Source organism: Streptomyces sp. AC512_CC834 (assembly GCF_019049325.1).
Lineage (GTDB): Bacteria > Actinomycetota > Actinomycetes > Streptomycetales > Streptomycetaceae > Streptomyces.
Map to the genome: position 1 here is coordinate 1 of NZ_JAGMUO010000023.1, position 113,444 is coordinate 113,444.

At 71.0% G+C, this 113,444-nt stretch carries 103 protein-coding genes, 1 tRNA gene and 2 pseudogenes (1 of these 106 running past the window's edge); 41 read left to right on the forward strand and 65 right to left on the reverse strand.

Annotation, left to right across the window (positions count from 1 at the left end; translation table 11 throughout):
• Positions 1–333: 333 nt before the first annotated feature.
• Positions 334–1,341 (reverse strand): stage II sporulation protein M, encoded by a 1,008-nt coding sequence (locus tag KUM40_RS08160; RefSeq protein ID WP_217164445.1) that lies wholly within the window; start codon positions 1,339–1,341, stop codon positions 334–336.
• Positions 1,342–1,467: 126 nt separating this feature from the next.
• Here KUM40_RS08160 and KUM40_RS08165 point away from each other — a divergent pair, with 126 nt between their 5' ends.
• Entirely contained in the window at positions 1,468–2,433 is a 966-nt protein-coding gene (locus KUM40_RS08165; protein ID WP_217164459.1) for an RDD family protein, read from the forward strand.
• A 45-nt stretch (positions 2,434–2,478) separates the two neighbouring features.
• On the opposite strand, the gene KUM40_RS08170 is transcribed toward KUM40_RS08165, so the two are convergent.
• From KUM40_RS08170 to KUM40_RS08210, 9 genes are all read right to left on the reverse strand, one after another.
• Positions 2,479–3,102, reverse strand: a complete 624-nt coding sequence (locus KUM40_RS08170) for a hypothetical protein (protein WP_217164462.1) — start codon at positions 3,100–3,102, stop codon at positions 2,479–2,481.
• A gap of 117 nt (positions 3,103–3,219) precedes the next feature.
• The gene (gene ahcY / locus KUM40_RS08175; protein WP_217164464.1) at positions 3,220–4,677 is read right to left on the reverse strand and encodes an adenosylhomocysteinase; all 1,458 of its coding nucleotides are present in this window, start codon (positions 4,675–4,677) and stop codon (positions 3,220–3,222) included.
• 280 nt (positions 4,678–4,957) lie between these two features.
• Positions 4,958–5,938 (reverse strand): cation diffusion facilitator family transporter, encoded by a 981-nt coding sequence (locus KUM40_RS08180; protein ID WP_217164466.1) that lies wholly within the window; start codon positions 5,936–5,938, stop codon positions 4,958–4,960.
• 178 nt (positions 5,939–6,116) lie between these two features.
• On the reverse strand, positions 6,117–7,268 hold the full coding sequence (gene manA / locus KUM40_RS08185) for a mannose-6-phosphate isomerase, class I (protein ID WP_217164469.1): 1,152 nt from the start codon (positions 7,266–7,268) through the stop codon (positions 6,117–6,119).
• A 62-nt stretch (positions 7,269–7,330) separates the two neighbouring features.
• Positions 7,331–8,458 (reverse strand): SIS domain-containing protein, encoded by a 1,128-nt coding sequence (locus KUM40_RS08190; RefSeq protein WP_217164472.1) that lies wholly within the window; start codon positions 8,456–8,458, stop codon positions 7,331–7,333.
• A gap of 105 nt (positions 8,459–8,563) precedes the next feature.
• Positions 8,564–8,734: a Trm112 family protein gene (locus KUM40_RS08195; RefSeq protein WP_007450268.1), complete on the reverse strand. Its 171-nt coding sequence runs from the start codon at positions 8,732–8,734 to the stop codon at positions 8,564–8,566.
• 139 nt (positions 8,735–8,873) lie between these two features.
• Complete coding sequence (locus tag KUM40_RS08200; RefSeq protein WP_217164480.1) at positions 8,874–10,238, reverse strand: phosphomannomutase/phosphoglucomutase; 1,365 nt, start codon at positions 10,236–10,238, stop codon at positions 8,874–8,876.
• A gap of 146 nt (positions 10,239–10,384) precedes the next feature.
• Positions 10,385–12,001: an L-lactate permease gene (locus KUM40_RS08205; protein WP_217164747.1), complete on the reverse strand. Its 1,617-nt coding sequence runs from the start codon at positions 11,999–12,001 to the stop codon at positions 10,385–10,387.
• A 169-nt stretch (positions 12,002–12,170) separates the two neighbouring features.
• Entirely contained in the window at positions 12,171–12,593 is a 423-nt protein-coding gene (locus KUM40_RS08210; RefSeq protein WP_115742448.1) for a DUF3499 domain-containing protein, read from the reverse strand.
• A gap of 295 nt (positions 12,594–12,888) precedes the next feature.
• Here KUM40_RS08210 and KUM40_RS08215 point away from each other — a divergent pair, with 295 nt between their 5' ends.
• The gene (locus KUM40_RS08215; protein ID WP_217164749.1) at positions 12,889–13,341 is read left to right on the forward strand and encodes a metallopeptidase family protein; all 453 of its coding nucleotides are present in this window, start codon (positions 12,889–12,891) and stop codon (positions 13,339–13,341) included.
• A 74-nt stretch (positions 13,342–13,415) separates the two neighbouring features.
• Here the strand turns inward: KUM40_RS08215 and KUM40_RS08220 are convergent, their stop codons facing one another.
• The 3 genes from KUM40_RS08220 to KUM40_RS08230 all read right to left on the reverse strand — a co-directional run bounded on the left by KUM40_RS08220 (position 13,416) and on the right by KUM40_RS08230 (position 19,282).
• Positions 13,416–14,981: a DUF5719 family protein gene (locus tag KUM40_RS08220; protein WP_217164483.1), complete on the reverse strand. Its 1,566-nt coding sequence runs from the start codon at positions 14,979–14,981 to the stop codon at positions 13,416–13,418.
• Positions 14,978–18,802, reverse strand: a complete 3,825-nt coding sequence (locus tag KUM40_RS08225; RefSeq protein ID WP_217164486.1) for a glycosyltransferase — start codon at positions 18,800–18,802, stop codon at positions 14,978–14,980. The genes KUM40_RS08220 and KUM40_RS08225 overlap by 4 nt, the downstream gene beginning before the upstream one ends.
• 216 nt (positions 18,803–19,018) lie before the next feature.
• Positions 19,019–19,282, reverse strand: coding sequence for a WhiB family transcriptional regulator (locus KUM40_RS08230; RefSeq protein ID WP_003975777.1), 264 nt, complete (start codon positions 19,280–19,282; stop codon positions 19,019–19,021).
• Between the two features lie 695 nt (positions 19,283–19,977).
• Between KUM40_RS08230 and KUM40_RS08235 the strand changes: the two genes are divergently transcribed.
• The 6 genes from KUM40_RS08235 to tnpB all read left to right on the forward strand — a co-directional run bounded on the left by KUM40_RS08235 (position 19,978) and on the right by tnpB (position 26,232).
• Positions 19,978–20,502: a cysteine dioxygenase family protein gene (locus KUM40_RS08235; RefSeq protein ID WP_217164489.1), complete on the forward strand. Its 525-nt coding sequence runs from the start codon at positions 19,978–19,980 to the stop codon at positions 20,500–20,502.
• Between the two features lie 44 nt (positions 20,503–20,546).
• A complete protein-coding gene (gene cofD, locus KUM40_RS08240; protein ID WP_217164491.1) occupies positions 20,547–21,506 on the forward strand; it encodes a 2-phospho-L-lactate transferase in 960 nt (319 codons plus the stop codon).
• Entirely contained in the window at positions 21,503–22,834 is a 1,332-nt protein-coding gene (locus KUM40_RS08245) for a coenzyme F420-0:L-glutamate ligase (RefSeq protein WP_217164494.1), read from the forward strand. The genes cofD and KUM40_RS08245 overlap by 4 nt, the downstream gene beginning before the upstream one ends.
• A 119-nt stretch (positions 22,835–22,953) precedes the next feature.
• Positions 22,954–23,943, forward strand: a complete 990-nt coding sequence (locus tag KUM40_RS08250; protein ID WP_217164496.1) for a DNA-3-methyladenine glycosylase — start codon at positions 22,954–22,956, stop codon at positions 23,941–23,943.
• Between the two features lie 262 nt (positions 23,944–24,205).
• Complete coding sequence (locus KUM40_RS08255; protein ID WP_217164499.1) at positions 24,206–24,781, forward strand: IS607 family transposase; 576 nt, start codon at positions 24,206–24,208, stop codon at positions 24,779–24,781.
• Positions 24,778–26,232, forward strand: coding sequence for an IS607 family element RNA-guided endonuclease TnpB (tnpB, locus tag KUM40_RS08260; protein WP_217164502.1), 1,455 nt, complete (start codon positions 24,778–24,780; stop codon positions 26,230–26,232). The genes KUM40_RS08255 and tnpB overlap by 4 nt, the downstream gene beginning before the upstream one ends.
• A 64-nt stretch (positions 26,233–26,296) precedes the next feature.
• On the opposite strand, the gene KUM40_RS08265 is transcribed toward tnpB, so the two are convergent.
• Both KUM40_RS08265 and KUM40_RS08270 read right to left on the reverse strand, forming a co-directional pair.
• The gene (locus KUM40_RS08265) at positions 26,297–27,379 is read right to left on the reverse strand and encodes an NDP-sugar synthase (protein WP_217164505.1); all 1,083 of its coding nucleotides are present in this window, start codon (positions 27,377–27,379) and stop codon (positions 26,297–26,299) included.
• 103 nt (positions 27,380–27,482) lie between these two features.
• Positions 27,483–28,775: a peptidoglycan recognition protein gene (locus KUM40_RS08270; protein WP_217164508.1), complete on the reverse strand. Its 1,293-nt coding sequence runs from the start codon at positions 28,773–28,775 to the stop codon at positions 27,483–27,485.
• Between the two features lie 139 nt (positions 28,776–28,914).
• Here KUM40_RS08270 and KUM40_RS08275 point away from each other — a divergent pair, with 139 nt between their 5' ends.
• The 6 genes from KUM40_RS08275 (at position 28,915) to KUM40_RS08300 (ending at position 39,218) form a co-directional block, all read left to right on the forward strand.
• Positions 28,915–29,679, forward strand: a complete 765-nt coding sequence (locus tag KUM40_RS08275) for a TIGR03089 family protein (protein ID WP_217164511.1) — start codon at positions 28,915–28,917, stop codon at positions 29,677–29,679.
• Between the two features lie 728 nt (positions 29,680–30,407).
• Positions 30,408–31,655: an LCP family protein gene (locus KUM40_RS08280; protein ID WP_374227357.1), complete on the forward strand. Its 1,248-nt coding sequence runs from the start codon at positions 30,408–30,410 to the stop codon at positions 31,653–31,655.
• 239 nt (positions 31,656–31,894) lie between these two features.
• Complete coding sequence (locus tag KUM40_RS08285) at positions 31,895–33,634, forward strand: LCP family protein (RefSeq protein WP_217164512.1); 1,740 nt, start codon at positions 31,895–31,897, stop codon at positions 33,632–33,634.
• Positions 33,635–33,810: 176 nt separating this feature from the next.
• Positions 33,811–35,526 (forward strand): LCP family protein, encoded by a 1,716-nt coding sequence (locus tag KUM40_RS08290; RefSeq protein WP_217164515.1) that lies wholly within the window; start codon positions 33,811–33,813, stop codon positions 35,524–35,526.
• A 205-nt stretch (positions 35,527–35,731) separates the two neighbouring features.
• Positions 35,732–37,489, forward strand: a complete 1,758-nt coding sequence (locus tag KUM40_RS08295) for an LCP family protein (RefSeq protein ID WP_217164518.1) — start codon at positions 35,732–35,734, stop codon at positions 37,487–37,489.
• Positions 37,490–37,565: 76 nt separating this feature from the next.
• On the forward strand, positions 37,566–39,218 hold the full coding sequence (locus tag KUM40_RS08300; RefSeq protein ID WP_308401088.1) for an LCP family protein: 1,653 nt from the start codon (positions 37,566–37,568) through the stop codon (positions 39,216–39,218).
• Positions 39,219–39,224: 6 nt separating this feature from the next.
• Here KUM40_RS08300 and KUM40_RS08305 read toward each other — a convergent pair whose 3' ends face one another.
• Entirely contained in the window at positions 39,225–40,292 is a 1,068-nt protein-coding gene (locus KUM40_RS08305; protein WP_217164523.1) for a glycosyltransferase family 2 protein, read from the reverse strand.
• Positions 40,293–40,675: 383 nt separating this feature from the next.
• On the opposite strand from KUM40_RS08305, the gene KUM40_RS08310 reads away from it, so the two are divergent.
• Positions 40,676–42,058, forward strand: coding sequence for an LCP family protein (locus tag KUM40_RS08310; protein WP_217164526.1), 1,383 nt, complete (start codon positions 40,676–40,678; stop codon positions 42,056–42,058).
• A 43-nt stretch (positions 42,059–42,101) separates the two neighbouring features.
• Here KUM40_RS08310 and KUM40_RS08315 read toward each other — a convergent pair whose 3' ends face one another.
• Positions 42,102–43,376, reverse strand: a complete 1,275-nt coding sequence (locus tag KUM40_RS08315; RefSeq protein WP_217164529.1) for an LCP family protein — start codon at positions 43,374–43,376, stop codon at positions 42,102–42,104.
• Between the two features lie 120 nt (positions 43,377–43,496).
• On the opposite strand from KUM40_RS08315, the gene KUM40_RS08320 reads away from it, so the two are divergent.
• Positions 43,497–44,063 (forward strand): acyl-CoA thioesterase, encoded by a 567-nt coding sequence (locus KUM40_RS08320; RefSeq protein ID WP_217164532.1) that lies wholly within the window; start codon positions 43,497–43,499, stop codon positions 44,061–44,063.
• 42 nt (positions 44,064–44,105) lie between these two features.
• On the opposite strand, the gene KUM40_RS08325 is transcribed toward KUM40_RS08320, so the two are convergent.
• Both KUM40_RS08325 and KUM40_RS08330 read right to left on the reverse strand, forming a co-directional pair.
• Positions 44,106–45,146: a vWA domain-containing protein gene (locus tag KUM40_RS08325; RefSeq protein ID WP_217164535.1), complete on the reverse strand. Its 1,041-nt coding sequence runs from the start codon at positions 45,144–45,146 to the stop codon at positions 44,106–44,108.
• Positions 45,147–45,276: 130 nt separating this feature from the next.
• Positions 45,277–46,434 (reverse strand): acyl-CoA dehydrogenase, encoded by a 1,158-nt coding sequence (locus KUM40_RS08330; protein WP_217164538.1) that lies wholly within the window; start codon positions 46,432–46,434, stop codon positions 45,277–45,279.
• 224 nt (positions 46,435–46,658) lie between these two features.
• Between KUM40_RS08330 and KUM40_RS08335 the strand changes: the two genes are divergently transcribed.
• Positions 46,659–48,002, forward strand: coding sequence for a UDP-glucose/GDP-mannose dehydrogenase family protein (locus KUM40_RS08335; RefSeq protein ID WP_217164541.1), 1,344 nt, complete (start codon positions 46,659–46,661; stop codon positions 48,000–48,002).
• A 106-nt stretch (positions 48,003–48,108) separates the two neighbouring features.
• Here the strand turns inward: KUM40_RS08335 and KUM40_RS08340 are convergent, their stop codons facing one another.
• Positions 48,109–48,636 (reverse strand): CGNR zinc finger domain-containing protein, encoded by a 528-nt coding sequence (locus KUM40_RS08340; RefSeq protein ID WP_217164544.1) that lies wholly within the window; start codon positions 48,634–48,636, stop codon positions 48,109–48,111.
• Positions 48,637–48,764: 128 nt separating this feature from the next.
• Here KUM40_RS08340 and KUM40_RS08345 point away from each other — a divergent pair, with 128 nt between their 5' ends.
• Together KUM40_RS08345 and KUM40_RS08350 are read left to right on the forward strand one after the other, a co-directional pair.
• Positions 48,765–49,127: a VOC family protein gene (locus tag KUM40_RS08345; protein WP_217164546.1), complete on the forward strand. Its 363-nt coding sequence runs from the start codon at positions 48,765–48,767 to the stop codon at positions 49,125–49,127.
• Position 49,128: 1 nt separating this feature from the next.
• Positions 49,129–49,338: pseudogene (locus KUM40_RS08350) on the forward strand (VOC family protein); the annotation flags it as partial.
• Positions 49,339–49,357: 19 nt separating this feature from the next.
• Here KUM40_RS08350 and KUM40_RS08355 read toward each other — a convergent pair.
• Both KUM40_RS08355 and KUM40_RS08360 read right to left on the reverse strand, forming a co-directional pair.
• Positions 49,358–50,488: a dipeptidase gene (locus KUM40_RS08355; RefSeq protein ID WP_217164551.1), complete on the reverse strand. Its 1,131-nt coding sequence runs from the start codon at positions 50,486–50,488 to the stop codon at positions 49,358–49,360.
• A gap of 92 nt (positions 50,489–50,580) precedes the next feature.
• On the reverse strand, positions 50,581–50,937 hold the full coding sequence (locus KUM40_RS08360) for a MerR family transcriptional regulator (protein WP_217164554.1): 357 nt from the start codon (positions 50,935–50,937) through the stop codon (positions 50,581–50,583).
• Positions 50,938–51,005: 68 nt separating this feature from the next.
• On the opposite strand from KUM40_RS08360, the gene KUM40_RS08365 reads away from it, so the two are divergent.
• Positions 51,006–52,157 carry an alkene reductase gene (locus KUM40_RS08365; RefSeq protein WP_217164557.1) on the forward strand — a complete coding sequence of 384 codons (1,152 nt, stop codon included), beginning with the start codon at positions 51,006–51,008 and terminating at the stop codon, positions 52,155–52,157.
• Here KUM40_RS08365 and KUM40_RS08370 read toward each other — a convergent pair.
• The 3 genes from KUM40_RS08370 to KUM40_RS08380 form a co-directional block, all read right to left on the reverse strand.
• Positions 52,106–53,284 (reverse strand): dipeptidase, encoded by a 1,179-nt coding sequence (locus tag KUM40_RS08370; protein WP_217164754.1) that lies wholly within the window; start codon positions 53,282–53,284, stop codon positions 52,106–52,108. The genes KUM40_RS08365 and KUM40_RS08370 overlap by 52 nt on opposite strands.
• Before the next feature lie 74 nt (positions 53,285–53,358).
• Positions 53,359–53,901, reverse strand: coding sequence for a 5-(carboxyamino)imidazole ribonucleotide mutase (purE, locus tag KUM40_RS08375; RefSeq protein ID WP_217164560.1), 543 nt, complete (start codon positions 53,899–53,901; stop codon positions 53,359–53,361).
• Positions 53,898–55,049, reverse strand: coding sequence for a 5-(carboxyamino)imidazole ribonucleotide synthase (locus KUM40_RS08380; RefSeq protein WP_217164563.1), 1,152 nt, complete (start codon positions 55,047–55,049; stop codon positions 53,898–53,900). The genes purE and KUM40_RS08380 overlap by 4 nt, the downstream gene beginning before the upstream one ends.
• 165 nt (positions 55,050–55,214) lie before the next feature.
• On the opposite strand from KUM40_RS08380, the gene KUM40_RS08385 reads away from it, so the two are divergent.
• Entirely contained in the window at positions 55,215–55,787 is a 573-nt protein-coding gene (locus KUM40_RS08385) for a GtrA family protein (RefSeq protein ID WP_217164565.1), read from the forward strand.
• Positions 55,788–55,797: 10 nt separating this feature from the next.
• Here the strand turns inward: KUM40_RS08385 and draK are convergent, their stop codons facing one another.
• A complete protein-coding gene (gene draK, locus KUM40_RS08390; RefSeq protein WP_217164569.1) occupies positions 55,798–57,072 on the reverse strand; it encodes a two-component system sensor histidine kinase DraK in 1,275 nt (424 codons plus the stop codon).
• Positions 57,073–57,143: 71 nt separating this feature from the next.
• Positions 57,144–57,821, reverse strand: a complete 678-nt coding sequence (locus KUM40_RS08395; RefSeq protein ID WP_217164572.1) for a response regulator transcription factor — start codon at positions 57,819–57,821, stop codon at positions 57,144–57,146.
• 529 nt (positions 57,822–58,350) lie between these two features.
• Here KUM40_RS08395 and KUM40_RS08400 point away from each other — a divergent pair.
• Positions 58,351–59,847 carry an oligopeptide:H+ symporter gene (locus tag KUM40_RS08400; RefSeq protein ID WP_217164575.1) on the forward strand — a complete coding sequence of 499 codons (1,497 nt, stop codon included), beginning with the start codon at positions 58,351–58,353 and terminating at the stop codon, positions 59,845–59,847.
• Between the two features lie 36 nt (positions 59,848–59,883).
• Here the strand turns inward: KUM40_RS08400 and KUM40_RS08405 are convergent, their stop codons facing one another.
• The 4 genes from KUM40_RS08405 to KUM40_RS08420 are packed head-to-tail and all read right to left on the reverse strand — an operon-like array spanning position 59,884 to position 61,443.
• A complete protein-coding gene (locus KUM40_RS08405) occupies positions 59,884–60,108 on the reverse strand; it encodes a DUF397 domain-containing protein (RefSeq protein WP_308401089.1) in 225 nt (74 codons plus the stop codon).
• 37 nt (positions 60,109–60,145) lie between these two features.
• A complete protein-coding gene (locus tag KUM40_RS08410; protein ID WP_217164577.1) occupies positions 60,146–60,352 on the reverse strand; it encodes a DUF397 domain-containing protein in 207 nt (68 codons plus the stop codon).
• A gap of 24 nt (positions 60,353–60,376) precedes the next feature.
• Complete coding sequence (locus tag KUM40_RS08415; RefSeq protein ID WP_217164580.1) at positions 60,377–60,568, reverse strand: DUF397 domain-containing protein; 192 nt, start codon at positions 60,566–60,568, stop codon at positions 60,377–60,379.
• A gap of 11 nt (positions 60,569–60,579) precedes the next feature.
• The gene (locus KUM40_RS08420; RefSeq protein ID WP_217164583.1) at positions 60,580–61,443 is read right to left on the reverse strand and encodes a helix-turn-helix transcriptional regulator; all 864 of its coding nucleotides are present in this window, start codon (positions 61,441–61,443) and stop codon (positions 60,580–60,582) included.
• Positions 61,444–61,552: 109 nt separating this feature from the next.
• On the opposite strand from KUM40_RS08420, the pseudogene KUM40_RS42625 reads away from it, so the two are divergent.
• Positions 61,553–61,998: pseudogene (locus tag KUM40_RS42625) on the forward strand (ATP-binding protein).
• 112 nt (positions 61,999–62,110) lie between these two features.
• Here the strand turns inward: KUM40_RS42625 and KUM40_RS08430 are convergent.
• The gene (locus KUM40_RS08430; RefSeq protein WP_217164586.1) at positions 62,111–62,668 is read right to left on the reverse strand and encodes an ATP-binding protein; all 558 of its coding nucleotides are present in this window, start codon (positions 62,666–62,668) and stop codon (positions 62,111–62,113) included.
• 198 nt (positions 62,669–62,866) lie between these two features.
• Positions 62,867–63,244: an STAS domain-containing protein gene (locus KUM40_RS08435; RefSeq protein WP_217164589.1), complete on the reverse strand. Its 378-nt coding sequence runs from the start codon at positions 63,242–63,244 to the stop codon at positions 62,867–62,869.
• Between the two features lie 251 nt (positions 63,245–63,495).
• On the opposite strand from KUM40_RS08435, the gene KUM40_RS08440 reads away from it, so the two are divergent.
• The gene (locus KUM40_RS08440) at positions 63,496–64,410 is read left to right on the forward strand and encodes an RNA polymerase sigma factor SigF (RefSeq protein ID WP_217164591.1); all 915 of its coding nucleotides are present in this window, start codon (positions 63,496–63,498) and stop codon (positions 64,408–64,410) included.
• A gap of 76 nt (positions 64,411–64,486) precedes the next feature.
• Here KUM40_RS08440 and KUM40_RS08445 read toward each other — a convergent pair whose 3' ends face one another.
• The 5 genes from KUM40_RS08445 to hutU are packed head-to-tail and all read right to left on the reverse strand — an operon-like array spanning position 64,487 to position 70,356.
• The gene (locus KUM40_RS08445) at positions 64,487–64,810 is read right to left on the reverse strand and encodes a hypothetical protein (protein ID WP_217164593.1); all 324 of its coding nucleotides are present in this window, start codon (positions 64,808–64,810) and stop codon (positions 64,487–64,489) included.
• Between the two features lie 29 nt (positions 64,811–64,839).
• Positions 64,840–66,072 carry an imidazolonepropionase gene (hutI, locus tag KUM40_RS08450; protein WP_254394772.1) on the reverse strand — a complete coding sequence of 411 codons (1,233 nt, stop codon included), beginning with the start codon at positions 66,070–66,072 and terminating at the stop codon, positions 64,840–64,842.
• Positions 66,069–67,418: a formimidoylglutamate deiminase gene (locus KUM40_RS08455; RefSeq protein WP_217164595.1), complete on the reverse strand. Its 1,350-nt coding sequence runs from the start codon at positions 67,416–67,418 to the stop codon at positions 66,069–66,071. The genes hutI and KUM40_RS08455 overlap by 4 nt, the downstream gene beginning before the upstream one ends.
• Entirely contained in the window at positions 67,415–68,632 is a 1,218-nt protein-coding gene (locus tag KUM40_RS08460) for an allantoate amidohydrolase (protein WP_217164596.1), read from the reverse strand. The genes KUM40_RS08455 and KUM40_RS08460 overlap by 4 nt, the downstream gene beginning before the upstream one ends.
• Positions 68,629–70,356 carry a urocanate hydratase gene (gene hutU, locus KUM40_RS08465; protein ID WP_217164598.1) on the reverse strand — a complete coding sequence of 576 codons (1,728 nt, stop codon included), beginning with the start codon at positions 70,354–70,356 and terminating at the stop codon, positions 68,629–68,631. Before hutU ends, KUM40_RS08460 begins: the two co-directional genes overlap by 4 nt.
• A gap of 199 nt (positions 70,357–70,555) precedes the next feature.
• Here hutU and KUM40_RS08470 point away from each other — a divergent pair, with 199 nt between their 5' ends.
• Complete coding sequence (locus KUM40_RS08470) at positions 70,556–71,980, forward strand: diaminopimelate decarboxylase (RefSeq protein WP_217164759.1); 1,425 nt, start codon at positions 70,556–70,558, stop codon at positions 71,978–71,980.
• A 76-nt stretch (positions 71,981–72,056) separates the two neighbouring features.
• On the opposite strand, the gene KUM40_RS08475 is transcribed toward KUM40_RS08470, so the two are convergent.
• Complete coding sequence (locus KUM40_RS08475) at positions 72,057–72,644, reverse strand: hypothetical protein (RefSeq protein ID WP_217164601.1); 588 nt, start codon at positions 72,642–72,644, stop codon at positions 72,057–72,059.
• Between the two features lie 126 nt (positions 72,645–72,770).
• Entirely contained in the window at positions 72,771–73,649 is an 879-nt protein-coding gene (locus tag KUM40_RS08480) for a MurR/RpiR family transcriptional regulator (protein WP_217164603.1), read from the reverse strand.
• Between the two features lie 163 nt (positions 73,650–73,812).
• Between KUM40_RS08480 and KUM40_RS08485 the strand changes: the two genes are divergently transcribed.
• Positions 73,813–74,238, forward strand: a complete 426-nt coding sequence (locus KUM40_RS08485) for a hypothetical protein (RefSeq protein ID WP_217164761.1) — start codon at positions 73,813–73,815, stop codon at positions 74,236–74,238.
• Between the two features lie 300 nt (positions 74,239–74,538).
• Here the strand turns inward: KUM40_RS08485 and KUM40_RS08490 are convergent, their stop codons facing one another.
• Positions 74,539–75,924 (reverse strand): cystathionine beta-synthase, encoded by a 1,386-nt coding sequence (locus KUM40_RS08490; protein ID WP_217164605.1) that lies wholly within the window; start codon positions 75,922–75,924, stop codon positions 74,539–74,541.
• A 167-nt stretch (positions 75,925–76,091) separates the two neighbouring features.
• On the opposite strand from KUM40_RS08490, the gene KUM40_RS08495 reads away from it, so the two are divergent.
• The 3 genes from KUM40_RS08495 to KUM40_RS08505 all read left to right on the forward strand — a co-directional run bounded on the left by KUM40_RS08495 (position 76,092) and on the right by KUM40_RS08505 (position 79,703).
• Entirely contained in the window at positions 76,092–77,114 is a 1,023-nt protein-coding gene (locus KUM40_RS08495) for an SGNH/GDSL hydrolase family protein (RefSeq protein WP_217164607.1), read from the forward strand.
• Positions 77,115–77,356: 242 nt separating this feature from the next.
• Entirely contained in the window at positions 77,357–78,577 is a 1,221-nt protein-coding gene (locus KUM40_RS08500; protein WP_217164609.1) for an acetyl-CoA C-acetyltransferase, read from the forward strand.
• 307 nt (positions 78,578–78,884) lie between these two features.
• Entirely contained in the window at positions 78,885–79,703 is an 819-nt protein-coding gene (locus KUM40_RS08505) for a hypothetical protein (protein ID WP_217164611.1), read from the forward strand.
• Positions 79,704–79,735: 32 nt separating this feature from the next.
• On the opposite strand, the gene KUM40_RS08510 is transcribed toward KUM40_RS08505, so the two are convergent.
• A complete protein-coding gene (locus tag KUM40_RS08510) occupies positions 79,736–80,047 on the reverse strand; it encodes a hypothetical protein (RefSeq protein WP_217164613.1) in 312 nt (103 codons plus the stop codon).
• Between the two features lie 103 nt (positions 80,048–80,150).
• On the opposite strand from KUM40_RS08510, the gene KUM40_RS08515 reads away from it, so the two are divergent.
• Positions 80,151–80,381: a DUF4287 domain-containing protein gene (locus KUM40_RS08515; RefSeq protein WP_115742493.1), complete on the forward strand. Its 231-nt coding sequence runs from the start codon at positions 80,151–80,153 to the stop codon at positions 80,379–80,381.
• Between the two features lie 102 nt (positions 80,382–80,483).
• Here the strand turns inward: KUM40_RS08515 and KUM40_RS08520 are convergent, their stop codons facing one another.
• From KUM40_RS08520 to KUM40_RS08570, 11 genes are all read right to left on the reverse strand, one after another.
• Positions 80,484–81,407: a Bax inhibitor-1/YccA family protein gene (locus KUM40_RS08520; protein WP_217164615.1), complete on the reverse strand. Its 924-nt coding sequence runs from the start codon at positions 81,405–81,407 to the stop codon at positions 80,484–80,486.
• A 188-nt stretch (positions 81,408–81,595) separates the two neighbouring features.
• Positions 81,596–82,801, reverse strand: a complete 1,206-nt coding sequence (locus KUM40_RS08525; RefSeq protein WP_217164617.1) for a 4-hydroxybenzoate 3-monooxygenase — start codon at positions 82,799–82,801, stop codon at positions 81,596–81,598.
• Positions 82,802–82,971: 170 nt separating this feature from the next.
• Positions 82,972–84,324, reverse strand: a complete 1,353-nt coding sequence (locus KUM40_RS08530) for an ammonium transporter (RefSeq protein ID WP_254394773.1) — start codon at positions 84,322–84,324, stop codon at positions 82,972–82,974.
• 44 nt (positions 84,325–84,368) lie between these two features.
• Positions 84,369–85,310 (reverse strand): urease accessory protein UreD, encoded by a 942-nt coding sequence (locus KUM40_RS08535; RefSeq protein ID WP_217164621.1) that lies wholly within the window; start codon positions 85,308–85,310, stop codon positions 84,369–84,371.
• Position 85,311: 1 nt separating this feature from the next.
• The gene (ureG, locus tag KUM40_RS08540) at positions 85,312–85,932 is read right to left on the reverse strand and encodes an urease accessory protein UreG (RefSeq protein WP_217164623.1); all 621 of its coding nucleotides are present in this window, start codon (positions 85,930–85,932) and stop codon (positions 85,312–85,314) included.
• Positions 85,933–85,987: 55 nt separating this feature from the next.
• Positions 85,988–86,812: an urease accessory protein UreF gene (locus tag KUM40_RS08545; RefSeq protein ID WP_254394774.1), complete on the reverse strand. Its 825-nt coding sequence runs from the start codon at positions 86,810–86,812 to the stop codon at positions 85,988–85,990.
• Positions 86,813–86,816: 4 nt separating this feature from the next.
• A complete protein-coding gene (gene ureC, locus KUM40_RS08550) occupies positions 86,817–88,541 on the reverse strand; it encodes an urease subunit alpha (protein ID WP_217164625.1) in 1,725 nt (574 codons plus the stop codon).
• Position 88,542: 1 nt separating this feature from the next.
• Positions 88,543–89,037 carry an urease subunit beta gene (locus KUM40_RS08555; RefSeq protein ID WP_254394775.1) on the reverse strand — a complete coding sequence of 165 codons (495 nt, stop codon included), beginning with the start codon at positions 89,035–89,037 and terminating at the stop codon, positions 88,543–88,545.
• On the reverse strand, positions 89,034–89,858 hold the full coding sequence (locus KUM40_RS08560; RefSeq protein WP_217164627.1) for a sirohydrochlorin chelatase: 825 nt from the start codon (positions 89,856–89,858) through the stop codon (positions 89,034–89,036). The genes KUM40_RS08555 and KUM40_RS08560 overlap by 4 nt, the downstream gene beginning before the upstream one ends.
• Before the next feature lie 3 nt (positions 89,859–89,861).
• Positions 89,862–90,167 (reverse strand): urease subunit gamma, encoded by a 306-nt coding sequence (locus KUM40_RS08565; RefSeq protein ID WP_217164629.1) that lies wholly within the window; start codon positions 90,165–90,167, stop codon positions 89,862–89,864.
• Between the two features lie 57 nt (positions 90,168–90,224).
• Positions 90,225–91,199, reverse strand: coding sequence for an urea transporter (locus KUM40_RS08570; RefSeq protein WP_308401090.1), 975 nt, complete (start codon positions 91,197–91,199; stop codon positions 90,225–90,227).
• Between the two features lie 83 nt (positions 91,200–91,282).
• On the opposite strand from KUM40_RS08570, the gene crcB reads away from it, so the two are divergent.
• Positions 91,283–91,804, forward strand: coding sequence for a fluoride efflux transporter CrcB (gene crcB, locus KUM40_RS08575; protein ID WP_217164631.1), 522 nt, complete (start codon positions 91,283–91,285; stop codon positions 91,802–91,804).
• A complete protein-coding gene (locus KUM40_RS08580; protein WP_217164633.1) occupies positions 91,804–92,178 on the forward strand; it encodes a CrcB family protein in 375 nt (124 codons plus the stop codon). Before crcB ends, KUM40_RS08580 begins: the two co-directional genes overlap by 1 nt.
• 58 nt (positions 92,179–92,236) lie before the next feature.
• Here the strand turns inward: KUM40_RS08580 and KUM40_RS08585 are convergent, their stop codons facing one another.
• The 6 genes from KUM40_RS08585 to KUM40_RS08610 all read right to left on the reverse strand — a co-directional run bounded on the left by KUM40_RS08585 (position 92,237) and on the right by KUM40_RS08610 (position 97,404).
• Positions 92,237–93,169: a hypothetical protein gene (locus KUM40_RS08585; protein ID WP_217164635.1), complete on the reverse strand. Its 933-nt coding sequence runs from the start codon at positions 93,167–93,169 to the stop codon at positions 92,237–92,239.
• 677 nt (positions 93,170–93,846) lie between these two features.
• Positions 93,847–94,713 carry a GNAT family N-acetyltransferase gene (locus KUM40_RS08590; protein ID WP_217164637.1) on the reverse strand — a complete coding sequence of 289 codons (867 nt, stop codon included), beginning with the start codon at positions 94,711–94,713 and terminating at the stop codon, positions 93,847–93,849.
• Between the two features lie 89 nt (positions 94,714–94,802).
• Positions 94,803–95,006 (reverse strand): hypothetical protein, encoded by a 204-nt coding sequence (locus tag KUM40_RS08595; protein WP_217164780.1) that lies wholly within the window; start codon positions 95,004–95,006, stop codon positions 94,803–94,805.
• Between the two features lie 2 nt (positions 95,007–95,008).
• Complete coding sequence (locus KUM40_RS08600) at positions 95,009–96,124, reverse strand: radical SAM protein (RefSeq protein WP_217164639.1); 1,116 nt, start codon at positions 96,122–96,124, stop codon at positions 95,009–95,011.
• A gap of 243 nt (positions 96,125–96,367) precedes the next feature.
• Complete coding sequence (locus KUM40_RS08605; protein ID WP_217164641.1) at positions 96,368–96,949, reverse strand: hypothetical protein; 582 nt, start codon at positions 96,947–96,949, stop codon at positions 96,368–96,370.
• Positions 96,946–97,404, reverse strand: coding sequence for an ATP-binding protein (locus KUM40_RS08610; protein ID WP_217164643.1), 459 nt, complete (start codon positions 97,402–97,404; stop codon positions 96,946–96,948). The genes KUM40_RS08605 and KUM40_RS08610 overlap by 4 nt, the downstream gene beginning before the upstream one ends.
• Before the next feature lie 133 nt (positions 97,405–97,537).
• On the opposite strand from KUM40_RS08610, the gene KUM40_RS08615 reads away from it, so the two are divergent.
• Both KUM40_RS08615 and KUM40_RS08620 read left to right on the forward strand, forming a co-directional pair.
• On the forward strand, positions 97,538–98,929 hold the full coding sequence (locus KUM40_RS08615) for a hypothetical protein (protein WP_217164645.1): 1,392 nt from the start codon (positions 97,538–97,540) through the stop codon (positions 98,927–98,929).
• A gap of 153 nt (positions 98,930–99,082) precedes the next feature.
• On the forward strand, positions 99,083–99,640 hold the full coding sequence (locus tag KUM40_RS08620; protein WP_217164647.1) for a GNAT family N-acetyltransferase: 558 nt from the start codon (positions 99,083–99,085) through the stop codon (positions 99,638–99,640).
• Positions 99,641–99,952: 312 nt separating this feature from the next.
• Here the strand turns inward: KUM40_RS08620 and KUM40_RS08625 are convergent.
• Positions 99,953–100,036, reverse strand: a tRNA-Leu gene (locus tag KUM40_RS08625).
• Between the two features lie 416 nt (positions 100,037–100,452).
• Here KUM40_RS08625 and KUM40_RS08630 point away from each other — a divergent pair.
• Complete coding sequence (locus KUM40_RS08630; protein ID WP_217164649.1) at positions 100,453–101,223, forward strand: ABC transporter ATP-binding protein; 771 nt, start codon at positions 100,453–100,455, stop codon at positions 101,221–101,223.
• A 74-nt stretch (positions 101,224–101,297) separates the two neighbouring features.
• Positions 101,298–103,826: an ABC transporter permease gene (locus KUM40_RS08635; protein ID WP_217164652.1), complete on the forward strand. Its 2,529-nt coding sequence runs from the start codon at positions 101,298–101,300 to the stop codon at positions 103,824–103,826.
• A 146-nt stretch (positions 103,827–103,972) separates the two neighbouring features.
• Here KUM40_RS08635 and KUM40_RS08640 read toward each other — a convergent pair whose 3' ends face one another.
• Both KUM40_RS08640 and KUM40_RS08645 read right to left on the reverse strand, forming a co-directional pair.
• The gene (locus KUM40_RS08640) at positions 103,973–104,812 is read right to left on the reverse strand and encodes a DUF1963 domain-containing protein (RefSeq protein ID WP_254394777.1); all 840 of its coding nucleotides are present in this window, start codon (positions 104,810–104,812) and stop codon (positions 103,973–103,975) included.
• Between the two features lie 56 nt (positions 104,813–104,868).
• On the reverse strand, positions 104,869–105,342 hold the full coding sequence (locus KUM40_RS08645; RefSeq protein ID WP_217164654.1) for a MarR family winged helix-turn-helix transcriptional regulator: 474 nt from the start codon (positions 105,340–105,342) through the stop codon (positions 104,869–104,871).
• A gap of 86 nt (positions 105,343–105,428) precedes the next feature.
• Here KUM40_RS08645 and KUM40_RS08650 point away from each other — a divergent pair, with 86 nt between their 5' ends.
• The 5 genes from KUM40_RS08650 to KUM40_RS42070 all read left to right on the forward strand — a co-directional run bounded on the left by KUM40_RS08650 (position 105,429) and on the right by KUM40_RS42070 (position 109,536).
• On the forward strand, positions 105,429–106,499 hold the full coding sequence (locus KUM40_RS08650) for an LLM class flavin-dependent oxidoreductase (RefSeq protein WP_217164656.1): 1,071 nt from the start codon (positions 105,429–105,431) through the stop codon (positions 106,497–106,499).
• Between the two features lie 56 nt (positions 106,500–106,555).
• The gene (locus KUM40_RS08655; protein WP_308401094.1) at positions 106,556–107,086 is read left to right on the forward strand and encodes an NAD(P)H-dependent oxidoreductase; all 531 of its coding nucleotides are present in this window, start codon (positions 106,556–106,558) and stop codon (positions 107,084–107,086) included.
• A 74-nt stretch (positions 107,087–107,160) separates the two neighbouring features.
• Positions 107,161–108,066, forward strand: coding sequence for an NmrA family NAD(P)-binding protein (locus tag KUM40_RS08660; RefSeq protein ID WP_217164658.1), 906 nt, complete (start codon positions 107,161–107,163; stop codon positions 108,064–108,066).
• Positions 108,067–108,162: 96 nt separating this feature from the next.
• Positions 108,163–108,957, forward strand: a complete 795-nt coding sequence (locus KUM40_RS08665) for an SDR family NAD(P)-dependent oxidoreductase (protein WP_217164660.1) — start codon at positions 108,163–108,165, stop codon at positions 108,955–108,957.
• A gap of 81 nt (positions 108,958–109,038) precedes the next feature.
• On the forward strand, positions 109,039–109,536 hold the full coding sequence (locus KUM40_RS42070) for an isochorismatase family protein (protein WP_217164662.1): 498 nt from the start codon (positions 109,039–109,041) through the stop codon (positions 109,534–109,536).
• A 58-nt stretch (positions 109,537–109,594) separates the two neighbouring features.
• Here the strand turns inward: KUM40_RS42070 and KUM40_RS08675 are convergent, their stop codons facing one another.
• The 3 genes from KUM40_RS08675 to KUM40_RS08685 all read right to left on the reverse strand — a co-directional run.
• A complete protein-coding gene (locus tag KUM40_RS08675) occupies positions 109,595–110,896 on the reverse strand; it encodes a cyclopropane-fatty-acyl-phospholipid synthase family protein (RefSeq protein ID WP_217164664.1) in 1,302 nt (433 codons plus the stop codon).
• Between the two features lie 275 nt (positions 110,897–111,171).
• A complete protein-coding gene (locus KUM40_RS08680; RefSeq protein ID WP_217164665.1) occupies positions 111,172–112,596 on the reverse strand; it encodes an NAD(P)/FAD-dependent oxidoreductase in 1,425 nt (474 codons plus the stop codon).
• A 405-nt stretch (positions 112,597–113,001) separates the two neighbouring features.
• Positions 113,002–113,444, reverse strand: the 3' portion of a protein-coding gene (locus tag KUM40_RS08685) for a Ppx/GppA phosphatase family protein (RefSeq protein WP_217164668.1). Its footprint extends 514 nt past the window's final position; the window shows 443 of its 957 coding nt (coding positions 515–957); its start codon lies off the right edge, out of view; the stop codon is at positions 113,002–113,004.

Genomic DNA, 113,444 nt, shown 5'->3' on the forward strand with positions numbered 1-113,444 from the left:
CTATCCTGCTGTCTTGCGTTTCCGACTCTATCAGATCTTTCCGATCCGATTTCCTCGGTGCTTTCCAGGTTCCCGCTTTCGCGTTTCCCTTTCCGGCGACTCCGACTTTATCAGAAGTTTCGAGCCGGTCAGACCGGCCACTCGTTTCCGATTCATCGGGAGATTGCTTCGTCGAATTCAGTGATTCGGAGAAGCTGATAGATGTTCATTGCCGCCCTCTGGGGTGAACCCGTCTCCAGGCAACTGTTCAAATCTACCTCCCCGCTCACTCCGTGTCAACGGCGCTTGCGGGAACGAAGAGGACACTAGCAGCTCAGGACGGGCGGATGCACATCAGGCGGCCGTTGGCACGGTGGCGCTGCGCTCGGCGGCCTCGACGTCGCCCGTGTCGCCGGCGCGTACGGCACGGCCACCCAGGACCCAGACGTAGGCGAGGAAGGCCAGCTCGGCGACGATTCCGATGGTGATGCGGGCCCAGGTGGGCAGGCCGGAAGGCGTGACGAAGCCTTCGATGGCACCGGAGACGAAGAGGACGAGGGCCAGGCCGACGGCCATGCCGATGGCCGCCCGGCCCTCTTCAGCCAGGGCGGTGCGGCGGGTGCGGGGGCCCGGGTCGATGAGGGTCCAGCCCAGACGCAGACCCGTGCCCGCGGCCACGAACACCGCGGTCAGTTCGAGCAGGCCGTGGGGCAGGACCAGGCCGAGGAAGGTGTCGAGGCGGCCGGCCGACGACATCAGACCGAAGCCGACGCCGAGGTTGAGCATGTTCTGGAACAGGATCCAGAGGACGGGCAGGCCCAGGAAGATGCCCAGGATGAGGCAGAGCGCCGCGGCCCAGGCATTGTTCGTCCACACCTGTGCGGCGAAGGAGGCAGCCGGGTTGCTCGAGTAGTACGTCTCGTACTGGCCACCGGGACGGGTCAGCTCGCGCAGTTCGCTCGGCGCCGCGATGGTGGACTGCACCTCCGGGTGGGTGCCGATCCACCAGCCCAGGAGCGCCGCGACCGCGGTCGACAGGAGTGCGGTGGGGACCCACCAGTGGCGGGCGCGGTAGACGGCCGCCGGGAACTGCTGGGTCAGGAAACGGGTGACGTCGCGCCAGGAGGCGCGTCGTGTGCCGGTCACGGCACTGCGCGCGCGTGCCACCAGTTGGCTGAGCCGTCCGGTCACCTGGGGGTCGGGTGCGCTGGACTGGATCAGGGAGAGATGGGTGGCCGTGCGCTGGTAGAGAGCGACGAGTTCGTCGGTCTCGGTACCGGTCAGTCGGCGCCGGCGCCGGAGCAGGGCGTCGAGGCGGTCCCACTCCGCGCGGTGGGCGGAGACGAAGACGTCGAGGTCCATCGGTGTGCCTGCTCCTCGGCTATCGTCAGCGGCTCGTCGTGGATCAGCTTGTCGTACTGCGGCGCGGTGTGTCCTCAGCTTGGCAGACTGGCGGGGACGGGGGCAGTCAGGGGAAAGGCGTGCGGCGTGAGTGAGCTGGTGACGGGCGAGGCGGTGGCGCTGGAGCTGCGCCCCGCGAGGCTGCCCAGCAGGGCGCTGGCCGTCCTGCTCGATCTGGCGGTGGCCGTGGCCGTCTATGTGGCGGTGACCGTCGCACTGGTGGCGTCCACCTCCTCCTTGGATGTGGCGGCGCAGACCGCGCTGTCGATCGCGACCTTCGTTCTCGTGCTGGTGGGCGGGCCGATCGCCGTGGAAACGCTCAGCCATGGGCGGTCGCTCGGGAAGATGGCGTGCGGACTGCGGGTGGTGCGGGACGACGGCGGGCCGATCCGGTTCCGGCACTCGCTGGTGCGTGGCTTGATCGGAGTGATCGAGATCCTCATGACGTTCGGGGTCATCGCCTGTATCGCCTCGCTGGTGTCGGCGCGAGGGCGTCGGCTCGGTGACGTGTTCGCGGGGACGCTGGTCGTGCGGGAGCGGGTGCCGTTCTCGTCGCCGGGCTTCATGCCGCCGCCTCCGCCCTGGCTGGCGGGGCGGTTCACGGGGCTTGACCTGTCCGCGGTGCCCGACGATCTGTGGCTTGCCGTCCGTCAGTACCTGACGCGGATGGGGCAACTGGATCCCCGCGTCGGCTGGGCCATGGCGGAACGGCTCGCCACCGATGTGGCGGCTCGGACGGGCGCCCCGGTGCCGCGGGAGGTTCCGCCGCCCGCGTATCTGGCGGCGGTGCTGCATGAGCGGCAGGCCCGGGAGGCGTGGCGGGCGTTCGGCGGCGCGCCGGCGGGTGAAGGTGCGGGTGAGGGGGCTGCGGCGTCGGTGCGGGTGGCTCCCCCGACTCCCCCGGCTGGCCCGATGACGCCGCCGACGTGGCCACCGGCGGCGCCTCCTGTGGCACCGCCCGCTGGGCCGTCGCAGAGCGGTCGGCAGCCCGAGGCGTCGCGGGACGTGCCGGCGGACGTCCGTCCCGGAAACGGGTTCGTGCCGCCGGCGTAGACACGGCGGGCCTCGCGCTCGAGCGGTCCCGTGTCCTTGACCGCGCTACACGTCTGGGGGGAAGACGGACGGCGGTGTCTCGAGGTCCTCCAGCTCGATGCCGGGGGCCGCCAGGACGACGTCGCCGGCGATGTGCACGGAGTGCTGCTCGCCCGTGTCCAGGGCTGTGACCTGGTATTCGTCCACGGTGAGGGGGCCGTTGTCAGTGGCGTGTGCTTCTCTTTTCAGCAAGGTCCAGGACTGGTCCACGGTGCGGGGGGCGAGGACCGGGTCGGTGAGGGCGACGAGGCGTACGCGGGTGGCTGATGCGGAGGGGGTGAGGCGCAGGAGACGGGCGAGGGCGACGAGGAAGGCCGGGGACGTTCCGGTGAAGGCGTGGGCGCGCACATTGCCTTCGGTGGCGTGGACTCCGGTGGGATCGGTACGGACCCAGGTGATGCCGTCGACGGCCGCACCGCGCACCTGCCAGTCGGCGGCGTGGAGTTCGAGGCGGATGGGTCGGCCCAGTTCGTCGAGGGCGAGGTCGACGGAGCCGTGGTGGTCGCCGGCGGGCGTGGTCAGCCGGGAGACGTAGCGCCAGCCGGAGGGGCCGGGGGCGCACTGGAAGTGTTCTTCGGCGAGGGGGGTGTGGTCGTGCGGATCGTGGAGCGAATACCGGCCGCGGGGCATGGGGGTCCTGAGTGGTGACGGGCTGCTGGTCCGACTACTGATCCGGCTGCTGGGGCGCCTACGGGGCAGGCCCCCGACACGGGGGTGCGGGGGCCTGTCTCGAAGGAGCCGGCGGGCTCAGTAGCGGTAGTGGTCCGCCTTGTACGGGCCCTCGACCTGGACGCCGATGTAGTCGGCCTGCTCCTGGCGGAGCGTGGTCAGCTTGACGCCGAGTGCGTCGAGGTGGAGCCGGGCGACCCTCTCGTCCAGGTGCTTGGGCAGCACGTAGACGTCGGTCGGGTACGCGTCGGGCTTGGTGAACAGCTCGATCTGGGCCAGGGTCTGGTCCGCGAACGAGTTGGACATCACGAACGACGGGTGGCCGGTGGCGTTGCCCAGGTTCAGCAGGCGGCCCTCGGACAGGACGATGAGCACCTTGCCTTCGGGGTAGGTCCACGTGTGGACCTGCGGCTTGACCTCGTCCTTGACGATGCCGGGGGTCCGGGCGAGGCCGGCCATGTCGATCTCGTTGTCGAAGTGGCCGATGTTGCCGACGATGGCCTGGTGCTTCATCTTGGCCATGTCCGAGGCCATGATGATGTCCTTGTTGCCGGTCGTGGTGACGAAGATGTCGGCCTTGTCGACGACCTCGTCCAGCGTCGTGACCTGGTAGCCGTCCATCGCCGCCTGCAGGGCGCAGATCGGGTCGATCTCGGTGATGATCACGCGGGCGCCCTGGCCGCGCAGGGACTCCGCGCAGCCCTTGCCCACGTCGCCGTAGCCGCAGACGACGGCGGTCTTGCCGCCGATCAGGACGTCGGTGGCGCGGTTGATGCCGTCGATCAGGGAGTGGCGGCAGCCGTACTTGTTGTCGAACTTCGACTTGGTGACGGCGTCGTTGACGTTGATCGCCGGGAACAGGAGGGTGCCGTCGCGGTGCATCTCGTACAGCCGGTGGACGCCGGTCGTGGTCTCCTCGGTGACACCGCGGATCTCGGACGCAAGCTGGGTCCACTTCTGCGGGCTCTCGCTCACCGTGCGGGTGAGGAGTTCGAGGACGACGCGCTCCTCGTCGGACTCGGCGGTGTCGAGCGGGGGGACCTTGCCGTCCTTCTCGTACTCGACGCCGTTGTGAACGAGGAGGGTGGCGTCGCCGCCGTCGTCCAGGATCATGTTCGGGCCGCCGGTGGCGGTGTTCGGCCAGGTCAGCGCCTGCTCCGTGCACCACCAGTACTCCTGGAGGGTCTCGCCCTTCCAGGCGAAGACCGGGACGCCCTGCGGGTTGTCGGGCGTGCCGTTCGGGCCGACGGCGATGGCTGCGGCCGCGTGGTCCTGGGTGGAGAAGATGTTGCAGGAGGCCCAGCGGACCTCGGCGCCGAGGGCGATCAGGGTCTCGATGAGCACGGCGGTCTGCACGGTCATGTGCAGGGAGCCGGTGACGCGGGCGCCGGCGAGGGGCTGGGTCTCGGCGTACTCCTTGCGGATCGCCATCAGGCCCGGCATCTCGTGCTCGGCGAGAGTGATCTCCTTGCGGCCGAACGCGGCCAGGGAGAGGTCGGCGACCTTGAAGTCCTGGCGCTTGTCGACAGTCGTCATTACGGGCTGCTCCTCGGGTTGGGTCGAGGTGGGTACGGCTGACCTGCGCGGCGGCGGACACAGGGGTGCCCCGAAGAGGACACAGGCATGCCCGCGTGCGCGCAGCGCAGTCCGTCGGAGGCCCTCTCTCCCTCGGCCGGTCCGTCGTGGACCGCCCGACCGCCATCAGCAGCGACGTCTGGCTCCGTCCCAAGCTACACCGCGCGCGCCCGGCGTCCCCAGTCCGCCTCCGAACACTTCCGGACGTTCACCAAGCGTGACGGCGGGTGCGGGGCGATGGTCAGTGGGCGGCGGGCGGCGTGGTCGGGCCGCCGGGCGTCGCCTCGGGGTCCGGGCCCTTGGCGGCCTCGGACTCGCTGTAGATGTCCGGTTCCAGGTAGATGACGCGGGCGATCGGGACGGCGTCGCGGATACGGGATTCGGCGGCGTCGATCGCAGAGGCGATCTCGGTGGCCGTGCCGTCGTGGCGGACGGCGATCTTGGCGGCGACGAGCAGTTCCTCGGGGCCGAGGTGAAGCGTGCGCATGTGGATGATGCCGGTGACCGTGTCGCCTGCGACGACCGCGGCCTCGATCTGCTGGACCGTCTCGATGCCGGCGGCCTCGCCGAGCAGCAGGGACTTGGTCTCGACGGCCAGGACCAGTGCGATCAGGATGAGCAGGATGCCGATGCACAGGGTGCCGACGCCGTCCCACACACCGTCGCCGGTGAGCAGGGCGAGGCCGACGCCGCCGAGGGCGAGGACCAGGCCGACGAGGGCGCCGAGGTCCTCCAGGAGGACGACCGGCAGCTCCGGGGCCTTGGCGTGGCGGACGAACTCCTTCCAGGACTTCTGTCCGCGCTGGGGGTTGGACTCCTTGATGGCGGTCCGGAAGGAGAAGCTCTCGGCGATGATCGCGAAGACGAGGACGCCCACCGGCCAGTACCAGTGTTCGAGTTCGTGCGGGTGCTTGATCTTCTCGTAGCCCTCGTAGAGGGCGAACATGCCGCCGACCGAGAAGAGCACGATGGAGACGAGGAAGGCGTAGATGTAGCGCTCGCGGCCGAACCCGAAGGGGTGTTGCGGGGTGGCCTCGCGCTGGGCGCGTTTGCCGCCCAGGAGCAGCAGCCCCTGGTTGCCCGAGTCGGCGAGGGAGTGCACGGACTCGGCGAGCATCGACGACGATCCGCTGAAGAGGAACGCCACGAATTTCGCTACCGCGATCGAGAGGTTGGCGAACAGTGCCGCCACGATCGCCCTGGTTCCGCCTGACGCGCTCATGTGTCGCGTTGTCCCTTCGCCTGCATCTGCTTCGTCTGCGTCTGCTTCGTCTGCGTCTGTACGCCGGTGGGGGCGCGGTCGGTGACCGGCTTTGCCCCTCCTTTGCGATGCGCCATTGTTGCAGCCCGTGTGGGCCCCGACGTGCCGGATGCCCGTTTGTTCGTTCGTCAGGCCTGCGTCAGACGCGCACGGTGGCCCGGAAGAGCGTGCCGGTTCCGGACACTTCGGCCTTTTCGTTGGCCGGGACGAAGACGGACCGGCCGGGGGCCAGCCCGTGTTCGCCCGCCCGTACCGTGCCGGCCGTGCAGAGCAGGATCTGCGGGGTGGGCAGGGTGAGGTCGTGGACGCCGACGCCCTCGGGCAGGACGTAGCGGGACAGGCGGAACTCGTCGGTCGGGGTGTCGTAGACCTCTTCGCCGTCGGGGGACGCCTCGGGGCGGAGGACGCCGGGGTCCCCGGCCTCGAAGCGGACGATGCGCAGGAGTTCGGGGACGTCGACGTGCTTGGGGGTCAGGCCGCAGCGCAGGACGTTGTCGGAGTTGGCCATGATCTCGACGCCGAGGCCGTTGAGGTAGGCGTGCGGGATGCCGGCGCCGAGGTAGAGGGCCTCGCCGGGCTGGAGCCGGACGTGGTTGAGGAGCATCGCGGCGAGGACGCCGGGGTCGCCGGGGTAGTGGTGGGCGATGTCGGCGTAGGGGGCGTAGGCGCTGCCGAGGCGGTCGCAGGCGGCCGCGGTCTCGGTGGCCGTGTGGGACATCTCCTCGGGGTCGGCCGTGAGGATCGCGGTGAGGACCTCGCGCAGGGCGGCGTCCTCGGGGTGCGCGCGCAGCAGGTCGACGTACGGCTTGAGGGAGGCGATGCCGAGGCCGTCGAGCAGGTCGGCCGTCTCGGCCGGGGGACGGAAGCCGCACAGGCCGTCGAACTCGGTGAGGGCGCAGATCAGTTCGGGCTTGTGGTTGGCGTCCTTGTAGTTGCGGTGCGGGGCGTCCAGGGGGACGCCGCGGCGCTCCTCGTCCTCGTAGCCCTGCCTGGCCTGGGCGAGGTCGGGGTGGACCTGGAGGGAGAGCGGGGCGCCGGCCGCGAGGAGCTTGAGGAGGAAGGGCAGCCGGGGTCCGAACCTGGCCACGGAGGCGGCGCCCAGTTCCTTCTCTGGGTCGGTGTCGACGACCTCGGCGAGAGTGCCCCGGCCGGTGCGGGAGGGGGCGCCGGGGTGGGCGCCCATCCACATCTCCGCCTGCGGTTCGCCGGTCGGCTCGGTCCCGAGCAGGGTCGGGATCGCGGTGGTGGAACCCCAGGCGTAGGGGCGGACGGTGTTGTCGAGGCGGTCCATGGGCTCTCTCTGCCGTTGCGTGCGATGGTGCGCGTCCTGCGTACGGAATGGTGCGTACGGGGTCAGGCTCCCGAGGCGAGCGCCAGGTAAACGGCGGCGAAATCCGTGATGGCGATCAGTTCGGCGAGGGTCTCCAGTTCGCCGCCCGCTTCCGGCTCCAGTTCGCTGATCGGCGTGTCGTGGCCGAGGGCCAGGTCACGGGCGCTCGGGGCGGCGGTGAGGCCGCCAATGGGGCGGTCGCGAAGGAGTACCACGCGCGCGTGCAGGGCGGGTGCCTCCTCTACGCGATCGCGGAAGAAGTCGTCGGGGTCGGCGCCGGCGGCGAGTTGACCCGCGAGCAGGGCGCCGTGCGCGGCGAGCGCCTCGGGCAGTTCGGCGACGACGGCCGGGGTGCCGGAGAGTTCGGCCAGCGCGGCGGCGAAGCGGCGGCCGGCGGGTCCGGCGGAGGTGCCCTCGGTCCAGACGACCGGGAGGGAGTCGGCCAGCTCGGACGCCAGGGTCTTGGCGGGGTTGCTGTAGGTCACGATGGCGGGCCCGCAGCGTTCGGCGATGCCGTCGAGGCGGTCGGCGACCTTCTCGACGGCCTCGGGCGGCGCGTCGAGCAGGGCGGTACGGTCCAGCAGCGCGAGGAGCGGGGTGAGCAGCGCCCACAGGACGCCGGGGGCGGAGCCGGCGAGGGGCTCGTCGTGGTCGTAGGGCGCGGTCGCCATCGGGATGAACAGGCCGTGGGAGGCGTTGACCGACTCGCTGAGCGGAGAACGGGCGGGGGCGACGGCGACGACCGTGCAGCCCCGGCGGTAGGCCTGTTCGGCGAGCAGGGACAGGCCGGGCTCGGCGCCGTCGGGTGTGGCGATCAGCAGGAGGTCCACGGAGCCGGCCCAGCCGGGCAGTTCCCAGCGCAGGGCGCCCGCGGCGGGGGCCACGCCGGTGGGGGCGAGGCGGGTGACGGGGCTGCCGGCGCCGGCGAGGGTGCCGAGGAGGTCGGCGGCGTGGGTGGCGGCGGCGCCGGGGCCGGCGATCAGGACGGCGCGGGGGCGGCCGTCCGGCTTGAGGGTGCCGACGCCGGCCTCGGCGGCGAGCCGGGCGGCGGTGCGTACGCGCGCACCGGCCTCGGCGGCGCCGCGGAGCAGGCCGCGGCGGTCGGCCTCGGTGAGGCGCTCCGGTGCGTCGAGGAGCGATTCGTCGAGCATGGCGGCAGGTCTCCGATCGCCGGGGCGTTCGTTCGATTGCGCGGGGTCGTCGCCGGATTGCCAGGGTGCCGGCCGTGCCGGCGTGCCGGTTCGCCTGGCCGTCGGCTACTCGGGGCGGCGGGCCTCGTCGACGAGGAGGACGGGGATGCCGTCGCGCACCGGGTACGCCAGACCGCAGTCCTGGCCGGTGCAGATCAGCTCCGCGTCCTGCTCCTTGAGGGGGGCGTGGCAGGCGGGGCAGGCAAGGATCTCCAGGAGGCCGGCTTCGAGCGGCATGGGGGTTCCCTTCGGGAGCGGTGGGGCTTGTGCGGATGTGCTGGTCAGGGTACCGCTGGTCATGGGGCGGGTGTCGGGGGTCGAGGGTGCGGGTGCGCGGGTGCGCCCCCGACTTCCGACTCCCGACGCCCGCCCCCGGCTATGCGCGGATGATCGCCAGCGCCGCGTCCCGCACCTTCGTCATCGTCGCCTCGTCGCGCGCCTCCGCGTTCAGGCGCAGCAGGGGCTCCGTGTTGGAGGGGCGGACGTTGAACCACCAGTCGGCCGCGGTGACGGTGAGGCCGTCGAGGTCGTCGAGCGTGATGTCGTCGCGGCCCTCGTACGCGGCCCGGATCGCGGCGAGGCGGCCCTGCTGGTCGGCGACGGTGGAGTTGATCTCGCCCGAGCCGGCGTAGCGGTCGTACTGGGCGACCAGGCCGGACAGCGGGCCGTCCTGTTCGCCGAGGGCGGCGAGGACGTGGAGGGCGGCCAGCATGCCGGTGTCGGCGTTCCAGAAGTCGCGGAAGTAGTAGTGCGCGGAGTGTTCGCCGCCGAAGATGGCGCCGGTCCTGGCCATCTCGGCCTTGATGAAGGAGTGGCCCACGCGCGTGCGTGCCGGTGTGCCGCCGTGCTCCCGCACGACCTCCGGGACGGACCAGGAGGTGATCAGGTTGTGGATGACGGTGCCCGTGCCGCCGTTGCGGCCCAGCTCGCGGGCGGCCACGAGGGCGGTGACGGCGGACGGGGAGACCGGGTCGCCGTCCTGGTCGACGACGAAGCAGCGGTCGGCGTCGCCGTCGAAGGCGAGGCCGAGGTCGGCGCCCTCCTCGCGGACGCGCTTCTGGAGGTCGACGAGGTTGGCCGGATCGAGCGGGTTGGCCTCGTGGTTGGGGAAGGTGCCGTCCAGTTCGAAGTACATCGGCACGAGGTCGAGGGGCAGGCCGGCGAAGACCGAGGGGACGGTGTGGCCGCCCATGCCGTTGCCGGCGTCGACGACGACCCTGAGGGGCCTGATGGTGGTGAGGTCGACGAGGGAACGCAGGTGGGCCGCGTAGTCGGCGAGGACGTCGCGCCGGGTGACCGTGCCGGGCCGGGAGGACGGCTCGGGGGCGCCGGTGTCGCTCCAGCGCTCCACGAGGGCGCGGATCTCGGCGAGGCCGGTGTCCTGGCCGACCGGGGCGGCGCCCGCGCGGCACAGCTTGATGCCGTTGTACCGGGCCGGATTGTGCGAGGCGGTGAACATGGCGCCCGGCAGGTTCAGCGCGCCGGAGGCGTAGTAGAGCTGGTCGGTGGAGCACAGGCCGATCTCGGTCACGTCGGCGCCGCGGGCCGTCGCCCCGCGCGCGAAGGCGCCGGACAGGCCCGGGGACGAGGGCCGCATGTCGTGGCCGACCACGACGGCGCTCGCGCCGGTCAGCTCGACGAAGGCCGCGCCGAACAGCTCGGCCAGCGGCTCGTCCCACTGGTCCGGGACCACACCGCGCACGTCGTACGCCTTCACGATCTGCGACAGATCAGCAGCCACGGCCAACCTTCCTGAAAGTCCTGTCGGAGCCCACAAACTACCCGCAAGCGCCCACGGACCCGAGGTCAGGGCACGGTCGGGGCGGGGCCAGCGCAGGTCGGGGCGGGGCCAGGGCGGGGTCGGGGTCGGGGTCGGGCCAGGACCGGTCAGGGCAGCATCCAGCCCAGGACCACCGTGGACTGCCCGACCACGATCAGGCACATGATCAGCAGCAGGCCCAGGCTCCAGGGCAGCACCTTGCGCAGCAGGTCGCCCTCGCGGCCCGCGAGTCCGACGGCCGCGCAGGCGATGGTGAGGTTCTGCGGGGAGATCATCTTGCCGAGGACACCGCCGGAGCTGTTGGCCGCGGCCAGCAGTTCGGGCGACAGGCCGGACTCCCGCGCGGCGGTCACCTGGAGGGCGCCGAAGAGGGCGTTGGAGGAGGTGTCGGAGCCGGAGACGGCGACGCCGAACCAGCCCAGTACGGGTGACAGGAAGGCGAGTCCGGCGCCGGCCGCGGCGACGAAGTGGCCGATGGTGGCTGCCTGCCCGGAGAGGTTCATGACGTAGGCGAGGGCGAGCACGGAGGTGACAGTGAGGATCGCGAACCGCAGTTCGTGCACGGTCGCGAGCCACTCCTTGACCGCCACGCGCGCGTGCACGCCGAGGACGACGGCCGTGGCCAGCCCGGCGAACAGCACGAGCGTGCCGCCGGTGGAGACGATCGGCCAGGAGAAGACGTTGCCGCCGACCGGGGTGCCGTCGGGGTCGGCCACGTCCAGGAACGGCCAGTTGTAGCTCTGGGTGGCCTTCGCCAGCCAGTCCTTGACCGCCGGGATCTGCGCCACGGAGAAGACGGCGACGATCAGCGCGTAGGGCGCGTAGGCCCGCACGACCTCCCGGGCGGGGTCCTCCTCGTCCAGTTCCTCGCTGCGTACGCCGGTCAGCACGGACGCCCGTACGGGCTCGGCGGCGGGCCGCCTGGAGTGCGGTACGGCGACCAGGGCGCCGGCGCCGACCAGTGCGGCGGCGATGTCGGCGAGTTGCGCGGAGACGTAGTTGGACGCGACGAACTGGGCGACGGCGAAGGCGGCTCCGCAGGCCAGCGCGGGCACCCAGGTCTCGCGCAGTCCGCGCCGCCCGTCCACCAGCGCGACCAGCAGCAGCGGGACGACGAGGGCCAGCAGGGGCGTCTGACGGCCGACCACGGAGGCGACGTCGTCCAGCGGCAGCCCGGTGACCTGGGCCAGCGTCACCACGGGGGTGCCCATCGCGCCGAAGGCGACCGGCGCGGTGTTGGCGACCAGCGACACGACGGCCGCGCGCACGGGGTCGAAGCCGAGGGCGACGAGCATGACCGAGCAGATCGCGACGGGCGCCCCGAACCCGGCGAGGGCCTCCAGCAGGGCGCCGAAGCAGAAGGCGACGACGAGGGCCTGGATGCGGGGGTCGTCGGAGAGCCGGCCGAAGGAGCGGCGCAGGATGTCGAAGTGCCGGGTGCGGACGGTCATCCGGTAGACCCACAGGGCGTTCACGACGATCCACAGGATGGGGAAGAGGCCGAAAACCGCTCCCTGGACGGCGCTGGAGGCCGTCTGTTCCAGTGGCATGCCGTAGGCGAGCCAGGCGACGAGCACGGCCGCCAGGAGGCCGATGAGGCCCGCCAGGTGCGCCTTCATGCGGACGCCGCCCAGCAGGACGAGGACGATCACCAGTGGCAGGGACGCCACCAGGGCGGACAGGCCGAGCGAACCGGCGACGGGTTCCAGTTCCTGCACGTACACGGGCGCCTCCCCGAATTCCGCCATGCGAAAGCGTTTTCTCGCAGCTTCCGGAATGGTCGTGTCCGCGACAAGGGGACGTCAATGGGTGTGCAGCAACGGATGTGGCGGATGGCGAGGCGAGTGAGGCGAGTGAAGAGGGTGGGTGAAGAAGGTGGGTGACCCGCGCGGCTCAGTTGTCCGGCGAGCGCAGCACGCGCAGATGACCGCGGCGTGCGACCTCCATCGGGTCGGCCCTGCGTGCTCCGCCGCCGGCCTCGGCCGCCCGCTCCTGGGGGCGGGCCGCCTCGCGCACCGCGTTGGCGAGGGCCTCCAGGTCGTCGCCGCTGGGGCGGGCCGGGGCCGACCCGTCGAGCAGGCGGACGACCTCCCAGCCGCGCGGGGCGGTGAGGCGCTCGGAGTGCTCGGCGCACAGGTCGTAGCAGTGGGGTTCGGCGTAGGTGGCGAGCGGGCCGAGGACCGCGGTCGAGTCGGCGTAGACGTACGTCAGCGTCGCGACGGCGGGACGGCCGCAGGCGGTGCGCGAACAGCGACGTACAGGGCTCACGATGTTGGACGGTACCGCACTCTTGAGCGGGCCGCGACGACTCTCCACCAGGTCACACCACCGTGTCGTGGCGTGAAACGCACCCCACCCCTCTCCGAACACACCTCTTTGAACTGCGCGGACGCCGGCGTCGGGGGCGCCGCGCGACTCCGGAAGCGGTCACGACCCGATACAAACAACGACATTTGCCTTGAGTTCCACGGTCGCGGAGAGATATGAAATCGAGCCCAACCTTGGCTGAAATGATCATCCGGCGACAAGCGGAACGGTCCGCCCCGACACCGCCCGGTGTGCGTGTGCGGTCGGGCACGCCACCTCCGGCGGGGACTACCCTTCACCAGTGATGGACAACCCCGTGACGCCCCGTGATGCCGGCCGCCCAGGGCCCCGCCGTCGTGATCGCCACGGTCGGGGCATGCGCGGTCCGGTCGCACCCCCGCAGGTGCCGCTCGCCGCGAGCCGTGGCGAGGTCTTCGCGGACCTGGTGCAGGACTCCGTGGAGCGCCTGGAGCGGCGGTGGCCGCAGCTCGCCGACATCGACTTCCTCGTCCTCGACGTGCCGCGGCCGGCCGCGCCCGCGGAGGCGTGGAACGACGAGACGGTTCCGCTCGGGGGCACGGTCCCTTCGCGAGAGGGGCGCCGCGGGCGGGTGGTCGTGTACCGGCGGCCCGTCGAGATCCGGACCAAGGGGCGGGACGAGCGGGCGGCACTGGTGCACGAGGTCGTCGTCGAGCAGGTCGCGGAGCTGCTGGGGCTGACGCCGGAGACGGTGGATCCGCGGTACGGGGAGGACTGAGCGGCGGCGGGCGCCGTGCGCGGTCCCCGCCACCCCGGCCGGTGGCCAGCGTCCGGTACGCCCGCCCTTCGCCGCTACCTCTGGAGTACCGACAAGTCCTCGTCCGCGTTCGGTACCGAGACCGTCCCCCGGTCGTCGGGGAGGGTCTGGACGGTGAAGGACGCCACGTCGTCGTCCGAACCTGTCAGGGTGCGGGACCCGTAGACCGGGCCGCCGGAGACGGTTTCGACCGTCAGCGCGTAGGAGCCCTTGAGGCCGGCGGGCACCGGTGCGTCGACGTTCTGGGTCGTACCGCCCTTGACCGTGTACGTCTTGGTGGCCGTCGTGCCGCCCTCGCTGCCCGCCGACGCCGTGACCTTGACCTTCGCGGCCTCGCCGGGTGCGGACAGGGACAGGGTCGTGCTCTTGGCGCGGTTGTCCGCGGAGGTCGCGCGCGCACCGACCGGGGCGGAGGCCGGGATGAACGCCGACTCCTGCTCGCCGCCCTCGCCCCGCACGACCCGGACCGCGGCCACGACCGGCACCGACCCGCCCGTCGGTGTCAGCACCAGCGAGCCCGCCTCGCCGCGGGTGACCTCGCCGAGGTCGACGCCCGTCGTCATGCCGGCCTTGACGTGCACCGTCTCGTGACCGGCGGGCGTGATCAGCCCGGAGGGCGAGGCGAGCCGCACCTTCAGGTCCGCGTCGGTGCCACCGGGCGTGAACAGCACCAGGCGCACGGCGGTGGCGTCCTTCGGGATGCCCGGAATCACGAGGTCGCTCGCCGGGTCCGCGGCCGCGCTCAGCCAGTCGCCGCCGGTCTTGTCGTCCAGGGCCTGCACCTCGGCGCCGACCCGCCCGCTGCGCACGCCGACGTGCACGGTCAGGTCGGTCTGCTTCACGTCGCTGAGCGTGGACAGCAGCAGGGACTCACTCCCGTGGGGCGGCACCGTGATGCCCTCCCCCACCGTGGTCTTCACGGCTCCGTCCTTGCCGTACAGCTCGATGTCGACGACGGCCGCCGAGTCGTCGGGGTTGGTCAGGTGCACATAGTCGGTGCGGTCGGCCGCGGTACTGGCGCCCGGGAACCAGAACTCCGTGTCCGGGGCCGTGCAGTTGACGCCCTGAAGGCCGCGGCCCGTGCCGGCGGCGACCTCCGTGGTCTGCTGGACCGTCCAGCCGGGCGCGCTTTTCCCCTCGGCGGTGCCGATCAGCGCGGGTGTGTCGGCGCCGGAGGTCTTGCCGGTGGCCGGCGTGCCGGGCGCCTTGGGCTCGACGGCCGGCTTCTCCTTCTTCTCGTCCTTGCCGTCCTTCTCGCCCTTCTCGTCCTTCTCGTCCTTCTCCTCCTTCCCATCCTTCTCGTCGGACTTCCCGGCGTCCTTGTCGTCCTCGGTGGCCTCGCCCGGCTCCGCCGTCTCGAGTACGGCGCCGCCCTTCTCGTCGGCGCCCTTCGTGACGGGCGTGAAGGACGTGTACGCGGTCTCGGCGAGGTCGGAGGTGCTGGGCGCCGGGCACAGCAGGCTGGTGCGCTCCACGGGCAGCCGGGCGGCGGGCGCCGCGGTGTCCGTGCCGGAGTCGTCCGGGGCGGACACCGCCGCGAACCCGGTGACGGCGGCGAGCGCGGTCGCGCAGGCGAGGAGGGACAGGGTCGTGCGCTTCACTGCTGGCTCCCGTCGGGACGCTCATCGCCCGTGCCGTGGGGCTGCTGGGGCTGCTGGGGCTGGGAAGGGTCGTACTGCTGGTCGTATCCGCCCTGGCCGTACGCCTGGTCGTAGGCGGGGTCGTACCCGCCCTCCTGAGCCTGAGCCTGCGCCGGATCCCCGTAGGCGTACGGGGCGTACTGGCCCGTGTCGTACTGGCCCGCGTCGTACTGAGCGCCCTGGCCGCCCTGGCCGCCGCCCTGGTAGGCGTCCGGCTGGTACGGGTCTCCCTGGTAGGGCTGCTGCTGCCCGTACGCGCCCGGGTCGTACTGCTGGTGCTGGGCGTCCTGGTACTGCTCGCCGCCGTACGTCCCGTAGGAGCCGTACTCGACGCCGGCGTACCCCGCGGAGTCCCACTCGCCGTACGCCTGCTGCTGTGGAACCGGCACCGGTGCCTCCACCGGTGCCTCGACCGGTGGCTCGGGCTCCTCGGCGGCGTCCCCACCTGCCTCGGCGCCCGGCTCCATGCCTGCCCCGGCGTCGGCCTCGGCCTCCGCCTCGGCCTGGGCGCGCAGGCGCCGGGCCCGGCGTCCTTCGCCCTCGACGGCCTGGGCGGGGACGACCGGCTCGTCGGGCAGGTCGTCGTCGACGACGCGGCGCCTGCCGGGCAGGGCGAGGACGACCAGGACGACGGCGAGGAGCCCCTGGGCCCACAGCCAGGCGGTGTGCGTGAACGGGGCGTCGTAGGTGACGTCCAGCCTGCCGCCGGAGGCGGGGAGTTCGAAGCCCTGGGCCCAGCCGTCGACCGTGGTGCGCGCGAGTGGCTTGCCGTTCAGGGTGGCCGTCCAGCCCTCGGCGGCGGTGTCCGCGAGGCGCAGCACACGGCCGTCGGAGCCCGCCTTGACCTCGGTGTGGATCTCGACGGGTCCGGCTGCCACGGGCTGGGGCTTGTCGGCGCCGGTCTTCTCGCCGGACACGATGGTCGCGCGGGCGACCTCCTGGTCCACCCGCCACAGTCCGCTGCCGTCCTGCTGGCTGAGTCTGCTCAGGCCGGGCGTGGCGTCCAGGACGCGGGTGACCTCGCGGGGCGCGCCCTTGTGCACGAGCACGTAGCGCACGGCGAAGCCGCCGAGCTGGTCGGCCTGGTCGGCTCCGGAGCCTGCCACGAGGTTGGCGACGATCTTGTCGAGGGTGCCGTTTCCGCCGTCTTCGTCGGCCAGTTCGCCGTCACCGAGGCGGGCGCCGGAACCGCGGACCAGCATGTAGCCCACGTGGGCGGCGGAGTCGCTGTCGAGGACGAGGGTGCGGGCCTGGTCGCGGGTGTGGCTCTCCTCGGCGACGAACGCGGGCACCTGTACGGGGTCGCGTCGCTCCAGCGGGCCGTCGGCGCCGCCGACCATCCAGCCCACGGCGGCGATCAGCGGGCCGACGGCCGACGCGAGGGCGATCAGGGCGGCGACGGGCTGGCGCCAGCCGAAGCTCTGCTCGGCCACGCGGAAGCGCGCCCCGTCGGCGCCGAGGGTCGCGGCGGACAGCAGGGCGATGCCGTACACGAGGGTGGCGGGCCCGGCCCAGGCGGAGCCGTTGGAGAGGACCGAGAAGACCAGGGCGATCAGGGCGACGGCCCAGGCCGTCCGGATGCCCGACTGACGCTCGGAGCGCAGCAGGGCGGCCAGCGCCGCCAGGACGATGCCGATGAGGACCAGTCCGCCGACCGTGCCGGGACCGCCGGGGCTCGTGCCGAGCAGGTCGAGTGCGGAGGCGGCCGAGGTGCCGTACTCGAGCCCGGCCTCGTCGAAGAAGCCGGACGGCAGCAGCGACAGCGACCAGGGGGCGAGGAGCAGCAGCGGGGTGCCGAGCTGGGCGACGAAGCGCAGCCCGTAGGCCGCGATCTCGGCGCGGCGCACGGCGAGGACCCCGATGCCGAGGACCAGCGCGACGGGCCACACGACGGGCGTGAAGGCGGTGGTGATCGTCAGCAGCAGCGCGTACGCCCAGGTGGCGCGCCAACTGCCCCGGGTGCCGGAGGAGTTGGTCAGGCCGGCCGCCGCGACGCCCGCGCGGGCGATGAGCGGCAGCAGTACGGCGAGGACGGCGGTGCCGATGCGGCCGCCGGCGAGTGCCCCGGTGACGGCGGGCAGGAAGGCGTAGGCGACGGCCGCCCAGGCGCGCAGCAGCCGGGACGGGACCAGCGGGCGGGAGGCGAAGTACGCGGTGGCGCCCGCCAGGGGCACCGAGCAGACCAGCAGCAGGGTGATGGCGAGCCCGGTCGAGCCGAGCAGGACGGTGGCGAGCGTGGCGACGATGGCGAGGTAGGGCGGCGCGGAGGCGGTGCCGCCGGTGCCGACCGTGTGCCAGGCGTCCACGTACCGCGACCACAGCTCGCCGGCGTCGGCCGGGGCGGGCAGCAGCGCGCCGCCGGCCAGGGCGCCGCCGCCGAGGAGCGTGCGGCAGGCGGCCAGGGAGACGAGCAGCAGCACCAGGAAGAGCACGGGCCCGGGCTTGCGGGCGACGCGCTTGAGGCGGGCGAACTGCTCGATCTCCATGAAGTCGGCGTCGTCGCCGCCGGGTCCGGACTCGATGGCCCCGCCGTGCCGTCCGGCGCCCGCGGCGGCCTCGGCGTCGGAACTGCCGAAGAGATCGCCCGCGACCTGTTCGACGGTGACGCGGATGGTCGCGCCGGGGGGCGGGAAGAGGGGGCGCAGTTCGTCCTTCTCGACCTGCGGGCGGCCGCGTTCGCGGCGGCCGGCGATGACGCGCTCGGGTCGCAGCAGGACGCCCAGCAGGCCCCGGATCTCGTCGAGGGCCTGGCCGGGGACCTTGCCGACGAGGTAGGCGAGGGTCCGCAGCAGGGTGCCGAGGACCACGCGCAGCAGCACCCAGGGCAGAGCGGCCGTACGGACGTTGACGAGGAGGGTGTGGACGGCGCCGGCCTTGTCCACCTTGTGCGGGGAGGCGGTGGTGCGGCCCGCGCAGTCGACGGCGCGGCGCTCCCGCGAGGCCGCCTCGGCGTGGCGGACGACCGCCTCCGGGGCGACGAGGACGCGCAGTCCGGCGGCGTGCGCGCGCCAGCACAGGTCGACGTCGTCGCGCATCAGGGGCAGTCGGCGGTCGAATCCGCCGAGCCGCTCGAAGACGTCGCGCCGGATCAGCATGCCGGCGGTGGACACCGACAGGACGGGCCGGACGTGGTCGTGCTGGCCCTGGTCCTGTTCGCGGCGGTCCAGTCCGGTCCAGCGGCGGCCGGAGTTGGCGATGGAGACGCCGACCTCGAGCAGTTGCCTGCGGTCGTACCAGCCGCGGAGTTTGGGGCCCACGACGGCGACGTCGTCGCGGCCGAGTTCGTACTCGGTGTCCACGACGCGCAGCAACTGCGCGAGGGCGTCGGGTTCCGGGGCGCAGTCGTCGTGCAGCAGCCACAGCCACTGGACCGGCTCTCCGTGGGGAAGCTCCGGCAGGTCGTAGGCGTCGTCGCGCCAGGTGCGCGTGGCGGGGTCCCAGCCGCTGGGCCGCCTCAGGTACGGCAGCTCCTCGGGCGTGAGGTCCGGGGCGGTGCGGGCGGCCTCCTCGACGGCCTGGCCGAAGCCGGTGCGCCGGGCGAGGTGGAGCACGTGGTCGTGGCCGAAGGCGTCGCCGATCAGCCGCGCGGAGTCGTCGGCGCTGCCGGTGTCGGCGGCGACGGCGTACTGGACCGGGCGCTCCTGGCCGAGCAGCCCGGCGAGCGCGTCGGGCAGCCAGCGGGCTCCGTCGTGGGCGACGAGGACCGCGGTCACGACGTGGCGCGGGAACTCAGGTGTGGCAGCGAGGTCTTGCTGGGCTGCCGTGTGACTCTGCACGGACATCGAGGTACGGGCCCCGGTTCGGTGGACTGCGGTGGACGCCCGTGCCTGTTGGGGGTGGCGGGCGTCTCGGACGAGCGCCCACACTATCGGCTGGACACAGGGGCGGCCCGCCGCCTGTGGACAACCCACCCGCGACCGGCCGTTCCCGCTGTTCGGACCGTTTCTGCCGCCGCGTCAGACCGCGGGCCTCGGACCGTCGGCCTCAGACCGTCGGCCTCAGACCGCGGCCTTCTTCAGGCGGCGGCGTTCCCTCTCGGACAGGCCGCCCCAGATGCCGAAGCGCTCGTCGTTGGCAAGGGCGTACTCGAGGCATTCGGAGCGGACCTCACAGGCGAGGCAGACCTTCTTGGCCTCGCGGGTGGAGCCGCCCTTCTCGGGGAAGAAGGACTCGGGGTCGGTCTGGGCGCACAGTGCGCGCTCCTGCCAGCCGAGTTCCTCGTCCGCGTCGTCGACCAGCAGTTGCTGCACCAGCTCGGTCATGTGCGCCCCTCGTCTGTCTTTCGCGTCCCCGTGATCTAGCCGTTACCGATTCCGGCTGAACGACACGAGTGAAATTACAAGTGTGCTGCTCCGGGCGAGTCAAGCCGAGATCTGCTATTGGGTCCCTTATTCACTCTGCGGAACCAAGGCCATGCAGAAAGTGTTCAAATCGCCATAAACCTTGACATACCAACGAGCACCAACAGGGCGCCCGCCCCGTTTCTCACCCACAGCAGGGAAGACGCCCCGGCGTTCGATCTCGTTCCGATACACACGCCGAAGCGAACTTGATCACATTCGGATCACGGGATCACAACGGGGGTTGTGCGCCCGGCTTGTGCGCCATGTGTCCCGGAAGTTGTCTGAGCAAACCTTTCGCCAGCCCGATGAACCGGATGAGGTGAAACATGTCCCACATAACGGGCATGGAGTTGACAGTGCTGGTGTGAACCGCTGTCCTTGTGGGCATGCTCGCGAACTTGGCGCTCGCCTCGACCCGCACCGCCGGGTCCCACGGTGCTGCCCGCGCTCGCTGTAGCTGTTGCCGCTGTTCCAGCCGTTGAGCAAGCCGCGCTCCGGCTGTCCCCGAGTCCACCCGACTCGACCTCTCCGTTCCCGCTCCACCGCCCCACCAGGGCGTTCTTCGTCATTCGCTCCGCTCCACCGCACTCTTCCGCCGAGGAACCACCGCACCCATGAACAGCGACAGCGACCTCCAGATCGCCGGCGACATCCTCGAAGTCCCCCACCTCCTCCAGGCACCGCGCGAGCACCCGGCCACCGTCGCCGAGTTCGCCGGCCTGGCCCGCTCCGTCGCGGCCGACCGTTCCGCGTGGGAGCACCTCGTCCGGTACGACGCGACGGCACGCTGGTACCACCGGCTGCGCACCGGCCCCGGGTACGAGGTGTGGCTGCTGTCCTGGGTGCCGGGACAGGGCAGCGGACGCCACGACCACGGCCCCTCCTCCGGTGTGTGGACGGTCCTGGAAGGGGCCCTCACCGAGCGCACGGAGCGCGGCACGCGCGCGTTGGTGCCGGGTACCCAGCGTGTGTTCGCGCCGGGGTACGTGCACGAGGTCGTCAACGACACGCTGGAGCCGGCGGTCAGCCTGCACGTCTACTACCCGGGCCTCACCGAGATGCCGATGCACTCCCCGGAGTGCTCGGCCGCGGCGGCCCGCGACTCGGACGCCGGCTCCGGCGCCGTACCGGCGCGGTGACGACTGGCTGACGCACTGTCGTACCCGCCTGCCAGACTGGGGCCATGCGCATTGTGGTTCTGGCAGGCGGCATCGGCGGTGCCCGGTTCCTGCGTGGTCTCAAGCAGGCCGCGCCGGACGCGGACATCACCGTCATCGGCAACACCGGGGACGACATCCACCTCTTCGGGCTGAAGGTCTGCCCGGACCTCGACACGGTGATGTACACCCTCGGCGACGGCATCAACGAGGAGCAGGGCTGGGGGCGGGCCGACGAGACCTTCCACCTCAAGGAGGAGCTGGCGGCGTACGGCGTCGGGCCCGGGTGGTTCGGCCTCGGCGACCGGGACTTCGCCACGCACATCGTGCGGACCCAGATGATCACCGCGGGCTTTCCGCTCAGCGCGGTGACGCAGGCGCTGTGCGACCGCTGGAAGCCCGGCGTGCGGCTGATCCCGATGACCGACGACCGCGTGGAGACACACGTCGCCGTCGAGTTGGACGGGGAGCGCAAGGCGGTCCACTTCCAGGAGTACTGGGTGCGCCTGCGCGCCTCCGTCCCCGCCGAGGCGGTCGTGCCGGTCGGCGCCGAACAGTCGAAGCCGGCACCCGGCGTGCTGGAGGCCGTCGCGGAGGCGGACGTGATCCTCTTCCCGCCCTCCAACCCGGTCGTGTCCGTCGGCACGATCCTCGCCGTGCCCGGCATCCGGGAGGCGATCGCCGACGCCGGGGTGCCCGTGGTGGGCCTGTCCCCGATCGTCGGCGACGCGCCCGTGCGCGGGATGGCCGACAAGGTGCTCGCCGCGGTCGGCGTGGAGTCCACGGCAGCTGCGGTCGCCGAGCACTACGGCTCGGGCCTGCTCGACGGCTGGCTGGTCGACACCGTCGACGCCGATGCCGTCACCCGCGTGAAGGCGGCCGGCATCCTCTGCCGCGCCGTACCGCTGATGATGAGCGACCTCGACGCCACGGCGCAGATGGCCCGGGAGGCGCTGACGCTGGCGGAGGAGGCGCGGGAGGCGTGAGCGACGAGACACGCGACGACGCTCCCGCCCACCGCGCGGGCTACCGGGTGTGGGCACTGCCCGGCCTGCCCGAGGTGCGGCCCGGCGACGACCTCGCCAAGCTGATCGCGGCCACCGAGCCCGCGCTGGCCGACGGGGACGTGCTGCTCGTCACGTCCAAGATCGTGTCCAAGGCCGAGGGCCGGGTCGTCGAGGCCGCCGACCGGGAGGCCGCGATCGACGCGGAGACCGTACGGGTGGTGGCCCGGCGCGGCCCGCTGCGCATCGTGGAGAACCGTCAGGGTCTGGTCATGGCGGCGGCCGGGGTCGATGCCTCCAACACCCCGTCCGGGACCGTCCTGCTCCTCCCCGAGGACCCCGACGCGTCCGCGCGCGCCCTGCGCGAGGGACTCCGCGACACGCTCGGCGTGGACGTCGGCGTGGTCGTCACCGACACGTTCGGGCGCCCCTGGCGGGCGGGGCTCACGGACGTGGCGATCGGCGCCGCGGGCGTCCGCGTCCTCGACGACCTGCGCGGCGGCACGGACGCGCACGGCAATCCGCTCGGCGCCACCGTCGTCGCCACGGCCGACGAGTTGGCCGCCGCGGGCGACCTGGTCAAGGGAAAGGCCGCGGGCCTGCCCGTCGCCGTCGTGCGCGGGCTGCCGCAGGTGGTCGCCGAGGACGAGGGTGAGGGCGCGCGGGCGATGCTGCGGGGCGCGCGCGACGACATGTTCCGGCTGGGCACCTCGGAGGCGGTACGCCAGGCGGTCACCCAGCGGCGTACGGTACGGGTCTTCACCGGTGAGCCGGTCGATCCCGGTGCCGTGCGCCGGGCGGTGGCCGCGGCCGTGACCGCGCCGGCGCCGCACCACACGACGCCGTGGCGCTTCGTACTCCTGGAGTCCGAGGAGTCCCGCACCCGGCTGCTGGACGCCATGCGGGACGCCTGGATCGCGGACCTGCGGCGGGACGGCAAGAGCGAGGAGTCCGTCGCCAAGCGCGTCCGGCGCGGCGACGTCCTGCGCAACGCGCCCTACCTCGTCGTCCCCTGCCTGGTCATGGACGGCTCGCACACGTACGGGGACGCGCGGCGGGACGGGGCCGAGCGGGAGATGTTCGTGGTCGCCACCGGCGCGGGCGTGCAGAACCTGCTCGTCGCGCTCGCCGGGGAGCGGCTGGGTTCCGCGTGGGTGTCCTCGACGATGTTCTGCCGGGACGTCGTACGGGAGGTGCTGGGGCTGCCGGGCGACTGGGATCCCATGGGTGCGGTGGCGGTCGGACATCCGGCACAGGAGCCGAAGGCTCGGGCGGAGCGGGATGCGGGGGCGTTCATCGAGGTGCGGTGAGCCCTCTACTCTCGTAGGGCTGTCTCTGTCTCGTAGGGCTTAGGGCTTAGGGCTCTCGATTTTCGTAGGGCTCAGGGCTCTCTCTTTCCTCCCCTCCTCCCTCCCCAAGGACCTCACTCGTGGCAGGACGTTTCGCTCCCCGGCCGACGCGTGCCACTGTGCGCGGCGGGGAGACCGGCGTGCCCCGGCAGGCCGCCGCGCCGGGCGAGGCACGGGTGTGGGTGCCGGACGGGCCGCTGGACCTGGGTCTGGTGCTCGGTCCGCTGCGGCGCGGGCCGGGCGATCCGACGTTCCGGACGATGCCGGACGGGTCGGTGTGGCGGGCCAGCCGGACGCCCGCCGGGCCCGGCACCCTGCGGATCACCGCGCGCGGCGGTGAGGTACGGGGTGAGGCCTGGGGGCCGGGGGCGGAGTGGCTGCTGGAGCGGCTGCCTCGGCTGCTGGGCGCCGACGACGACCCCTCCGCGTTCGTGCCGAGGCACCGGCTGCTGGCGGTGACGCGGCATCGTCGGCCGGGTCTGCGGCTGACGCGGACCGGGCTGGTGCTGGAGTCGTTGATCCCGTCGATCCTGGAGCAGAAGGTCACGACGCTGGAGGCGTACCAGGCGTGGCGGCTGCTCGTACGGAAGTTCGGGGAGCCGGCGCCGGGGCCCGCGCCCGGGCGGATGTGTGTGATGCCGGCGGCCCGGACGTGGGCGCTGATCCCGTCCTGGGAGTGGCATCTGGCCGGGGTGGACAACAAGCGGGCGTCGACGATCCTGCGGGCCGTGCGGGTCGCTGCGCGGCTTGAGGAGGCGTCGGGGATGGAGCCGGCGGCTGCGCAGGAGCGGCTGGAGGTCGTGCCGGGGGTGGGGCCGTGGACGTCCGCGGAGACCGTGCAGCGCAGTCATGGGGCGCCGGACGTGGTGACGGTGGGGGATCTGCATCTGCCGGGGATCGTGGGGTTCGCGCTGGGCGGGGACCGGTACGCGGACGACTCCGTCATGCTGCGGCTGCTGGAGCCGTATGCCGGGCAGCGGCATCGGGCGGCTCGGTTGGTGTTGTTGAGCGGGCGGGTGCCGGGGCGGCGGGCGCCGCGGATGGCTCCGCGGGGGATCGAACGGCTGTAACTGGGCCGGGGCTGGTTGGGTGCCCGGTGTGGATGCGGGCGCGGGGGTGGGACGCGGGCCGGTGCTGGCCGGGTGCCGCTCTCTTTGGGACGGGTGCCGCCCTGGGGGTACCTCCCAGGCCGTTCAGGCACTGGGGGAGGCACGACTGCCCGCAGCGGGGGGGCGGGGACGGCACGAGTGCCCCGCGGTCGGGGTGGGGGCTACCAACTGCTGCGTGATTCATCAGTGAATCTCAGCCTTTCTCATCTGTTATCTTGATCGTGTGAAGCTTTCCGAGTGGGCGGCGCGCAACGGCGTGCACTACCAGACCGCGTGGGCGTGGGCGAAAGAGGGCCGTATGCCGGTCCCGGTGCGCCAGACGCCATCCGGAACGTGGCTGGTCGACGAGCCTGCCCCGGAGACGTCCGGTCGGGTCGTGGCGTACTGCCGGGTCTCGTCGGCGGACCAGAAGCCGGACCTTGACCGGCAGGTGGCCCGCGTGGTCCAGGGGGCCACTGGTCTTGGCCTGCCGGTCGCGGAAGTCGTGACCGAGGTCGGTTCGGGGCTGAATGGGCGGCGCCGCAAGCTGCACCGGCTGCTGTCCGACCCGCAGGCCGCGGTGATCGTGGTCGAGCACCGTGACCGGCTGGCCCGGTTCGGGGTCGAGCACCTGGAGGCCGTCCTGTCGGCGTCCGGGCGGCGTCTGGTCGTCCTCGACCCCGCCGAGAGGGCCGATGACCTGGTGCGGGACATCACCGAGGTGCTCACCTCGATGTGCGCGCGCCTGTACGGACGGCGGGCGGCGAAGAACCGGGCCGCTCGAGCGGTGGCCGTAGCGACCGGCGAGGCCGCCGAGTGAAGAAGTTCCAGCCGCAGCCCGGGTTCGTGGTGCAGGCGTTCCGCTTCGCCCTGGACCCCAACGCCGCCCAGGAGCGCGCGTTGCGCTCGCACTGCGGCGGGGCGCGGGCCGCGTACAACTGGGCTGTCGGCTGGGTGACCGCGTCGTGGTGGCAGCGCCGCGCGGAGGAGTCCTACGGGATTCCCGAGGCGGAGCTGACGGAGTGGCGGCCGTGGTCGCTGCCCGCCCTGCGGAAGGCGTTCAACGAGACCAAGCACACCGACCCCAGGTTCGCCGCGTGGTGGGAGGAGAACTCCAAGGAGGCGTACTCCACCGGTCTCGCGAACGCTGCCGCCGCGTTCGACAACTACGCGAAGTCGAAGCAGGGCAAGCGCCGTGGCCGTGCGATGGGCATGCCCCGGTTCAAGCCGAAGCGGAAGGCACGCCTGTCCTGCCGGTTCACGACCGGCGCGATCCGCGTGGACGCCGACGGCCGGCACGTGACGCTGCCGAGGCTGGGCGTGATCCGCACCCATGAGCCCACGGTGAAGCTCCTCACCCGCGTCCAGGCCGGGACGGCGCGGATCCTGTCTGCGACCGTGCGGCACGAGCGCGGACGCTGGTTCGTCTCCTTCCAGGCCGAGGCCAAGCGCGACCTCGAACGCGTCGCCCGGCCCGGTGCAGCGGTCGGTATCGACCTCGGGGTGAAGAGCCTCGCGGTGATGGCCGACAGCTCCGGCGAGATCCGCACCGTGCCCAACCCCGGGCACTACGACCGGGCGCGTGAGCAGCTGCGCCGCACCTCCCGCGTCGTGTCCCGCCGCCGGGGCCCCGACCGCAGGACCGGGCAGAAGCCGTCGAAGCGGTGGGAGAAGGCCAACGCCGCCCGCAACAAGGTGCATCACCGGGTCGCGAACCTCCGCGACGACGCCCTGCACAAGCTCACCACGAGCGTGGCGGCCGAGTACGGCACCGTCGTCGTCGAGGACCTCAACGTCGCCGGGATGCTCCGCAACCGGCGTCTCGCGCGCAGGATCGCCGACGCCGGATTCGGTGAGATCCGCCACCAGCTCACCTACAAAACCCAGCGCCACGGCTGCCGCATCCTGGCCGCCGACCGCTGGTACCCCTCCTCCAAGACCTGTTCCGGGTGCGGCGCGGTGAAAGCCAAGCTGCCGCTGCACGTCCGGACCTTCGAATGCGACGCCTGCCACCTGGTCATCGACCGGGACGACAACGCCGCACTCAACCTCGCCGCCCTCGCGGCAACCAGCACCACTGGTACCGGAGTGGCCGGAGACCAGGACACCGCCCCGGCGGTGTCGAAGCCTCGTGGAGCCGACCAGAGGACCCGCACCACCCGCCCCCGCCGCAAGGCGGAGACGGGGCGGGCAGGTGGCGCGACCCTGCCGCAGCAACGGCAGACAGAAACGAGAGACCGTACTCAAGCCGAAGCCCTCACGCTCTGGTGACGAGACGGACCTTCCTGGCCGAAATGCCCGGAATGCTGGGAGCCGCTGAGGCTCTGAGTAACGGTTACGTGTCTGATGAGAAGCGCAAGGATGCCGGGGGGATGTGGGCGTCGCACCAGATGCGGGCGCCGGAGCGGAGTTCGTTGTCGGCGCCGATGACCGCGCCGTCGCCGATGACCGTGTCGGCGAGGACCGAGCGGGTGCCGACGCGGGCGCGGAGACCGATGAGGGAGTCGGTGATGACGGCGCCGGGTTCGATGACGGCGCCCGGCAGGATCGTGCTGCCGAAGACGCGCGCCCCCTCCGCCACGAAGGCGCCCTCACCGACCACCGTGCCCCCGGCCAGCTTGGCGTCGGGCGCGACCCGTGCCGTGGGCAGGACGAGGCGGTCGCCGCAGCGGCCCGGTATCGCCGGGGACGGGGCGCGGCCCAGGACCAGGTCCGCCGAGCCGCGTACGAAGGCCGCCGGGGTGCCGAGGTCCAGCCAGTACGTGGAGTCGACCATGCCCTGGAGGTGCGCACCGGTGGCGAGGAGTCCGGGGAAGGTCTCGCGTTCGACCGAGACGGGGCGCCCCGCCGGGATCGTGTCGATGACCGAGCGGCGGAAGACGTACGCGCCCGCGTTGATCTGGTCGGTGACGATCTCCTCGAGGGTCTGGGGCTTCTCGAGGAAGGCGAGCACCCTGCCCGTGTCGTCCGTGGGGACCAGGCCGTACGCCCTCGGGTCGGTCACCTGCGTCAGGTGCAGGGAGACGTCCGCGCCCGTCGTCTCGTGAGTGCGGACCAGCGCACCGATGTCGAGGCCGGTCAGGATGTCGCCGTTGAAGATCAGGACCGGCTCGTCGGGCCCCGAGTGCAGCCGGGACGCCACGTTGCGGATCGCGCCGCCCGTGCCGAGCGGCTCCTCCTCCGTGACGTACTCGAGGTGCAGGCCCAGTGCCGAGCCGTCACCGAAGTACGGTTCGAAGACCTCGGCCAGGTAGCTCGTCGCGAGCACGATGTGCTCGACGCCGGCCGCCTTCGCCCGCGCAAGCTGATGCGTGAGGAACGGTACTCCGGCCGCCCGGATCATGGGCTTGGGCGTGTGCTCCGTGAGCGGGCGCAGCCGTGTGCCCTTGCCGCCGACCAGGAGGATCGCTTCTGTCACCGTCGTCTCTGCTTCCTGCCGGGACCGGCCGAACTGTCTTTCGGCCGGCCAGTGTATGCAGACCGTTCCGTGGCGCCTTCGATGACCGTGCGGTGTTCCGCCCTCAGCGGCCCTGGTACTCCGCCGCCTTCGAACGGGTCGAGCCGAGCTTGCCGTAGAGCTTCTTGCCGGGGCAGCTCGTGGCGAAGCCGTCGCGATGACCGGAGATGACGTTCAGTCGTACCTTCTTACCTTTTCGGTAGAGGTTGCCACCCCCGGACTTCAGCGATGTCTTCCCGCGCGGATTCATGCCGTAGAGCCCGACCTTCCACGCGGTGAGCCGGGCGATCGCCTTCACGGCGGCCGACGACGGCTTCTTGGAGCTGTAGGTGCCGAGTACGGCGATTCCCGTGCTGTTGGAGTTGAACCCCAGGGTGTGCGCGCCCAGTACCGCCTTGGACACGCCACCGGCCCGGCCCTCGTAGATCTTTCCGCACTTGTCGACGAGGAAGTTGTAGCCCAGGTCACGCCAGCCCATGCTGTTGACGTGGTAGCGGTAGATACTGCGAATGACTGACGGCGCCTGTGAGCAGCGGTAGTTGTTGCCGGTGTCCGAGTGGTGCACGAAGGCCGCCTTGACCTTCTTCGTGTACACGAACTCCTTCTCGCGCAGTGTCTCGTCGGCGCCCCAGCCGCGGCGAGTGGTGATGTTCGGGCGGGCGCCGACGTACGGGTTGGCCTTCTGCCGTGCGGGGAGTTCGGCCCGGGTCCGCGCGCGGCTCAGGGCCGGGATCTCGGTGGCGCCGGTCGTCGCCGTGGCGCGGGTCCCCTCCCCCGGTCCAGGGGCGGGTGCGGGTGCGGGCGGTGTGCCCTCGCCGGGGTCGACGAGTTCGAGGCGCAGGCCGGTGGGGAGCCGGGAGGCGGTCCGGACGGTACGGGTGGTCTCGGGGCCGTTCTCCGCGCGTACCCGTACTTCGACGCCGTCGGACTCACCCACCCACAGTGGTGCGGTGGCGCCGCGGACCCGGCCCGAGGTGCTCTCGGGGGTGCCGGGGTCGGCGGCGTGATCGGCGGTGTGGGTCTCCAGCTCCTGCCAGCCGGACCAGGTGCCGGTGGCGGTGGCGCGAGTACGGACCTCTACGCGGCCGTGGAGTTCGGTGGCGGGGTTGTCCCAGATGACGCCGACGAGGGAGAAGTGCCGTACGTCCCGGCGGGGCAGGCCCTGTTCGGCGGCGCCGGGTGTGCGGTCGCGGGCGAGGGGGGCGAGGGGCAGCGACTGGGTGCCGCCGGGGGCGTAGGCCTCGGCCCGGGTCGTTGCCGTTGCCGTTGCCGTTGCACCGGTCGTGGGCGGGGTGAGCGGGAGGGCCAGGGCCGCCGCGCACGTGACACCGATCGAGGAAGCAAGGAATCCACGCATGCCCCTGATCCTGGACATCGTCAGACAAATATGTCTATTTGGAATCTGACGGACCGTAGGGTGTTTTGGTCCGATCCGGTGGTCGTGCGATACGCCGTCCGCCCGGTGCGCGTCGCCCGGCCCGCGTACGCTTGCGCGGATGAACGCGACCGACCGTACCCCTGCCGACCTGCTGAGTTCCGCGCTCGCCGCGGACCCGGTGCGCCCCCTGGTGACCTTCTACGACGACGCCACCGGCGAACGCGTCGAACTGTCCGTGGCCACCTTCGCCAATTGGGTGGCCAAGACCGCGAACCTGCTCCAGGACGAACTGTCCGTCGAACCCGGCGACCGGGTCGCGCTGCTGCTGCCCGCGCACTGGCAGACGGCGGTGTGGCTGATGGCGTGCGCGTCGGTGGGTGTCGTCGCCGACGTGGCGGGTGACGCGGGGGCGGCGGATGTGGTCGTGAGCGGTCCGGAGCCCCAGTCGCTGGAGGCGGCTCGGGCGTGTTCGGGCTCGCGGATCGCGCTGGCGCTGCGGCCGCTCGGGGGGCGGTTCGCGCCGGCGCCGCCGGAGGGCTTCGCCGATTACGCGGTGGAGGTGCCGGGGCAGGGGGACCGGTTCGTGCCGTACGCGCCGGTGGACCCGGAGGAGCCGGCGCTGATCGTGGCCGGGCGGGAGTTCAGCGGGGCGGAGGTCGTGGAGCGGGCTCGGGCGGAGGCGTCGGGGCTGGGGCTCACGGGGCCGGGGGCGCGGATTCTGTCGGGGTTGGCGTACGACACGTGGGAGGGGTTGAGCGCGGGGTTGTACGGGCCGCTGGCGAGTGGGGGGTCGGTGGTGTTGTGCCGGAACCTGGAGCTGGCCGGGGCGGGTGTGGTGGACCAGCGGATCGAGTCGGAGCGGGTTTCGGCTACGGCGCGGTGAGGTGTCCGCGAGTGGTTGGATCGCGCGTTGAGGTGAGGGCCAGGGTGAGGACGGTGGCCGCCCGACGTTGAGGTGAGGGCGGGCCGTGGAGACGGTGACCCGGCGTTGATCCGGCGCCCGGTATCGGTACCGACGCGGAGCGGGGCGCCCGGCATCGATGCCCGAGCGGAGTGGCGCGCCCGGCATCGACGCCCGCGCCAAAACGGGCACCCGGCATCAATGCCCGAGCGGAGCAAGGCACCCGGCACCGGTGCCGGCGCAGGGTGAGGGTGTCCAACGTCGATGCCCCCGCAGAGCGGGGTGCCCAGAGTCGATGCCCCGCAGACCGGGCACCCGGCGTCGGCGTCGGCGTCGGCGTCGGCGCATGGTGGGGCGGCGCGCGCGGCCCGGCACTGACGGGGCGCCGCCCCCACTCTCGGCTTCGCTCGAGCGGGGGCGAGGGCGAGGGCGAGGGCGGGAGGCCCCTCATCGCCCACCCGTGCCGCCCTGCGCCTGCGGGTACCTCCCACGGCGTTCAGGCACCGGGGGAGGCACGACTGCCCATAGCCGAGGGGGCGAGCAGCCGCAGATCGGGTGGGGGCGGAAGCTCGCGGGGCGGCGGGTGTGCGGATGTGGGCCCGCGTGTCGTCCGTGGCGCCCGGTGTCGTCGTGACCCGTTCGGCTCAGCCCCGTTCCACCCCCGGTGTCCGTTCGGGGCATGGTCGTAGGAGCGTGGGACGGAGGGATACGTGGGCGACGACGCGGGCACGGCGGCCTCCGGCGGGGGTGACGGGGGCGGCGACGGGGGCCTGGAACATGGAGCGTCCGCGACCGGGCGCGGCCTGCGGCGCCGGCGTCGGAGGCGGCGGCTGGGGCTGGCCGGGGTCGTGGTCGTCGTACTGGCCGCGGGTGCCGTGGGCGTCGGGTGGGCCGTGTACGCCAAGCTGAACGGCAACATCACGTCGGACGAGGCGGCGGCGGCCGAACTCGCCCGGTACGAGAAGGAGCGGCCCACCTCCCTGGTGCGCGGCGCGCAGAACGTCCTGCTGATCGGGTCGGACTCGCGGTCCGGAGACGGCAACGCGCGCTACGGGCGGGACTCCGGGACCGAGCGGTCGGACACCACGATCCTGCTGCACCTGTCCGCGGGCCGGGACAGCGCCACCGCCGTCTCCCTCCCCCGCGACCTCATGGTGAACGTGCCCGGCTGCCACCGCCCGGACGGGTCACGCACCGAGCCGGTGTTCGAGCAGTTCAACTACGCCTTCGAGGTGGGCGGCTCGGCGTGCTCGATCCGTACCGTGGAGAAGCTGACCGGCATCCGGATCGACCACCATGTGGTCATCGACTTCCAGGGCTTCAAGGAGATGGTCGACGCGCTCGACGGCGTCGAGGTCTGCCTGCGAAAGCCGGTCGACGACAAGGACGCCGAACTGAAACTGCCCGCGGGCCGGGTGACGCTCGACGGGGAGCAGGCGCTCGGTTACGTCCGCGCGCGGAAGTCGCTCGGGGACGGCAGCGACACCGACCGGATGGACCGGCAGCAGCGTTTTCTCGGCGCGCTCGTGAACAAGGTGCAGAGCAATGACGTACTGCTGAATCCGGTGAAGCTGTATCCCGTTCTGGACGCGGCCACGTCGTCTCTCACCACTGACCCGGATCTGGCGAGTCTGCGTGGTTTGTACGACCTTGTGCGCGGGCTGCGTGGGATTCCCACCGAACGCGTGCAATTCCTGACCGTCCCCCGTGAGTCGTACACGGGCGACCCCAATCGCGACCAACTCGTGCAGCCCGACGCCGAGAAGCTCTTCACCCGTCTGCGGACGGACGAACCCGTGGCGATCGCCGCGTCCTCGCGGGACCCGGAGGGCGCTTCCGCAATTCCCGGCGAGCCCCGCGAATCCGGCGAACCCGGCGAACCCGGCGAACCCGGCGACGCCGATTCTCCGGCGCCGACGTTCAGCGGGAACACCGCCGCGGAGGACATCTGCGGGTAAAGCACATTCCAAGACGGGGCAAGGCGTGTGCAAGGCGTGCACAAGGGAGGGCCCGAAACTACGGACAGTTGTCCAATAAATGGGCCGGATTGCCCAGTTGTAAGGTTCGTGGAATGTGTCACCGCCATCGCCCCGCGCCGAACGGGGCGGTTAGTGTGAGTGATCCGGTGTGAGTTGAGTGAGACCGGGCGCCCCGAGGGGAGGGCGCCGCGTGGCCCCGACGGAGGATTCGGACAACCGTGGACGCGCAAGGCCGTGGGCGGGCGGAAGACATCGACCCCGCAGACCAGTGGGTACTCAATCCGGACACCGGCGATTACGAGCTGCGACTGTCCCCTTCCGCACCGCAGTCACCGGTCCCCGGCCAGCGCCGCGCCACGCCCGTCCCGGCACCGACGCCGACGCCGACGCCGACGCCGGAGCGTGAGGTTCCCGGACCGCGCAGGCGCCGTGCGACGCCCGAGGAGCCTCCACCGGGACGGCGCGACCGCCGGCGGCCGGCGAAGAAGTCGAAGAAGAAGTCCAGGGGCAAGAAGATCCTGCTGTGGACCGGCGGCACGATGGCATTCGTCATCCTCGCCGTCGGCACGGCCGGGTACCTCTACCTGCGGCATCTCAACGGCAACATCGAGTCCCTCCCCGACGACGGCGCGAGCACGGGCGGCTTCCGCAAGGACGAGGCCATCAACATCCTGCTGATCGGCACCGACAAGCGCACCGGCTCCGGCAACGACGGCTACGGCGACACCGGCAGCGCCGGCCACGCCGACACCACGCTCCTGCTGCACGTGTCCAAGGACCGCTCCAACGCCACCGCGCTCAGCATCCCCCGCGACCTGATCGTCGACATCCCCGACTGCCCGACCACGCAGGAGGACGGGAGTAAGAAGGTCATCCCCGGCACCTCCGGCGTCCGCTTCAACCAGAGCCTCGGCCAGAGCGGCCGTACGCCCAGTTGCACCATGCGCACCGTCACCGAGCTGACCGGGGTCACGCCCGACAACTTCATGGTGGCCGACTTCAACGCGGTCAAGACCCTGACCTCGGCCGTCGGCGGCGTCGAGATCTGCCTGGCGAAGGACATCAACGACCCCGACTCGCACCTGAACCTGCCGGCGGGCAAGCACACCGTCGAGGGCGAGCAGGCCCTCGCCTTCGTCCGCACCCGGCACTCCGTCGGCTTCGGCGGCGACCTGAGCCGGATCGAGCTCCAGCAGCAGTTCCTCAGCTCGCTGATGCGCAAGCTGAAGTCCAACGACACGCTCACCAGCCCGACGAAGATGGTGAAGCTGGCCGAGGCGGGCACCAAGGCGCTCACCGTCGACTCCAAACTGGACAGCATCGGCAAGCTGAAGGACCTCGGTCTGGAACTGGGCAAGCTCAACACCAAGAACCTGACGTTCGCCACGGTGCCGGTGAAGGACAACCCGGCCGAGGAGACGCCGGTGACCGTCGTCCTCAAGGAGGGACCCGCGCAGCAGGTCTTCGACATGGTCAAGAACGACGTCTCCTTCACCGAGGTCAAGAAGAAGGAGAAGGAGAAGAAGAAAAAGGAGGACGCTGCCGTCGCCGCCCGCCTCGAGGGCACGAAGTCCGAGCCCTCCGAGGTCCGCGTCCGCGTCCTCAACGGCGGCGCCTCGGCCGGCAGCGCCCAGCGGGAGCTGAACTACCTCCAGACCGAGGCCGGTGTCTCCAAGTCCGAGAACGCGGGCAACGCCCCCAGCGAGATCGCCAAGACCACCCTGGAGTACGCCCCCGACCAGGCCGACCAGGCCCGCGCCCTCGCCGAGATCCTCGGCCTGTCCGGCGCCGCCATGAAGCCCGGCGAGAGCGTCACCAACTCCCAGGGCCTGCCCACCATGACCCTCACCCTCGGCAAGGACTTCAAGGGCGCCGGAGTCAAACTCGACGCCACCTCCGGGAAGGCGCCGGAGGACCTCCAGCAGTCCACGGCGGACAAGGTCGAGTGCGCCAAGTGACCTGACGGGCCCCGCGAGCGTCTGACAGTACGACAGTCGTCCATCGGTGAACGGCCGGTCCCCCGGCGAACATCCGCCGGGGCCGCCGTACAGCCAACGAGAGGCTTCGTACGTCCAACTGTGCGAACAGGTCGCGCGCAGGGGCACGTTCGCGGGCCCGAGGGTGGGAGAGGGACATGACGCAGAACAGTGTGCGCGGGGAGGAAACGCGAACGGACGCGGTCCGGCATGCCCGCGGCAGGCGCGCCGGTGGCCGGGCCGAGGACGGCACGGGAACGGCGGGGCGGCAAGGACCGCCCGGCGGGGACGGCAGACGCTCCGAACGGAGCCGGACCGGGCGCCGGACCGGGCGCCGCCGCCGAGCGCTCCGGTGGTCCGCGACGACCCTGGCGGTCCTGATACTCGGCACGGCCGGCGCCGGATACCTCTACTACCAGCACCTGAACGGCAACATCGAGAAGGGCGAGCGCAGCAGCGGCGACTCCAAGGCCCAGCGGAGCGAACCGAACGCGGCCGGACAGACGCCCATGAACATCCTGCTGCTCGGCTCCGACAGCCGTGCCTCCGACGCCAACGTGGCGCTGGGCGGGGGCAAGAACCACCGTGACAACCCGCCGCTGGCCGACGTGCAGATGCTGATCCACCTGGCCGCGGACCGCAAGAGCGCCGCGGTGGTGAGCATCCCCCGTGACACCCGGGTCGACATCCCCGCGTGCGAGAACCCCGACACCGGCGAGAAGTTCCCGGCGACGAACGCCATCATCAACGAGACCCTGGCCCGGGGCGGCGCCGGCTGCACCCTGGCCACCTGGGAGAACCTGACCGGGGTCTACATCGACCACTGGATGACGATCGACTTCGCGGGTGTGGTCTCGATGGCGGACGCCGTCGGCGGCGTCGAGGTGTGTGTGAACCAGAACGTGTGGGACCGCCCGCTGCCCGGCGTACCCGGCGGCTCGGGCCTGAAGATGACGGCCGGCCGGCACAAGGTGCAGGGCGAGGACGCGCTCAAGTGGCTGCGCACCCGCCACGCCTGGGGCAGCGACCCGCTGCGGGCCCGGGCGCAGCACATGTACATGAACTCGATGATCCGCACGCTGAAGAGTCAGAACGTGTTCACGGACGCCGGCCGGCTGATGGACCTGGCCGAGGCCGCCACGAAGTCGCTGACGGTCTCCGAGGAGATCGGCACCGTCAAGAAGCTGTACGACCTGGGCAAGCAGCTCAAGACGGTGCCCACGGACCGCATCACCATGACGACGATCCCCACGGTCCAGGACCCTCAGGACAAGAACCACCTGCTGCCGGCCGACGACGCCGACAAGATGTGGGCGATGCTCCGCGACGACGTGTCCTTCGACGACAAGGGCGACCAGGGCACGAAGGCGAAGGACGAGAAGGGCTCCGGCAAGGACGCCGCCGAAGGAGACGCCACCGCGGAGGGCGACGCCGGCAAACCCTCCGACGAGCCCGCCGCCGACTCCGAGATCGGCGTCCTCGTCCAGAACGCCACCCGCTCGGCCACCCTCGGCCCGGTCACCGGCCGCGCCGGCGACGTCACCGGGACGCTGGTGGAGAAGGGCTTCGCCAAGGCGACGACGGACACCTCGGCCGCGCTCTCCGAGGAAAGGACCGTGATCCGTTATCCCGGCGCCGAGTTGGCGGGTGACGCACAGCGCGTCGCCGAGGCGCTGGGGATTCCGGCGAACGCGGTGCGCAAGTCCACCGACGTGTCGGGGATCACGCTCGTCGTGGGAGCTGACTGGCGCTCGGGCACGTCCTATCCGAAACAGAAGACACCCGAGGCCGGAGACCTGCCGGAAACGAGCGACGCCCTCAACGGCTCGGACGCCGCCACGTGCATGGATGTCTACAAGCCCTACCGATGGTAGGAGTTCATGAAAATGGGAGGGATTGCCCTGTTGTAGGAGTGGCGAATGAGACACCAGTGTCGTTCGCCACGGAACCGGGCGGATAGTGTGAGCGCTCCGGTGCCCCTGCCGCGAGGTCCGCCCTGGCGTCGTGCACTTGTTGACCCTTTACCGTGCGCCTTCGGGGGAAGGTGCCGCGTGGCCCCCGACGGAGGATTGGGAGACCGTGGACGCGCAAGGACGTGGGCGGGCAGACGATGTCGATCCCGCAGATCAGTGGGTACTCAATCCACGCACCGGCGAATACGAACTGCGACTGTCGCCCTCCGCACCGCAGTCGCCCGTCCCCGGACCCCGCGGCGCCGCCCCGGACTCCCCCCGGGGCTCGGCAGACGCCGACGGCTCCGTCGGCACGGCGCGTCGTCGTACGGCCGCTCCCGGCCGCGAGGTGCCGCCCCAGCGGCGGCGCCGTCCGGCGCCCGAGGAGCCGGTGCCGGGCCGGCGCGGACACCGGCCGGAGAAGAAGAAGTCGAAGGGCAAGAGGGTCCTGCTGTGGACCGGCGGCAGTATGGCCTTCTTCGTCCTCGTGGCGGGTGTCGGCGGGTACGTCTATCTCAAGCACCTCGAGGGCAACGTCTCGACGACGGACGTCGGCACCGCCGGAAGCAGCAGCTTCAAGAAGGACGAGGCCTTCAACATCCTCATCATCGGCACCGACAAGCGAACCGGTGAGGGCAACGAGGGCTACGGCGACAAGGGCAGCGTCGGACACGCGGACACGAACATCCTGCTGCACGTGTCCAAGGACCGCTCCAACGCCACCGCGCTCAGCATCCCCCGCGACCTGATCGTCGACATCCCCGAATGCGAGACCATTCAGGAGGACGGGACGAAGAAGGTCATCCAGGGCTCCACGGACGTCCGCTTCAACCAGAGCCTCGGCGACCTCGGCCGGGACGCGGGCTGCACCATGCGCACCGTGAAGGAGGCGACGGGCATCAAGCCCGACCACTTCATGATGGCCGACTTCAACGCGGTCAAGACGCTGACCACCGCCGTCGACGGCGTCGACGTGTGCGTGGAGCACGCCGTCGACGACCCGAAGTCCCATCTCAAGCTGCCCGCTGGCGAGTCCACGGTCGAGGGCGAGCAGGCGCTCGCCTTCGTCCGTACCCGGCACGCCTTCGGCAATGAGGGCGACCTGGACCGCATCAAGGTGCAGCAGCAGTTCCTGGGCTCGCTCATGCGGAAGATGTCCTCGAGCGACACCCTCACCAGCCCCACCAAGCTGGTGAAGCTGGCCGAGGCGGCGACCAAGGCCCTCACCGTCGACAGCGCCCTCGGCAACGTCGGCACGCTCAAGGACATGGCCCTGGAGCTGAAGAAGGTGCCGACGAAGAACATCACGTTCACCACGGTGCCGGTGATCGACAACCCCACCGAGAAGGTCAAGGCGACGGTGGTCGTGAACGAGGCCAAGGGGCCGCAGGTGTTCGACATGATCAAGAACGACATCTCCTTCACCGAGGTCGAGCAGAAGGAGAAGGAGAAGCAGAAGAAGGAGTCGGCCGCCGTCGCCGCCCGCCTCAAGGGCGAGAAGTCCGAGCCCTCCGAGGTCCGCGTCCGCGTCCTCAACGGCGGCGCCCCCGCCGGCAGCGCCCAGCAGGAGCTGAACTACCTCCAGACGGATGCCGGTGTCACCAAGTCCGAGAACGCGGGCAACGCCCCCGCCGAGATCGCCAAGACCACCCTGGAGTACGCCCCCGACCAGGCCGACCAGGCCCGCGCCCTCGCCGAGATCCTCGGCCTGTCCGGCGCCGCCATGAAGCCCGGCGAGAGCGTCACCAACTCCCAGGGCCTGCCCACCATGACCCTCACCCTCGGCAAGGACTTCAAGGGCGCCGGAGTCAAACTCGACGCCACGTCCATCAAGACGCCGGACCTGGAGAAGTCCACGGCCGACGAGAAGCTGTGCGCCAGTTGACCTGAGGGGCCTGTCGTACGTCTCACAGGACGGCGACGGGCCCGCGGGTGGCGCGGGGGTGGGGAGGGACGCGGAAGTGACGCGGAGCAGGGTGCAGGGGGAGGACGACACCGTCGGGGACGGTGCGGACAACGGTGTCGACGGCGGCGAGGACAACGGTGTCGGCGGCGGTACCGACGACGGCGACGACAACGGTGTCGGCGGCGGGGACGAGACCGGCAAACGTCGTCCGCACCGTCCGAACCGGCGGCGCCGTGCGCTGCGCTGGACCGCGGTGGTGCTCGCCGTGGTCCTGGCCGGCACGGCAGGCGCCGGTTACCTCTACTACGAGCACCTCAACGACAACATAAAGAAGGACGCCCTGAACCTGGGCGACAACAAGATCGCCGAGCCGACGCCGAACGCGGCCGGGCAGACCCCGCTGAACATCCTCGTCATCGGCTCGGACGCCCGGGACAGCGAGGAGAACCAGGAACTGGGCGGCGCCCGCGAGACGTTCGGCTCCCCGCCGCTCGCGGACGTACAGATGCTGGTGCACCTGTCCGCCGACCGCAGCAACATGTCGGTGGTCAGCATGCCGCGCGACACCCTGCTCGAGATACCCAAGTGCACCGACCCGGACGACGGCGAGGTCTATCCGGCCAGTGAGGGCCGGGTGATGACCAACCAGAGCCTCGGACGGGGCGGCCCCGGCTGCACGGTGGCCACCTGGCAGGAGCTGACCGGCATCCACATCGACCACTTCGTGATGGTCGACTTCGCGGGCGTGGTGTCGATGGCCGACGCCATCGGCGGCGTCCCCGTCTGCGTGGACGCCAACATCCACTCGCGCGACAGCCAGGGCCACGGCTCCGGCCTGAAGCTGGAGGAGGGAACCCACTCCGTCAAGGGGGAGCAGGCCCTGCAGTGGCTGCGCACCCGGTACGGCTTCGAGGACGGCAGCGACCTGGCGCGGGCGAAGGCCCAGCACATGTACCTGAACTCGATGGTCCGGATGCTGCGCGAGAACGCGACCCTGAGCAGCCCGAACAAGCTGCGCAGGCTCGCCGAGGAGGCCACCGAGGCACTCACCGTCGACCCGGGCCTGGACACCGTCAAGAATCTGTACGACCTCAGCGACGAGCTGCGCAAGGTGGAGCCCGAGCGCATCACCATGACCACGATGCCCAACCGGTACGTGGGTGAGCGCGTGGAGCCGACCGAGGACGCGGAGCAGTTGTTCCGGCTGGTGCGCGAGGACATCGCGCTGGACGGCAAGGACGCGGAGAAGAAGGACCCCGCGCCGGAGACGAAGGCCCCGGCCGACCCGGCGGCCCCCGACGACGAGATGGCGGTCCAGGTCCGCAACGGCACCCGCACCGACGACCTCGGAGCGGCCCCCGGACGCGCGAACACGGTCGCCGGGCTGCTGGTGGAGCAGGGCTTCGCCAAGGCCGTCGCCGACCCCTCGGTGCTGCCGAGCGAGGACCGTACGGTCGTCCGCTACCCGAGCGCCGACCTGGAGGGCGACGCGTGGCGCGTCGCCAAGTCCCTGGGCATCCCGGCGAGTTCGGTTGAGCGGTCGACGGACGTCTCGGGCGTCACGCTCGTCGTGGGCGCCGACTGGCGCGAGGATACGGCGTACCGGGCGCCCGAGGCCGACAACGAGATCCCGGAGTCGGCCGAGGCCCTCAACGGCGCGGACGACAGCGCCTGCATGCACGTGAACCCGGCGTTCACCTGGTCCTGACGGACGTCAGCGCGTACCGGTGGCGTCCGCGGCATCCGAGGCCCCCGTGGTGTCCGGCCGGACCGCCGGGCGCCGCGAGGCGATGACCCTCCTGGCCAGCGACTTGGGGCTGGTCAGGAAGCCCCAGCCCCAGGACATGTGCATGGTCGCCAGCGCGACCGGGATCCGCACCCGCGCCTTCAGCCCCAGCCCCTTGCCCGCGGGGAGCGAACCGGCGACGATCGCGGCCAGGTAGGCGCCGGGTACGACGAAGCCCCACGGGGTCAGCGCGGCGCCCACCACGACACCGGCCGCGATGGCGCACACGGCGGTCGGCGGGGCGAGGTAGCGCAGGTTGATGGAGCCGGAGTGGTAGCGGGCGACGACGTGCCGCCAGCGGCCGTAGTCCTTGTACTGCTTGGCCAGCGCCCGCACACTCGGCCGGGGACGGTAGGACACCCTCAGCTCGGGCGAGAACCAGATGAGGCCGCCGGCCTCACGGATGCGGAAGTTCAGCTCCCAGTCCTGGGCGCGGATGAACTCCTCGTTGTAGCCGCCCTGCCGCTCGAGCGCCTCGCGGCGGAACACGCCGAGGTAGACGGTCTCGGCGAGCGCCGCCTGCCCACCTGTATGGAACGCGGCGTTGCCCACGCCGATCTTGGACGTCATCGCGGCGGCGACGGCGTCCTCCCAGGCGTTCTCGCCCTCGGCGTGCATGATGCCGCCCACGTTCTGCGCGCCGGTCTCCTCGAGGAGCCGTACGGCCGTGGCGATGTAGTTCGGCGACAGCATGCCGTGGCCGTCGACGCGGACGACGACCGGATGGCGGGAGGCCTTGATCGCGGCGTTCAGCGCGGCGGGCGTACGGCCGGTGGGGTTCGGCACGGTGTGGACCCGGGGGTCCTCGCTGACGAGTTCGGCGGCGATCTCTTCCGTACGGTCTGTGGAGGGACCGACGGCGATCACGACCTCCATCTCGCCGGCGTACTCCTGGGCGAGGATGGCGCGGACGGCGCCGCGCAGGTGCCGCTCCTCGTTGAGGACGGGCATGATCACGGAAACGGCGGGCGGCCGCACGTCGGACTTGGCGTTCATCGGTGCTCACGTTACCGCGAACGGGGGACACGGGTGCGCGCCGCGGGGGTCACGGGCCCGGGCAGCAGATCGTATGGGCCTACGGTGCTCACGAATCCAGCGTCCATACCGCGCCGACCCCGCCCCCCATCCCATGTCCATGCCGCGTCGATCCCGCGCCCATCCCAGGTCCGTCCCATGTCCGGCCTCACGGTCCACGCCCGGGGCCCGTCCCCCGCGGAGGTGTCACCTTGCCCACGCCGCCCCGCTCGTCCCGCTCGTCCCGCTCGTCCCGGATTCCGGCCTCGACCACCCGGGGCGGGCCTCCGCCGCAGCGCGGCGGCCCCCGGCCGTCCGGGCGTCCGCCGAGGCCCCCCGTGAGGCGGAAGAAGCCGCGCTGGGCCATGCGGACGGTGACCGCGCTGTCGGTGGTGGTGCTCGCCTCCGCCGGGATCGGGCACGCGGTGCTCTCGAGCCTGGACTCGGACATCTCGCGGGTCGACGCCTTCAAGGACATGAAGAACCGGCCGCGGGCGGGCGACGGCATGAACGTCCTGATGGTCGGCACCGACGGCCGGGACCGGATCAGCGAGGAGCAGCGGCGCAAGTACCAACTGGGCGGCGCCCCCTGCCACTGCACCGACACCATCATGATCGTGCACATCTCGGAGGACCGGGAGCGCGCGAGCGTGGTCAGCCTGCCGCGCGACTCGTACGCCGAGACGCCCGGCCACACCGACCGCACCACCGGCGAGCACCACAAGGGGCACCCGCTCAAGCTGAACGCGGCCTACGCCGAGGGTGGCCCGCAGCTCACCATCCGGACCGTGGAGAACATGACCCGCGTGAAGATCGACCACTATCTGGAGGTCGACTTCACCAGCTTCATGAAGACCGTGGACGTCCTCGGCGGTGTGAAAATCTGCACCGTCCAGCCGCTCAAGGACAGCTACACCGGACTCGACCTGCCGGCCGGCAACCACACCCTGATGGGCGGGCAGGCGCTGCAGTACGTGCGGGCCCGCCACCTCGACGGGGCCTCGGACCTGAGCCGGATGAAGCGCCAGCAGCGCTTCCTGGCCGCCCTGATCGACCGGGCGACCTCCTCGGGGATCCTGCTGAACCCGCTGAAGTTCCGTGACGTCGCCCGGGCCGTACTGGGCTCGGTCCGGGCCGACCAGGGCTTCGGCACCGACGAGCTGCTGACGCTCGGGCGGGCGATGCGGAACTTCTCGCCGTCGTCCTCCGAGTTCACCACCGTGCCGATCGGGCAGATGGGATACAAGGTCAAGGGCGTCGGTTCCACCCTGAAGTGGGACCCGGTGAAGTCGAAGCGGATCTTCGACGCCCTGCGCGAGGACAAGCCGCTGGCCGCGCACAAGCCGAAACCGAAACCGAAGGGTCCGGCGCCGGTACGGGTCCCGGTGGACCCGAAGCAGATCCGCGTGCAGGTGGAGAACGGCACCCGCACGGCCGGGCTCGGCAAGCGGGTGGACGACGCGCTGGCCGCGACCGGCTTCCGCACCACCAAGGCGCCGAGGAACGCCACCGACCGCGCGGTCGAGCGGACCGTCGTCGCCTACGACCCCCGCTGGGACCAGTCGGCGAAATCCCTGGCCACCGCCCTGCCCGGCAGCGAGCTGAAGCCGGTCAAGGGGCAGGGGGCGACGCTGAAGGTGATCGCGGGCGCGGACTTCAAGAACGTCGTGAAGGTGAAACCGGCGGACCCGCCGCAGGAGTCGGGCACGGTGGTGCGGGGCGACGAGGTGGTCTGCGGCGAGGAGTGAGGGGCGCCACCGCACGGCGCCCCTCCGGGCTCCGGTTTCCGGTTCAGTTGCCGGAGACGGTGACCTTCTCGTCATTCTTGAGCTGCTCGACCAGCTTCTTCACCTTGGCGTCGTCCCACTTGAGGTTGGAACCGACGTTGCCCGAGACCGGCATGTTCATCGAGGTGCCGTCGCCGCCGCTGACGCTCTTCATCGCCCAGAACATGCTCGCCAGGTCGAACAGGCCCATGTCCTTGTCGACGATGAGGGAGTCCAGGCCGGCGCCCATGGTCGGGTACAGCTTGAACGGGTTGAGGACCGTCGACGGGGTGGCCACCTGGCTCGCCAGCGCCGACAGGAACTTCTGCTGGTTCTTCGTGCGGTCCAGGTCGGAGCCGGGCAGCGCGTACCGGGTGCGGACGAAGGCGAGGGCCTCCTGGCCGTCCAGGGTCTGCTTGCCCTTCTTGAAGTCGGCGCCGGACTTCTTGTCCTTGATGTCCTGCGGGATGTCGATCTCGACGCCGCCGACCGCGTCCACGATGTTCGCGAAGCCGCCGAAGCCGATCTCGACGTAGTGGTCCAGGCGCAGCCCGGTGTTGTGCTCGATGGTGCGCACCAGCAGTTCGGGGCCGTCCTCGGCGTACGCGGCGTTCAGCTTCACGTGCCGGCCCGTGCCCTTGTACGTCTTGCCGGACTCGGAGCCGACGAAGGTCGGGATCTCCACGTCCGAGTCGCGGGGCAGGGAGATCAGCGTCGACCCGTTGTCCCCGGTGTGCAGGATCATCATCGAGTCGGTGCGCTTGCCGTCGGCGTAGCCGGTGTGCAGGTCCTTCATCTGCTCGTCGGTCATGCCCTCGCGGCTGTCGGAGCCGACGATCAGGTAGTTCGTGCCCTCGCCGGCCTCGGGCCGCTCGATGACCTTGGACAGGTCGACCTCGCGGTTGAGCTTGGAGTCGGCCCAGAAGTAGGTGCCGACGGTGGTGACGACGAGCACGGTCACCACCGTGATCGCGGTCCACTTGATCCGGCGGCGCCAGTTCGGCGCGGGCCGGCCCGGGCGGCCGGCTCCGGGGCCCTGGCCGCCCTGGCCGCCGTAGACCTGTCCGGTGTTGTAGCCGCTGTCGTACCCGTCGCCGCCGTGGCCGCGGCCGTCGGCGTACGACGGCTGCTGCGGCACTCCGGCGCCGTACGGCGGGGCGGACTGGCCCGGGCCGGGCGGCGGCGTGCCGCGGCGGACCTGGCGCATCACGCGTGCGCTCTCGGGCTGTGCGCTCGCGCTGCCGTGTCCGTACCGGCCGCCGCGGTTGTCGCCGGACCATCCCTCGGGCCAATCATTCATGCGCACCAGTGTGCAGGTCCGCACTGTGGGCGATACAAGGGTCGTCGGAAAATAGGGTCAGCGCTGTTGCGAAGCTGACACAAAATTACGCGGCCGTCGCCCCCGCATAAGGTGGAGGCCATGACAGACCAGGCAGAACAGGCCTCGGCCGCGTACTCGGCGGCACCGGAGATCCCGGGCAAGCCGACTTCGGCGTCCCGCACCACCCTCAGTCACATCATGACGCACGGCGACACCAACCTTCTGGGCACGGTGCACGGCGGTGTGATCATGAAGCTGGTCGACGACGCGGCGGGCGCCGTGGCCGGACGGCACTCCGGCGGGCCCGCCGTCACCGCGTCGATGGACGAGATGGCGTTCCTGGAGCCGGTCAGGGTCGGCGACCTCGTCCATGTGAAGGCCCAGGTCAACTGGACCGGCCGCAGCTCCATGGAGGTCGGTGTCCGGGTCCTGGCCGAGCGCTGGAACGAGTCGACCCCGGCCACCCAGGTCGGCTCGGCCTACCTGGTCTTCGCCGCGGTGGACGCGGACGGCAAGCCGCGCTCGGTGCCGCCGGTCCTCCCGGAGACCGAGAAGGACAAGCGCCGCTACCAGGAGGCCCAGATCCGCCGCACCCACCGCCTGGCCCGCCGCCGCGCGATCATGGAGCTGCGGGAGCGACGGGTGGCGGAGGGCTTCGACGACTGACGAGCGGCTGGGGGGCGCCGGACGGGCGGCTGACCGGCCGTTTCAGAGCATCAGCAGCAGCCGCGTGTTCGGTACGAGCTTCCGGTTCACGCTGGTGCTCTGCACGAAGATCGTGAAGTCGTCGTTGTGGTCCGGCTTGATGCGGACCTCCACGTCCGGCAGGCCGAGCAGGGCTCGGGCCTCGGGCCCCGTGTACACCCGGTCGGTCTTCTTCTCCAGCACCGATATCTGCTTCTTCGGCTGGACCTTCTCCGACTTGCTGAGCTGGTAGAACGCACCGCCGGTGCGGTAGGTGTGCCCGCTTTCGACGACCCACTCCCGAATCGCCGCGTCCCGGGTCACCGGGACCAGCTCGTACTTCGCCGCGTCCACCGGGGTGAGGCCGGCCGCCTTGATGGTGTCCTTGTTGACCGTGTCCGCACCCGTGGAGAACACGGCCCGGGACCCCCGGATGCCCTTGGTCCGGCCCACCATGAACTTCTCGGTGGCCTCCTGGATGACCTGTCCGGCCTCCTCCAGGCCCTGCGTGCTCGTGGCGTCCCAGATGGCGATGTTGTCCTTCGGGAACCCGCACTGCATGGCCTCGCGCTTGCCCATCTGGTCCGGCACGAGGACGGCCAGCGTCCAGTTGTCGTCCTGCGTCTCGATCATCGTGGCCACGGCCCCGACCAGTGCGCGCGGGTCGTTGGAGGGGGCGTCCGGGCAGCGATGGCTCACGTTCTCCTGGCCGTCGGTGAGGACGAACGTCAGGAAGCTGTGGTCGCCGTACAGTTGAGCCGTCTGCGCCAGTTCCCGCTGCGACTTGAGCGTGGCCGCCAGCAGTGCCGTCATGCCACCGACCCGGTACATCTCCTTCAGCGACGGCATTCGCAGCACGTCCTTGTCGTAGATGACGCACTCCACCTCGTTGGCGAAGACGTACACCGTGACGCGGGTCTCCTGGTCCAGTTCCTGCGACCGGCGGGCCAGGTAGGCGATCTGCTGGTCGGCGACTTCGACGACCTTGCCGCTCAGACGGCGCATGGACGAACTGGCATCCAGCACGAGAGCGACGTGGTTGATGTAGTTCTGGCTTCCGGACAAGGCAGCTCCCCCTCTTTCCGACTCGATGCTCCTACCGTCTCACCCACCACTGACAACGGGTCCGGAAAGAAGAACCGGAAAGAAGAAGGGGCGCCCGCACACGGACGCCCCTCGCTCAACAAACCGACCGTTACGGCAGGTTGCGTGCCATGACGACGCGCTGGACCTGATTCGTGCCCTCGTAGATCTGGGTGATCTTGGCGTCGCGCATCATGCGCTCCACCGGGTAGTCCCGGGTGTAGCCGTAGCCGCCCAGCAACTGCACCGCGTCCGTGGTGACCTCCATCGCCACGTCGGAGGCGAAGCACTTGGCGGCGGCGCCCTGGAAGGTGAGGTCGCTGTCGCCGCGCTGGGACTTGGCGGCGGCCGCGTAGGTCAGTTGGCGGGCGGCCTCGATCTTCATGGCCATGTCGGCGAGCATGAACTGGATGCCCTGGAAGTCGGCGATCGGCTTGCCGAACTGCTTGCGCTCCTTGACGTAACCCTTGGCGTAGTCGAGGGCGCCCTGGGCGATGCCGAGGGCCTGGGCGGCGATGGTGATGCGGGTGTGGTCCAGCGTCTTCATCGCGGTGGCGAAGCCGGTGCCCTCCGCGCCGATCATGCGGTCGGCGGGGATGCGGACGTTGTCCAGATACACCTCACGCGTGGGCGAGCCCTTGATGCCGAGCTTCTTCTCCGGGGCGCCGAAGGAGACGCCCTCGTCGGACTTCTCGACGACGAAGGCGGAGATCCCCTTGGAGCGCTTGCTCGGGTCGGTGACGGCCATCACCGTGTAGTACTCGGAGACGCCGGCGTTGGTGATCCAGCGCTTGACGCCGTTGAGGACCCAGAAGTCGCCGTCGCGGACCGCCTTGGTCTTCATGCCGGCCGCGTCCGAGCCCGCGTCGGGCTCCGAGAGGCAGTACGAGAACATGCCGTCGCCCTTGGCGAGCGGCGTCATGTACCTCTTCTTCAGCTCCTCGGAGCCGGAGAGGATCACCGGCAGGGAGCCGAGCTTGTTCACGGCCGGGATGAGGGAGGAGGACGCGCAGACACGGGCCACCTCCTCGATCACGATCACGGTGGCGAGCGCGTCGGCGCCGCCGCCGCCGTACTCCTCGGGCACGTGCACCGCGTGCAGGTCGTTCGCGGTCAGGGCGTCGAGCGCCTCCTGCGGGAAGCGCGCCTCCTCGTCCACCGCGGCGGCGTACGGCGCGATCTTCGCCTCGGCCAGCGAGCGGACGGCGTCCCGGAGCATGTCGTGCTCCTCGGACGGGCGGTACAGGTCGAAGTCAGCCGATCCGGCCAAGGTCTCTCACGCTCCAAAACGCTGCGGTACTGACGCTAACTACCGTTAAGTAACTCCAAATTTTAGGCTTCATCCACGGCCGTGGATAGGTGAGCTTGACGACAGCGGTGAGGACTGCGGTGAAGACTGCGGTGAGGACTGCGGGAAACCTGCCCGCCGAAGCGTTCCGCCACGCCCCGGATATGCTCGGGCGCGCACGCCTGCCGTACATCTCTGGAGCACCCATGGCCCTCAAGATCACCGTGATCGGTACCGGCTATCTCGGCGCGACCCACGCGGCGGCCATGGCCGAGCTGGGCTTCGAGGTACTGGGCCTCGACGTGGTGCCCGAGAAGATCGAGATGCTCCAGCGGGGCCAGGTCCCGATGTACGAGCCCGGTCTGGAGGAGCTGCTGGGCAAGCACGTCGCCGGAATCGAGGGCTCCAGCGGACGGCTGCGCTTCACCACCGACTTCGCGGAGGTCGCGGCCTTCGGCGACGTGCACTTCCTGTGCGTGAACACGCCGCAGAAGCACGGCGAGTACGCCTGCGACATGTCGTACGTCGACTCCGCGATCGCCTCGCTCGCCCCGCACCTGACCGGGCCCGCGCTCGTCGTCGGCAAGTCGACCGTGCCCGTGGGCTCCGCCGACCGGCTGGCCGCCCACCTCGCCGAGCACGCGCCGGCCGGCGACGACGCCGAGCTGGCCTGGAACCCGGAGTTCCTGCGCGAGGGCTTCGCCGTCAAGGACACGCTGCACCCGGACCGGCTCGTGGTCGGCGTACGCAGCGAGCGGGCCGAGAAGCTGCTGCGCGAGGTGTACGCGACGCCGGTCGCGGAGGGCACGCCGTTCGTCGTCACGGACTTCCCGACGGCCGAGCTGGTGAAGACCGCCGCGAACTCCTTCCTCGCCACCAAGATCTCCTTCATCAACGCGATGGCGGAGGTCTGCGAGGCGGCCGGCGGCGACGTCGCCAAACTGGCGGAGGCGATCGGGTACGACGACCGGATCGGCCGAAAGTTCCTGCGGGCGGGGATCGGGTTCGGCGGCGGGTGCCTACCGAAGGACATCCGGGCGTTCATGGCGCGCGCCGGCGAACTGGGCGCGGACCAGGCGCTGACCTTCCTGCGCGAGATCGACTCGATCAACATGCGCCAGCGTGGCCAGATGGTGGAGCTGACCCGGCAGGCGCTGGGCGGCGGCCCCTTCCTCGGCAAGCGGATCGCGGTGCTCGGCGCCACCTTCAAGCCCGACTCGGACGACGTACGGGACTCCCCCGCGCTGAACGTCGCCGGGCAGGTGCACCTCCAGGGCGCCCAGGTGACGGTGTACGACCCCAAGGGCATGGAGAACGCCCGGCGGCTCTTCCCGACGCTCGGCTACGCCGACTCCGCGGTGGAGGCGGTGCGGGGCGCCGATGTCGTCCTGCATCTGACGGAGTGGCGGGAGTTCCGCGAGCTGGACCCGGAGGCGCTGGGCGAGGCGGCGTCGGCCCGGGTGATCCTGGACGGACGCAACGCCCTGGACCCGGCGCTCTGGCGGAAGGCCGGCTGGACGTACCGCGCGATGGGCCGCCCCACCGCCTGACGGTGGTGAAGGCGACGCCGGTTCGGCCGAGGCTCAGTCGGCCGAACCGGCGTCGTCCGCATTCTGCCCCACCCGGCGGCGCGGCGGCCGGTGAACCCCCTGTCGTTTACCCCTCCTTGGCCCGGTACCGGCGCATCTTCGCGCGTGCCCCGCACACCTGCATCGAGCACCAGCGGCCGCGTCCCGCCGGGCTGCGGTCGTAGTACGCCCAGTGGCAGTCGGCGGCCTCGCACGCCTTGAAGCGGGTCCAGGTGCCGGCCACCAGCGCCTCGGCGACGGCGGCGGCGACGCGGGCGGCGAGGGAGCCGTCGGGGGCGGGGTCGGTGAGGGCGGCGGGGGCGAGGTCGGCGGAGCCGTCGGCCGGGTCGACGGTGACGACGAGCGGGACGGCGGCCAGCAGCTCGCCCAGCGGGGTCACCGCGCGGTGCGGCGGGTGGCCTGCGTGGGCGAGCAGCGTGGCGCGCAGGGACTCGCGCAGCTCGCGCGCGGCCGGCACCTCGTCCTCCGTCAGTCCGAACGGCGCCCGGCCCTCCGGCGTGTCCAGGGTGTCGACGCCCGTCTCGATGTCCAGCAGCGTGTTCACCAGTGCCTCGACCAGCTCCAGGCCGCCCGGTGCGGGCGATCTCTCACTCATGCTTGCGACGTTACCTCCAATAAGGCAGCATGCAGTAACCGTTACCGGTTACCCGCACTCTGTTGGTAACCACAGTGGGTAACCGCTTCTGCCGGTCACCACGGACCGCGTACTTCAAGGAGGAAGTCATGGCTGTCGCCGAACTGGGTGTCGTCGTCCTGGACTGTCCTGATCCCCGCGCACTGGCCGGTTTCTACGCCGGCGTGCTCGGCGGCACCGTCGAGGGGGAGGGCGACTGGGTCGACCTGAAGCTGCCGGGCGGCGCACAGGCGCTGGCGTTCCAGGCCGCCCCCGGGTTCGTGGCGCCGAAGTGGCCCACGCCCGACGACTCGCAGCAGTTCCATCTCGACCTCACCGTGCAGGACCTGGACGCGGCCGAGAAGGCCGTCCTCGAGCTGGGCGCGCGGCCGCTGGACGCGGAGGACCACACCCGTACCTTCCGGGTTTACGCCGACCCGGCCGGGCACCCGTTCTGCCTCTGCGCCTGCTGAACACCGGCCCACCCGTACTCGGAACGCCCAGCAGTTCCACCTCGACTTCGACGGTGGCTCGACCTGGGCGGAGATGGACGCGGCGCACGAGAAGGTGCTCGCGCTGGGTGCCCGGCCGCTGGATCTGGAGGACCGGGAGAAGAAGGGCTTCATGGTGTACGCGGATCCGGCGCGGCATCCGTTCTGCCTGTGCCGGATCGAGCACACCTGACCCCGGACCTCGCCGGGGCTCAGCCGTCCAGGTCGGCGATGGTCGCCGTGGACGGCTCGCGGCGCAGTTGTGCCGCCCGCGCGGTGAAGGCCGAGGCGCGCAGGACGCGCTGGACGTTGCCCCAGGTCAGCAGGGCGACGTCCGCCTCGTCCCAGCCGCGGCGCAGCAGCTCGGCGATGAGCCGGGGGTAGCAGGAGGGGTCGCCCAGCTCCAGCGGGTGGGCGGTGCCGGAGTCGTAGGTGCCGGACAGGGCGACGCTCTGCGGTCCTGCCACCGTGCGGACGTGGTCGAGGTGGTCGGCGACGTCCCGGACGGTCGGGCCGGTCTGCTCGGCGGTCAGCGGCACCATGCACAGGCCGCCGGCCGCGCCCAGCTCCACCAGCAGGTCGTCCGGGAGGTTGGCGGGGTGCGGACGCAGGGCGCGGGCGGCGGAGCGGGTGCACAGCGCCGGCGCCTTGGACACCGCGAAGGTACGGCGGATGGTCTCGGCGGACGCGCCGGAGAGGTCGGCGACGACACCGAGCCGGTTCATCTCACGGACGACCTCCTCACCGAACCGGGTCAGCCCCGCCTCGCTCGCCCAGGTCACCCCGGACAGCGTCAGCGCGCGCAGGCCGAGGGCGTGCAGGGAACGCAGGATGCCGAGACAGTCCCCGAGGGCGGCGGCGCCCGCGGGACCGGGCAGCACGGCGACCCGGCCGCAGTTGCGGGCGTCGATGGTCTGCCCCGCGTCGTACGCCAGGCGCAGCCCCTCCGGGTGGGCGCGTACGACCGTCTTGACCAGGTCGAGCTGCTCCAGCGTGGCGCCGACCGCACGGTCCCCGTCGATGGACTCGGGCAGGTGCAGCGACCACAGCAGCGCGCCCACGTGCCCCTCGCGCAGCCGCGGCACATCGGTGTCGACCGCGCTCTCGCCCAGCTCCAGGTCGTACCAGGGCAGATGCTTGAGCGCCCAGGGCAGGCCGTTGCAGCCGTCGGCGACGGGGTGGGCGGCCAGTACGGTGTGCGCCCGGGCCAGCGGCTCGTCGTCGGGGTCGGACACGGGCGCGTAGGGCTCCGGCGGAAAGACCTCCGCGGTGAGCGGCACGGGCAGATCGTCGAGCCCACCGGCCTCGGTACCGGTGTGCAGGTCGTCCTGGAGGTCTGCCATGACGGGCTCCGTACGGTCGTCGTGAGTTACGGCCACCGTCGCACGCAGCGGAAAGGGCTTCCTGGTGGGTGGGGCGTTCGGGGGTACGCGGCTCAGCCGCGGGCCGCGTCGATCACCTCGTCCAGGGTGGAACGGGAGCGGAGCAGTTCGGCGATGGTCCGGTCGATGCGGGCGCGCTCGGCGGTGAGGTCGGCGACCAGCTTCGGTGTGGCCACGGCCGAGGGGCCGCCGTCGCCGTCGCGCATGCACGGCAGCAACTGCGCGATCTTGCTGCTGCACAGTCCGGCCGCGTACAGCTCCTGGATCCGGATGACCCGGTCGACGGCCGCCTCCGGGTACTCGCGGTGCCCGCCGGGCGTACGCTCGGCCGCGAGCAGCCCCTGCTGCTCGTAGTAGCGCAGCGAGCGTTCGCTGACGCCCGTGCGCCGGGCCAGTTCACCGATCCGCATCCGCCCTGCCTCCCGGTCCCGGTCCCGGACTTGATTCTGACATCAGTGTCAAGTTTTAGCGTACGGGCATGTCGAACACAACAGACCTCTTCGCGTCCGCCTCGCTCGGCCCGCTCGCCCTCCCCAACCGTCTGGTGATGGCACCTCTGACCCGCAACCGGGCCGAGGCCGACGGCACTCCGACCCCGCTCATGGCCACCTATTACGCCCAGCGCGCCTCCGCCGGGCTGATCATCGCGGAGGCCGCGACGCCGAACGCGGTCGGGCAGACGTACCCCGACATCGCAGCCGTCCACAGCGCCCGGCACGTGGCGGGCTGGCGGCGGGTCACCGACGCCGTACGGGAGGCGGGTGGCCGGATGTTCCTCCAGCTCCAGCACGGCGGCCGGGTCGGGCACCCGGCGACGAGCGGACTGACGCCCGTCGCGCCGTCACCGGTGCCGCTGCCCGAGACGATCTTCACGCCCGACGGGCACCAGCCGGCCGTCGTCCCCAGAGAGATGAGCACCGAGGACATCCGAACCACCGTCGCCGACTTCGCGCGGGCCGCCCGCAACGCGCTCGACGCCGGGTTCGAGGGGGTGGAGGTGCACTCCGCCAACGGCCACCTGCTGCACCAGTTCCTCGCCGCCAACACCAACCTGCGCACCGACGGCTACGGCGGTTCCGTCGCCGCGCGGATCCGGTTCACGGCCGAGGTGGTGGAGGCCGTGGCCGCCGAGATCGGCGCCGACCGGGTCGGGCTGCGCGTCTCCCCCGGCAACACCGTCAACGGCATCGCGGAGGGCGAGACCGGGGAGATCTACCCGGCGCTCGCCGAGCGGCTCGGCGGGCTGGGGCCGGCTTATCTGCACCTGGTGTACGCCGACCCGGACGCCCCGGTGTTCGGGAAGCTCCGCGCCGGATGGCCGGGGGTGCTGATCGCCAACCCCGTGCTGGGCGAGGGGTTCGACGCGGGCCACGTACTCCGGGCCTCCGAGCGGCTGCTGCGAGCCGGAGCCGACCTGATCGCCCTGGGCCGACCGTTCCTCGCCAATCCCGACCTGGTGGAGCGGCTGCGGCTGGGCGCCCCGCTGAACCCGGTGCGGGACCGCTATCTGATGTATGTGGGCGGGGCGACCGGATACACCGACTACCCCGCCCTGGGACCTGTCCGACAGGAGTCGGCTCAGCCGTCGAGCTCCTCCAGCGACGCGTTGGACGGCCCCCGCGTCGCCTGAAGCCCCCGGGCCACGTCCTCGGTGGCGTCCAGGACGCGGACCGCGTTCTTCCAGGTCAGCTTGGTCAGGTCGGACTGGGACCAGCCGCGGTCGAGCAGTTCGGCGATCAGGTTCGGGTAGCCGGAGACGTCGCCGAGGCCGTCCGGGGTGAAGGGGGTGCCGTCGTAGTCGCCGCCGATGCCGAGGTGGTCGATGCCGGCGACCTCGCGCATGTGGTCGAGGTGGTCGGCGACCGTGGACACGGTGGCGACGGGGCGCGGGACGCGCTCCTCGAAGGCGGCGTGGACCTTCATCGCCTCGGGGCTGCTGTCCAGGTGGTGGAGGCCGTGCGCGCGCATGTTCTCGTCGGCCTCGGCGGTCCAGTCCACGGCCGCCTGGAGCACGAACTTCGGCACGAACGTCACCATCGCCATGCCGCCGTTCGCGGGCAGCCGTTCCAGGACGTCGTCCGGGATGTTGCGCGGGTGGTCGCAGACGGCACGGGAGGAGGAGTGCGAGAAGATCACCGGCGCCGTGGAGGTGTCCAGCGCGGCGCGCATCGTCGTCGCCGCCACGTGCGAGAGGTCGACCAGCATGCCCTCGCGGTTCATCTCCCGCACGACCTCGCGGCCGAAGGCCGACAGGCCGCCGACGGCGGGCTCGTCGGTCGCCGAGTCCGCCCACGCGTTGTTGTCGTTGTGGGTGAGCGTCATGTAGCGCACGCCGAGCGCGTACAGCGCGCGGAGGGTGGCGAGGGAGTTGTCGATGGAGTGGCCGCCCTCGGCGCCCATGAGGGAGGCGATCCGGCCCTCGGCGCGCGCGGCCTCCATGTCGGCGGCGGTCAGCGCGGCCCGCAGCTCGCCGGGGTGGCGGTCGATGAGCTGCCGTACGCAGTCGATCTGCTCCAGCGTCGCCGTGACCGCGCCCGGCAGGTCGGAGCGGACGTACACCGACCAGTACTGCGCGCCGACGCCGCCGGCCCGCAGCCGGGCGAGGTCGGTGTGCAAGTGGGCGGACTGGTCGGCGGCGATGTCACGGGCGTCGAGGTCGTAGCGGACCTGCTCGCGCAGCGCCCAGGGCAGGTCGTTGTGCCCGTCGACGACGGGGAACTCGCGCAGCAGCTCCCGGGCCCGGTCCAGCGAGGTCATCCGTGTGCCTTCCGTCTTGTCCGTCACTTCGTCACTTCGTTCGCGTCGTCCATGTCGTAGACGTCGTTACTTCGTCACTTTCCGAATCCGAAACCCGCCGCCGAGCCCTCGACCTTGGTGCGCAGTCGCTTGCCCTTCTCGGTGGCCTGGTCGCCCAGGTCCTGCTGGAACTCGCGCATGCGGCCCAGCAGCTCCTCGTCGTGGGCGGCGAGGATGCGGGCGGCCAGCAGACCGGCGTTGCGGGCGCCGCCGACGGAGACGGTGGCGACGGGGACGCCGGCCGGCATCTGCACGATGGACAGGAGGCTGTCCATGCCGTCGAGGTACTTCAGCGGCACCGGTACGCCGATGACCGGCAGCGGGGTGACCGAGGCGAGCATGCCGGGCAGGTGGGCGGCGCCCCCGGCCCCAGCGATGATCGTCTTCAGTCCGCGTCCGGCGGCCTGCTCGCCGTACGCGATCATCTCGTGCGGCATGCGGTGCGCGGAGACGACGTCGACCTCGTAGGCGATCTCGAACTCGTCGAGTGCCTTGGCGGCGGCCTCCATGACGGGCCAGTCGGAGTCCGACCCCATGACGATGCCGACGACTGGGCTCACCGGGCTGGCCTGGCTCATTCGGTGATCGTCCCTCTCAGGTAGCCGGCAGCGTGACGGGCGCGCTCCAGCACGTCGTCCAGGTCGTCGCCGTAGGTGTTGACGTGGCCGACCTTGCGGCCGGGCTTCACGTCCTTGCCGTACATGTGGATCTTGAGCTGCGGGTCGCGGGCCATGCAGTGCAGGTACGCGGAGTACATGTCGGGGTAGTCGCCGCCCAGGACGTTGACCATCACCGTCCACTTGGCACGCGGGCGCGGGTCGCCGAGGGGGAGGTCGAGGACCGCGCGGACGTGGTTGGCGAACTGCGAGGTGATCGCGCCGTCCATCGTCCAGTGGCCGGAGTTGTGCGGGCGCATCGCCAGTTCGTTGACGAGGATGCGGCCGTCGCGGGTCTGGAACAGCTCGACGGCGAGGTGGCCGACGACGTCCAGTTCCTTGGCGATGCTGAGCGCCATCTCCTCGGCCCGCAGCGCCAGCGCCTCGTCGAGGTCGGGGGCGGGCGCGATCACCGTGTCGCAGACGCCGTTCACCTGCTGGGACTCGACGACGGGGTACGCCACCGCCTGGCCGTGCGGGGAGCGGACCACGTTGGCGGCCAGCTCGCGCAGGAAGTCGACCTTCTCCTCCGCCAGCACGGGCACACCGGCGCGGAAGGGCTCGGCGGCCTCCGCGGCGGAGTGCACGACCCACACGCCCTTGCCGTCGTATCCGCCGCGCACTGTCTTGAGGACCACGGGGAAGCCGTCGCCCCCGGCGGTGCCCTCCGCGGCGAAGGCGGCCACGTCGGCCGGATCGCTCACGATCCGGTGCCGCGGGCAGGGCACGCCGATCGCGTCGAGCTTCGCGCGCATCACGCCCTTGTCCTGGGCGTGCACGAGCGCGTCGGGGCCGGGACGCACGGGTATGCCGTCCGCCTCCAGGGCCTTGAGGTGCTCGGTCGGCACGTGTTCGTGATCGAAGGTGATCACGTCACAGCCGCGCGCGAACTCGCGCAGCGTGTCCAGATCGCGATAGTCGCCGACGACGACTTCGTTCACGACCTGCGCCGCAGAGTCCTGAGGAGTGTCACTGAGAAGCTTGAACCTGATGCCCAGCGGGATGCCCGACTCGTGTGTCATACGAGCGAGCTGGCCACCGCCGACCATACCGACTACGGGGAACGTCACACCCCTAGCGTATCGGCCGCGCGGAGCCCACCTGTTTACCGGCCGTTTCCCGGCGGTCCCGGCGCCCGTTCCGGACGTCGGTGGGCCGTCCGCAGGAAGATCGCGCGTCCGGGTGGTTAGCATGAACGGATTGACGCCAACCGATGGACGGGGGCCTGCACGGCCATGGGACATGGTTCCTCGGGTGCTCATACGGCTCCGCCCGCGCCGCAGGCGCCACGCGCCGGGGTGCGGGAGCGGTTCGACCAGCTCGTGCGCGAGGTCGTGAAGTTCGGCGCGGTGGGCGGCGCAGGGGTGCTGGTCAACCTCCTCGTCTTCAACTTCGTGCGGCAGGTGACCGACCTCCCGGTGGTGCGGGCCAGCATCATCGCCACGATCGTCGCGATCGCCTTCAACTACGTGGGCTTCCGCTACTTCACCTACCGCGACCGCGACAAGAGCGGCCGGACCCGCGAGATGTCGCTGTTCATGCTGTTCAGCGCGATCGGGCTGGTGATCGAGAACGGCGTGCTCTACACGGCGACGTACGGGTTCGGCTGGGACAGCCCGCTGCAGAGCAACATCTTCAAGTTCCTCGGCATCGGCATCGGCACGCTGTTCCGCTTCTGGTCGTACCGTAGCTGGGTCTTCCGCGCGCTGCCCGCCCGTGAGCCGGTGACGCGGGCGGAGACCTTCCTGGAGCACGAGCACCCGACCGCGGTGCGCACGGCGGAAGCGCCCCCGGTGGTCCGCCACTGACCGGCTCCGCTCAGCGCACCGTCTCTCCACCGCCGCCGGAGGACTTCTTCGAGGGCGGCGTGCGGGACAGGAACAGGCCGAAGACCGGGGGGCGGCCCTGGAGCAGCTCGAGGCGGCCGCCGTCCGCCTCGGCCAGGTCACGGGCCACGGCGAGGCCGATGCCCGTGGAGTTGCGTCCGCTGATCGCGCGCTCGAAGATCCGCGCCCCCAGGTCGCCCGGGACGCCGGGGCCCTCGTCGGTGACCTCGACCACGGCCTGGTTGCCGGTCACCCGGGTCCGCAGGGCGACCGTGCCGCCGCCGTGCATCAGGGAGTTCTCGATCAGTGCGGCCAGCACCTGCGCCACGGCGCCGGGGGTGCCCACGGCCGTCAGATGGCGTTTGCCGGAGCTGACGATGGCCCGTCCCTCACTGCGGTAGGCGGGGCGCCACTCGGCGATCTGCTGCTGGATGACGTCGTCCAGCTCGAAGGTGACGGCGGAGCCGCTGCGCGGGTCGCGGGAGTTGGTCAGCAGCCGGTCCACGACGTCCGTCAGCCGTTCCACCTGCGACAGGGCGATCGTCGCCTCCTCCTTCACCGTCTCCGGTTCGTCGGTGAGGGTGATCTCCTCCAGCCGCATGGACAGCGCGGTCAGCGGCGTCCGCAGTTGGTGGGAGGCGTCCGCGGCGAGGCGGCGCTCGGCGGTGAGCATCCGGGCGATGCGCTCGGCGGAGGAGTCCAGCACGTCCGCGACCCGGTCCAGCTCGGGAACGCCGTAGCGCTTGTGGCGCGGGCGCGGGTCGCCGGAGCCGAGGCGTTCGGCGGTCTCGGCGAGGTCGGTGAGCGGGGAGGCGAGGCGGTTGGCCTGCCGGATCGCCAGCACCACGGCCGCGATCACCGCGAGCAGTGCCACCAGGCCGATGATCAGCAGGGTCCGCCCGACCTCACGGGTCACGGAGGAGCTGGGCTCCTCGACGAGGACCGTCTCGCCCTCCTCGCCGGTGGCCCTGCCCTGGAGCACGTCGCCGGACGGCTTGCTGCCGACCTCGATGACCGGTTCGCCGGGGATGCGGATCACGGCGTACCGGGCGTCGCGGATCTGCTCCCGCAGGAACTCGGCGTCCACCGAGCCGGTGCCGATCAGTCGGCTGTCCACGATGCTGGCCAGCCGCACCGCCTCCAGGTCGACCCGTTCCTGGGCGGTGCTGCTGATCGTCCGGGTCTCGACGATGACGAGGGAGACGCCGAAGACGGCGATCACGACGAGCACCACGGCGAGCGTGGACTGGATCAGTCGACGGCGCATGTCCTCTTACCCGGTTGCCGTGTGCGGCCTCTGGGGGCCCGCTCAGTTCTTCTCGAACCGTTCTTCTCGAATCAGTTCTTCTCGAAACGGAAGCCCACGCCGCGCACGGTGGCGATGTAGCGGGGGTTGGCCGCGTCGTCGCCGAGCTTCTTGCGCAGCCAGGAGATGTGCATGTCGAGGGTCTTGGTCGACGACCACCAGGTGGTGTCCCAGACCTCGCGCATGAGCTGGTCGCGGGTGACGACCCGGCCGGCGTCGCGCACCAGGACCCGCAGCAGGTCGAACTCCTTGGCGGTGAGCTGGAGCTCCTCCTCGCCCATCCAGGCCCGGTGCGACTCGACGTCGATGCGTACGCCGTGCGTGGCGGGCGGCTGCGCGGGCTCGGCGGCACCGCGCCGCAGCAGGGCCCGGACCCGGGCGAGCAGCTCGGCGAGGCGGAAGGGCTTGGTGACGTAGTCGTCGGCGCCCGCGTCCAGGCCGACGACGGTGTCCACCTCGTCGGCGCGCGCGGTGAGGATCAGGATCGGCACGGCGTGGCCCTCGGACCGCAGCCGGCGGGCGACCTCGAGACCGTCCATGCCCGGCAGGCCGAGGTCCAGCACGACCATGTCGATGCCGCCCTGCAGCCCGGCGTCGAGTGCGGTGGGTCCGTCCTCACGCACCTCGACCTCGTATCCTTCCCGGCGCAGTGCGCGGGCCAGCGGCTCCGAGATGGACGCGTCGTCCTCGGCGAGCAGTACACGGGTCATGAGCTGATGGTAGACCGCTCGGCCCAACGCCCGGGGCATGATCGCCCCGAGGGCCTCTTACTCAGGGACAAGACGGGCATCCTCCGCGTGGCCGGCCGCGTGGGCCCCGTGTGCGAACCTGCGGCTGTGGGGTGCCATCCTGTAGCGGGCCTTCGAAAGACCGTTCACGGTTCCACTATTACCTGTGATCCGCGTCTCAAGTCCTTCCATACCGGTCGGTGTCCTGCCGTATGGTGAATCAGCGCCTGTAGCACCCAGGGGACCTTTGGCGACAGTTCGACGCTGAAGGTCTCTTTTGTGTGCGGGTCGGCCCCCACGGCCGACCTCGAAAGGAATGACCTGTGGCCGGGCCTCACCGCGTGCTGTGACGTGCGCGGAGGCGTGGATCCCGGTGGCCGCCGCCCACCGCTTCGCAATCCGGAGCGGAATCCCCCAGGCGTGGGACGGGCGGGGAAGGCCGCCGGTGCCGGCCGCCCCCCACCGGGCGCGCATCGCCTCATGAGCGCGTCCCGACCAGCAAGGATCGATCATGGCGTCCAGCCTGACGAAGGACTCGGTCACCCCGGGCACCCCCGGCTCCGAGAAGACCTTCTTCGGCCACCCCCGCGGACTGGCCACACTCTTCATGACCGAGATGTGGGAGAGGTTCTCCTACTACGGCATGAGGGCTCTGCTCCCGCTGTACCTCGTCGCCCCGGGTGGCCTCGGCCTCGGCGCCGGCACCGCGACCGCGATCTACTCCGTGTACCTCTCGCTGGTGTACCTGCTCACGATGCCGGGCGGCTGGTTCGGCGACCGCGTCTGGGGCCCCCGCAAGACCGTCGCCATCGCCGGTGGCGTGATCATGCTCGGCCACCTCACGCTGGCGCTGCCGTCCTCCGGCACGTTCTACGCGGGCCTCGGTCTGGTGGCCATCGGCTCGGGTCTGCTGAAGGCCAACATCTCGACGATGGTCGGCCAGCTCTACGACGGTCCCGACGACCCGCGCCGCGACGGTGGCTTCACCGTCTTCTACATGGGCATCAACCTCGGTGCCTTCGCCGCGCCGCTGACCATCGGCACCATCGGTGAGAACGTCAACTGGCACCTGGGCTTCGCGCTCGCCGCGGTCGGCATGGGCCTGGGCGTCATCCAGTTCCTGCTCGGCAGCCGCCACCTGGCCCCGCACTCCAGCACGGTCCCGAAGCCGCTGTCCCTCGAGGAGAAGACCTCGACACTGCGCAAGGCCGCGTTCTGGGCCGCGCTGGCCGTCGTCTTCTACGCGATCGTCGGCTTCTCGGGCAACTACACCCTGAACTGGATCCTGGTCCCGCTGACCCTGCTCGGTGTGATCGTCCCGGTGCTGGTGCTGACCAACATCAAGCGCGACAAGTCCCTGGACCGCTCCGAGCAGTCCAAGATGTCGGCGTACATCTGGTTCTTCGTCGCCGCCGCCGTGTTCTGGATGATCTACGACCAGGGCGGCTCGACCCTGTCGCTCTTCGCCGACTCCTCGACCGACACCAGCGCCTTCGGCTGGGAGTTCCCGGTCTCCTGGTTCCAGTCGGTCAACCCGGTCATCATCATGGCCCTGGCACCGGTCTTCGCCACGGTGTGGCTGGCGCTCAACCGCCGGGGCAAGGAGCCGAGCACGGTCGTCAAGTTCTCCTTCGGCCTGGTCCTGGTCGGCGCGTCCTTCTTCCTCTTCCTGGCCCCGCTGGGCATCGCGGAGGGCGGCCACAAGGCGGCGGCCCTGTGGCTGGTGGCGATCTACTTCGTCCAGACCTGCGGTGAGCTGATGCTCTCCCCGGTCGGCCTGTCGGTCACCACGAAGATGGCGCCGGTGAAGTACGCCTCGCAGATGATGGGCGTCTGGTTCCTCGCCGTCACCGCCGGCGACGCCACGACCGGCCTGCTCTCCATCGCCGGCGTCGACCTCAACAAGACGGGCATCGTCGCCGCGGAGGCGGCTCTCGCGGTGGTCGCGGGCATCGCGATCTGGATGTACCGCAAGCGCGTCAAGGAACTCATGGGCGACGTCCGCTGACCCCTGCGGACGCCCGCTCTTTTACGGAGGGTCACCTCATCCGGTGGATGAGGTGACCCTCCGGGCGTTCAGGGGTGTCCCCAGGGCCGCGTACGGGGCGAAGTCCGCCCAGGCGGCGGGGAGGAGGGCGACCCGCGGACCGTCGGGGTCCTTGGAGTCGCGGACCAGGATGGCGGTCGGGGTGGTAGCTACCTCGACGCAGTTCGAACCGTCGGGGCTGTAGCTGGATTTCCGCCACTGGGGGACGCGCATGCCGGTCATGGCGCTTGCTCTGCTGAGCCTCCGCGTCGAGAAACCCTCAGCCACCGGCTACGCGCGACTTCGACGCGTGGCAGAGGAAGTCCGCCCAGACTGTGCGAGGGAAGGCAAGGCGCGATCCGGTGAGGGTCTTGGAATCACGGACCAGGATGGCGGCCGGAGCGGTAGCTACCTCGACGCAGTTCGAACTGTCACCGCTGTAACTGGATTTCCGCCACTGGTGGATGTGTAGGTCGGCCTCTTTCACGACTGGACCTCCGCGTCGAGAATCTTACTCATAGGTTACGCGCGACTTCGACGCATGGCAGAGGAACTCCGCCCAGACTGTGCGAGGGAAGGCAAGGCGCGATCCGGTGAGGGTCTTGGAATCACGGACCAGGATGGCGGCCGCGGTGGTGGCTATGTCGACGCAGTTCGAACCGTCGCCGCTGTACGTGGACTTCTGCCAGTCAAGGGTCTGCATGAGTCGTTCCTTCACAGGTCCTGGATGCGTTGGTGGATGAAGTCGCGTGTCTTGGCGCGGTCCAGTGCGCAGGACTCCATGCGGTCCAGTACGGCCCGGTATTTACAGAGCTGAGCCTCGGCATCGAGGAACTCGCAGGCACCGTGATGCGAGTCCAGTTGGGTCGTGTCGAGCTGAGGGACAGGCCCCTCCACGTAGTCGAAGGACTGGCCGGTGGTGGGGAAGTGGTTCGTGCCGAAAGGGATCACCCGGACGGTGACATGGGGCAGTTCGCTCATGTCGAGCAAGTGCTGGAGCTGCTCACGGGCGACGACCGGGCCGCCGAAGTCCATGCGGAGTGCCGCTTCGTGAAGGACCGCCGTGTATGGGGGTGGTTCCGCCCGGTGCAGGATGCCTTGCCGCTTCATGCGGTGGGTGAGGCGGTGCTCGATCTCGTACTGACGCATCGGTGGAACCACTGCGCGAAACAGGGAGCGGGCGTGGTCGGTGGTCTGGAGCAGCGCCGGGATGTGGATCAGGAGTGCCACGCGTAGTCCGGAGGCGTGATGCTCCAGCTCGGCCAGATCGACCAGATCGACCAGAGCGACCGGGACGTGGTCACGGTACTCCTCCCACCAACCACGCGTCCGCCTGCCCGTCATCGTGGCGAGGGCGTCGATCAGTTCCTCGTCACTGCAGTCGTAGGCATGCGCCATCGAGCGGAGCCGGTCGGAGCTGATCGGTGTGCGTCCGGTCTCGATCATGCTGACGCGTGCCTGGTTGACGCCCAGGAGCCCGGCGGCGCTCGTGGCGGTGAACCCAGCCCGCTCTCGGAGTTTGCGCAGTTCTGCACCCAGCCTTCGCTGTCGGAGCGTGGGGCTGTTGGTGGGCGGCACGGCGCCTCCTTCCTGGCCGCGACGCGGCGTTGCGTTCCCTCACAGGCACAGCCACCGCTGGGCGCGGCCGTTGGGCAACCGAACCCCCTCCCTCCAGAAAGGCTGCTTCATGGGCACCGTATCCCCGTCCGACACCTGGGCGTACGCCCTCCGCCTGCCACACGACCCCAGAGCCGCACGCGTCGCACGCATGACCGTACGGGCCGCCCTCGGCGGGCACGGCAGGCACGAAGTGCTGGACACCGTCGAGCTGTTGACGTCGGAGCTGGTCACCAATGCCTACCGGCACACCCGGGGACCGTGCTCGCTGCGGCTCACCGCGCTCAGCGACGGACGGCTGCGGGTCGGGGTGTGGGACAGCCACCCGCACATCCCCGCCCCCTTCGCGGAACCGCCGGACGGCCACCGCACGGCTCCCGCCCCGCCGGACGCCGGCGGCGGGCGCGGACTGCACCTCGTACAGGCGTGCGCCGACTCCTGGGGCGGTGGTCGCTGGGCGACGACCTGCTCGGGAGGGGCACCGGAAAACTGCTCTGGTTCGAGGTGCGGAATTAGCGCGGGGCGCGGTCCCCGCCGGCGTCTGGGGCGGAGCCCCAGGGCCTCCGCTTCCTGGCCGACCGAGACGGGTGGCGGGTGGGCAGAAGAGACCCGCGAAAGCGCCGCAGGCCTACGCCGGGGCGCCCAGCTCCGCCCACACCCGCTTGCCCGCGACCCCCGGCGTCCGTACGACGCCCCAGTCCAGGCACAGCCGCTGCACGATGAACATGCCGTGTCCACCGGGACGCCCGGCCCGGTGCGGGGTGCGCGGCGCCGGCTGGCCCGTGCCGCGGTCGGAGACCTCCAGCCGGATCACTTTCTTCTCGCAGGTGATCCACAGCTCGTCCGGCCCCTCGGCATGCAGACAGGCGTTGGTGACCAGCTCGGACACCACGAGCAGTACGTCCTCGGCGGCGGCCCGCTGGTCCGCGGTGGCGGAGGGCAGCCAGCCCCAGGCGTACAGCGCCTCACGGGTGAAGTCACGGGCCAGCGGAACGACCCCGCTCGCGTCCTCGAAGCTCAGCCTGCGGACCTGCCGCCCGGAAGACCCAGAAGACCCGGAAGACACAGAAGACGACGACGCGGGCGCGGACGTCCCGGACCCGGGCACGCCCCCCTCGGACACCCCGGAAGCGCCGCCGGGCTCCGGACCACGGTCGCCCGGCGAGTAGGGCCGGGTGGTGCTCATCAGCGCTTCACCTCACCGATTCACCAGTTCACGTTTCAAAGTCAGTAGACAGCAAAGTCGTACACAGCCAGTTCAGAGACTCTCCTGCCCGACCGGACCGTACGAACACCCCTGTATTCGGCACGAAACACGGGGCGGCGCGAAAACGCCCGCCCCGGTAGGCGCACGAAACCCTCCGCCGGCCGGACAAGGACCAGCTCAGCCGGACTCGTCGGCCAAGGCGGCCGCAAGCGTGTCATGAAGGGTGAAGACCGCTTCGGCCCCCGTGATCTCGAACACACGGGCCACCACCGGCTGCATGGCCACCAGGTGCACACCGCCCCCCTCGGCCTCCGCCTTCAGCCGCGCGCCGAGCAGGACGTTGAGTCCCGTGGAGTCGCAGAACTCCAGGCGCGAGCAGTCCACGACAAGCCGGTTGAATCCCTTGGCGAGGCACTCCTCCAGCGGCTCGCGCAACAGATCGGCGGTGTGGTGATCCAACTCACCCGCCGGGGTCACGACGGCGCTGGGGCCCTCTTCCCGTACCTCGACCAGAAGCCGGCCCGACTGGGCACTGCCGACCGTCCCGCGGTCCATGCCGTTTCTCTCTCCCGAGGTCGTGACTGCTGCTGACGACCTCGAACACTACGCCTTCCCACCGCACTCCGACACCCGAACAACCGCACACAAACGGACATACTTGCACATAACACACTTGCGGTCTGCTCGGTAAACCCGGTAGGGCTAGTAAGACACGTAAACCGACACGGCCGGCTTTGGAGGCGCCGCACACCGCAGTGCACGCAACTGGCTTCGGCAGCCGTATGCCGAGAACGATGGAGGACACCATGTCACCCCGGCTCGACGGATCGCGTACCCAAGAAGCGACGTCGACACTCCCACCGGAACATCTGGATCCCATCGAGCACCATGACGCGGTCGTCGACCACGACGACGCACTCGCCGGGCTTCCGGACATCCCCGCGTACGCCGAGGTCGCTCCGGCGGACGCCCGGGCCCTGTCCAAGACCCTCTTCGAGCGGCTGGAGTCGCTGGAGGAAGGCACCCACGAGCACGCGTACGTACGCAACACGCTCGTCGAGCTGAACCTCGCGCTGGTCAAGTTCGCCGCCTCCCGCTTCCGCTCGCGCAGCGAGCCGATGGAGGACATCATCCAGGTCGGCACGATCGGCCTGATCAAGGCGATCGACCGCTTCGAGCTGTCGCGCGGTGTGGAGTTCCCCACGTTCGCGATGCCGACCATCATCGGCGAGATCAAGCGCTTCTTCCGTGACACCTCGTGGTCCGTGCGCGTCCCGCGCCGCCTCCAGGAGCTGCGGCTCGACCTGGCCAAGGCCGGCGACGAGCTGGCCCAGCGCCTCGACCGCGCCCCCACGGTGACCGAGCTGGCCGAGCACCTCAGCCTGTCCAAGGACGAGGTCGTCGAGGGCATGGCGGCGTCCAACGCCTACACCGCCTCCTCGCTCGACGCCCAGCCGGAAGAGGACGACGCCGAGGGCGCCCTCGCCGACCGCATCGGCTACGAGGACCACGGCCTCGAGGGCATCGAGTACGTCGAATCGCTGAAGCCGCTGATCGCCGAGCTGCCCTCCCGCGACCGGAAGATCCTCTCCCTCCGTTTCGTCGCCGGCATGACCCAGTCGGAGATCGGCGAGGAGCTGGGCATCTCCCAGATGCACGTCTCGCGGCTGCTGTCGCGGACACTCGTACGGCTGCGCAAGGGGCTCACGGTCGAGGAGTGATCCTCACCGCGTGACGCTTGCCCTGAAGGGGGGCGGTCCGAGGCCGGGCCGCCCCCCTTCGGGCTGCCGCCGCTCTTCACGGGGAGTTGGCGATCAGCGCCGCCATCGGCAGCAGCGGGGCCAGCCCGCACAGGAGCCAGAAAGTGCGCGGCGCGAGGGACGTCCGGCGCCGCAGCGGCGCGTTGACCAGCCACCAGATCATCGTGAAGACCGCCACCACAGGGACGACGATCACGAGCCAGAGCGCCATGCCGTCGTTCTCCGTCGGCTCCCGCACGGTCCAGCCCAGTTCCGCCAGCGGCCAGTTGACCATCAGGTACCACACGAGCCAGAACGGCACGACGCCCGGAATCCCGAGCAGCACGTTCACCAGGAACGGCGTCCACCAGTACTTGGCCATGCCGCCTCCGCCGCCGGTTCACATACTGCTCACACCTTACGCACGCCCCGTCGCCACACGCCCGCGACCAGCGGCACCCCCGGCCGGTAGGCCAGGTGGACGTGGCTGGGGGCGTCGAGGAGCGTCAGGTCGGCATACGCGCCCGGGGTGAGGCGGCCGACGTCGTCGCGGCGCAGGGCCGCGGCGCCGCCCGCGGTGGCCGACCAGACCGCCTCGTCCGGCGTCATCCCCATGTCCCGCACCGCGAGCGCGATGCAGAACGGCACGGAGGACGTGAAGGACGAACCGGGGTTGCAGTCGGTGGAGAGGGCGACCGCGGCACCGGCGTCGAGCAGTCGGCGGGCGTCCGGCCACTGGGCGCGGGTGGAGAACTCGGCGCCGGGGAGCAGGGTGGCGACGGTGCGGCCGCTCGCCAGGGCGTCCACGTCGGCGTCGGTGAGGTGGGTGCAGTGGTCGGCGCTGGCGGCGTCGAGTTCGACGGCGAGCTGGACCCCGGGGCCGTAGGAGAGCTGGTTGGCGTGGATCCGGGGGTGCAGGCCCCTGGCCCTGCCCGCGGTGAGGATCGCGCGGGCCTGGTCGCCGTCGAAGGCGCCCTTCTCGCAGAACACGTCGATCCAACGGGCGTACGGGGCGCAGGCGTCGAGCATCTCGCCGGTGACGAGGTCGACGTAGGCGGCCGGGTCGTCGGCGAGTTCGGGGGCGACGATGTGGGCGCCGAGGAAGGTGACCTCGTCGGTGTGGCGGGCGGCGACGCGCAGGGCGCGGGACTCGTCGGCGGTGGTCAGTCCGTAGCCGGACTTGGTCTCGAAGGTCGTCGTGCCCTGGCGCAGCGCCTCGGCGAGGTAGCGGGTGAGGCCGGCCTCCAGCTCCGCGTCGCTCGCCGCCCGGGTGGCGGCGACGGTGGTGCGGATGCCGCCGGCGCTGTAGGGGCGGCCGGACATGCGGGCGTTGAACTCCTCGGTGCGGTCGCCCGCGAAGAGGAGGTGGGAGTGGGAGTCGACGAAGCCGGGCAGGACCGCCCGGCCGTCGGCGTCGAGGCGATTGTCAGTGGCGGGTGCTTTGCTTGATTCACCGGTCCACGTGACGCGGTCGCCTTCGATGACGACGGCCGCGTCCCGGATCAGTCCGAGTGGGGAGTTGTCGCCGAGGGAGGGGTCGTTGGTGACGAGTGCGGCGATGTTGGTGATGACGGTGCTGGCCGTGCTGGTGCTGGTGCTCATGGTGTCCGTCGTGTCCTCGTGGGAGCGGGGGCGGATGGTCATGCGCGGAGGGCTTCTGCGGCCCGCGCGAGGGCCCGGGGCACATCGGGTACGAGGGTGTGCGCCCCGTCGCGTACGACGTGCCGCCCGCCCACGATCGTGTGCCGTACGTCCGCTGCCGTCGCGGCGAATACGGCCGTCTCGGCGCCGAGCCTGGGCAGCGGCCCCGCTGTTCTGACCGAGTCCAGCGCGATCGTCGCGAGGTCGGCGCGGGCTCCGGCCTCGATGCGTCCCGTGTCGTCCCAGCCGAGGGCGGCGTGGCCGTCGGCGGTGGCGGCGCGCAGCAGGGCCGCGGCGGTCCAGTGGCCGCGGGTGTGGGTGCGCAGGCGCTCGTTCAGCTCCATCGCGCGCGCCTCTTCCAGCAGGTCGACGACTGCGTGGCTGTCGGAGCCGAGGGAGAGCGGCGAGCCCGCCCGCTGAAGCGCGGCCGCGGGGCCGATGCCGTCGGCGAGGTCACGTTCCGTGGTCGGGCACATGCAGGTGCCGGTGCGGCTGCGGCCGAGGAGGGCGATGTCCTCGTCGGTGAGGTGGGTGTTGTGGACGCCGGTGGTGCGCGGTCCGAGCACGCCGTTCTCGGCGAGGAGAGCGGTCGGGGTGCGGCCGTGGGCCTGCTGGCAGGCGTCGTTCTCGGCGGTCTGCTCCGACAGGTGCACATGCAGCGGGGCCCGCCGTTCCTCGGCCCAGCGCGCCACCGTCGCCAACTGGTCGGCGGGCACCGCCCGTACGGAGTGGATCGCGGCCCCGATCCGTGCGTGATCCCGTTCCTTGAGAAGTGAAGAGCGTTGCGCCCAGGCCTCCGCCGTGCCGTCGGAGAAGCGGAGCTGGTGGGTGCCCGGGGGTTCGCCGAAGCCGGAGGACAGATAGCAGGTGTCGAGGAGGGTGATGCGGATGCCGGCTTCGGCCGCGGCCTCGATCAGGGCCTCGCCCATCGCGTTGGGGTCGGCGTAGGGCGTGCCGCCGGGGGCGTGGTGGACGTAGTGGAACTCGCCGACGGCGGTGATGCCGGCCAGCGCCATCTCGGCGTACACCGCGCGGGCGAGGTCGAGGTACGTCTCGGGGGTCAGCCGGTCGGCGACGGAGTACATGACCTCGCGCCAGGTCCAGAAGGTTCCGGAGCCGACCTGGACGGTGCCGCGCAGGGCGCGGTGGAAGGCGTGGCTGTGGGCGTTGGCCAGTCCCGGGAGGGTCAGTCCGCGCAGGATCTCGGCACCGGGCGGCGGTGCGGGGACCTCCCGGCGGACGGCCAGGACGCGGCCGTCCGCCACCGTCACGGCGACGCCCGGCTCGACATGGGTGCCGAGCCAGGCGTGCTCCAGCCAGTACGTCCGGGTCCGCTCGGTGGAGGTCACGTGCAGGCCAGCCCTTCCAGTACGTCGGCGAGTGCGCTCACCCCGGCCACGCAGTCGTCCTCGGCGGCGTGCTCGGCCGGGGAGTGCGAGACGCCGGTGGGGTTGCGCACGAACAGCATGGCGGTCGGGACGCGGTCCGAGAGGATCCCGGCGTCGTGTCCGGCGCCGGTGCCGAGGACGGGGACCCTGAGCTCCGTGTCGCGGCCGAGGATGCGGGCGAGTTCGTCGCGCAGGGCGTGGTCGAACTCGACGACGGGCGTGAAGGACTCGCGTGCGATGTCGAGGTCGACGCCGTGGGCGGTGGCGTACTCGCGGGCGGCTTTCTCGATGCCGGTCACCACGGTGTCCAGGCCCGCCTGGTCGGCGGCGCGGGAGTCCAGCCATCCGCGCACCAGGGAGGGGATGGCGTTGACGCCGTTGGGCTCGACGGTGATCTTGCCGAAGGTGGCGACGGCACCGGCGAGTTCGGCCTCGCGGCGGGCGGCGAGGACGGTCTCGGCGTACGACAGCATCGGGTCGTGCCGGTCGGCGAGGCGGGTGGTGCCGGCGTGGTTGGCCTCGCCCCGGAAGTCGAACCGCCAGCGTCCGTGCGGCCAGATGGCGGACGCGATGCCGACGCGGTCGCCGGACAGGTCGAGGGCGCGGCCCTGCTCGACGTGGAGTTCGACGAAGGCGCCGATGCGGGCGAGCCGTTCGGGGTCGGGGCCGAGGGTGCCCGGGTCGTACCCGGCGTCCTCCATGGCCTGCGGGAGCGTGATGCCGTCGCCATCGGTGAGGCGGTGGGCCTGTTCGACGGTGAGCGCGCCGGCGGTGAGCCGGGAGCCGACGCAGGCGAGGCCGAAGCGGGCGCCCTCCTCGTCGCCGAAGTTGACGATGCCCAGCGGCCTGGTGAGCCGCGCTCCCCTCCCGCGCAGTTCGTCCAGGGCGGCGAAGGCGGAGACCACGCCGAGGGGGCCGTCGAAGGCGCCGCCGTCGGGCACGGAGTCCAGGTGGGAGCCGGTGACGACGGCGTCCCCCGCGGCCGGGTCGCCGAGCCAGGCCCACTGGTTGCCGTTGCGGTCGGTCTCGTAGGCGAGGCCGCGTGCCTCGGCCTGCTCCTGGAACCAGGTCCGGCAGTCCGCGTCGGCGCCGGTCCAGGCGGAGCGGCGGTAGCCGCCGGAGGCGGAGCTGCGGCCGACCGGCAGCAGCTCCGCCCACATGCTGTGGAAGCTCACGCGCCGTCACCCTCGCCGGTGGCGCCGTCCACGCGCGCGGCGCCGTCCTCGTGCGCGGGGCCGTCGTCGCTGCCTTCGCGCATCGGCACCCGCACGTCGCGCTCGGCCGCCACCGACTCGGCGATGTCGTACCCGGCGTCGACGTGCCGGATGACGCCCATGCCGGGGTCGTTGGTGAGGACCCGGCGGATCTTCTCCCCGGCGAGTGCGGTGCCGTCGGCGACCGTGACCTGTCCGGCGTGGAGGGAGCGGCCCATGCCGACGCCGCCGCCGTGGTGGAGGGAGACCCAGGAGGCGCCGGAGGCCACGTTGACCATGGCGTTGAGCAGCGGCCAGTCGGCGATGGCGTCGGAGCCGTCGAGCATGGCCTCGGTCTCGCGGTACGGGGAGGCGACGGAGCCGCAGTCGAGGTGGTCGCGGCCGATGACGATCGGGGCGGCCAGCTCTCCGCTCGCGACCATGTCGTTGAACCGTTCACCGGCCTTGTCGCGCTCGCCGTAGCCGAGCCAGCAGATGCGGGCGGGCAGGCCCTGGAAGTGGACGCGCTCCCCCGCCAGCTTGATCCAGCGGGCCAGCGACTCGTTCTCGGGGAAGAGGTCGAGGATGGCCTTGTCGGTCCTGGCGATGTCGGCGGGGTCGCCGGACAGGGCGGCCCAGCGGAAGGGGCCCTTGCCCTCGCAGAACAGCGGGCGGATGTACGCCGGTACGAAACCCGGGAAGGCGAAGGCCCGGTCGTAGCCGGCGAGCTGGGCCTCGCCGCGGATGGAGTTGCCGTAGTCGAAGACCTCGGCGCCGGCGTCCTGGAAGCCGACCATGGCCTCGACGTGCCGGGCCATGGACTCGCGGGCGCGGGTGGTGAAGCCGGCCGGGTCCTTGGCGGCGGCGTCGGCCATGTCCTCGAAGGCGATACCGGTGGGCAGGTAGGCCAGCGGATCGTGGGCCGAGGTCTGGTCGGTGACGATGTCGATGGGGGCGCCGATGGCGAGTAGCTGCGGGACCGTCTCGGCGGCGTTGCCGAGGACGCCGATGGACAGCGGCTTGCGCCGGTCGCGGGCCTCGGTGGCGAGCTGGAGGGCGTGGTCGAGCGAGTCGGCCTTCACGTCGAGGTAGCCGTGCTCGATGCGGCGGTCGATGGCGCGCGGGTCGCAGTCGACGCAGATCACGACGCCGTCGTTCATGGTGACCGCGAGGGGCTGGGCGCCGCCCATGCCGCCGAGTCCCGCGGTGAGGGTGATGGTCCCGGCGAGGGTGCCGCCGAACCGCTTCGCGGCGACGGCGGCGAAGGTCTCGTAGGTGCCCTGGAGGATGCCCTGGGTGCCGATGTAGATCCAGGAGCCGGCGGTCATCTGCCCGTACATGGTCAGGCCGAGGGCCTCCAGGCGGCGGAACTCCTCCCAGTTGGCCCAGTCGCCGACGAGGTTGGAGTTGGCGATGAGGACGCGCGGGGCCCACTCGTGGGTCTGCATGACGCCGACGGGGCGGCCGGACTGGACGAGCATCGTCTCGTCCTGCTTGAGGGTGCGCAGGGTGCGGACCATGGCGTCGAAGGAGCGCCAGTCGCGGGCGGCCTTGCCGGTGCCGCCGTAGACGACGAGCTTGTCGGGGTGTTCGGCGACCTCGGGGTCGAGGTTGTTCTGCAGCATCCGCAGGGCGGCCTCCTGCTGCCAGCCCAGGGCGCTCGGCTCGGTACCGCGTGGCGCTCGGACAGGACGAGGTCCGGACATGGTCTGCCTCCTGGTGGCTTGCTCCCGGCGGATCCCGGCGGATTGTTGCTACGAGTATTCATATCCTCGCTTCGTGAATAGAACTAGTCAATACGTTCGTGTCCTGCCACGGGCGCGTGCGAGTGTTTGGCTGGATGTACGGGGCAGACAGCGGGCAGACGGCGACGGTATGGAGGATCGCGTGAGCGACGGCACGGACATGAGCGGTGATCTCGGCGGCTCCGGCGGCTCCGACGGCCGCGACGCGGAGCGGGCGGCGCGGGCGGCGCGGCGGGACGAGGCGGTGCGGGCGGCCGTCGAGCAGGGGCTGCTCGGACCGCGGACACCGATCGTCGGGCTGCTGGACGTCGCCGGGATACGGGAGTCGGCGGCTGCCCTGCGGGCGGCGTTCGACGCGGTGGCGGCGCCGGGGACACCCGTGCTGCACGCCTTCGCGGTGAAGGCGTCTCCGCTGGTTCCGGTGCTGCGGCTGCTGCACGAGGCGGGCATCGGCGCCGAGGTCGCGAGCCCGGGCGAGCTGGCGCTGGCGCGGGCGGCCGGGGTGCCGGCGGAGCGGACGGTACTGGACTCGCCCGCCAAGACGCCGGACGAGCTGACGGAGGCCCTGTCGCTGGGCATCGCCGTCAACGCGGACAACCCGCAGGAGTTGGCACGCCTGGACGCCCTGGTGAAGGCCTCCCCCGACACCGCCTCACCCCTGGGAATCCGGGTGAACCCGCAGGTCGGCGGCGGCTCCATCGAGGCGCTGTCGACGGCGACGGCGACCTCGAAGTTCGGGGTGGCCCTGCGCGACGAGGGGGCGCGCGCGTGGGTGGTGCGGGCGTACCTGGACCGGCCGTGGCTGACCCGGCTGCACGCGCACACCGGGTCCCAGGGCATCCCGCTGGCCCTGATGGCCGAGGGCGTGCGCGAGACGTACGCGCTCGCCGAGGAGATCAACGAGCGGGCGGGCCGCCGCCAGGTCGACACGCTCGACATCGGCGGCGGACTCCCGGTCAACTTCGCGTCGGACGAGACGACACCGACGTACGCCGAGTACGCGCGCGTGCTGCGCGAGGCGGTGCCGGGACTGTTCGACGGACGGTACGGGCTGGTCACCGAGTTCGGGCGGTCACTGCTGGCCAAGCACGGCACGATCGTGGCGCGCGTGGAGTACGCCAAGAGCGCCGGGGGACGGCCGGTCGCGGTGACGCACGCGGGCGTGCAGGTCGCGACGCGGACGGTGTACGCGCCGGGGGCGTGGCCGCTGCGGATCGCCGCGTACAGCGGCAAGGGCCGGCCGAAGGAGGGGCCCGACGTGGTGCAGGACGTGGCCGGTCCGGCGTGCTTCGCGGGCGACCTGCTGGCCGCGGGGCGTGCGCTGCCGCTGCTGGAGCAGGGGGACTACGCGGCGGCGCTGGACACCGGGGCGTACTACTTCGCGCACCACTACGCGTACAACTCGCTGGCGCGGCCCGCGGTGTACGGGTTCGCCGGGGGCGGGGACGGGGATGGGAACGGGAGTGTCGCCTTCGCCCCTGTGCGCAGGGAGCAGGCGATCGAGGAGATCGTGGCCGAGGCGGGAGGGGAGTACGGAGACTCGCTGACCGGAGCCTTCCGCCGTGGAGGTGCGGGCGGTTCGTAGGCCCGCGCGTCCGTCGTGGCCGGTCGCGCCCACGCGGCGGAGCCCCCACTCCTGCCCCCTGCCCCCTGCCCCCGCGTCAGACCAGCGCTGCCGTCTTCCGCCTCGCTCCACCCGGTGCCGCGTCGCCCGCCGCGATGCCGGTGCTGCGGTAGGCCTTGACGGCCTTGCCCGCCGGGCGGCCGGTGTTGCCGGCGAGCCAGTCCACGCGGACCCACAGCAGGGCGTCCCCGGACTGCTCGCGGCGGCCGATCCAGGAGGACTTCAGCCACAGCCCGGCGCCGCAGCCCGCCATCAGCAGTCCGGCGGCGGCGGGTACGGCGAAGGCGCTGCCCAGGGCGGCGAGGAAGGCGAGCAGCAGCCACCAGCGGTGGCCCCGGCGCCAGTTGCGCACAGTCACCGCACGGTCCTGGAGCACGTCGTGCTTGCCGGCGCGGGCGGCCGAAGCGGCGAGGGCGGTGTAGCGCCTGCGGCGCACGGTCGCCACGACGGCCGTGGCGACGATGAAGAGCGCGGCGCCGGCCAGCACCCCGATCCGGCGTCCGGTGAGTCCCGGCACCAGCACCCCGATGCCCGCCGCGAAAACGCCCAGCCACCACATCGGCGCCGCCCCCGCCCGTACGACGACGGCGACCCGAGCCAGCCCCACCTGTCCTCCGCGCGCCACGTCCTGCCTCCCGTCCCGTTCCTGCCTGTGCCATGCCTCTGAAGGGTGTGTCAGGCGCCGCACTGTAGTGGGAAAAGCTGAGACGAGTCTGAGAACGCGTCCGCCGTCCGGGTCACTGAGCGAGCGTCACTCGACGAACAGTCCCCGCGCCGCGGCCTTCGCGTCGAACTCCTCCAGCCGGGACTGCGCGTCCGGCAGGTCGTCGCACATCGCCTCCAGCAGCACCCGGCCGAGCAGCATCGGCGCGCAGGCGGTGTCGAAGGCGAGGCCGGTGCCGACGGCGGCGGGCAGCAGCAGGTCGGACACCTTGGCGACCGGCGCGAAGGCGGAGTCGGCGACGGTCACCACCGTGAGCCCCGCCTCCTTGGCGTGCGCGAGCGCCTCGACGACCTCACGGGGGTGCCGGGGCAGGGCGAAGCAGAGCAGGGTGCTCGCCCCCGCCCGGACGGCGGCGTCGATGCGGTCGTGGAGCATCGTGCCGCCCTCGCCCAGCAGCCGGACGTCCGGGTGCACCTTGGCGGCGAAGTAGGCGAAGCCGTGCGCCTGCGCCGCGGCGGCCCGCAGCCCCAGCACGGGCAGCGGCCGACTTCCGGCGAGCAGCAGGCCCGCCTCCCGTACCGGCTCCGGGTCGGCCAGCACCTCCGCCAGGTGCCGCAGGTTCTCGATCTCGGCCGCCACGGCCTGCTGGTACTCGTTGCGGGAGCCGGTGTCGGCGACCGGTTCCGCGGGCCCGACCTCGCGCAGATGACGGCGCAGCGCCGGGTAGCCGTCGAAGCCGAGGGCGACGGCGAAGCGGGTCACGGACGGCTGGCTCACCCCCGCCAGCTCGGCCAGCTCCACGCTCGACAGAAAGGGCACGTCGAAGGCGCGGCGCACCATGCTGTGCGCGATACGCCGCTGGGTCGGCGTCAGCCGGTGCCCTTCGAAGAGCGCCTGCAGCCGCGCGGCCGCACTGTCGGTCCCGCCGGTCCCGCCGGCGCCGCCGGTCCCGCTCGACCCGCTCATGACATGGCCCCCTCGACCTATTCACGCGCCCCGGTTTCTGCATACCGTTATACAGCGAGGCGGCGGCACCGGCCGACCCCTACGGGTCCTCCCCCGCCCGAAACGGGGGCTGTCCCCAGTGCCGCGGCCGCCGCGGCTGCCTACCGTGGGGGACATGACGGGAATGGACGCGCGCGACGCCGAACTCAAGAAGGAACTCGACGCCACCCTGCAGACCCGCAGGGAGCTGGGTGAGGAGTACGAGTCCTCCCTGGTCGACTCGTTCCTGGAGAAGGTCGACCAGCGCATCGACGGGGCGGTCGAGCGCCGGGTGCGCCGACAGCTCGCGGAGCAGCAGATGACGGTGGCCCGGGACAGCCGGTCGCCGCGGCCCACGGACTCCTTCGGCGAGCGCTTCGGCTTCGGCATCGTCTCGCTGGTGCTGGCGATCCCGCTGTCCGCGATCGGCGGCGGGGTGGCGGACCTCCCCGGGATGCTGGTCGCCTGGGCCGGCATCGTCGGGGTCAACGTCGTCCAGGTCGCCCGGACCAATCCGGACCTGTTCGGACGCCGCCGCCGCGCGGGCCGGGACGACGACTGGGAGGACTGAGGGAAGAGGAAAACGGAAGACGGAAGACGGAAGACTGCGCGGGGACCGCCGCACCCCCAGTGCTGGGGGGCGGGACGACGGCGGTCCCCGCGGGGGACGCGTCCGGTACCGGGCCTCACGGCCGGGGCGGCACGTCCGTGGCGTCGTTGGAGGTCCGGGAGCCGCTCCGGAAAGTCCGTGACGCCGACACCGACTACTCTGCCGGTCCCGTGTTAAGCGACTGCTGCGTGCACGTGAAGCGCGCGTACCACTTCCGCGAAGTCCACGAAGATCACCGAGGTGCTACCGGCCCTCGGCGAGCTACATGCCCTTGGCGAGGAAGGACAGCAGGTCCTGCCGGCTCACCACGCCGGTCGGCTTGCCCTCGACCAGGACGATCGCCGCGTCGGCGGCGCCGAGCACCGACATCAGGTCCGCGACCGGCTCGCCGGAGCCGACCTGGGGCAGCGGGGCGGACATGTGCTTCTCCAGCGGGTCCTCCAGCGAGGCGCGCCCCGCGAACAGGGCGTTCAGCAGCTCGCGTTCGACGACCGAGCCGACGACCTCGGCGGCCATCACGTCCGGGTGGCCGGCGCCGGGCTTGACGATCGGCATCTGCGAGACGCCGTACTCGCGCAGCACCTCGATGGCCTCGCCGACGGTCTCGTCCGGGTGCATGTGGACGAGGGAGGGGATGTGACCGCGCTCCTTGTGGTTCAGGACCTCGGCGACGCGCGCGCTGGGCCCGGCGTCCTCCAGGAAGCCGTAGTCGGCCATCCACTCGTCGTTGAAGATCTTGCTGAGGTAGCCGCGCCCGCTGTCCGGGAGGAGGACGACGACCACATCGTCCTCGCCGAGCCGCGCCGCCACCTCGAGCGCCGCGACGACCGCCATGCCGCAGGAGCCGCCCACCAGCAGGCCCTCCTCCTTGGCGAGGCGGCGGGTCATCTGGAAGGAGTCCTTGTCGGAGACGGCGACGATCTCGTCCGCGACGTCGCGGTCGTACGCCGTCGGCCAGAAGTCCTCGCCGACGCCCTCGACCAGATACGGGCGCCCGGAGCCGCCGGAGTAGACGGAGCCCTCGGGGTCGGCGCCGATCACCTTCACCGCGCCGTCGCTGGTGTCCTTCAGGTACCGGCCGGTGCCGGAGATGGTGCCGCCGGTGCCGACGCCCGCGACGAAGTGGGTGATCCTCCCCTCGGTCTGCTCCCACAGCTCGGGTCCCGTGGAGTGGTAGTGGGAGAGGGGGTTGTGCGGGTTCGAGTACTGGTCCGGCTTCCAGGCGCCCGGCGTCTCGCGGACCAGCCGGTCGGAGACGTTGTAGTAGGAGTCCGGGTGCTCGGGGTCGACCGCCGTCGGGCAGACGACGACCTCGGCGCCGTACGCGCGCAGCACGTTGATCTTGTCGGTGGACACCTTGTCAGGGCAGACGAAGACGCACTTGTAGCCCTTCTGCTGGGCCACGATCGCCAGGCCCACGCCCGTGTTCCCGCTGGTCGGCTCGACGATCGTGCCGCCCGGCTGCAGGGCTCCGCTCTGCTCGGCGGCCTCGATCATGCGCAGGGCGATGCGGTCCTTGACCGAGCCGCCCGGGTTGAAGTACTCCACCTTGGCCAGGACGGTCGCCCTGATGCCCTTGGTGACGCTGTTGAGCCGCACCAGCGGGGTGTTGCCGACGAGGCTGATCATCGAGTCGTGGAATTGCACCGTGGTCTCCGGATGCCGCAAATGAAGGGTCGATATCGGTTCGGCCAGCCTATGGCCTGCCGGCCCGCGCCCGCCCCGTGACGGTCGTTCACCCTGCGTTGAGATTGGGCGACCGTCCGTACGGGGCAAGGAGAGGGTGTACGGGTTGGAGGAGGTGGCGGCGACGTATGACGAGCATGTCGAGGGCGAGGGTGGCCAGGCGGATCGCGGCCGGCGCGGCGTACGGCGGCGGCGGCATCGGGCTGGCCGGTGCGGCGGCGGTCGGTCTCGTGGTGGCGGAGGTGCAACTGGCCAGGCGCCGGGTGGGCATCGGCACGCCCGACCGGGTGCCGAACGCGCAGGGGCTGTACGGCGGCGCCCTGCCCACGGCCGCCGAGCCGCCGTTGCGGCTGATGATGCTGGGCGACTCCACGGCCGCCGGGCAGGGCGTCCACCGGGCCGGGCAGACGCCGGGCGCGCTGCTGGCGTCGGGGCTCGCGGCGGTGGCGGAGCGGCCGGTGCGGCTGGGGTCGGTCGCGGCGCCGGGGGCGTGTTCGGACGACCTGGACCGGCAGGTGGCGCTGGTCCTCGCGGACCCGGGCCGGGTGCCCGACGTCTGCGTGATCATGGTCGGCGCCAATGACGTCACCCACCGGATGCCGGCGACCCGCTCGGTGCGGCATCTGTCCGGCGCGGTACGGCGGCTGCGCACGGCCGGCGCGGAGGTGGTGGTCGGCACCTGCCCGGACCTCGGCACCATCGAGCGGGTGCGGCAACCGCTGCGCTGGCTGGCCCGGCGGGCCTCGCGGCAGCTCGCGGCGGCGCAGACCATCGGCGTCGTCGAGCAGGGCGGGCGCACGGTGTCGCTGGGCGATCTGCTGGGACCCGAGTTCGCGCAGAATCCGCGGGAGCTGTTCGGTCCGGACAACTACCACCCCTCCGCGGAGGGGTACGCCACGGCCGCGATGGCGGTCCTGCCGTCGCTGTGTGCCGCGCTCGGCCTGTGGCCGGCCGAGGAGGAGCACCCCGACGCCCTGCGCCGCGAGGGCTTCCTGCCGGTGGCCCGGGCGGCGGCGGAGGCCGCGTCCGAGGCGGGCACGGAGGTCGCGGCGGCGATGCCGACGGGGCCGCGGGGGCCTTGGGCGCTGCTGAAGCGGAGGCGGCGGCGCCGTGTGGCGGAGGCGGAACCCACCAGCCCGTCCGGCGTTTGAGGACGAGGCCGTTCAGGCCGAAGGGGGTCTGGGGGCGCAGCCCCCAGCTACACCCGCCCCCCAGCTACGCCCGCCCCAGCACCCGGCACGGATACACCGCCCGACCGCCGGAGGCCAAAGCAAGCGCTTGGACAGTTGCGGTCCATGTCACACCGTCGTCCCCGTGACCCAGGCCATACGTACGGGTAACTTCCCCACAGCAGCCCCGCCCGTGCCCGCACCCACTCGCCACTGGAGCCGTGATGCCCGAAGCCGTGATCGTCTCAGCCGCCCGCTCCCCCATCGGCCGCGCCTTCAAGGGCTCCCTGAAGGACCTGCGCCCCGACGACCTGGCCGCCACGATCATCCAGGCGGCCCTGGCCAAGGTCCCCGGGCTCGACCCCAGGGACATCGACGACCTGATGCTCGGCTGCGGCCTGCCCGGCGGCGAGCAGGGCAACAACCTCGGCCGGATCGTCGCCGTCGAGATGGGCATGGACCACCTGCCCGGCTGCACCGTCACCCGGTACTGCTCCTCGTCCCTGCAGACCTCCCGCATGGCGCTGCACGCCATCAAGGCAGGCGAGGGCGACGTCTTCGTCTCGGCCGGTGTCGAGATGGTCTCCCGGTTCGCCAAGGGCAACTCCGACAGCCTGCCGGACACCCGCAACCCGCTCTTCGCCGAGGCCGAGGCCCGTACCGCCGAGGTCGCCCAGCAGGAGGGCACCGCCTGGCACGACCCGCGCGAGGACGGCCTCGTCCCCGACCCGTACATCGCGATGGGCCAGACCGCGGAGAACCTCGCCCGCGCCAAGGGCATCACCCGGCAGGACATGGACGAGTTCGGCGTCCGGTCCCAGAACCTCGCCGAGGAGGCCATCAAGAACGGCTTCTGGGAGCGCGAGATCACCCCGGTCACGCTGCCCGACGGCACCGTCGTCGGCAAGGACGACGGCCCCCGCGCCGGCGTCACCCTGGAGGGCGTCCAGGGCCTCAAGCCCGTCTTCCGCCCCGACGGCCTGGTCACCGCCGGCAACTGCTGCCCGCTCAACGACGGCGCCGCCGCCCTCGTCATCATGAGCGACACCAAGGCCCGCGAGCTGGGCCTGACCCCGCTCGCCCGCATCGTCTCCACCGGCGTCTCCGGCCTGTCCCCCGAGATCATGGGCCTCGGCCCGGTCGAGGCGAGCAAGCAGGCCCTGTCCCGCGCCGGGCTGGGCATCGGCGACATCGACCTCGTCGAGATCAACGAGGCGTTCGCCGCGCAGGTCATCCCCTCCTACCGCGACCTCGGCATCCCGCTGGAGAAGCTGAACGTCAACGGCGGCGCCATCGCCGTGGGCCACCCCTTCGGCATGACCGGCGCCCGCATCACCGGCACGCTGATCAACTCCCTCCAGTGGCACGACAAGCAGTTCGGTCTGGAGACGATGTGCGTCGGCGGCGGCCAGGGCATGGCCATGGTCATCGAGCGCCTGAGCTGACGCCGCCCTCCGCCGTCGAGGACCGGCCACTGAGAGACCGTCAGTAGCGCCCCGCGGACCCAGCGTGACACCACGGCCCGGGACCCTGTGCACCACAGGGTTCTGGGCCGTTTTGTGACCCAAACTCCCCCAGGATGTGACCTACCTCTCCCGCACCCTTGATTTACGCAGGTCAGAGCAGCAACACCCCCACCCTCCGGGCCCAAAGTCCTGTCCGTTTCGTGACGTTACGCACTGACAGACGGTTAGTCCTGCCTTCAAGCTGATGTAGGAAGTCGGGGGTCGACTTTGAACCGGGAGTACGTCAGTGAGCGCCATGCCGATCGCCCTGCTGCTCACCACGGCCGCCACCGGCGCCGTGGGCGTCGCCGTCCTGCGCAGCATTCTGGTGCTGCGCAGGCAGGTGACCGCCCTGCGCGCGGAGCTGGCCGAGAGCCGGGCCACCGCCACGCGGGGCCGTGTGCCCGCCGCCCGCACCACCGCCGACGCCGAGGAGATACGCGCCGCCGTCGCGGAGGCGCTCGCCGAGGAGCGCGAGCGGGAACTCGCCGAGGCGCGGGCCTTCTGGGCCGCCCAGGAGTCCCGGGACGCCTCCGACGCGCCCCTGTTGCTCGGCCTGTCCGACAGCGAGCTGTTCCTGCCCCGCCAGGCCGACCTCGTGGGCCTTGAGCCCGTGGTCGAGCCGGTCGCGGACGGCGACGAGTCGTCCTCGCAGGACGCGGGCCACGCGGGCCACACGGGCCCCAGGGAGTCCGCCGAGCTGGCCGCCGCCCGCCGCCGGCACCCCTCGCACCCGGACTTCGTGCCGAATCCGTCGCCGTCGGTGAACGACCACGACCGCACCGTGGCGACCCTGGAGGAGCTGGCCGAGTCGAGCGTCGCGCTGGCGGACGTCCGTCCGGGCCCGCTGGGCACCCTCGACGTGTACGTCTTCGCCGACGGCACCACCCTGTGCATGACTCCGGGCCACCGCGAGACCGCGGAACGCCTGGCCGCCGCGCTGGGCGCGGGCCAGACGCCGTTCCTCCTCGGCGGCTCCGGCATCTCCGGTGCCTACACGCTGACCTTCGCCTGCGGCGAGGAGAACGTGTACATCCTGGCGGACCGCGTCATCGCGTCCCTCTAGCCAGCCCCCTCTTTCCGGCGGCGGCCGCGGCCTCAGACGCCGGCCCGTTTGCGGGCCTCCTCCACCAGTCCCGCCGCTTCTTCCACCTGGCCCTCGTCCTCGAGTACGAGGGCCAAGTCGTGTGCGGCGACGGCGATCTGGTCGGCCGCCGCGAACATGCCGGCGTCCGGCATCTCACGGGGCTCGGCCCCGGGTTCCTCCACGAGCTGGGCGCGCCGGGCCAACTCCCGGGCCAGGCCCAGCGCCTCGGCGGCGGCACCGCGTTGCAGTCTGCTCTGCGGGGCGGCGCGCAGCCGGTCGGCGAAGTCGTCCACGGCACGGGTCAAAGGCGTCGTATCCACCACGGCGCGAGCGTACGCGGCCGTCCGGGACTGTTGCCAACGGGCGAACGCTCAGGCACGGTGACCTGAAGGACCGGCTTACATCCCCTTTCGCCCGGAGGCGCCGATGTCCCAAGTCTTCTCCGAGGAGACCCATCGCAATCTGCTCGCCCGAATCCCCCAGTGCACCGGCCGTGAGATCTCCGACTGGCTGCGCGCCGTAGAGGACGGCCCCGCTCTCTTCCGCTTCGAGGAAAAGGTCAGCTGGCTCCGCCACGAACACAATCTCGCGTACGGCCACGCGAAGGCGATCGTCCACGAGTACGACCTGAGAAGGGCCGCGCGCAGGCTGCTGTAAGCGTGCGCCGACCCCACGACGACGAAGCGACGAAGGGCCCCGGGCACAAGCCCGGGGCCCTTCACGCGTCGCAACCCGGTGCGGCGCGGCGTACTAGTCGTTCTAGTCGTTGCTGTTCAGGATCGCGATGAGGCGCAGGAACTCGAGGTAGATCCAGACCAGCGTCAGCGTGAGGCCGAAGGCGGCGAACCAGGCCTCCTCGCGCGGGGCGCCGTAGGCGAGCCCGTCCTCGACCTGCTTGAAGTCCAGGGCGAGGAAGCACGCGCCGAGAATGATGCCGACGATGCCGAAGACGATGCCGAGCGCACCGCTGCGGAAGCCGAGGCCGTCGCCGCCGCCGAAGACGGCGAACAGCAGGTTCACCATCATCAGGAAGACGAAGCCCAGCGCGGCCGCCATCACAAAGCCGTAGAAACGGCGGTTGACGCGGATCCAGCCTGCCTTGTAGGCGATCAGCACACCGGCGAAGACCGCCATCGTGCCGATCACGGCCTGCATGGCCGCGCCGTCGGCGATTCGGTTGTCGACGACGCTGGAGACGACGCCGAGGAACACACCCTCGAACGCCGCGTACGACAGGATCAGCGCCGGCGTGGGCTTGCGCTTGAAGGACTGGACGAGCGCCAGGACCATGCCGATCAGCGCGGCACCGATACCGATGCCGTACGAGCGGCTGATGTTGGCGTCGTCCACCGGCAGCAGCGCCCACGCGAGCGCGGCCGTCACCACGAGCACGCCGAGCGTGCTCGCCGTACGGATGACGACGTCGTCCATCGTCATCCGGCCGGTGGTGGCCGGTGCCTGCGGCGGCGCGCCGTACTGAAGGTCCTGCTGCGCGTACGGGTTCTGCGCGTACGGGTTGCCGGCGGACGGCTGGGCGTACGGGTTGCCCTGCGTGCCCTGCGCGTACGGGTTGGCCTGCGTGGCGACGGCGGGTCCCCCGGCCTGCGGCGCGGCGTTGAAGCCCGCGTAGCCGTTGTCGCGGCTGAACCCCCGTCGCGAGAAGACCGGGTTTCTGCTCCTCATTTCACTCCTCCATGGCCACACGGCGCAGCCTTGGCTCAAGAGTAATAGAACGGCAAAGGAATGACCCTACTGCCTGGGTAGGATCTTTCCCTTGCCTTGCGGGACAACACGCTACGCCGATCAGTGATTCCCCTCACGGTCGGGGTCGTGCGCGCCGCCGGACACCGCGGGGCACCGCCGGGCGCCACTCACCCGATCGGGAACCCGGTGTACGCCTCGGCGAGGTCGGTCTCGGCTGCGCGGGAGGAGGTGATCCGGTCCAGGCGGGCAAGCTGGAGACGGTCCTCGAAGGGCGTGGCGCCGGGCGCGCCGTGCAGCAGGGTCGTCATGTCGTACGAGAACCGCTCGGCCTGCCAGACGCGGCGCAGGCAGGTCTCGGAGTAGGCGTCGAGGAGGTCGTCGGAGCCGGTCGCGGTGCGGTGGGCCAGTGCCTGCGCGAGGGTGACGACGTCGCCGACGGCGAGGTTGAGGCCCTTAGCGCCGGTGGGCGGCACGATGTGCGCGGCGTCGCCGGCCAGGAAGAGGCGGCCGTGCCGCATGGGCTCGTGGACGTAGGAGCGCATCGGCGTGACCGACTTCTGGGTGATGGGGCCGCGGCGCAGGGTCCAGTCGTCGTCGGTCTCGAAGCGGCGTTCCAGCTCGTCCCAGATCTGCTCGTCGCTCCAACTGTCGGCGTCCGTGTCCGCGGGGACCTGGAGGTAGAGGCGGGAGACGGAGGGGGAGCGCATGGAGAGCAGGGCGAAGCCGCGGTCGTGGCGGGCGTAGACCAGCTCGTCGTGGGAGGGGGCGACGTCGGCGAGGATGCCGAGCCAGCCGAAGGGGTACGTCCGTTCGAAGGTGCGTCCGTCCGGGACGGCCGCCCGGGCCACGCCCCAGAAGCCGTCGCAGCCGACGACGTAGTCGCACTCCAGGACGTCCTCGGCACCCCCGGCGCCCTCGGCGCCTTCCGTCCCGTCCGCGCCGCCGTGCCGGAAGCGGATGCGCGGCCGGTCCGTCTCCGCGTCCTCCACGGCGAGCGCCTCGGTCTCGAAGAGCAGCGGTCCGCCCGACTTCAGTTGGAGGGCGATGAGGTCCTTGCAGACCTCGGTCTGGGCGTAGACCATGACGGACCTGCCGCCGGTGAGCGCGGGGAAGTCGACGCGGTGGCGGCGCCTGGCGAACCGCAGTTCGATGCCGTCGTGGCGCAGCCCCTCACGGTCCATCCGCTCCCCGGCCCCGGCCGCGCGCAGTACGTCCACCGTGCCCTGCTCCAGGATCCCGGCGCGTTGCCTGCGCTCGACGTAGGCACGATCGCGGCTCTCCAGGACGACCGAATCGATCCCGGCGTTGTGGAGCAGCCGGGCGAGCAGGAGTCCGGCGGGGCCGGCCCCGATGATGCCGACGGTGGTGCGCATCGGTCGTTCCCTTCGGTTGGCGTCGTTGCCTTGCTCGGGCATGCGAACGATTCGAATGTTCGTGTAGTGAAAATTCCTTCACCCTTATGCGCCGAGTTTCGGCCCCTCCCCGCACCGCTGTCAACGGGCGAACCGGACATCCTTGCGAAGCCCCCTCAACCCTCCCGGGCTCAACCCTCCCGGCGGTCCCGAAGGAGCCGCTGGATCTCCGCCAGCGTCTCCCGGTCGAGGCCCCGGCCGCCACCGGCGAGGGCGTCCAGGCGCTCGGCCGTGCGGAAGTCGTAGGCGCGTTCCTCGTCCTGCCCGGGTACGGCGGCGTACGTCTCCTTCTGGGCGAAGCCGACGACGATGTCCACGGCCTTGGCGAGGATCCAGGTCAGGACGAAGGAGAAGGCGGCCACGGCGAGGACGGCGACGATCTGCTTCCAGAGCAGGGAGCCGCCGCCCCCGTAGAAGAGGCCTTCCTTGCCGCTCACGGTGGAGGTGGCGAACAGGCCGACCATGATCAGTCCGACCAGGCCGCCCGCACCGTGCACGCCGACCACGTCCAGCGTGTCGTCGACGTTCAGCCGGTACTTGAGGGTGACGGCGAACGCGCAGACGAAACCGGCGACGAGTCCTGTCACCAGCGCGCCGGTGGGGTCGATCTCCCCGCAGGCGGGGGTGATGGCCACCATGCCGGCGACGGCCGCCGAGCCCACGCCCATCATGGTGACCCGCCGGGTGCGCCAGTACTCCACCAGCGGCCAGGTGACCATCGCGCCGGCCGCGCCGAGCTGGGTGTTGATGAAGGCCGTGGCGGCGGAGCCGGTGTCGCGGACGGCCGACCCGGCGTTGAAGGCCAGCCAGCCGAACCAGAGCAGGGCCACGCCGATCATGACCAGGGGGATGTTGTTGGGTGTCGGCTCCTTGCGCCGGAAGTCGGCCGGACCTCTGATCACCAGGGCGACGGCCAGCCCCGCGATGCCCGAGTTGAGTTCCACCGGCAGCCCGCCGGCGAAGTCCAGCGCGCCCAGGTGCTTGGTGATCCAGCCGTGTTCCGTGTCGAAGACCCAGTGCGCGATCGGCACGTACACGATCAGCAGCCACAGCACCGAGAAGACCAGCCACCCCCGCATGGTGACCCGGCCCGCGATGGATCCGCTGATCAGCGCCACGGTGACGATGGCGAAGCCCATCTGGAAAGTGGTGTACACGTAGGTCGGGATGGATCCGGTCAGGGTGTTGGGCTCGATGCCGCGCAGGAAGGCGTGGTCGAGGTTGCCGATGAGGCCGGCGCCGCCGACGTCCGGGCCGAAGGCGAGCGAGTACCCGACGACGTACCAGAGGATGGTCACGAAGCACAGCGAGGCGAAGCTCATCTTGAGCATCACCAGGATGTGCTTGGTGCGGACCATGCCCCCGTAGAAGAACGCGAGGGCGGGGGTCATCAGCAGCACCATGGCCGCCGCGGCCAGCATCCAGGCGGTGTCGCCGGAGTCGTAGGCGGGCGGCATGGGGGCGGGTGCGGTGATCACGGGCATGGTCTCCTGGACGCGGGGCGGGGGCGGTGCCGTCGGCGGCGGGGCTACGGTTTGCGCAGGTCGGGTGCGGGGTGACCGGTGAGCAGCCGGCGTACGGCGTCCCACGCGGCCCGGACGGCCCCGGTGACCCGGGGCTCCTCGTGGCCGAGGATCCGCACCCAGGCCCCGCAGTCGTCCGGGAGCACGCTCGCCCCGTGGAGCACCTCGTGGCCCGTCAGGGACGCGTGGAGCGCGTCGGCGATCTCGGCGGCGGGGCACCGGCCGCTCACCACGAACAGGGAGGCGACGTGGTCGTGCCCGGCGAAGACGCCCGGCCCGTCCACCCCGCCGTGCCGCTCGGGCCTGAGCCGGAGCGTGTCCACCGCCAGCAGCGTGCCGTCGGGCCGGCGGATCTCCAGGTCGCTGGTGAGGACGGTGTAGGCGTGCCGCTCGCCGCGGGCGATCCGGCCGGCGGTGACCGTCTCGCCGCAGACGACCGTGGCGTCCTCGTCGACGGTGAGAACGACGTTCTGGTGGAACCGCGCTCCCCCGAAGGGGATGAGCGCGTCGGGCAGGTACTCGACGTAGGCGCCCGCGGCGGCGGACAGACGGACCAGTTGCGTCGCGTAGTCCTGCTCCATCCGGTAGACCTTCGTGGCCGCCTGCGTGGTGAACAGCGCCTGGGTGTCCGGACCGCACCGCAGGTCCTGGCGGTAGCGGTCGGCCTGGGCGATACCGCCGCCCGTGGCCATCACGTAGGTGAACGCCATGCCGGGCAGCGCCGGGTCGACGTAGAGCGGACGCATGATCTCCAGCGGCGACTTCTGGTACCGCTCGACCAGCTCGGTGCGCTCCCCCCGGCGGGCGAACCCCAGGTCGAGGATGCCGACCTTGGCAGGCGAGCCCGGGCCGAGCGTCTCGGGCGCGGCCGAGAACGCCGACAGCTCCGGTGGGAGCCGGACGGGCTCGTAGTGCTCCGGCGCGAGACGGTCGCGGACGGCCGGCATGTCAGATCAGGACCTTGCGCCGGGACTCGAGGAAGGCGAGGACCTCGTCGACGCCCTTGCCGGTCAGGCAGTCGGTGAGCACCACCGGCCGGTCGCCGCGCACCTTGTGGGCGTCGGACTCCATGACGCCGATGTCGGTCCGCACGTACCGGGCGATGTCGATCTTGTTGATGACCAGCAGGTCGGAGTCGGTGATGCCGGGCCCCCGCTTGCGCGGCATCTTCTCGCCCTCGGCGGTGTCCAGGACGAAGACGAACACGTCGGCCAGGGCCGGGCTGAAGGTGAGCGTCAGGTTGTCGCCGCCGCTCTCGTAGAGGAGGACGTCGACGTCGGGGCAGCGTTCCAGCATCTCGGCGCCCGCCGCCAGGTTCATCGTCGGGTCGTCGCGGACGGCGGTGTGCGGGCAGGCGCCCGTCTCGACGCCGACGACGCGGTCGCCGTCCAGCACCCCGTCGAGTGTGCGGCGGATGTGCTGGGCGTCCTCCTGCGTGTAGATGTCGTTGGTGATCACGGCGGGCCGGCGGCCCCGCTCGATCAGGATCGGGACGAGGGCCTCGATGAGAGCGGTCTTCCCCGATCCGACGGGTCCGCCGATCCCCACGCGCAGCACGTTGTCCTTCACGTCTCTTCCTCTCTTCACTCTCCGGGGGCCGACCGTCGCGATCGGCCGATGGTGATCAACTGGCGAACAGACGGGCCTCCGCCCGCTCGTGACGGGCGGACATGACGTCCACCGCGAAGGTGGTCGCGCCAAGGTCGTCGAGGCCGCGGGCCAGTGCCTCGCGGGTGGTCTCCTCGATCACCGGGGCCGTCCGCCGCAGCAGGACCTGGGCCAGCCGGTGGTCGGTCAGCCGCAGCCGCAGCGCCGCCCCGGCGAAGCCGGCGCAGAACGCGAACAGGTCGGCGGCGACGGCCTGCCGCACGGGCACCCCGGTCGCCGCGTAGACGACCCCCGCGGCGACGGCCTGGGTGCCCGGTGCCCGACGGGCCGTCACCGTGCGGTGGTAGCGGGCGATGCCGGGCGCGCCGAAGACCTCGGCGGCGAGGTCGAGGAGCTGGCGTCCGGTGCGGGTCGCCGCCTGCCGCATCTCGCGGCCCAGCTTCGTGGCGTACAGCCGGCGGTCCGTCGCGGCGACCGCGTCCCAGTCGTCGGCCGCGGCGGCCCGGTGGGCCAGGGCAAGCGCGGTGGCGTCGGCCGGGCCGACGCCGTGCCTGAGGACGTCGTGGAGCAGCGCGGCCAGGGAGTCGTGGTCGACCGCCCCCTGCTGCACATAGCCCTCCAGGCCGTGCGACAGGGTGTAGAAGCCGCTGGGGAACGCCGAGTCGGTGAGCTGGAGGCTGACGAGGAGGTGGCCCAGGCGGGAGTCGCCCAGCGCCGCACCGTCTCCGGTGACCGTCTCGGCCGCGCCTGTCGTCTCGGCCGCGCCTGTCGTCTCGGCCGCACGTGTCGTCTCGGCCGCATGTGTCGTCTCGGCCGCATGTGTCGTCTCGTCGCGGTACATGGGGTCAGGTCAGGAAGAACAACTGGTTGAGGGGCAGCTTCTGGGCCGGTTCGATGGTCGCGACCTTGCCGTCCACCGTGACCTTGTACGTCTCCGGGTCCACCTCGATCTCGGGCAGGACGTCGTTGCGGATCATGTTGTGCTTGCCGATCGTGCGGGTCTTGCGCACCGGGAGGACCCGGCGCCGCAGGCCGAGCCTCTCGGGCACCCCGGCCGCGACGCCGGCCTGGGACATGAAGGTGACGTGCGTCGACTGCAGGGCACGCCCGATCTGTCCGAAGGACGGCCGGTAGTAGACGGGCTGGGGGGTGGGCAGCGAGGCGTTCGGGTCGCCCATCTGCGCCCAGGAGACGATGCCGCCCTTGATGACCATCTTGGGTTTGGCCCCGAAGGAATGCATGGGCCACAGCACGATGTCCGCCAGCTTGCCCGCCTCCAGCGACCCCACGTAGTCCGCTACGCCGCTGGCGACGGCCGGGTTGATGGTGGCCTTGGCCAGGTAGCGCAGGACGCGCTGGTTGTCGTTGCGCTCGGAGTCCTCGGGCAGCGGACCGAAGGCCTCCTTGCACACGTGCGCGATCTGGAAGGCGCGGGTGACGGACTCGCCGATGCGGCCCATGGCCTGGGAGTCGGACGAGATCATGCTGATGATGCCCCGGTCGTGCAGGACCGTCTCGGCCGCGATGGTCTCCGCCCGCACCCGGCTGTCGGCGAAGGCCACGTCCTCGGGGATGTCGTGGCTGAGGTGGTGGCACACCATCACCATGTCCAGCAGTTCGTCCACGGAGTTCTTGGTGTACGGCAGTGTCGGGTTGGTGGACGACGGCAGGATGTTCGGCTCGCCGGTGACCCGCAGGATGTCGGGGGCGTGGCCGCCGCCCGCGCCCTCGCTGTGGAAGGTGTGGATCGTGCGGCCGTCGATCGCGGACCGGGTGTCCTCGAAGAAGCCGCCCTCGTTGAGGGTGTCGGTGTGGATGGCGACCTGGACGTCGTGACGGTCGGCGACCGCCAGCGCGTTGTCGATGACGGCGGGGGTGGAGCCCCAGTCCTCGTGGACCTTGAGGGCGGCGGCGCCCGCCTCGATCTGCTCGTCCAGCGCGGCGGGGAGGCTGCCGTTGCCCTTGCCCATGATGCCGATGTTGACCGGCAGGTCCTCGGCCGCCTCCAGGAGGCGGGCGATGTTGTAGGGGCCGGGCGTGCAGGTGGTGCCGTTGCTGCCGTCCGTCGGCCCGGTGCCGCCGCCGAAGAGCGTGGTGATGCCGTTGCTGAGCGCCTGCTCGCACTGCTGGGGCGAGATGAAGTGCACGTGCGAGTCCATCGCCCCGGCGGTCGCGATCAGGTGCTCGCCGGCGATGACCTCCGTGCCGGTGCCGACGACCAGCCGGGGGTCTACGGCGTCCTGCGTCTGCGGGTTGCCGGACTTGCCGATGCCGGCGATGAATCCGTCCTTGACGCCGATGTCGCACTTGACCACGCCGATCACCGGGTCCATGACCACGACGTTGGTGATGACGAGGTCGAGGGCGCCCTGCGCGGCGGTGGCCTGCGGGTCCGAGGCCATGCCGTCACGCATGGTCTTGCCGCCGCCGTAGACCACCTCGTCCCCGTACGAGCCCTCGCGGACGTCCTTCTCGACCTCGACGACGAGGTTGGTGTCGGCCAGCCGGAACCGGTCGCCCACCGTGGGGCCGAACAGGTCGGCGTACTGCTTGCGGGAGAGGGTCGGCATGTCAGTGGGATCCCTTCTTCTTGGTCTTCTTGGCGCCGCCGCCCTTGTTCGGCTTCTCCTTCTTGTCCTTGGCGCCGCCCTTGTCGGGCCCCTCCTTCTTGTCCTTCATGGGTCCGGCCGCGCCGCCCGAACCCCGGAACCCGCGGTGCAGCGCCCGGCTGACGGCCTCCACCCGGGCGGGGTGCGACTTGACGCTGCCGTTGAGGAGTCCGCTGAAGCCGGTGAGCCGCCCGGTGCCCGCGTAGGCGCACAGCTCGACCTCCCGGGTACCGCCGGGCTCGAAGCGCACGGAGGTGCCGGCGGCGATGTTGAGGTGCATGCCGAGCGTGGCGTCGCGGTCGAAGTCGAGGGCGGAGTTCGCCTCGAAGAAGTGGTAGTCCGAACCGACCTGGATCGCCCGGTCGCCGGTGTTGCGGACCGTGACCTTGAGGGTGCGCCGGCCCGCGTTGATCTCGATCGGGCCGTCGCCGTACTGGTAGCGAGGGGGAAGTTTCATCGAAGGCTCCTGCTGAAGGGGAGGGCATGGGAGGCGGCGTGGGCACCGGGCTCGTGCGCGTGGTCGTCCGGCCCGTGGCTGTGCCCGCCCGGGCCGTGGCTGTGGCTGTGGCTGTGGGAGAGCCCGTGGGTGTGGGCAGCGGTGAGGCCCCGGGGCAGGCCGTCGTCGCCGTGCCGGTCGTGCCGGTGCCAGGCGTCGCCGACGCGCGCCTCGAGTACGCCGGCCGTCGCGGACGCCGTCAGCAAGGGCCCGCCGGGCTCGCAGCGTTCGGGGTCCGGCGCCCGCGGGGTGACCCAGGCGGCGGGGAGCAGGACGACGCGCTCCGCGCCCAGGGCACGGCAGCGCCGTACGCCCTCGGCCGGGTCCGGGTCGCCTCCGGTGAAGGCCACCTCGACCGTGCGGTGTCGCCCGTACTGCCGCACCAGACGCGCGATGCGGAAGAGGTCCGCGTCGACGAAGGGGTCGCCGGACGGGGCGGTGACGAGGAGCGCCCCGTCCTCCGGCACCCGCGTGGCGGCCGCCCTGAGCCAGCCGACCAGGTGCTCGGCGGTGCCGAAGGGCTCGGCCAGTACCGTCCCGGCACGTTCCTCCGGGTCCAGGCCCAGCAGGGTGCGGGCGGCGTCGGAGACCAGTTCCGGGTCGCGGCCCAGGGTCATCGGCACCACGCAGACGGGTTCGCCCCGGGCGCGCGACGCGCGGACGCACCGCAGCAGTTCACGGCCACCGGCCACGCAGAACACCCCAGGGTCCAGCAGTCGGCGTACGGCGCGCCCGTCGTCGCTCTCGTGACCGCCGACGGCGATCACCGTGCCCCGGCGCACGGGTCAGCCGCCGACCGGGTCGTGGCAGGAGACGAGCTTGTTGCCGTCGTCGAAGGTCGCCTCCACCTGGAGCAGCGGCAGCATCTCCCGCACGCCCGGCATGGTCTGCTTCTCGACGACCACCTGCCGGCCCAACTCCATGCAGTCGGCGACGCTCCTGCCGTCCCTGGCAGCTTCGAGGATGGCCTCCGTGATGAGCGCCACCGCCTCGCTGTAGTTGAGCTTCAGACCGCGCTCGCGGCGTTTGCGGGCCAGGTCCGCCACGACGTACACCAGCAGCTTGTCGATCTCTCGGGGGGCCAGGTTCATGGGGACTGCCTTCCTCGGTGACGCGTGGGCGTGACACGGTCGTGGGCGGTACGGGTCTCAGGAGTCGTCGGCGCGCAGGGTGATGCGGGACAGGACGGGCACGGCCGCCAGCAGGGCCCAGGTGGTGATGTTGAACGGCCAGGTGAAGGTGTGGCTGCCGAAGACGTCGAACAGCACCGACAGCGAGGCCGTCAGGGCGGTACTGGCGGCGGCGGCCAGCACCGTGTAGGCGTGGTTCCACGCGGTGTCGCGCAGCAGGACGACGCCGAAGGCGAGGCTCGTCAGGACCGCGTTGTAGCCGTAGATCCCCTCGCCGATCAGCGCGGCGGGGGCGCCGAGCGCCCACGCGGTGAGGATCCCGACGACGCTGCCGAGGACGGCGAACAGCCCCACCTTCCACCCGGCCAGGAAGAGGCCGGCCAGCATGATGAGGCCGACGTACCAGGTCTCGACGAAGAAGATCTGGGAGATGTTCGAGAAGAAGCCCTGCCACAGGTCCGTCCAGCCGACGTCGGGGCTCTTGGGGGTGGCCGGGGTGACCGCGGACTCGGGGGTTCCGTGCCAGACGCGCTCGAACGAGGGGGCGCCCAGGACCATCACCAGGGAGACGAGGCAGAACGGCCCGGTGAACGCCTTCAGCCCGAAGGGACGGAGCAGGTTGCCGAGCGCGGCGGTCACCAGCGTGCATGTCACGGCCGCGCTCACGGCCATGACGTAGGTCGAGGGGTGGTGGCCGAGGTACACCACCATGGCGATGCCGCCCAGTACTCCGCAGTAGGTCATCAGCCCCTGGACCACGGAGTCGTGCGCGACGGCGAGCAGCCGCGCGGTCAGGGTGGAGACCACCGCGCCGATGGTGGCGAACAGGCCGATCTCCCAGCCCGCCACCCACAGCGCGGCGAGGATGACCAGCGAAGTCCACACGCTCGCCTGGAAGTCGACCTGGCCCACACCGCGCAGCGCGCCGAGCGCCGTCCCCTGCCATGAACGCGACGGCGGCTCGGCGCCGTGCACGAGTGGCTGAGCGGCCACGTTGACTCCTTCGCGCGGCTGGCTGCGGAGCTGCCGTCGTCCCACGCGGAGTCGCTTGATCGATCGCCAGCTAAAGTGACGATATGCACCTAATTGGGGATACGCACCTCCACCGTCACCCGGACCGCGCGGGCGGCCCACCGGGGCCCGTGGTCGCCGCGGTGGCGGTCGGCGGAGCGGTGGGGGCCCTCCTGCGTTACGGGGCTTCCCGCGTGTGGCGCAACGGCGGCGACGCCGCGCTGCTGTGGCGGACCGGCGAGGCGGCCTTCCCCTGGACGACCCTGCTGATCAACGTCGTCGGGTGCTTCCTGATGGGAGTGCTCACCGTCGCGCTCAAGGAACGGTTCACCCGTGCTCCCCGGCTGCTGAATCCCCTGCTCGGCACCGGCGTCCTCGGCGGCTTCACCACGTTCTCCTCCTACACCGACGACACCCGGCGGCTGTTCGAGAACGACCAGCCGGGGGCCGCCGTGGCCAACCTCCTGCTGACGGTGGCGGCAGCCCTGGCCGCGGTGGTCCTCGGCGTGGTCGTGGCCCGCCTGACCCTGCCCCGGCCCCGGCCCCGGCCTCGGCACACGCGGGCCGTACCGGGCAGTGGTTCCTGATGGGTGAGTGGCTGCTGGTCCTGGCGGGCGGAGCGGTCGGCGCGCCGGCCCGACATCTCATCGGTACGGCGACGCGGGAGCACCTGCGGTCCTCCTTCCACTGGGGCACGTTCCTCGCCAACATGACCGCGGCGCTGCTCCTGGGCTTCCTCGTCGAGGCGGGCACCGAGGGAGCGCTCGGCGGGTCGGGACAGGCCCTGTTGTCCACGGGCTTCTGCGGTGCCCTGTCCACCTGGTCGACGTTCGCGAACGAGGTCCACTCCATGGCCGGGGCCCGACAGGTCGCCGGGGCCGCCGGCTACGCGTTCGTGACGGTCGCCCTCGGTCTCGGTCTGTCCTTCGCGGGCATGGCGGTCGCCCGGGCCCTGTGGTGAACAGGGCCGCCGCCGGCCAACCGGACGGCGCACGGGCGGCGGGCAGGACTGGCCGGTTTCAGTCGACCAGTTCGTTCAGGGCCCCATTTTCCGAGTCGTGCGCTCTCATCGTGAGGTATTTGTCCCCCGTCATTTCCGCGAACTGCTCAACGGTGATACGGATTTCAAAATCTCCGAAGTTCGGGTCTTTATAGGAAACGATTCCCTTTTTGTAGCCGGTGAGCAGAAGTGCATGCCTGGTGGATTCCATCGGGTCGGTCCGCTCGGTCCAGTAGACGCCATCAGGCTTCGGCTGACTGGGGTCGGGATAGTCCACGTCCCGCGGCTTGTACCTCTTCCGAACCGAGAGATAGACCGGCATTTTTTCCCGCAGGTCCTTCAGTTTGTCGGTCGCGGATTTCTTGGAGCTACCGGCCTTGACCTTCTTCGCGTCCCCTCCGAGTATGGTCTTCATGTCGGACTCCGGCGATTCAATGATCGTCTGGAGCTGGACAGCCCGCCTCAAGGCCTTGCTGAAGACGTCGACGAGCCCCTCGACCTCCGCAATCTCGACGGCATTCTCTCCGACACCCATGCTGCTGAATTTTATGAATCTGAGACAGTTGGACGTCCCGGTAGCCTGCGCGAACGCCTCCACATGTTGACGGGAAATGTCCGGCGAGTTCTCGCCGTGCTTTTTCAGTTCCTGGACCATCCGCCCAAGGTTTCCGGCCATTATCCCTACAGCTTCAGCCCTGCGGTCCTCGCCTTCGAGTTCTGCTCCCTTCGGGTAGGCATGCATCGCCACCTTCAGGTCCGAGGTTTTCAGGCCGTGCGCCTGAGCGAGGGCCTCAAGGACGAAGAGCCAGCACGATGGCCCCTGCTGCGCGTACAGCCTCGTTTTCCGCGTTTCCACCTTCTTCCGCTGCACGGCGGATTGCTTGTTGTCCAGGTGGCCGCAGCCGGGCTTGTGTTCGCGCTGCGCCCAGGGATGTCCGGCCTGGCGGAGCATGTGCACCACGGCACCGTTCCCGGCCTCCGCCTGGAAAGGGAGTGCACGCTGGGCGGGACGTACCGGTCCGGACAAGGGTGTGCGGGAGGGGGCCCGCTTCCTGTCGGTGGCAGTGGCTGCGGCCTCTTTGTGATCGTGCACGTGGGTCTCTCTCTCGCGGGCAGTCGTCTCTCTGTACCGGGCCGGAGGCTGGTGAGGAAGGTGTGGGTGGGCAATGGGCCATGACCGCCGGGGCAGAGCAGCCGCAGCACAGTCCTCGCCGGCGGGGCAGGGCTACGGTCGGTGACCCCGACCTGCGACAGGGGGTGGTCTTTCGGCACGCCCTTCACGAGGAACGCGTCGGCCTCCGTGTCGAGGATGGAAGCCACCTCGCTGGTCCGTCCGTCCTCGGCGGTGCGGGAGGAGTGGATCTTGCCGGTGTAGTGCCACACGGCTTGATGGACGGAGTAGGGCAGGTCGGCGAAAGCGACACAGGTGTGAGCCACGAGCACGAATTCCTCAAGGTGAGAGGCGGTCAGAAAGACGTCGCCGCCCTGGCCGAAGCGCAGGGCGACGACAACCGGGCCGCGCGCTCTGGGTGACCTGGTGGTGATGCTGCCCGTCCTGGCCTGGACGCCGGAACGGGAGTTCGGAAGAAGGGGGACGGGGAAGGGTGGAGGTCGGCGGACTGCTGCGGGTCAGGCCTCCCTCTGGTTGACGAACCCCAGAGAGGCAAGCCCCTCCGCTGCACACAGCCGGTCGGCCGCGCCTCCTACCTCGGTCTGCAGGAGCTGGTAGGCGGCGCCGTGCTGGTGGCCCCAGCGCATCGCCGCGCGCCACAGGTCGCGCCCGTAGCCGCGCCCGCGGAACTCTGGGCGCACGCCGAAGTACTGGGGCAGCAGCCTCGGTTTCCCGGCCGCGTCGGGCATCGTCTCCATCGGGCCGATGGCGCCCGCGACACAGCCGTTCGCGAGGACGGTGAGTACGGGGCCGACGGTCCCGGCCCGCAGTTGGTCGTACAGGAAGGTGAACCCGTGCTCGGCCATCAGGTCGGCGAACACGGCGAAGGGGCCCGGATCCGGGAGCTGCTTGTACTCCAGCACCTGCCCGCGCGGAGACTCCCCGGGACCATTGGTGAAGTCCTTGAGCTGGACACGGACACCCCGCGTGTACGCCTCGGGCTGGCCGGCGTCCAGGAACCACACCACCCGGGTCTGGGCGGCTCCGTGTGCCGGAGCAAGCTTGCGGGCCAGGTCCGCGCCGGCCGACAGACTGTCGGGGGCGCAGCCGTAGACGTACACCTTCACCGTGCCGGAGCCGCGTTCCACGAGCGTAGGGATCAGCGTCTGTCGCTGCCCGTGCTCGACGGCGTCGACGAGGACGTGTTCGGTCTTGCGGTCAGCCCATCGGCTGTCCTTGTCGTGCGGAAGGAAGGTGCCGGTACCGGCGTGCATCACGACTGCCTCGAAGAGATCGGGGATCGGGTCGTCCGGGTGGACGGGGCCGAGAGTCGGCACGTACGGCACGGGCATCACGGGCTCCATCCAGTCCCAGTGAAAGCGCATGCCCGCACGCTACTCACGTGCCGCACGTGGTGCAGGCCCCGGCGAGTTGTCGTCGGGGCCTGCTCGTTCATGACCGGATCAGGTACCGGTTAGAACGGGACGTCGTCGCCTGCGGAGCACGAGCACTTCGCGCTCTCCATGGCGGTGTCCATGTCGGTGAGGACGGTGATCTCGGTGACGGCCGGGACGGGCGCGAGGACCGGCCGCGTCAGGTAGGGCAGGCCCCCGGGGGCGACGGGGCCGCCGTCCGGGAGCGGGCGCCTCGGAGAGATCTCGACGGCTACTGCGGTCATGGTCAACCTGCTTCCTGTCGGTGCTGGCAGTAACTTGCGAGTGGTGCCTTCGCCTCCTGGTAGTGCTTGGCCAGGGGCCTGCACACGGTGCAGGAACCGGAAAGCGTGCAGCCTGAGCAGCCGCCGGTGCGAAGCATGAGGCGATCGGCGATCGAGGTCAGCCGGGCCAGGCCCTGGATCCCCTCTCGGGGAAGGCTGATCTGGTCGTCCCTGCCGATCTTGCAAATGGACACCTGCCCGTGCGGGTCGGTGTGGAAGAACGTCACGCCCGCGTTGCAGCCCTCGAACCGCTTCCGGGTCTTGAGGTGCTGGGCGGACTGTGCCGTCAGGACTTCCCCGCCGCCGTAGATGGTGGGGGTGACGTTGGTGAAGACGTTGTGTTCCAGGCCCCACGTGTTGCACAGGTCGACCATCGCCTGCTCCTCGTGGGCGCTGTCCTCCGTGACCACGACACTCATGCGCAAGGGCAGACGGGCATGCCGGGCCGCGTTCATGCCCTGCACGAACTGGTCCCAGGCGCCGGGACGCTGTGTAAGCCCGTCGTAGCTGGCCTTTGCCGCCCCGTACATCGAGACGGTGACGCGGTAGGGCGGGCACTCACGGAAGAGGTCCAGGAGGTTGCGCCTCCACAGCAGGGACCCGTTGGTCGAGACCGTGATCATCATGCCGAGCTCGAACGCGTACCGGTACGCGCGCATGAAATCCCGGTCGATCGTCGGTTCCCCACCGGTGATCTGAAGCCACAGCACGCCGGCCTCGGCCATGACGTCCAGGCAGCGCCGCTTGTCCTCCCACGGCATCCCCGCCTGCATCTTGAGTCCCAGGTAGCAGTGCTTGCAGTCAAAGTTGCAGCCGAGGTTGATCTCCCAGCTCGCCTTGCCGTAGCTCCAGGACGACGGCTGACGGACGAGCAGGAAGTCACCGGCGGGACGGCCGGTCAGGTCCAGGTCGGGCCACTGCCCGGCGACGGAATCCAGCAGCCAGGACGAGGCCGGCGCCTCGGCGTCGAGGGCGCGCAGCTCCTCGTAACGGGCCTCAGGCAGGAGCGCGCCACTACGGCTCCCCGGTCGGACAAGGACGTGTTGCTCCAGGAACGGGCTGGCGATCAGGGCATGCATGCGGGCTCCAAGAAGGGTCGGCCGCTCTCGGTCGGATGAATTGCTGGTGCCTCCCCTGGCCGTCAGCCCGTGCTGGCAGTCAGGGGTGTATTCGCGGCGCCGACTGCCGAACTCCCCAAGAGGTGAGCAGTCGGCGCCGCTCCCGCCCCGGCCGGGGCGGCGGTCAGAGGCTGGCGGCGAGCACCAGCGCGGCCAGGAGCGCCGCGCACGACACGGTGCAGACCACCGCCTGGACGCGAGTAGTCACAGAGGCCCTCTCCTGACCACGCGGAGGTGGCGGCCGGGACCGCCGCGCGCGATCTCTCGCCAGCAGGTCAGGCAGGCGTGTACCTCCCAGCCGGGCCCCGCGTCGCCAAGGTGGCGTGCGGGCAGGCGGCCCTCCCGGGTCGGCGCCCCGCACGAAACGCACACCCGTATCGCCGTCGCCTCGGCGAGGGGACCAAGCACCCATTCCAGCCCCATGCGCAGCAGCCGTGCGTCCGTGTCCCACCGTCGGGTCGTCGGCACGCGCAGCCATCGCATCCCGCACCGGTAGCCGTCCAGGCCGCACACGAGGACTTCCGCCCCATCGCCGTGCACCTGCACCCCAGCCACGGTGACGTCCGGCCAGGCGTCCGCCCCGCTGGGCGGGATGGCCCACAGCAGGTGGCCGACGGCTGTGTCCTCCAGGACGGGCCCGGACCGGTCCGCCAGCACGTCCAGCACCAGGCGGCCCCAGGCGGCGGGCACGGTGACGGCGTTCCAGGTGCCGTCGACCGGGACCAGGGCCAGGCACGCGTCCTCGCGCGGCAGGTACGGCGGCCGCAGGACAGCGGCGGTCCTCACGGCGCGGTCACCTCCGCCCATACCTGTTTGCCCCAGGGCAACGGGATGACGCCCCAGTTACTGGACAGCGCATCGACCAGGCGCAGCCCGCGGCCGCTTTCGTCCATCAGGTCCCCGATCTGGAGCTTCGGCAGGTCCCTGCTCGTGTCGGTGATGGCCACACGCACCCGGTAGCGGGCCGTGCGGGTCACGGCCATCCGTACGACCAAGCCCCTGGCGTGGCGGGCGGCGTTACTCGCCAGCTCCGACGCCACCACCTTCAGGTCATCCCCCAGGTGCTGAAGGCTCCACACGGCCAGCGCCATATCCACCATCTCCCGGGCGTCCTCGGCGGCCTGGTCGTCCCTCTGCAGAACGCCTGTGTAGGCCGGATCACCGGTCGCGGAAGCGACCGGACGCCAGGTCGGCCGTAGCCGTTCCCCCGCCTCGGTCTCGTGGGTGGTGGTGCTCGCCATGCTGACGCCCCCAAGCGGCTTCACGCGGTTTGCTCGTACGGTGAGTACAACGAGGAATACGCTGAGTGCACTAGGACCGGTGAGCGCCGATGCGCTTACCGTGTTTAACGCCCTGCTTGGGAGGGTGGGTGAGATGACGAATCACCCCTGCGCGCGTAACGACGCACTGGAACAGGCCCTGAAACAAGCCGATCTGACGTACGAACAGGCCGCCGCGACCGTACGCGTCGTGGCGGCCGAGGCCGGCGAATTACTCCGCACCAACAGGTCCGCGGTGGCCCATTGGGTGAAGGGTCAACGACCGAACCCCACGACCGCCGCGTACATTGCCGAAGCGCTGTCGCGCAGACTCGGCCGCTCCCTGCGCCCGAGCGACCTCGGGTTGTGCCACCCCGACCAGGACCCCGTCCATGACCGGCTGGGCCTGATCCTGGGCGCCGACCCGGTGGACACACTCAGGCGGATCGGGGAGGCGGACATTCACCGGCGGAAGTTCCTCACGGGAGCGGCCTACAGCGTCGCAGCGGCTGCCCTGCCGCTGGGCATGGACCAGGCCGTCGAGCAGCAGCAGCGCGCCCAGGCAGGCCACCAGCGGGCCGGACACGCGGAGATCGCAGCCGTCCGGGACATGGTCGACATGTTCACCCGCATCGACGAACGCCACGGCGGCCAGCACGGCCGCAGCGCCGTCGTCCAGTACCTACGCAGCGACGTGGCCGACCTGTGCCGGTCCACGTTCACCACCGACGACCACCGCCGCGAGGCCCTGGGCGCCGCCGCGTGCGTCTCCTACCTGTGCGGCTGGAAAGCCTTCGACGCCGGCGAACACGGCCTGGCCCAGCGCTACTACTTCCAGAGCTACGCCCTGACGAAGGAAGCCAGAGACGACCTCCACGGGGCGTGGATACTACGGATCATGGCGCACAACGGCATGGACGTCCGCCAGCCGGACCGAAGCGTGGACCTGGCCGAGGCCGCCCTGGCACGGATCCACGGCCGCGTGGACCCGACCACCGAGTCCCTGTTCGCCGTCACCCGCGCCCGCGCCCTCGCCCACGCCGGCCGCAGCCCCGAGGCAGCCGTCCAGCTCCGCCAGGCGCAGGACCTGGTGCTGCGCGGCGAGGAGGCGGCATTGCCGTTCTGGGCCGCCCTGTGGGGCTCCCCCCGCGCCACCGTCGCCTCCCACACGGCCAAGACGTTCCGGGAACTACGTGACCACGCCAACGCCGAGAAGCACTACGGTGTCAGCGCGCGCAGCCGCCCCGGCAGCGGCCACGAGCACCAGAGGATCACCGCCCTCACCCTCGCCGCGCAGGGCCGCGAGCAGGCCGCCCAGGGCCACCTGGAACAGGCATGCGGAACGTGGGGCCAGAGCCTGGGAATGTTCGGCGGGGTCCGCTCCGCCCGCGCCGCCAGCGAGGTACGCGGCATCCGCCGCCACCTGAAAGTGTTCGAGCGGCGCGGCGTCAAAGCCGCCGCCGAACTGGACGAACGCGCCCGCTCCTGGCAACTCGCGTACGCCTGATCACGGTACGGGCGGTGTCAGCAACGAATAGGAGTCCGGTCGGGTGCTGCGGCGCCTGTCGGAGGTCGTTGACCTCCTCGGCAAAGCCGACGCAGTCAGCGCCCGGGGTGCCGCCGCGGAGCTGACCGAGTACCTCTAGGAGAGGGGAGCCGCATGACGTCCGAGGCGACCTACACCCGCCACGACGGCCAGGAGGCAGCCGCCGCACTCGACTCGTTCATCCCCGCATACGGGGAGATCTACGTCGAGCCCCCCTATCGGGAAGGCCCGCGCGACGTCGCCGAGTTCATCGAGCACTACGCCGTGCAGGTACGCCGCCCCGGCATGCGCCTGGTCCTCGCCCATGACGGAGACGAGGTGGTCGGCTTCGCATACGGCTATTACCTCGCCGCCGACACCCGCTGGTGGCAGAACATCCAAGGGGTCGCCCTGCCGGAAGCGGTCACGTGGGAGGACGGCCGCCGCACGCTCGTGGTTATCGAACTGGCTGTACGCAAGGCCTGGCGCCGGCGCGGCATCGCCGCCGCCCTGCACACCCGCCTGCTCGACGATGCACATGCCCAGAGAGTCACGCTGACCGTGCGCCCCGAGCCCGAGGCGGCTGCCGCCCAGGAAGCCTATGCAGCCTGGGGATACCGCAAGATCGGCGTCTCCCGCCCGTGGGACGACGCCCCGCTCTACGACTGCATGGTCCGCGACCTGGACGACTGAGACACCCGCGGCTTCTTTCCCCACCCCAGCGCGCACTGCCTCCTCGTCGCAGAACTCGCACAGCGTGCTGCGGGCACCCGCACCGTATGTGTGGGCGGGCCGACAGCAGCGCGCACAAGGGCCGACCTGACCTCGGGCCCACCCAGCCGCCATTTCACCTGGTAGCCAGTGATCCCGTCACCATTCTTCCGTTTTGCCACGTACGCCATGAGCGGACTGTGACGCCCCGTGCACCTACGGTGCGCCCGAACGGAAAAGGAGAAACGGCCCCGTGGAGCCATTGCCGCAGGCGAGGCGGACTATCAAGGGATGTGCCCGGAGCCGGACTTGAACCGGCACGCCCTCGAAGGGGCAGCGAGGTTTAAGCTCGCCGTGTCTGCATTCCACCATCCGGGCAGGCCATGGGCTCCGCGTCGAGTGCCTTGAGCCTATCGGGACGCACCTCCCGGGCCGTGGGCGGGACGACCGATGTTGTCTTATTTTATTGGCGCCTGAGTGGGCATCAGGTACCGGGCCAGGCCATCAGCACATGCCAACAGCCTTGCGTGCGATGGCCGACGGCGTATGCGGAATGACGGGATTTCACCGTCCCGACGAGGGCGCACGCCCCGTTCTCGCTCCCCCTCGCCGCGCCGGTGCGACCGCGGGCCCGTCGGGGGCGCCCGTCATCCGGAGGTATGACACCGGCCCGGGGCCGTCCGACCGAAGTCGCCCCCCTAAACCGGAACAGCGGCTGACTACACGGCGCCGCACGGCCGGGACGATGGATGACGTCCCCGAGCACCCGCCGTACCGACAGGAGCGCCCTTCCCGTGACCACCGCACCCATCGCCGACCGGTCCACCCTCGTGGCCGCGCGCGCCACGGAGCTTTCCAAGATCTACGGCCAGGGCGAGACCCAGGTGGTCGCCCTGGACCGGGTCTCCATCGACTTCCGGCAGGCCGAACTCACCGCGATCATGGGCCCCTCGGGCTCCGGCAAGTCCACGCTGATGCACTGCGTCGCCGGACTGGACAGCTTCTCGTCCGGCTCGGTGCGCATCGGCGAGACCGAGCTGGGCTCGCTCAAGGACAAGCAGCTCACCAAGTTGCGCCGGGACAAGATCGGCTTCATCTTCCAGGCGTTCAACCTGCTGCCGACGCTCACCGCGCTGGAGAACATCACCCTCCCGATGGACATCGCGGGCCGCAAGCCCGACAAGCAGTGGATGGACTCGGTGATCCGGATGGTCGGCCTGTCCGACCGGCTCCGTCACCGTCCCTCCCAGCTCTCCGGCGGCCAGCAGCAGCGCGTGGCCGTGGCCCGGGCGCTGGCCTCCCGGCCGGAGATCATCTTCGGTGACGAGCCGACCGGAAACCTCGACTCCCGTTCCGGCGCCGAGGTGCTGGGCTTCCTGCGCAACTCGGTGCGGGAGCTGGGGCAGACCGTGGTGATGGTGACGCACGACCCGGTGGCCGCCGCCTACGCGGACCGGGTGGTCTTCCTCGCGGACGGACGCATCGTCGACGAGGTGTACGGGCCGACCGCCGACTCGGTCCTTGACCGCATGAAGCAGTTCGACGCCAAGGGCCGCACAAGCTGACGTCCCGCCCGCCGGCCCCGCCCGCCCCGCCCCCCTCGTACTGACTCGTACGTACGTCTGGACTGAGAAGGCCCATGTTCCGTACCGCCTTGCGCAACGTTTTCGCGCACAAGGCCAGGCTGTTGATGACCGTGCTCGCCGTGATGCTCGGCGTGGCGTTCGTGTCGGGCACCCTGGTCTTCACCAACACCATCTCCGACGCCCTGCAGAACAGCTCCGCCAAGGGCTTCGACCATGTCGACGTCGCCGTCACGACCGAGTACCAGGACGCCGAGGGCGACGAGGTCGGCGAGGCACCCGAGCTGACGCAGGCCTATCTCGACAAGAGCGCGAAGGTTCCCGGCGCGGCCTCCGCCGTCGGCGTCGTGTCCGGCTTCACCGCCGTCGCCGACAAGGACGGCGACCTGATCGGCGACGGCTGGAGCACCAAGGGCGGCAACTACTGGGGCGCGAAGGACTCCCGGTACCCGCTCGTCGACGGACACGCCCCCGAGGGCGAGGGCGAGATCCTCATCGACTCCAAGACCGCCGAGCGCACCGGCTTCGGCGTCGGCGACACCGTCCGGATGTCCGTCGACGGTCCCGTCATCACCCCTAAGGTCGTGGGCGTCTTCACCACCGACGACGGCAATGTCGCGGCGGGCGGCAGCCTCACCCTGTTCGACACGGCGACCGCGCAGAAGCTGTTCGGCAAGGCCGGCACGTACGACGAGATCGACGTCCGGGCGAAGGCCGGTGTCACGCAGGCCGCGCTGAAGGCGCAGCTTGACGAGGCCCTGCCGAAGGACCTCGTCGAGACCACCACCGGAGAGAAGCTCGCCGACGACCAGGCGGAGTCGATCGCCTCGTCGATGAGCGGCATGAAGCAGGGGCTGCTGGTCTTCGCCGGCATCGCGCTGTTCGTCGGCACGTTCATCATCGCCAACACCTTCACGATGCTGGTCGCCCAGCGCACCAAGGAGCTGGCCCTGATGCGGGCGGTCGGCGCCTCCCGGCGGCAGGTCACGCGGTCGGTGCTGATCGAGGCGTTCGTGGTGGGCGTCGTCGCCGCGGTGACCGGCCTGCTCGCGGGCATCGGCATCGGCGCCGGGATGCGCTCCCTGATGGGCTCGATGGGCGCGGTCGTGCCGGACGGGCCGCTGGTCGTCTCGCCGAACACGATCGTCGCAGCCCTCGCGGTCGGCATCCTGGTCACCATGCTGGCGGCGTGGCTGCCGGGCCGCCGGGCGGCGAAGATCCCGCCGGTCGCCGCGATGAGCAGCGTGCACGCGAAGGCGACGACCAAGTCGCTGGTACTGCGCAACACGCTGGGCGCGCTGTTCTCGGCAGCCGGCATCGCGGTCGTCCTCGCGGCCACGACGATGGACGGCACGGACGGCCAGGCCCCCATGGGCATGGGCGCGGTGCTGCTGATCATCGGCGTGTTCATCCTGACGCCGCTGCTCTCCCGCCCGCTGATCGCCGCCGCGGCACCGGTGCTGCGCCTGTTCGGCGTCTCCGGCAAGCTCGCCCGGCAGAACTCGGTGCGCAACCCGCGCCGCACCGCCGCGACCGCCTCCGCGCTGATGATCGGCCTCACTCTGATCACCGGCATGACGGTGATGGCGGGCAGCCTGCAGAAGTCGATCGACAAGATGGCGTCGGCGTCGATCGAGGCCGACTACGTGGTCTCCATGGCCAATGGCAACTATCTCAACCCGGACGTCTCCGAGAAGCTGGCCAAGGCCGACGGGATCACCGCCATCAGCCCGCTGCGCAACGCGGAGTCCCGCATCGGCGGGGAGACCGAGTACCTCACCGGCGTCAACGGTTCCACGATCGGCGAGCTGACCGACCTGAAGGTCGAGCAGGGCGCCTTCGAGGTCGGCGGCACCGATGTCGTCGTGGACACCGACACCGCGAAGGACCACGGCTGGAAGGCCGGCTCCACCTTCACCGCCTCCTACGAGGACGACAAGAAGCAGCAGCTTACGGTCGCCGGGGTCTACGAGGGCAACGAGATGATCCGCGGCATCATGGTGGACCTTCCGACCCTCACCCCGCACCTGTCGGACCCGGTCGACATGCAGGTGATGGTGAAGATGTCCGACGGTGCCTCCTCGGCCTCGAAGGACAGTCTGACGCAGGCGCTGGACACCAACCCGGCGATCAAGATCCAGGACAAGCAGGACATCTCCAACGAGATCGCGAAGATGTTCACGCTGATGCTGAACATGCTCTACGGCCTGCTGGCCATGGCGGTGATCGTGGCCGTCCTCGGTGTCATCAACACCCTGGCCATGTCGGTCTTCGAACGCTCCCAGGAGATCGGCATGCTGCGGGCGATCGGCCTGGACCGCAAGGGCATCAAGCGGATGGTCCGTCTGGAGTCCCTGGTGATCGCCCTGTTCGGCGGAGTGCTCGGCATCGGCCTGGGCGTGTTCTTCGGCTGGGCGGCCGGTGAACTGATGGGCACCACGATGGCGACCTACGAACTGGTCCTGCCCTGGGGCCGGATGGGCGTCTTCCTGCTGCTGGCCGCCGTGGTGGGCATCCTCGCGGCCCTGTGGCCGGCCCGCCGCGCGGCCCGCCTGAACATGCTCCAGGCCATCAAGGCCGAATAGGCCCCAAGCAGTCGCCCCGTCCGGGGACTGCCCTTCCGGGGACTGCCGTGACGTCGGCCTCCAAGACCTGATCGTGGTCTTGAAGGCCGACGTTTTCGCATGGGAAGCCGCCTGGAGGGGTGGGCTTTGATCGTTCCTGGCAGGTATTACGGGTTGAACGTCATGGTGGCGTACACCCGGTCGAAGCGTCCTGCCTCCAGGTCCTGCCGAGCGATCGACCAGGAGAATTCAGCCCATTCCATGCCGTGGATGTGATGCCACCACTGGGCGAGACACACCCAGTCCTCGGGGCGTATGCCCGTCTCGGATTCCAGCGACCAGCCCCCTGCCTCCGCTTGTGCTGCCGCCTCCCGTCCGGCCTTCACGGCGGGGTCCTCGTCGTGGTACTCGTCCCTGGCAAATCCGCCGAGCTGGAGCCCGGGATGATGGACGTCCTTCGGCACCTCCAGCCAGGCGTCGACCAGTTCCGCGGCGTGGGGATGTCCCGGGCCGTGGGCCTCCGAGTGGCAGGGCAGGGAGACGTCGCGGCTCGAACGCAGCAGACCCTCCGGATAGTCCTTCACGCCGTAGAGGTCGCGGACCGGGTCCCAGGCGATGTGCACTTGGCGTTCCTCGACGGGCGTACCGGCAGGGATGTGCAGCGCGCTGCCCAGCGATTCCCCTTCGAGGTAGTCGTCGTCGGGGCAGGAGAACAGCAGCAGGTGGCCGTCGGACGGCAGGGGGAGGTCTGTCGCGTCCTCGGGCAGCGCGGCGAGATCGATGGTGGCGGCGAGCTTGCACCAGGGGTCGGGGGCGTCGGCGGGGAGCAGCGGGAGGCCGCCGAGCCGGCCTACGACCGGTCCGTCGCCCCCGAACGATCTCAGTGTCGCGCACGGACGGCCGGTTTCCGTCCACCGCTCGACATCGTCCCGGGGGATGCCCTTCGCGAGGGCCTTTTCACGGAACTGGCCGAGCTTGTCCAGCATCTCGGGCGTCATGTGGGTCATGGATCTCCTTGAGAGCTGGGCCGGTCGGGCGGTGCCGAGGCGAGTGCGGCCGTGCTTCATTCGTCCGACCACCCGGCGCGCGAGCGCAGCCGGTGGAAGATCTCGCCGAGCTGACTGATCTCGTCGGCGGTGAGGTCGTCGAAGATCAGGCGCCGTACGGCGCGTACATGGCCGGGCGCGGCGCGCGCGATGGCCGCCCGTCCCGTCTCGGTGACGCGGACGAAGGCGCCACGGCCGTCGTCCGGGCACCCACGCCGGGACACCAGATCCCGTTTCTCCATCCTTGTGACGTGGTGGGACACCCGACTGCGTTCCCACTGCAAGGAGCTCGCCAGGCCGGACACGCGAGCGCGCCCTTCGGCGGAGTCGGTCAGCACGACGAGCACCTGGTAGTCCGAGGTGGACAGCCCGGCGTCGGCCTGCATCTCGCGATTGAGCGTGGCCAGCAACTCCGCGTTGAGGCCCATCCACTGCCGCCACATGCGCTGCTCGTCGTCGTTCAGCCACGGGATGTCATTCGTTTCAGCCACACGAGCACTGTAGCAGTTAGGTGACACGTCATGTATGGTCGAAATCATGTAGGTGACACGTCACCAACTTGGATGTGAGGACGAGGATGACCCATTCATTCGAAGTCGGGGCCATAACCTTCGGGGAGATCAGTCCCGATCTCACGACCGGCAAGCTGATGTCACAACGTGACCGGATGGCCGAAATCGTGGAGCAGGCGGTCGTCGCCGACGAAGTAGGTCTGGATGTCTACGCTGTCGGTGAGCATCACCGGTCTGATTTCGTCGCTTCGGCTCCGCCGGTCATCTTGGCGGCGGTGGCCGGACGGACGAAACGCATCCGTCTTACCAGCGGTGTCACCGTGCTGGGCTCGGAGGACCCGGTCCGGGTGTTCCAGAACTTCGCGACCCTGGACCTGCTCTCCGCCGGCCGAGCCGAAATCATCGTCGGTCGGGGCTCCTTCACCGAGTCGTTTCCCTTGTTCGGCTACGACGCCGCCGACTACGCGGATCTCTACCGGGAAAAGCTCGACGCCCTGCTCGCGATCCGCGGCAGCAACCCCGCGGTGTGGCCCGGCGGGCCACGGCACACGCGCGATCTCACCGGGCTCGACATCGCTCCCCGGCCGGTCGGCGAGTTGCCGATCTGGATCGGCAGCGGAGGAACTCCGGCCTCCGCCATCCGAGCGGGGTCCCTGGGCCTGCCCCTGGCACTCGGCCTTCTGCTCGGCCCGGTCAGTCAGTTCGTCGACGGGGTGGCGCAGTACCACGAGGCATTCGAGGCACACGGCCATCCACCGGAGACCGCGCGCGTCGGCATCACGGCCCACGGCTATGTCGGCGCGACAAGCCAGGGCGCTCGGGACACGATGTATCCGTATTTCAAGGTGGGTATGTTCGAGAACAACCACCAGCGCGGAGCCGGATTCGCGTTGCCTCGCCACGCGTTCGACGCGCAGGCGACGCCGGGGGGCGGGTTGCTCGTGGGCAGCTCTCAGGAGGTCATCGACAAATTGATGACCTACCACGAACTCTACGGAGTGACCCGAGCCCTGTTCCATCTCGGCTACGGGCACATGCCGCAGAAGGAACATCTCGACGCCATCGAGCGTCTCGGCACCGAGGTGGCCCCAGTGATGCGGCGTGAGCTGTCCCGCGCCACCGGGAGCCCGGCATGAGCCGCATCCCGGGATCCCCGGGACCCCCGAGGTCCCCGAGATCCCTGAGAGTCGTCGTGGTCAACGGCAGCCCGAGCGAGCGGTCAAAGACCATGGGGCTCGCCGGGCTCGTCTCGGACCGGCTCGGCGACCTGCTGCCGATCGAGCTCCATCGGATCGATGTCTACCGGCTCGGGCACGGCTTCACCGGAGCCACCGCGCGCGAGGACGTCCCGTCCGAGGTCGAGCACGAGATTCGGCTGGTGGAAGAGGCCGACGTGGTCGTGGCGGCGACGCCGGTGTTTCGAGCGTCGTACTCCGGGATGTTCAAGCATTTCTTCGACTTCGTCGACCAGTACGGCCTCGCGAACAAACTTGTCATCCTCGTGGCCACCGGGGGAAGCGATCGCCATGCGCTCGTCATCGAGCACGCGCTCCGGCCACTTTTCGGCTTCTTCCAGGCCGCGGTCGCGCCGGTCGGCTTCTACGCCAACGCGGGCGATTTCGACGGCACCTTGGTCCTCAACGGCGAGGTGTACAGCCGCGTCGAAGTGGGTTTGAACGACATCGTGCCGCAGCTCAAGGCACTGGCCGACACCGAACTCTGACGGACGGGTCCCCGTCCCTCGGCCTGTGCCCACCTCTCACCTCTTCACCTCTTCACCTCCCAAAGGAGCATCCCATGACCACTGTGTTCGTAGCCGGTGCCACCGGTCGTCTGGGCCGCCTGGTCGTCGACAGTCTGCGACGGCGGGACGTCGAGGTCCGCGCTCTCGTCAGGCCCGGCAACACCGAGGGCCGCAAGGCGTTCGCCCACGACCCGGCCATCAAGATCGTGGAAGGCGACATCCGCGATGCCGGCGACCGCCTCACCCGCGAACTGGAGGGAGTGGACGTCCTCGTCTCCACTGTCTTCGGGGATGCGGAATCCGTCATCGACGGCCAGGTCAACCTGGTGCGTGCCGCCGAGAAGGCCGGGGTGGCGCGCTGGATCCCCTCGGACTTCTCCCTCGCCATGGACCGGCTCGACTACGGCGAAAACGACCTCGTCGACCTGCGCAAGAAGGCCGGCGACCTCACCCGCGGCAGCGCCGTGATCTCCACGCCGATTCTCATCGGCGCCTTCCTCGATGTACTGAACATGCCCTGGTACGGGTGGATCGACTGGGAGACCGGCACCTTCAGCTACTGGGGTGACGGTGACCAGCCCGTCGACTTCTCCACCTACGCCGACACTGCCGAATGGACCGCCGAAGCAGTCCTCGACCCCTCGTCCGCCGGGCGCACGGTGCGGGTCGTCGGGGAAGTCCTGACGCTGAAGGAACTGCACCAGGCCATGGAGCGCGGCTCGGGACGACGGCTCGAGGCACGGCAGGTGGGCAGCGTCGAGGACCTCGGCGCCGAGATCGAACGCCTCAAGGCGGTGGCCACCGACCCGATGGAATACGTCCTGCTGCAGTACACCCGGGCGATGGTCAGCGGGAAGGGGAAGCTCGGCCCGCTCGACAACCACCGCTACCCCGGCATCAAGCCGACCGGCGTCGAAGAGTTCTTCCGGCAGGCCACGCGCGGACACTCGGCGCCGTGATCGTCGCCGTGAACGTACGGAGCGGCCGCCTCGAAGACCGCTCGAAGACCCGTCCGCCGGCCTCGGACCGGCTCTCCCCGCACTGAAAGGAACTCCATGGATCTGCAACTGTCCGGCCGCGTCGCCGTCGTCACCGGGGCGTCAAGGGGAATCGGCCTGGCCGTCGTCCGCACCCTGGCCGAGGAGGGGGCACTCGTCGTGGCCGCCTCACGGACCGCTGCGGCCCAGTGGCCCGACAAGGTGGTGCATGTCGCCGCGGACCTGATGGATCCCGAGGCGCCCGCGCGGGTGGTGGAGCGGGCGGTGGCGGAGTTCGGCGGGGTGGACATCCTGGTCAACAACGCCGGCGGACCGCCGCCCGGGGTGGAATTTCCCCGGGTGGGGTTCATGACGTGCGGTGACGCGGACTGGCAGGAGATGTTCGAGTTCAACCTGTTCTCGGTCGTCCGCATGATGCGCGCCGCGGTGCCGGTCATGGTGGCGCGGGGCGGCGGCTCGATCGTGAACGTCTCCACGGTCCAGGCCAAGCAGCCCAGCGCCATGAACGTCGACTACGGCGCCGCCAAGGCGGCCGTGCGCAACATGACCAAGGCCGTCTCCCAGGAGTACGGCGCCCAGGGCATCCGCGCGAACACCGTCACCCCCGGTCCCACGCTCAGCGACGTGTGGACCAGGAAGGGCGGTGCCGCCGATGTGCTCGGCGCCTCCTACGGGACCTCGAAGGAGGACGTCATCGCCCGGGTCGTCCCCGAGGCGCAGGGGCTGATCACCGGACGCATGGTGGACGTCCAGGAGATCGCCGACGCGGTCGCCCTGCTGGGCTCCCCCCGCTCGGGCAGCACGACCGGCGCGGACTTCGCCATCGACGCGGGCTTCCTCAAGGAGATGTAGCGCCACTCTCCCGACCACACCCGCAATGCCGAAGACAGAATCCGAAGAGTCCGAAGAATCCGAAGAGGAAAAGGACAGACGATGACACGTCGACCTGCCGTTGGTCGTCACCAACGGCCACGACGACGCGCCGTCCGGCCCGCTGTACCCGGAGCTCGCCGACGTCCTGGGCGACCACCCGGTGATCCGCCGCTCCGAGGGGTTCGACGCCTCTACGACGAGAACTTCGCCGCGGCGGTCGAGGCGACCGGGCGGCGGCGGCTGATCATGGCGGGCATCCAGACCGACGTCTGCCTGGCGCTGACCGCCCTGACCGCTCTCGACCGCGGCCACGCGGTGTACACGGTGGTGGACGCCTCCGCCGCCACCACCAAGGAGACGCACGACACCGCCGTGCAGCGGCTGATCCAGGCCGGGGCCATACCGACGAACTGGCTGGCCGTCGGCTCCGAACTCCAGCGCTCCTGGACCGAACAGCGGACCGCGCCGGCCTTCGCCCAGGTGATCTACGAGCAGCTCAGCTCATGGCGGCACCAGAACGCCCTCACCACGAACGTGAGGGCGAACGCGGCCAAGTAGGCGCAGCGCAGCGCTTCGCCCCGCCGACCGTACGATCGGCGGGGCGAAGCGGTCGAGGTCAGTTCCAGGTGCGGGCGCGCAGCGGCATGCCCGAGCCGCCCGAGTCCGGGGTCCTCACAGCGAGGACCTGGTTGACGCCGATGCGGTTGCGTTCGAAGGCGAGCGCGGAGGCGGCCATGTACAACTGCCAGACACGGGCGCGGCCGGGGGTGACGAGCCGGGTGGCCGTCGTCCAGCCGGCCTCCAGGTTGGTGACCCAGCGGCGCAGCGTGAGCGCGTAGTGCTCGCGGATCGACTCCACGTCGCGCACCTCGAACCCGGCGCGCTCCAGTTGGGTGACGGTGGTGCCGACGGGGGCCAGTTCGCCGTCGGGGAAGACGTAGGCGTCGATGAACGCGTCGACGTTGTAGGCGGCTTCGTCCCCCTGGGGCCTGCGGGCGATCTGGTGGTTCAGCAGCCGTCCGCCGGGCTTGAGGAGCCGGTGCAGGTCGGTGGCGTACTCCAGGTAGCGCTCGGCGCCGACGTGCTCGGCCATGCCGATGGAGGAGATCGCGTCGTACGGCCCGTCGGCGACGTCCCGGTAGTCCTGGACGCGGATCTCCACCCGGTCGGTGAGCCCCTCGTCGGCGACGCGCTTGCGGCCGTACGCGGCCTGCTCGTGGGACAGGGTCACGCCGACGACGCTCACGCCGTGCTCGCGGGCGGCGTGGATCGCCATGGAGCCCCAGCCGCAGCCCACGTCGAGCAGCCGCTGACCGGGGCTCAGGCCCAGCTTGCGGCTGACGAGTTCGAGCTTGTCGCGCTGGGCGTCCTCCAGGGTGCCGCCGTCGGCGGGCAGGGCAGGCCAGTAGGCGCAGGAGTACACCATCGACGGGCCGAGGACGAGTTCGTAGAAGTCGTTGCCGACGTCGTAGTGGTGGCTGATGGCTCGCCTGTCACTGCGCTTGGTGTGCAGGTGACCGCGGGCCCGGCGGACCTCCTCCGGCGGCGGGGCGGGCGGCAGCGGCGGCCCCGCGAGCTTCGCCAGCCCGCGTACGGCGGCCCTGACCTCGGGGTCGCGCAGCGCCTCGACCAGACCGCGGGCGTCCTCGCCGCGCTCCCAGATGAGGCCGGCCATCAGACCGAGGGCGGTGTAGAGGTCACCGTCGATGTCGACGTCCCCGGCCACCCAGGCGCGGGCCAGGCCCAGTTCACCCGGCTTGAACAACAGGCGGCGCAGGGCCCTGCGGTTACGGACGACGAGAGTCGGCGCGCCCGGTGGGCCCGCCTGCGAACCGTCCCAGGCGCGGATGCGCACCGGGAGCGGTGTTCCCAGCAACTGTTCGAAGAGGTTCTGCAGCCGCAGCGCGGCGTCAGCCATGGCGTCCTCCGTGACGAGCGATCCCGGAATGTCCAACACCACGTAAACACCTGGGAGCCCCCCTTACAGTCCCCGGCGCGCGTTACGACTCGGCAAAATAGCTGTACACACCAACGGACTTGAACGGAGGACTTGAACGGAGGACTTGAACGGGGACTTGAACGCAGCCCGAAGGGGCCGCCCGCACCACGGATGGCGGGCGGCCCCTTCGGGGTACTGCGGGTACTGCCGGTCCTGCGAGTCCTGCGGGGGCTACGCCCCCGGTCGGCCGGAGGTCAGGAGGCCTTCGCCTCGGTCTTCTCCGGCTTCGTGGCCTTCGCGGCCTTCTCACCCTGGTCGGCGGCCTTGGGCGCGGCGGCCTTCGGCGCCGGCTTGGCCGCCTCGTAGAACTCCTCGCGCGGGGTCTCCATCGCGCCGAGGGAGACGACCTCGCGCTTGAGGAACATGCCGAGCGTCCAGTCCGCGAAGACGCGGATCTTCCGGTTCCAGGTCGGCATGGCCATGCCGTGGTAGCCGCGGTGCATGTACCAGGCGAGACGACCCTTGACCTTGATCTTCATCTTGCCCATGACGATCATGGCGACGCCCTTGTGCAGGCCGAGACCCGCCACCGCGCCCTTGTTGGCGTGGCTGTACTCCTTCTGCGGGAAGCCCCGCATGCCGGAGATCACGTTGTCGCCGAGGACCTTGGCCTGGCGCAGCGCGTGCTGGGCGTTGGGCGGGCACCAGGCGTTCTCGTTGCCCGCCTTGCGGCCGACGAGGTCCGGGACCTGGGCGTTGTCGCCCGCGGCCCAGATGTAGTCGGTGCCCTGGACCTGGAGGGTCGCCGCGGTGTCGACGTGGCCGCGCGGTCCCAGCGGCAGACCGAAGCGGGAGAGCACCGGGTTGGGCTTGACGCCGGCCGTCCACACGATCGTGTTGGAGTCGACCTCGAGCCCGTTCTTGAGCACCACGTGGCCGTCGACGCAGGAGTCCATGGAGGTGGACAGGTAGACCTCGACGCCGCGGCTCTCGAGGTGCTCCTTGCCGTACTGGCCGAGCTTGGGACCGACCTCGGGGAGGATCTTGTCGGCGGCGTCCACCAGGACGAAGCGCATGTCCTCGCGGGAGACGTTGTTGTAGTACTTGGCCGCGTCGCGGGCCATGTCCTCGACCTCACCGATGGTCTCCGCGCCGGCGAAGCCGCCGCCGACGAAGACGAAGGTGAGCGCCTTGCGGCGGATCTCCTCGTCGGTGGTGGAGGCGGCCTTGTCGAGCTGCTCCAGGACGTGGTTGCGCAGCCCGATGGACTCCTCGATGCCCTTCATGCCGATGCCCTGCTCGGCGAGGCCGGGGATCGGGAAGGTGCGGGAGACCGCGCCCATCGCGATGACCAGGTAGTCGAACGGCAGCTCGTACGCCTCGCCCACCAGGGGGGCGATCGTGGCGACCTTGCGGTCCTGGTCGATGGTGGTGACCCGGCCGGTGAGGACCTCCGCCTTCGGAAGCACGCGCCGCAGGGGGACGACGACGTGCCGCGGGGAGATGCTGCCGGCGGCGGCTTCGGGGAGGAAGGGCTGGTAGGTCATGTACGACCGCGGGTCGACGACGGTGACGGTCGCCTCGCCGTAACGCATCTTCTTCTGGATGCGTCGAGCTGCGTACAGGCCTACGTACCCACCGCCTACTACGAGGATCCTGGGACGCTCCGTGGTGCTCATGCCATCGAGTATCCACCCGGTTGAGGGGGGTGGTTCGTGCGCCCCTTCACAAGCTTGGGTGCCGCCTGTGCTACCATCCGCCGCTCACGTGACGGAGATCATGGCGGGCGACGGAACCAGCCTGTAGAGGACCCCGTTGTCAATGCCGCGTGAGCTGCACCTCCGCGCTTCCGGGACGGTGGACCACCGCCCCGTGAGGGCGCTGCGGGATCCCTTCGGGACACCGTCCTGAACACGTTCAAAGGGCAGTTGAAACCCCAAAAGGGTCAACGAGGGCGCTCCCGTCGTCCGCCAGGGCCCAATTCCTTGTGAAGAACTTCACGAACTTTCCCGACGCGACGTCACCGAGGGGCCCCGAGAGGCCCCCCGACGCCCGCTCAATCGTTGTCCGTCCTGCTCAGACCGCTACCGCGGGATGCCCTGCGCGACCGACCACGCGATGCCGTCGAGGATGTCGTGCTCGCTCACGACGACCTCCTCGGCGCCCGTCCGCTCCATGATCGAGAGCAGCACCAGGGCCCCGGCCGCGATCACGTCGACCCGGCCCGGGTGCATGGAGGGGACCGCCGCGCGCTCGGCGTGGGTGGAGCGCAGCAGCCAGCCGGTGATCTCCCGGACCCGGTCGCGGGAGACCCGGGAGTGGTGGATGACCGCCGAGTCGTACTCCGGCAGCTCCTGCGCGATCGCGGACACCGTCGTCACGGACCCGGCAAGACCCACCAGCGTGCGCGCCTCGCGCAGCGGCACCGTCTGTCCGGCGAGGTCCAGGGCGGCCTCGATGTCGGCCCGCATCGCCGCGACCTGCGCCTCGGTGGGCGGGTCGGTCACCGCGCCGTCGCGCACCAGGT

Bases quoted from the DNA above. Each gene is read 5' to 3' on its own strand.
- KUM40_RS08160 (WP_217164445.1), bottom strand. From the start codon at position 1,341: ATGGACCTCGACGTCTTCGTCTCCGCCCACCGCGCGGAGTGGGACCGC.
- KUM40_RS08170 (WP_217164462.1), bottom strand. From the start codon at position 3,102: ATGCCCCGCGGCCGGTATTCGCTCCACGATCCGCACGACCACACCCCC.
- ahcY (WP_217164464.1), bottom strand. From the start codon at position 4,677: ATGACGACTGTCGACAAGCGCCAGGACTTCAAGGTCGCCGACCTCTCC.
- KUM40_RS08180 (WP_217164466.1), bottom strand. From the start codon at position 5,938: ATGAGCGCGTCAGGCGGAACCAGGGCGATCGTGGCGGCACTGTTCGCC.
- manA (WP_217164469.1), bottom strand. From the start codon at position 7,268: ATGGACCGCCTCGACAACACCGTCCGCCCCTACGCCTGGGGTTCCACC.
- KUM40_RS08190 (WP_217164472.1), bottom strand. From the start codon at position 8,458: ATGCTCGACGAATCGCTCCTCGACGCACCGGAGCGCCTCACCGAGGCC.
- KUM40_RS08195 (WP_007450268.1), bottom strand. From the start codon at position 8,734: ATGCCGCTCGAAGCCGGCCTCCTGGAGATCCTTGCCTGCCCCGCCTGC.
- KUM40_RS08215 (WP_217164749.1), top strand. From the start codon at position 12,889: ATGGACAACCCCGTGACGCCCCGTGATGCCGGCCGCCCAGGGCCCCGC.
- KUM40_RS08225 (WP_217164486.1), bottom strand. From the start codon at position 18,802: ATGTCCGTGCAGAGTCACACGGCAGCCCAGCAAGACCTCGCTGCCACA.
- KUM40_RS08230 (WP_003975777.1), bottom strand. From the start codon at position 19,282: ATGACCGAGCTGGTGCAGCAACTGCTGGTCGACGACGCGGACGAGGAA.
- KUM40_RS08235 (WP_217164489.1), top strand. From the start codon at position 19,978: ATGAACAGCGACAGCGACCTCCAGATCGCCGGCGACATCCTCGAAGTC.
- cofD (WP_217164491.1), top strand. From the start codon at position 20,547: ATGCGCATTGTGGTTCTGGCAGGCGGCATCGGCGGTGCCCGGTTCCTG.
- KUM40_RS08270 (WP_217164508.1), bottom strand. From the start codon at position 28,775: ATGCGTGGATTCCTTGCTTCCTCGATCGGTGTCACGTGCGCGGCGGCC.
- KUM40_RS08275 (WP_217164511.1), top strand. From the start codon at position 28,915: ATGAACGCGACCGACCGTACCCCTGCCGACCTGCTGAGTTCCGCGCTC.
- KUM40_RS08290 (WP_217164515.1), top strand. From the start codon at position 33,811: ATGACGCAGAACAGTGTGCGCGGGGAGGAAACGCGAACGGACGCGGTC.
- KUM40_RS08305 (WP_217164523.1), bottom strand. From the start codon at position 40,292: ATGAACGCCAAGTCCGACGTGCGGCCGCCCGCCGTTTCCGTGATCATG.
- KUM40_RS08310 (WP_217164526.1), top strand. From the start codon at position 40,676: ATGCGGACGGTGACCGCGCTGTCGGTGGTGGTGCTCGCCTCCGCCGGG.
- KUM40_RS08315 (WP_217164529.1), bottom strand. From the start codon at position 43,376: ATGAATGATTGGCCCGAGGGATGGTCCGGCGACAACCGCGGCGGCCGG.
- KUM40_RS08320 (WP_217164532.1), top strand. From the start codon at position 43,497: ATGACAGACCAGGCAGAACAGGCCTCGGCCGCGTACTCGGCGGCACCG.
- KUM40_RS08335 (WP_217164541.1), top strand. From the start codon at position 46,659: ATGGCCCTCAAGATCACCGTGATCGGTACCGGCTATCTCGGCGCGACC.
- KUM40_RS08340 (WP_217164544.1), bottom strand. From the start codon at position 48,636: ATGAGTGAGAGATCGCCCGCACCGGGCGGCCTGGAGCTGGTCGAGGCA.
- KUM40_RS08345 (WP_217164546.1), top strand. From the start codon at position 48,765: ATGGCTGTCGCCGAACTGGGTGTCGTCGTCCTGGACTGTCCTGATCCC.
- KUM40_RS08355 (WP_217164551.1), bottom strand. From the start codon at position 50,488: ATGGCAGACCTCCAGGACGACCTGCACACCGGTACCGAGGCCGGTGGG.
- KUM40_RS08360 (WP_217164554.1), bottom strand. From the start codon at position 50,937: ATGCGGATCGGTGAACTGGCCCGGCGCACGGGCGTCAGCGAACGCTCG.
- KUM40_RS08365 (WP_217164557.1), top strand. From the start codon at position 51,006: ATGTCGAACACAACAGACCTCTTCGCGTCCGCCTCGCTCGGCCCGCTC.
- KUM40_RS08370 (WP_217164754.1), bottom strand. From the start codon at position 53,284: ATGACCTCGCTGGACCGGGCCCGGGAGCTGCTGCGCGAGTTCCCCGTC.
- purE (WP_217164560.1), bottom strand. From the start codon at position 53,901: ATGAGCCAGGCCAGCCCGGTGAGCCCAGTCGTCGGCATCGTCATGGGG.
- KUM40_RS08385 (WP_217164565.1), top strand. From the start codon at position 55,215: ATGGGACATGGTTCCTCGGGTGCTCATACGGCTCCGCCCGCGCCGCAG.
- draK (WP_217164569.1), bottom strand. From the start codon at position 57,072: ATGCGCCGTCGACTGATCCAGTCCACGCTCGCCGTGGTGCTCGTCGTG.
- KUM40_RS08395 (WP_217164572.1), bottom strand. From the start codon at position 57,821: ATGACCCGTGTACTGCTCGCCGAGGACGACGCGTCCATCTCGGAGCCG.
- KUM40_RS08400 (WP_217164575.1), top strand. From the start codon at position 58,351: ATGGCGTCCAGCCTGACGAAGGACTCGGTCACCCCGGGCACCCCCGGC.
- KUM40_RS08405 (WP_308401089.1), bottom strand. From the start codon at position 60,108: ATGACCGGCATGCGCGTCCCCCAGTGGCGGAAATCCAGCTACAGCCCC.
- KUM40_RS08415 (WP_217164580.1), bottom strand. From the start codon at position 60,568: ATGCAGACCCTTGACTGGCAGAAGTCCACGTACAGCGGCGACGGTTCG.
- KUM40_RS08430 (WP_217164586.1), bottom strand. From the start codon at position 62,668: ATGAGCACCACCCGGCCCTACTCGCCGGGCGACCGTGGTCCGGAGCCC.
- KUM40_RS08435 (WP_217164589.1), bottom strand. From the start codon at position 63,244: ATGGACCGCGGGACGGTCGGCAGTGCCCAGTCGGGCCGGCTTCTGGTC.
- KUM40_RS08440 (WP_217164591.1), top strand. From the start codon at position 63,496: ATGTCACCCCGGCTCGACGGATCGCGTACCCAAGAAGCGACGTCGACA.
- KUM40_RS08445 (WP_217164593.1), bottom strand. From the start codon at position 64,810: ATGGCCAAGTACTGGTGGACGCCGTTCCTGGTGAACGTGCTGCTCGGG.
- hutI (WP_254394772.1), bottom strand. From the start codon at position 66,072: ATGACCATCCGCCCCCGCTCCCACGAGGACACGACGGACACCATGAGC.
- hutU (WP_217164598.1), bottom strand. From the start codon at position 70,356: ATGTCCGGACCTCGTCCTGTCCGAGCGCCACGCGGTACCGAGCCGAGC.
- KUM40_RS08470 (WP_217164759.1), top strand. From the start codon at position 70,556: ATGAGCGGTGATCTCGGCGGCTCCGGCGGCTCCGACGGCCGCGACGCG.
- KUM40_RS08480 (WP_217164603.1), bottom strand. From the start codon at position 73,649: ATGAGCGGGTCGAGCGGGACCGGCGGCGCCGGCGGGACCGGCGGGACC.
- KUM40_RS08485 (WP_217164761.1), top strand. From the start codon at position 73,813: ATGGACGCGCGCGACGCCGAACTCAAGAAGGAACTCGACGCCACCCTG.
- KUM40_RS08495 (WP_217164607.1), top strand. From the start codon at position 76,092: ATGACGAGCATGTCGAGGGCGAGGGTGGCCAGGCGGATCGCGGCCGGC.
- KUM40_RS08500 (WP_217164609.1), top strand. From the start codon at position 77,357: ATGCCCGAAGCCGTGATCGTCTCAGCCGCCCGCTCCCCCATCGGCCGC.
- KUM40_RS08515 (WP_115742493.1), top strand. From the start codon at position 80,151: ATGTCCCAAGTCTTCTCCGAGGAGACCCATCGCAATCTGCTCGCCCGA.
- KUM40_RS08520 (WP_217164615.1), bottom strand. From the start codon at position 81,407: ATGAGGAGCAGAAACCCGGTCTTCTCGCGACGGGGGTTCAGCCGCGAC.
- KUM40_RS08525 (WP_217164617.1), bottom strand. From the start codon at position 82,801: ATGCGCACCACCGTCGGCATCATCGGGGCCGGCCCCGCCGGACTCCTG.
- KUM40_RS08530 (WP_254394773.1), bottom strand. From the start codon at position 84,324: ATGCCCGTGATCACCGCACCCGCCCCCATGCCGCCCGCCTACGACTCC.
- KUM40_RS08535 (WP_217164621.1), bottom strand. From the start codon at position 85,310: ATGCCGGCCGTCCGCGACCGTCTCGCGCCGGAGCACTACGAGCCCGTC.
- KUM40_RS08545 (WP_254394774.1), bottom strand. From the start codon at position 86,812: ATGTACCGCGACGAGACGACACATGCGGCCGAGACGACACATGCGGCC.
- ureC (WP_217164625.1), bottom strand. From the start codon at position 88,541: ATGCCGACCCTCTCCCGCAAGCAGTACGCCGACCTGTTCGGCCCCACG.
- KUM40_RS08555 (WP_254394775.1), bottom strand. From the start codon at position 89,037: ATGAAACTTCCCCCTCGCTACCAGTACGGCGACGGCCCGATCGAGATC.
- KUM40_RS08565 (WP_217164629.1), bottom strand. From the start codon at position 90,167: ATGAACCTGGCCCCCCGAGAGATCGACAAGCTGCTGGTGTACGTCGTG.
- crcB (WP_217164631.1), top strand. From the start codon at position 91,283: ATGCACCTAATTGGGGATACGCACCTCCACCGTCACCCGGACCGCGCG.
- KUM40_RS08580 (WP_217164633.1), top strand. From the start codon at position 91,804: ATGGGTGAGTGGCTGCTGGTCCTGGCGGGCGGAGCGGTCGGCGCGCCG.
- KUM40_RS08585 (WP_217164635.1), bottom strand. From the start codon at position 93,169: ATGCTCCGCCAGGCCGGACATCCCTGGGCGCAGCGCGAACACAAGCCC.
- KUM40_RS08590 (WP_217164637.1), bottom strand. From the start codon at position 94,713: ATGCGCTTTCACTGGGACTGGATGGAGCCCGTGATGCCCGTGCCGTAC.
- KUM40_RS08595 (WP_217164780.1), bottom strand. From the start codon at position 95,006: ATGACCGCAGTAGCCGTCGAGATCTCTCCGAGGCGCCCGCTCCCGGAC.
- KUM40_RS08600 (WP_217164639.1), bottom strand. From the start codon at position 96,124: ATGCATGCCCTGATCGCCAGCCCGTTCCTGGAGCAACACGTCCTTGTC.
- KUM40_RS08610 (WP_217164643.1), bottom strand. From the start codon at position 97,404: ATGGCGAGCACCACCACCCACGAGACCGAGGCGGGGGAACGGCTACGG.
- KUM40_RS08615 (WP_217164645.1), top strand. From the start codon at position 97,538: ATGACGAATCACCCCTGCGCGCGTAACGACGCACTGGAACAGGCCCTG.
- KUM40_RS08620 (WP_217164647.1), top strand. From the start codon at position 99,083: ATGACGTCCGAGGCGACCTACACCCGCCACGACGGCCAGGAGGCAGCC.
- KUM40_RS08635 (WP_217164652.1), top strand. From the start codon at position 101,298: ATGTTCCGTACCGCCTTGCGCAACGTTTTCGCGCACAAGGCCAGGCTG.
- KUM40_RS08640 (WP_254394777.1), bottom strand. From the start codon at position 104,812: ATGACCCACATGACGCCCGAGATGCTGGACAAGCTCGGCCAGTTCCGT.
- KUM40_RS08650 (WP_217164656.1), top strand. From the start codon at position 105,429: ATGACCCATTCATTCGAAGTCGGGGCCATAACCTTCGGGGAGATCAGT.
- KUM40_RS08660 (WP_217164658.1), top strand. From the start codon at position 107,161: ATGACCACTGTGTTCGTAGCCGGTGCCACCGGTCGTCTGGGCCGCCTG.
- KUM40_RS08665 (WP_217164660.1), top strand. From the start codon at position 108,163: ATGGATCTGCAACTGTCCGGCCGCGTCGCCGTCGTCACCGGGGCGTCA.
- KUM40_RS42070 (WP_217164662.1), top strand. From the start codon at position 109,039: ATGACACGTCGACCTGCCGTTGGTCGTCACCAACGGCCACGACGACGC.
- KUM40_RS08675 (WP_217164664.1), bottom strand. From the start codon at position 110,896: ATGGCTGACGCCGCGCTGCGGCTGCAGAACCTCTTCGAACAGTTGCTG.
- KUM40_RS08680 (WP_217164665.1), bottom strand. From the start codon at position 112,596: ATGAGCACCACGGAGCGTCCCAGGATCCTCGTAGTAGGCGGTGGGTAC.